We start from the raw sequence: 115343 nt of genomic DNA on the forward strand, positions 1-115343 counted from the left end.
CTCGCTCACCCGCTGGGGCGCCCTGGAGCGCGACGCCACCGGGGCGTACCACATCGGGCTGCGGCTGTGGGAGGTGGCGACGCTCTCCCCGCGCGGGGTCGGGGTGCGCGAGGCGGCCCTGCCGTTCATGGAGGACCTGTACGAGGCCACCCACGAGAACGTCCAGCTCGCCGTGCGGGACGGCCTGGAGGTGGTCTATGTCGAGCTGATCTCGGGACACTCGGCGGTCCAGGTGCGCACCCGGGTCGGCAGCCGCTGGCCGCTGCACGCGACCGGCGTCGGTCTTGTGCTGCTCGCGTACGGGCCGCCACGGCTGTACGAGCGGGTGTGCGCCCGCCCGCTGCGCCGCTACACCGAGCTGACGATCCAGGACCCGCACCGGCTGCGGGCCGCACTGGCCGAGGTGCGGCGGACCGGGATCGCGGTCAGCGACCGGCAGATCACCATGGACGGTCTTTCCATCGCCGCCCCGGTGCGCGGACCGGGCGGGGAGGTGGTGGCCTCGCTCTCGGTGGTGGTGCCGGCCGCCGAGGGGCGGGCCCCGGGGCTGATCCCGGCCGTACGGGTCGCCGCGCACGGCATCTCCCGTACCCTCGCCGCCGCCCTGGGACAAGACCCCGTAGCGGAGGCTTCCGGTCGATGAAAGACCCGCGAACGCACCTTGCCGCGCCCGATGCCCGGCCACATTCTGTGTGGCACCAACCGAGCCGCCGAGCCTGAACACCCAGGCCCGAAGGGGGACATGGAGACATGCCCGAAGTGACCGCAGAGCCCACCGCGCAGGGCCGGGAGGCGCCCCGCGGCGGCTGGCAGCCGTATCACACCCTGTGGGCCATGCTGCTGGGCGGCTGGCTCTTCAGTTACGCCGACCGCACCATCACCGGCCCGGTCGTCACCTGGCTGATCGAACACGACCACGGCATGCTGGGCTCCGCCGGCCATCCGCACGCGCTCGGCGGTCTGATCGGCAGCCTCTTCTTCGCGGGCTACATGCTCACCCAGTTCCCCGGCGGCTATCTCGGCGACCGCTTCGGGCACCGCACCATGCTCGCGGTCTCGCTGCTGTGGGCGGGGGTCGCGACGCTGGCCAGCGGCCTGATGAGCGGGCTGATCGCCTTCGTGGTGCTGCGCGTGCTGACCGGGCTCGGCGAGGGCGTCTTCTACTCCAACGACCGCTCGCTGATCGCCCAGCGCACCCCGCCCGCCAAGGCCGGTCTCGGCATGGGCGTCGCCATCACCGGACTGTCCATCGGGCTGACGATCGCGACCATCAGCGCGCCGTACCTGATCGACTGGGGCGGGGAGGTGTTCGGCGAGGAGGACGCCTGGCGGATGCCGTTCCTGGTGCTGGGTGCCGCGACGCTCGCGTTCGGCTGGGCCACGGCGGTCTATATGCGCCGCATCGGCGGGCCGCTCAAGGCCACCGGCTCCACGCTGCGGCTGCTGGGGATCTCGGCGGTGCTGTGCGCCGCGGTCATGGCGGTCTATCTGATCGCCGACGGGGCCGGGATGCCGAGCTGGGGCGTGGCGATCCTCGAGTGCGTGCTGGCGTTCGTGCTCATCGGGGCGATCTTCGCCCGGCGCAGCGGCCGGCTGGGCGCGGTCTCGCGGAACCGCAATGTGCTGCTGCTGAGCTTCGCCTTCATCGCGGTCATGTGGAATCTGTGGTTCTTCAGCTTCTGGTCGGTGTCGATCGTCGCGGACGCCGCCCACAGCTCCTTCCAGAACGCCGCGCTGGTGGCCACCTTCAACGCGGGCGCGGGCATCCTCGGCTTCCCGGCCGGGGGCATGCTCTCGGACCGGGCGAAGGCCCGGGGGTGGGGGCGGCGGCCGCTGCTGATCGCGTTCACCGTGGTCCAGGGGGTGCTGGTGCTGGTGTTCGCCGCGTATCTACAGACCCATGAGAAGCCCTCCCTCTGGGTGATGTCCGTGCTGCTCTTCGTCTCCAGCCTGTTCTTCAACGCGCTCCAGCCGATGGCGCACGCGCTGCTGAACGATGTGGTGGACGCGGCCGAACGCGGCGCGGCCTTCGGGCTGTTCAACCTGGTCGGGGAGATCGGCGCGGTGGTCAGCCCGGCGCTCAGCGGCACCCTCTTCGACCACTACGGCAGCTGGACGAACGCGGTCTACATCGACGGCGCGCTGATGCTCGTCAGCGCGCTGCTCTACACGCTGATCCGGGAGCAGACCTCGCGCGCTTAACTTGGTGGCCTAAAGCCGGACATCAATGGCGGAGGGGCATACATGACGGCGGCACGACGCATGGTGGTCATCGGAGGCGACGCGGCGGGCATGTCCGCCGCGTCGCGGGCGCGCAGGCTCAAGAGCCGGGGCGAGCTGGAGATCCTCGCCTTCGAGCGCGGCCAGTTCACCTCGTACTCGGCCTGCGGCATCCCGTACTGGGTCGGCGGGCTGGTGAACGGCCCGGACGAGCTGGTCGCCCGGACGCCCGAGACCCACCGGGGCCGCGGGATCGACGTACGGACCCACACCGAGGTCGTCGAGATCGACCTCGCCGGGCAGCGGGTCCTGGCGCGGGACCTCGATCCGCGGGGCGAGGGCGAGCAGTGGTACGGCTTCGACGACCTGGTCATCGCGACCGGCGCCCGGCCGCGCCGCCCCGGGATGCCCGGGATCGACGCCCCCGGCGTCCACGGGGTGCAGACCCTGGACGACGGGCGGGCGCTGCTGGAGTCCCTGGAGGCCACCCCGGTCGAGCGGGCGGTGGTGATCGGCGCCGGGTACATCGGGGTGGAGATGGCCGAGGCGCTCATGCAGCGCGGCTCCCGGGTGACCGTCCTGGAGCGCGGTGAGCAGCCGATGTCCACGCTCGACCCCGACATGGGGCGGCTGGTGCGCGACGCGATGTCGGGGCTCGGCATCGACACCGTGACCGGCGCGGAGGTCACCGAGGTGGTCACGGGCGAGGACGGCCGGGTGCGGGCGGTGGCCACCAAGGTGAGCGAATACCCCGCCGATCTGGTGGTCCTGGGCCTGGGAGTGGCTCCGGAGACCGGGCTCGCCCAGGAGGCGGGGCTTCCGGTGGGCGAGTACGGCGGGCTGCTGACCGATCAGGCCATGCGGGTGCGCGGTTACGACAACATCTGGGCGGGCGGTGACTGTGTCGAGGTCCTCGACCTGGTGTCCGGCCGCACCCGGCACATTCCGCTCGGCACCCACGCCAACAAGCACGGGCAGGTCATCGGCTCCAATGTGGGCGGCGACTACGCCACCTTCCCCGGTGTCGTCGGCACGGCCGTCAGCAAGGTCTGCGATCTGGAGATCGCCCGCACCGGGCTGCTGGAGGCCGAAGCGGCCGCCGTGGGGCTCCAGTTCGAGGCGGTCACGATCGAGGCGACCAGCCGCGCCGGGTACTACCCGGAGACCCGGCCGATGACGGTGAAGATGCTGGCCGAGCGGCGCACGGGACGGCTGCTCGGCACGCAGATCGTCGGCCGCGAGGGCGCGGGCAAGCGGGTGGACGTCGCGGCGGTCGCGCTGACCGCCGGAATGACGGTGGAGCAGATGACGGCGCTGGACCTGGGCTACGCCCCGCCGTTCTCCCCGGTGTGGGACCCGGTACTGGTGGCGGCGCGCAAGGCGGCGGCGACGGTGAGGGCGACCGGATCGTGACGCCTGCGGCGGGCCACGCGGCGGAGCCGCATATCGGTGCTTCCCCCTACCCGCCCCTTCCCACAACCGGGGCTCCGCCCCGGACCCCGCTCCTCAAACGCCGGAGGGGCTGATTTCAGCCCGTCCGGCGATTGAGGACACGCCCGAAGGGCGTCCGGGGTCCCAGGGGGCGGAGCCCCATGGTTCGGGAAGGGGCGGGTAGGGGACAGCCCGCCGCAGGCGGCAAGCCGGGGAACCGATCAGCGCGCGCCGTCAATGACCCGCAGCGCCTGCCCGACCCGCTCGCCCACATGCCGGGGACAGCCCCACACCTCGGCGCCAAAGGACGGCTCGGGCGTGTCGTACTCCCCCGGCGCGTACAGATGGTTGAGATGGGCACCGTAAGGGTCCTCGTGGAAGCCGAAGTGACGGCGGCCCGCCAGCTCGGCCAGCACCTCCCAGGGGTGCGCCTCCTCGTGCGGGCAGGACCCGCCCGCCGGATCGGTCCGCACCGCGCCGAGGATCGCCCGCAGATCCCGGTGGACGGCCTCGGGCGGGGCCTCCTCGCCCGAGGTCACCGACCAGCAGGCCACCAGCAGCAGCACCAGCCGCTCGCGCGGATCGGCCGGGCCCGCCGCGAACCGCCGGGCGGCCCACAGCCCGGCGTCCTCCGCGGCCTGCCCGTCCCGGCAGCGGAAGCGCACGGCGTGGGTGAGCCGTTCGACGTCGAGCCGGCCGTCGGGGCGCAGCAGCGCCTCGTCCAGGTGGGCGGTGTCCCGGAGGCCGAAGAGGCGCTCACGGCCGGTGCGCAGATGGTCCAGCGCCTCGCGGGCGATCGCGGCGAGGAAGGCGGGGCACAGCCACGCCTCCAGGGGCGCCGTCTCCAGCTCCTCGCGGTGCCAGTGGCGGTAGACGCCCCGGCCGCCGGGGCTGAGCAGGTGGATGCCCACGGTGGCCTGCTCCGCGGTGTCCCGGCCGACCTCGGGGTGCTCGCCCTCGCCGTGCGCGCAGGAGGCGCCGCCGAGGCCGGGCAGCACCGCCTCCAGGGCGTCCACCATGGTGTCCAGGACCCGCCGGTCGCGGATCCGGCCGCTGGCGGCGTACCAGCAGGCGGCGTGCAGGACGACCACGAGCCCGGCGCGGTGGTAGCCCAGGGGGTTGGCGACCAGGTTCCTGGCGTAGGCGGACAGCTCCTGGGCGGGGTCCACCGCGGCGCTCGGGTAGTCCCAGACGATCGAGCGCAGATCCTCGGCGCGGCGCGCGTCGCGGACCGGGAGCCGGGGCGGGATGCCGCCCACGCTGCCGGGGGCGATGATGTCGATGGCGACCCGCGCGTACCCGGCGATGTCGCGCGGGCACAGCCACTGCTCCTTGGTGGCGTCGTCCTCCCAGTCGGGGTCCCGGTCCTCGGCCAACCCGTTGGTGAGCAGCGGCAGATCGTCCACGAAGTGGTCGATCCGGTCGTCCAGGTCGCCCTCGTACGGATGCGTCCGGTGGGCGCAGGGGGCCTCGCGCAGCCGCCGGTCGGTGGCGTGGAGCGCCTCCAGGGCCGCCGCCGCGACGTCCTTATGGGAGAACCGGCCGATGTGCGCGGCCATCATGACCAGCCCGAGCGTCCAGGCATACGCCCCCTCGCCCGCGGGATCCGCCGCCAGCCGCCTGGCACAGTCCAGGACGACCCGGTCCGAGTCGCCGCCATAGGTCTCGTGGAGGATGCCGTGCCAGTCGTCGACGAAGTGGACACACTCCGGCGACTCCTGCGGGGCTGACAGCGCGGTGGCGGGCATGTCGGTCATGCCCCTCACGACGCCACGGGAGGCACGCGGGTTCCCGCTTGGTTCAGACCTTCACAGAAGGTGCGCGCGATGCGCTCCGGGTGTGCACATACTCGACGAGCCGGGTGAGCGCGTCCGGATCGGTGCTGGGCAGCACGCCGTGGCCGAGGTTGAAGATATGCCCCTCCACCCCCCGGGCCGCCTCCAGCACCTCGTCCGCCTTGGCCTCGACGGCCGTACGCGGGGCGAAGAGCACCGCGGGGTCGAGATTGCCCTGGAGCGCCTTGCCGGGGCCGACCCGCCGGGCGGCCTCGTCCAGCGGCACCCGCCAGTCGACGCCGACGACGTCCGCGCCCGCCTCGCCGAGCAGCCCCAGCAACTCGCCGGTGCCCACGCCGAAGTGGATGCGCGGCACACCGTATCCGGCGACGGCGTCGAAGACCTTCGAGGAGGCGGGCAGCACGCTGCGGCGGAAGTCGGCGGGGGCGAGGGCGCCCACCCAGGAGTCGAAGAGCTGGACGGCCGAGGCGCCCGCCTCGATCTGCACCTTGAGGAAGGCGGTGGTGATGTCGGCGAGCCGGTCCAGCAGCGCGGCCCAGAGCGCCGGGTCGCCGTACATGAGCGCCTTGGTGTGCTCGTGGTTGCGCGAGGGGCCGCCCTCGACCAGATAGCTGGCGAGCGTGAAGGGGGCGCCCGCGAAGCCGATGAGCGGGATCGCGCCGAGCTCGCCGACGAGCGACCCGATGGCCTCGGTGACGTACTTCACATCATCCGGGTCGAGCGGACGCAGCCGCTCCAGATCGGCGCGGGTGCGGATCGGCCGCTCGACGACGGGCCCGACTCCGGGCTTGATGTCGAGGTCGATACCGATGGCCTTGAGCGGTACGACGATGTCACTGAAGTAGACGGCCGCGTCCACCCGGTGGCGGCGCACCGGCTGGAGCGTGATCTCGGTGACCAGGTCGGGCCGCATACAGGACTCCAGCATCGCGGTGCCCTCGCGCAACTTGCGGTACTCCGGAAGCGAGCGCCCCGCCTGCCGCATGAACCACACAGGTGTATGGGGCACCGGCTCCCGGCGGCAGGCCCGCATAAAGGCCGAATCGGCTGTGGCACTGGCCGCGGCACGGCCGGTCTGCTGCTGGCCCGAGGGCCGCTCGTTGGCGCTCATGCCCCAGATTTTCGCACGGGCCGAACGAGTGACCCGCCAACCCGGGTGTTCCTCCCCGGTTAGGGCCCTCAGTGCGCCTAGTCTTCCGGGCATGGCAGCGGTTCAAGGACACCTCTCGAACGGTGCTGACGGCCCTGACGGCACGGACGCGGGCGGCGAGGACACTCCTCCCGCCTTCCGGCATGCCGTCACCGCGCTGCGCGGTGTGCGGGTGCGGCCCGAGGTGGAGCTCGATCCGACCCCACCCCCGCGTCGGCTCGCACCCTACTCGTACGCGCTGGAGGCGGTGGTCACCGGCGCGGCGGGCGATGACGAGGAGCTGGCGGAGGGGCGGCTGATCCTGCTGCACGACCCGGCCGGGCACGACGCCTGGCGCGGCACCTTCCGCCTGGTCACGCTGGTCCACGCGGACCTGGAGCCGGAGATCGCGGCGGATCCGCTGCTGCCCGAGGTGTGCTGGTCGTGGCTCACCGGCGCGCTGGAGGCACGCGGGCTGCCCTACGGGGAGCCCAGCGGCACGGTCACCCGGGCGAGCTCGCACTACTTCGGCGCGATGGGTGAGCGGGAGCCGTCCACCCGGATCGAGATCCGGGCCTCCTGGACCCCGTCCGACCACCCGCCCCCCGAACCGGCCCACCCCGGCCCGCGCCGCCCGGAACCGACGGGAGAGGGCGCCGCCGAGCGGCTGGGCGTGCCGGACACCGCGGGACACCTGGCCGCGTGGTGCGACCTCCTGTGCCAGATCGCGGGCCTGCCCCCGGCCGGTGCCACGGAGGCGGGGGTCGTCTCGCTGCCGCAGCGGAGGGGACCTCAGGCGCGCTGAGCTTCGGGATGTCCTGAAAGAGATGCTGAGCTTCCGGATGTCCCGAAAAAGATCAGTCGCGATCGATCAGTCGTCCTAATTGCCCGAATTGTTACTCACCAAATCGTGATCATTCTCTAAAGCCCGGCCGTATCGGTGCCGAAGGACGTGGTGACCCGTCCCACCACTTCCCCAGGAGGACCTGGTGTCTGTTCTCCTCGAGCAACCGTCCAGCCTGGTCGCCTACCGCCCGAACAAGCCGACGGCCATGGTGGTCGTTGCCGACCCCCGCGTTCGTTCCACTGTCACCCGCCACCTCTGGGCCCTCGGGGTGCGCGACGTCATCGAGGCGTCGTCCATCGCGGAGGCCCGTCCCCGCATCGGGAATCCGCGCGACATCTGCGTGGCCGATGTCCACCTCCCCGACGGCTCCGGCCTCACGCTGCTGTCCGAGACCCGCGCCGCGGGCTGGCCCAACGGGCTGGCCCTGTCCGCCGCCGATGACATCGGCGCCGTACGGAACGCACTGGCCGGCGGCGTCAAGGGCTATGTCGTCACCGGTACCCGCACCAACCTCGGCATCCCGGGCCGCCCCGGCGCCGCCCCGCTCGGCGCCGCCGCCCGGATGCACCGCCGCCCGCCGGGCGCCCCCGGCCACCCGGGCGGCTACCGGGAGCTGTCGGGCCGCGAGGTCGAGGTGCTGAGGCTGGTTGCGGAGGGCCAGTCCAACAAGGCCATCGGCGTCTCGATGGGCCTGTCCGCGCTCACCGTCAAGAGTCACCTCGCCCGGATCGCCCGCAAGCTGGGCACCGGGGACCGGGCGGGAATGGTCGCGGTCGCGCTGCGGACCGGAATCATCCACTGACCCGTACCGCCCGCGCGGCCGCCACACCGCCACCCACCACCCCCCGCGCCCGTCGACGGAACGTTCCGTCGACGGGCGCCCTGCGTACTCCCCGCACACAGCTACCCTTGACAGGTGACCGACGCCCAAGAGACCGCAGCAGAGACGACACTGCGAACCACCGGGGGCGCTCCTCCGGACGACCTCCCCCCGGCGCCGGTCCCCTTGCTGGAGCCGCGCGAGGGCATCCCGCCCGTCACTGCGGACGCGGACACGCTGGCCGAGGTCATCGCGACCTTCGCCGCCGGCCACGGCCCGGTGGCCGTCGATGCCGAGCGCGCCTCCGGCTACCGCTACGGACAGCGGGCCTATCTGGTCCAGCTGCGCCGGGCCGGAGCGGGGACCGCACTGATCGACCCCGTCGGCTGCCCCGACCTCTCGGGTCTGGGCGCCGCGATCGCCGACGCCGAATGGGTCCTGCACGCCGCGACCCAGGATCTGCCCTGCCTGCGGGACATAGGCATGATCCCGGCCCGGATCTTCGACACCGAACTCGCCGGTCGGCTGGCCGGGTTCGCCCGGGTGGGGCTCGGCGCCATGGTGGAGAACATCCTCGGATACGCCCTGGAGAAGGGCCACTCCGCCGTGGACTGGTCCACCCGCCCACTGCCCGAGCCCTGGCTGCACTACGCCGCGCTCGACGTCGAGCTGCTGGTGGACCTGCGCGACGCGCTGGAGGAGGAGCTGGAGCGGCAGGACAAGCTGGAGTGGGCGCACCAGGAGTTCGCGGCGATCGCCGCGGCCCCGCCCGCCCCGCCGCGCAAGGACCCCTGGCGGCGGACGTCGGGGATGCACAAGGTCCGGCGGCGCCGGCAGATGGCCGTGGTGCGCGAGCTGTGGACGGCCCGGGACCGGATCGCCCAGCGCCGCGATGTCTCACCGGGCAAGGTGCTGAGCGACGCGGCCATCGTCGAGGCCGCGCTGGCCCTGCCGGGAGACGTCCGGGCGCTGGCCGCGCTGAACGGTTTCGGCCATCGGATGAACCGGCGCCAGCTGGAGCAGTGGCAGGCCGCGGTGGACCGGGCGCGGGCGCTGCCGGAGGCGGACCTGCCCCAGCCGGGCCAGCCGGTGGCCGGTCCGCCCCCGCCCCGGGCGTGGGCCGACAAGGACCCGGTGGCCGCGGCGCGGCTCTCCGCGGCTCGTGCGGCCGTCACCCAACTGGCCGAACAGCTGAATCTTCCGCAGGAGAACCTGATCGCCCCGGACACCGTCCGACGGCTGTGCTGGGAGCCGCCCGCCGAGCCGACCACGGATGCGATCGCCTCCGTTCTCGCAGGTCACGGCGCCCGCCCCTGGCAGATCGACCAGGTGACCCCGGTCCTGACGGCCGCCTTGCTGACGCCCCCGGCGTGATGTGACGCGCGTGGACCGGCGGCCCCGCCGCCGGTCCACGGCTGTGACCTTCAACCCTCCGGTGGTGGGGACTGGGCAGCCTGGTTACTCATAAGTAGCATGAGGGTGTGACGGCGCGCCCCCGGCGTGCCCGCAGCAGTGCCATCCCGCACCTGGAGGAGAGCCAACGTGCCTCGTACCGCTAGGGACGTCGTCTTCGTCGACGGCGTCCGGACCCCATTCGGCAAGGCGGGCCCGAAGGGCATCTACCACGAGACCCGCGCCGACGACCTGGTCGTCAAGTGCATCCGGGAGCTGCTGCGCCGCAACCCGGATCTGCCGCCGGAGCGCATCGACGAGGTGGCCATCGCCGCGACGACGCAGATCGGCGACCAGGGCCTGACCATCGGCCGCACCGCGGGCATCCTGGCCGGGCTGCCCCAGTCGGTCCCCGGCTACGCCATCGACCGGATGTGTGCCGGTGCGATGACGGCCGTGACCACCACCGCGGGATCCATCTCCTTCGGTGCCTACGACGCCGTGGTCGCGGGAGGTGTCGAGCACATGGGCCGCCACCCCATGGGCGAGTCCGTCGACCCCAACCCGCGCTTCGTCTCGGAGAAGCTGGTCGACGAGTCGGCCCTGTTCATGGGCATGACGGCGGAGAACCTCCACGACCGGCTGCCGCACATCTCCAAGCAGCGCGCCGACGAGTTCGCGGTGCGCAGCCAGGAGAAGGCCGCCAAGGCGTACGCCAACGGCAAGATCCAGCAGGACCTGGTGCCGATCTCGGTGCGCCGCACCTCGCCCGAGGGCGGCGAGCTGGGCTGGGGCCTGGCGACGGCCGACGAGCCGATGCGCCCGGGCACCACGCTGGAGGGCCTGGCCACGCTGAAGACCCCGTTCCGCCCGCACGGCCGGGTCACGGCCGGTAACTCCGCGGGGCTCAACGACGGCGCCACCGCCTCGCTGATCGCCTCCGAGGACTTCGCCCGGGAGCTGGGCCTGCCGGTCAGGATGCGCCTGGTCTCGTTCGCCTTCGCGGGCGTCGAGCCCGAGGTGATGGGCTACGGCCCGGTCCCGGCCACCAAGAAGGCCCTGGCGAAGGCCGGTCTGTCCATCGAGGACATCGGCCTGTTCGAGATCAACGAGGCGTTCGCCGTCCAGGTCCTGTCCTTCCTGGACCACTACGGCATCGCGGACGACGACGAGCGCGTCAACCAGTACGGCGGCGCGATCGCCTTCGGCCATCCGCTGGCGTCCTCCGGCGTCCGCCTGATGACGCAGCTCGCACGGCAGTTCGAGGAGCGCCCCGAGGTCCGCTACGGCATCACGACGATGTGCATCGGCTTCGGCATGGGTGGCACCGTGATCTGGGAGAACCCGCACTTCGAGGGGAACAAGTGACCAACACCGCAGAGCTTCTCAAGGGAGCGGCAGAGCTCTTCCCGGGCGAGGTCGTGACGCAGGCGCACGTCCGCCACCTCGATCTCCCCCAGGACGCGGGCCGCTTCGCGCTCATCACACTGGACAACGGCCTGGACCACACCAAGCCCACCACCTTCGGCCCGGCCTCGCTCGCCAACCTCAACACGGCGATCGACCAGGTCGAGAAGGAGGCCGCGGACGGCGAGATCACCGGTGTCGGCATCACCGGCAAGCCGTTCATCTTCGCCGTGGGCGCCGACCTCAAGGGCGTGGAGCTGCTGAAGCGCCACGAGGACGCGCTGGCCATCGGCAAGGGCGGCCATGACGTCTTCAAGCGGCTGTCGGCGCTCGCCGTGCCCACCTTCGCGTACTACAACGGCGCGGCCATGGGCGGCGGGGTCGAGGTCGGGCTGCACTGCGCCTACCGCACCGTCTCCGCGGCGCTGCCCGCCTTCTCGCTGCCCGAGGTGTTCCTCGGCCTGGTGCCCGGCTGGGGCGGCTGCACCCTGCTGCCGAACCTGATCGGCGCCGACCGCGCGGTCTCGGTCATCATCGAGAACTCGCTCAACCAGAACAAGCAGCTCAAGGGCGAGCAGGTCTACGAGCTCGGGATCGCCGACGCGATCTTCGAGGGCGCGGACTTCCTGGAGCAGTCGCTGATCTGGACCGCCGCCGTCCTCAAGGGCGAGATCGAGGTCGTACGGCCCGAGATCGACCGCGGCGACGCCTGGCACGAGGCCGTGGTGCGCGGCCGCGCCATCGCCGACGGCAAGGTGCACGGGGCGGCCCCGGCCGCCTACCGCGCGCTGGAGATCATCGACGCGGCGCGCAACGGCGACCTCGCCCGAGGCTACGAGGCCGAGGAGAAGGCGCTCGCCGACCTGATCATGGGCAGCGAGCTGCGCAGCGGCATCTACGCCTTCAACCTGGTGCAGAAGCGCGGCAAGCGCCCGGCCGGCGCCCCGGACAAGTCGCTGGCGCGCCCGGTCTCCAAAGTGGGCGTCGTGGGCGCCGGTCTGATGGCCTCGCAGCTGGCGCTGCTGTTCGCGCGGCGTCTCGAGGTGCCGGTCGTACTGACCGACATCGACCAGGAGCGGGTCGACAAGGGCGTGGGCTATGTCCACGGCGAGATCGACAAGCTGCTGCTCAAGGGCCGGATCAACCAGGACAAGGCCAACCGCCTCAAGGCCGCGGTGACCGGTTCGCTGGACAAGGCCGCCGCCTTCTCCGACGCCGACTTCGTCATCGAGGCCGTCTTCGAGGAGATGGGCGTCAAGCAGAAGGTGTTCGCCGAGGTCGAGGCGGTCGTGCCGGAGCACGCCATCCTCGCCACCAACACCTCCTCGCTGTCGGTCTCGGAGATGGCGTCCCAGCTCAAGCACCCCGAGCGGGTCGTGGGCTTCCACTTCTTCAACCCGGTCGCGATCCTGCCGCTGCTGGAGATCGTCCGCGGTGCGAAGACCGATGACGCGTCGCTGGCCACGGCCTTCGGCGTGGCCAAGAAGCTGAAGAAGACCGCCGTCCTGGTCAAGGACGCCCCGGCGTTCGTGGTCAACCGGATCCTGACCCGCTTCATGGGCGAGATCCAGAACGTGATCGACGAGGGCACCCCGGTGGACGTCGCCGAGCGCGCCATCGAGCCACTGGGCCTGCCGATGTCCCCGCTGGTGCTGCTGGAGCTGGTCGGCCCGGCGATCGGCCTGCACGTCTCCGAGACCCTGCACGGCGCGTTCCCGGACCGCTTCACGGTCTCGGAGAACCTCAGGCGCGTGGTCGAGGCGGGCAAGCGCGGCTTCTACGTCCACGACTCTGGGGAGCCGAAGCTGGACCCGGAGGTCGCCGCGCTGCTCCAGCAGGGCGACACCGTCCTCACCGAGGAGCAGGTGCGCGCCCGGGTGCTGGACGCGGTCGCGCAGGAGATCGGGCTGATGCTCGAGGAGGGCGTCGTCGCGGAGGCGCAGGACATCGACCTGTGCCTGATCACCGGCGCGGGCTGGCCCTTCCACCTGGGCGGCGTCACGCCGTACCTGGACCGCGAGGGCGTCTCGGAGCGGGTGAACGGGAAGACGTTCCTGGCGCAGGGCGTGGCGAGCGTTCCCGCGTAGCGTCGGCGGCGCGTGGCATACCCGGGTGCCGGGCGGGCGAAGGCCCGTCCGGCACTTGGGCGTTCGGGGGGCTTGCCCGTCCGTTCCGGGGCCCCACCGGCCCCGCCGAAACCTCGCGCCCCCACCGGCGCCGGCGCCCCCGCGCCCCGGCGAAGGGCGCGCCCCGGCCGCGCCACCCGCCGTGGCCGGACCGCCGCCCGGCGGCAAGCACCCGCCACGCATATCCGGGGGCGGGGTTACGCCCGGGGGCGGGGTCGCTCCCGGGGGCGGGGTCACGCCCGGGGCGGGGTCGCTCCCGGGGGCGGGGTCGCTCCCGGGGGCAGGGTCACGCCCGGGGGCAGGGTCACGCCCGGGACGGGAAACGGACCGGCGGCACCCTCCCCGGGAACCAGTCCACGACGTCGAACGGGCTCTCAGCCGAGCCGTGGCGCCCACGCCAGGGACGGGAAACGGACCGGCGGCACCTTCCCCGGGGCCCGGCGCCCCTGCCCGTCGCGTCGAACGGGCTCTCAGCGGGGCTGTGGCGCCGCTCAGCCGCTTCCCACGCGGGTCCAGGCCCGGAGTGCCAGCCCGCGCTCGTCGGTCTTCTGACGGGCCACCAGGAGCTTTCCGTCCAGCGCCAGCGCGGCCAGCACCACCCGGCCCTGGCTGTCCAGCGCCAGGGCCGGGGTGTGGGCGCCCTGCTCGCCCGAGGGCGTCCACCACACCCCCGCCGCCTCGTCCTCGCAGGGGTGCGCGGCGACGGCCAGCCCGCAGGCCGCGCGGTCCTGGTGGGCCAGGACGGTGCAGTCGTGACCGTCCACCGTGGCGCGCACCGCGGCGACCGGGCCGGTGCCCGTGGCCCCGCCCAGCGGAGCGGGGGCCGGGGAGTCCGGCCGCCAGGCCATGACCTCACCGCTGCCGGCGTCGCGCCAGTAGTGGGTGAGGGTGCCGGGGCTGCTCTCCACCATGGACGCCGAATCCGGCCGGGCGTCGGCGGGGACGTCCTCGCCCCGCTTGGGGGCGGCGCCCGGCTTGGGCTGGTACCAGCGCAGCGCGGCGCCCTTCCCGGCCGGTGCCAGCAGCTCGAGACGGCCGTCGGCGGTCGCGGCCGCCGACATGCCGCCCAGTACGTGCGTGCCCTTCCAGTCGGTCCAGCGCTCCCAGGTGCCCTTGGGGTCCTGCCGCCGCGCGCTCACCCCGCCCCCGGCGTTGCGCACGAAGACGCGGAGCGCGCCGGTGGAGTCCACCGCCGCGGCCGGCGGGCCGGTCCGCTCGGCCTTGCGGGCGTCCTTGGGATGCGGGGTGCCCAGCGAGTGCCACGCCGTCAGCGGGCGGCCGGACTGGAACTGGGTGGCGTGGACGATGTCCACGCGCGCCGGTTCCCCGGCTCCGCCCGGCCGGTGCCGAAGCCCCACCAGATGGGCATAGCCTTCGGGACTCTGAACGACGGTCAGCCCGGCCAGGCGGCCGGACACCTCGATCAACCACGGCCCCGACCACTCCGCCCCTCCGGGGCGGTCCTCGGTCCAGCGGGCGACACCGCCCGTCACCGGTGCGTAGGCTGTGAGCCTGCCGTCCTTGCCGCGGAGCAACCGCAACGCCATGGCCCGCTGCCAACCCTTCCCCGAGTCGGTCCACCTGATCGAACGATGTCCATAGTAATTTGCCTTGACTATGGATGGGGTTGTGGTCGTGGACGCCGCCAATGTGGTCGGCTCGGTTCCGGATGGCTGGTGGCGTGACCGGCGCGGCGCCGCCGAGCGACTCCGCGACCGGCTGGCCGTCCTCGCCGGGACCGGGCTCCCCGACCGCCCGGGCGTGCCCGGCTGGGCCACCCGGCCTCCGGTGGACATCGTGATGGTGGTCGAGGGCGCGGCACGGGGCGTCGAGCCGGTGCCAGGCGTACGGGTGGAGTCCGCACCGGGCAGCGGCGACGACCACATCGTGGCGGTGGTGGCGGCGGCTCGCGAGGAGGGCCGTCCCTGCCTGGTGGTGACGGCGGACCAGGAGCTGCGGGCCCGGGTCACGGCGCTGGGCGCGCAGACGACGGGCCCCCGCTCGGTCCGCCCGAACGGCTCGCCCTAGGGCCGGTCAGGCGGTGGGCAGGCATCCGACGAACCGTGCCGCCTGCGGCGAGCTGTTCCCCTCCCCGCCCCTTCCCGCAATTGGGGCTCCGCCCCAGCCCCCGGCCGCACCCAAGACGGCCGGTCGGGACGCCGACGCGGCGAGAGCCGCTCCTCGCCCCTCGAAGCCCAGGGGCGGAGCGAAACGAGCCCTCCGCTCCGGACCCCAGCCGGACGACACCGTTGTACGCGGCCATCCGCCCAGCCATCCGCCGCGCCGGCACGCCAACCGCAACCAGCCGCCGGTGCACGCGTTACCGCACCCCAGGTGGCCCGGCCGGTGAGCCGAGCGCGGCGATCATCGGCTCCTCGACCCCGGGGTCCAGGGACGGAACGGAACGGGCCCTCCGCCCCGGACCCCAGCCGGACAACGCCTTGTACACGGCCATCCGCCCAGCCATCCGCCGCGCCGGCACGCCAACCGCAACCAGCCGCCGGTGCAGGCGTTACCGCGCCCCAGGTGGCCCGGCCGGCGCCCCGGCCGGTGAGCCGAGCGCGGGGACCATCGGCTCGTCGTCGCTTCCCGGGGTCCAGGGGCGGAGCGAAGCCGGAGCTCCGCCCCATACTTCAGCCGGGCGACTCGGATGTGCGCGGACGTCCCCCCGCCCCCGGTCATCCGCCGCGCCGACGCTGACCGCCGGGGCGACAGTCGGCCCGTCAACCCCCGGGGTCCAGGGGCGGAGCCCCTGGTAGCGGGAAGGGGCGGGGAGGGGAAAAGTCCGCGGGCCCCTACCCCGTACGCGTTCCCGCCTCGGTCACCCGGCTGTGGCGGCGCCCGTACAGGAAGTAGACGAGGAAGCCGATGACCATCCAGGCCCCGAACCGCACCCAGGTCATAGCGGGCAGATTGAGCATCAGCCACAACGACGCGGCCACCGACAGGATCGGCAGCACCGGCACCCAGGGGGTGCGGAAGGCGCGGGGCAGATCGGGGCGGGTGCGGCGGAGGATGATGACGCCCAGCGCGACCACGACGAAGGCGAAGAGCGTGCCGATGTTCACCAGGGCCGCCAGCTCGGAGATGGAGGTGAACCCGGCGACCACGGCGATGACCACGCCCAGCACGATCGTCGAGCGGTACGGCGTGCCGAAGCGCGGATGCACCCGGGAGAAGACCCTGGGCAGCAGCCCGTCGCGGCTCATCGCGAAGAACACCCGGCTCTGGCCGAGCAGCAGGATCATGGACACGGTGGTGAGCCCGACGGCGGCGCCGAAGCTGATGAGGCCCGCGTAGAACGGATGGCCGGTCGCCTTGAAGGCGTCGGCGAGCGGGGCGTCCACCGACAGCTTGGTGTACTTCTCCATGCCGGTGACCACGATGGACACCGCGACGTACAGCACCGTGCAGATGAGCAGCGAGCCCAGGATGCCGCGGGGCATGTCCCGCTGTGGATTCCGGGTCTCCTCCGCCGCGGTCGCCACGATGTCGAAGCCGATGAAGGCGAAGAAGACCACGGCGGCGCCGGTGAAGATGCCCTGGACGCCGAAGGTCGTCGGTTCGTAACCGAACATCAGCTGGATCAGCGGCGCCTTCAGCCCCGAGCCGGAGACCGTGCCCTGGGCCTCGGGGATGAAGGGGTGGTAGTTCTCCGGGTGGATGAAGAAGGCGCCCGCGATGATGACGAGCAGCACCACGGCCACCTTGATCGCGACCACCGCGGCGGTGACCCGCGCGGAGAGCTTCATGCCGAAGACCAGGATCGCGGTGATCAGCAGGACCAGCAGGAAGGCCAGCAGGTCGAAGGAGAAGCCGTGCGTGGCCCCGGGCCCGGACAGGGCGTCGGGCAGATGCCATCCGGCGTTGTCCAGCAGTGAGCGGATGTACCCCGACCAGCCCACCGAGACCACGGCACAGGCCAGCGCGAACTCCAGCACCAGGTCCCAGCCGATGATCCAGGCGGGCAGCTCGCCGAGCGAGGCGTACGAGAAGGTGTACGCGGACCCCGCGACCGGGACCGTCGAGGCGAACTCGGCGTAGCACAGCGCGGCCAGGGCGCAGGCGATACCCGCGGCCACGAAGGACAGCGCGGTGGCGGGCCCCGCCTGCTCCTTGGCGACCGAGCCGGTGAGCACGAAGATGCCGGTGCCGATGATGACGCCGACGCCGAAGACCGTGAGGTCCAGGACGGAAAGGGACCGGGTGAGGGCGTGCTCGGGCTCCTCGGTGTCCTGGATGGACTGCTCGATGCTCTTCGTCCGCAGGTAGCGCGGCCGGACTCTGCCTCCGGTGCCTCCGCCTGGTTCGTCAACGCTCACCGGTGCCACCTCCACGCCTGCCGTGCGGTTCATGCTTCTGGTAACCGATCGGCGGCGCGGTATGCACGCTCAGGGCCGCCCCCGATTCACCCGATGGGGGCGGGCGGTGCGACGCACGCTGGGCCGGTCGGAGCAGGAAGCGCTCCGACCGGCCCAGGCGGAAAGCGGCGGTGGCTCAGTCGCTGTGGCTCAGTCGCGCACCGGCTCGGCCGTCGTCGGCCGGGTCACATCGGCGCCCTGGGAGCCCGCGGCCGCGGACTCGTGTCCGTAGCGGCCGCCGATCCTGGCGACCAGCCCGGTGACCTGCCGGGCGATGTCCGGCGCGGTCAGCCCGATCTCCGCCATGACCTCCTTACGGGAGGCATGGTCGAGGAAGCGCGGCGGGATACCGAAGTCACGCACCGGCATGTCGACGCCCGAGTCGCGCAGCGCCTGGGCGACGGCGGAGCCCACACCGCCGACCCGGCTGTTGTCCTCGACGGTGACGACGACGCGGTGGCGCTCGGCGAGGGCGGGCAGCTCCTCGTCCACCGGCTTGACCCAGCGGGGGTCCACCACCGTTGTGGAAATGCCCTGTTTGTCGAGAAGGTCGGCGACCTCGAGGCACATCGGGGCCAGCGCGCCCACCGAGACCAGCAGCACATCGGGCCGCTCGCGGTCGGCGGCCGCGGGCTCCCGCAGTACGTCCATGCCGCCGATCCTGCCGACGGCCGCGACCGCCGGGCCCACCGCGCCCTTGGAGTAGCGCACCACGGTCGGCGCGTCCTCCACCGCCACGGCCTCGCGCAGCTGGGCGCGGACCTGGTCGGCGTCGCGCGGGGCGGCGATCCGCAGGCCGGGGACGACCTGGAGCAGCGACATGTCCCACATGCCGTTGTGCGAGGCCCCGTCGGTCCCGGTGATCCCGGCGCGGTCCAGGACGAAGGTGACCCCGCACTTGTGCAGGGCCACATCCATCAGGACCTGGTCGAAGGCGCGGTTGAGGAAGGTGGCGTAGACCGCGAAGACCGGGTGCACACCGCCGGTGGCCAGGCCCGCCGCCGAGACGGCCGCGTGCTGCTCGGCGATGCCCACGTCGTAGACCCGGTCCGGGAAGCGCTTGGCGAACTCGGTGAGCCCCACCGGGTGCAGCATGGCCGCCGTGATCGCGACGATGTCCTCGCGCTCCTCGCCGAGCTTGACCATCTCCTCGCCGAAGACCGAGGTCCAGTCGGCGCCGGAGGCCGAGATCGGCAGCCCGGTGTCCGGGTGGATCTTGCCGACGGCGTGGAAGCGGTCCGCCTCGTCCTGGAGGGCGGGCTGGTAGCCGCGGCCCTTCTCGGTGAGGCAGTGCACGATGACCGGGCCGCCGAAACGCTTCGCCCGCTGGAGCGCCGACTCCAGCGCCTCGATGTCATGGCCGTTGATCGGGCCGACGTACTTCAGCCCCAGGTCCTCGAACATGCCCTGCGGGGTGATGAAGTCCTTCAGCCCCTTCTTGGCCCCGTGCAGCGTCTCGTACAGCGGCCTGCCGACGACCGGGGTGCGCTCCAGCAGGTCCTTGCCGCGGGCCAGGAAGCGCTCGTAGCCGTCGGTGGTGCGCAGGGTGGCGAGGTGGTTGGCCAGGCCGCCGATGGTCGGGCCGTAGGAGCGCTCGTTGTCGTTGACGACGATGACCAGCGGGCGGTTCTTGGCGGCGGCGATGTTGTTGAGCGCCTCCCAGGCCATACCGCCGGTGAGCGCCCCGTCGCCGATCACGGCGACCACATGGTCCTGCTTGCCGAGCAGCTCATTGGCCTTGGCGAGGCCCTCGGCCCAGCCGAGGACGGTCGAGGCGTGGCTGTTCTCGATGACGTCGTGCTCGGACTCGGCGCGCGAGGGATAACCGGACAAACCACCCTTGCTCTTGAGCTTGGAGAAGTCCTGGCGACCGGTGAGCAGCTTGTGCACGTAGGACTGGTGGCCGGTGTCCAGCAGCACCTTGTCCCGGGGCGAGTCGAAGACCCGGTGCAGGGCGATGGTCAGCTCCACCACGCCGAGATTGGGGCCGAGATGGCCACCGGTCTTGGAGACGGCGTCGACGAGGAAGGAGCGGATCTCCGCGGCCAGCTGGTCCAGCTCCTCCGGAGTGAGCCGGTCCAGATCGCGCGGTCCCGTGATGCGGGTCAGCAGCACCCGTGCCTCCTTGCTTCGAGCGTCTCCATGGAGCTTGCCGTCCGCCCGAGTCTAATGTTCCGCCCTCCGGCGCAGACCTCCCCCCATGCGATCTCCGTCACGCGTGTTCTTTTCGGACAGCTGCCCGGCGCCTTCCAGAAAGGCACCGGGCAGCCGGGTGAGCGGATGGGGCGTCCGGGGTCAGCCGCGACCCGCGGACCGCTGAGTCCTGCGCGACACCGAGTCGATGACGACGGCGGCCAGCAGCACCCCACCGGTGATCATGTACTGGACGGAGTTCGCGACGCCCAGCAGGTTCATCCCGGACGAGATCGAGCCGATGACCAGCATGCCGAGCAGCGCCGACCAGACCGAGCCCCGGCCACCGAAGAGGCTGGTGCCGCCGATGACGGCGGCCGCGATGGCCTCCATCAGCAGGTTGCCGGTGCCGGCCTGCTGGCTGGCGGAGCCGATCCGGGAGGCGATCATGATGCCGCCGCACGCGGCCATCAGCCCGGCCAGCGAGTAGACCGAGATCCGGATGGCGACGACGTTGATGCCCGCGCGGCGGGCGGCCTCGACGCTGCCTCCCAGGGCGATCACCTTGCGCCCGTAGGAGGTGCGGCGGACCACGAAGTCCAGGATCACCAGGACCGCCACGAAGATCACCAGGGCGAGCGGCAGACCCTTGTACTCGTTGAGCCGCCAGGCCGCGGCGTAGACGATCACCGCGAGCACGCCCGTACGGACCAGGATCTCGCTCAGCGGCCGCGAGGGTATGCCGACCGCCTTACGGCGCCTGCTGTCCAGGAACTGGGCGAGGAAGAAGCCCGCCGTCGCCACCGTGGCCGCCCCGTACGCGGCGATCAGCTGGCTGAAGTAGTGCGCGGTGAGATCGCGCACGAAGCTGTCGTCCGCGATGCTGATGGTGCCGGTGGTGCCGAGCACCTGGAGCATCAGACCGTTCCAGGCCAGCAGACCGGCCAGGGTCACCACGAAGGCCGGTACGCCGATCTTGGCGAAGAAGAAGCCGTGCACCGCGCCGAGGACCGCGCCGCTGGCGAGCGCCGCGAGCACCGCGATCCCCTCGGGCACCCCGTGGTTGACGTTGAGCACCGCCAGGGTCGCCGCGGCCAGACCGCTGAGCGAGCCGACGGACAGGTCGATCTCGCCGAGCAGCAGCACGAAGACGATCCCGACCGAGATCATGCCGGTGCCGCCGAGCAGGATGGAGAGGTCGGAGAGGTTCTTGGGCGAGAGGAAGGCACTGTCCTTCGCCTGGAAGACCGCCCAGATGATGGCGATGCCGACGATGACCGGGACCGCGCCCAGATCACCGCTGCGCATCTTGCGGCCGAACTCCGTCAGATAGCCCTTGAAGCCCTCCTGACGGACCAGCAGCCGGGGGTCGACGACGGTGACCGCGTCCTTGGCGACGGGGTTGGCGTCGGCCGGGCCGCTCGCCTTGTTGGCGCCGTTCGACGGGCCGCCGTTGGTCTTGTCCACGTTCGTGGTCACTTCGCGACCTCCCCGCTACGCGCCTTGCGGCGGGTCACGGCGTTGTCCGTGGCGCCGGTGATGGCGGAAATGATCTCTTCCTGAGAGGTGGTCTTCACATCGAAGATGCCGTTGTTGCGGCCCAGCCGCAGCACCGCGACCCGGTCCGCGACGGCCTTCACGTCGGCCATGTTGTGGCTGATGAGGATGACGGCGAGACCGCGGTCGCGCAGCCGCTCGACCAGGTCCAGGACCTGTGCGGTCTGCTCGACGCCGAGGGCGGCGGTCGGCTCGTCCAGGATCACCAGCTTGGGCTCGCCGAGCATCGAACGGGCGATGGCGACGGTCTGCCGCTGGCCACCCGAGAGCGAGGCGATCGGGATCCGCACACTGGGGATGCGGATCGACAGGGTCTGGAGCAACTCACGGGAGCGCCGCTCCATTTCGACCTCGTCCAGCACCCCGGCGCGCAGGATCTCGCGGCCGAGGAAGAGGTTGCCGACGACATCGATGTTGTCGCAGAGGGCGAGGTCCTGGTAGACGGTCGCGATGCCCAGCTCCTGGGCGTCGTGCGGCCGGCTGACCTGGACGGGCTTGCCCTGCCACTCGACGACGCCCTCGTCGGCGGGGCCGACTCCGGCAATGCTCTTGACGAGGGTCGACTTGCCGGCGCCGTTGTCGCCCACCAGGGCGACGACTTCACCGGCGTGGACCTCCAGATGGATGTCGGTGAGCGCCTGGACGGCGCCGAACCGCTTGGAGATCCCGCGCAACGCCAACACGGGTCCGTTCGGCACGATGGCCATCTCCGTTCCGGGCAGGGGGGTCCCTGCTGTGTGACGGAGGGGAGAGGGTGCTCTCCCCTCGATGGGGGGGTGGGTCAGGGAGGCGGGCCGTCCGCGGTTACGGACGGCCCTGCTCCGATATGTGCCGGATACCGGCCGTTACTTCAGACCGGCCTCGGCGCACGCCGCCTTGACCTTGGCGGTGCAGATCTGGTCGATCTTGTAGATCCCGTCCTTGATGACGGTGTCCTTGATGTTCTCCTTGGTCAGCGAGACCGGGGTGATCAGCGTCGCCGGGATGTGCTTCGTGGTCGGGCTGTCGACCGTGTTGGACTCGTTGACCTTCTCGCCGCGGCCGAGCGCGACGGCCATCTCGGCGGCGGCGGTGGCCTCGTCCAGGTAGGACTTGTAGACGCTCATGTACTGCTCACCGGTGACGACCCGGCGGACACCCTCGAGTTCGGCGTCCTGGCCGGTGACCGGGGGCAGCGGGTTGAAGCCGCCGCTCTTGAGCGCGGTGATCGCGCCGCCGGCCATGCTGTCGTTGGCCGAGTAGACGCCGACGATGTTGCTCTTGCCGAGCGAGGAGATGGCACCCGTCATGGCCTCGTTGGCCTTGTCCGCCAGCCAGCGGTCGACGTCGTAGGACTTGCCGATGTTCACCTTGCCCTTGAGGACGGACATCGCGCCCTTCTTGAACATGGCGGCGTTGGGGTCGGCCTCCCAGCCGTTGAGCATGACGATCTTGCCGCTCTTGGCCTTGTTGCCCAGCGCCTTGAGCAGGGCCTGGCCCTGGACCTTGCCGACCGTCTCGTTGTCGAACGAGGTGTACGCGGAGACCGGGCCCTCGGCGAGCCGGTCGTAGGCGATGACCGGGATACCGTCCTCGTCGGCCTTCTTGACCGAGCTGGCAATGGACTTGGAGTCCACCGAGTCAAGGATGATCGCGTCGACCTTCTTGGTGATCATCGAGTCGACCTGCTGCTGCTGGACCGAGGGGTCCGACTTGGCGTTGACGTAGAGGATCTTGCAGTCGGCGCAGAGTGCCTTGATCTTCTTGGTGACGAAGGGCCGGTCGAAGTTCTCGTATCTGGCCGTCTGATCCTCGGGCAGCAGTAGCCCGATCGTGAGCGGACCAGTCTTCTTCTTGTCATCCTTCTTGTCGTTGCCGGCTTCCTTCGCCGAGCCACAGGCGGCGAGGGCTACCGTCATCGACATGACAGAAGCGGCAAGAGCGACGCGACGCATCGTTGCGTTCATTTAGGGGTGACCTCCCTGACGAGGCCGCGTCATTGCGGCCGAGGTGGCTGGAAGTCAACTCGGCCGCCCGCATGGCGTCAAGAAGTAAATCCTTAACGAGATGGCAACGGTGCCATTCGTTATCTGAGTGAACGCAGTCGGACAGGCCGGATAGACGGAGCGTGACCGGACAAAGCCACTCAAGGCTTGCCCCCGGCCCAACGGCCCCCGCCCGGCGGTCAGGTGAGGGCCGGAGCCCCCGCCGAGAGCGCGCCGTCCAGCAGCGTCGAGTCGCCCATCTCGCTGAGCACCAGCGCGAGCGCGCCCAGCACCTCGGCCCGGCCGCCGAGCGCCCCCGGCATCACCGACAGCTGATGGGCCGCGCTCGGGATCGCATACCGCGCGACCGACTCCCGGATCGGCCCCAGCACCAGCTCCCCCGCCTCGGCGAGCTGGCCGCCCAGCACCATCCGGCTCGGGTTGATCAGATTGCAGAGGTTGGCCACCCCGCTGCCGATGTGCCGGCCGACGTCCCCGATCACCCGCCGACAGCCCGGATCGCCCTCGCGGGCGAGCTGCACCATGCGCTCCACGGTGAGGTCCGCCCCATGGCTGGAATGCAGCAGTGGCAGCACATAGCGGGCCGCGGTGAAGGTCTCCAGACAGCCGCGATTGCCGCAGCGGCACACCGGGCCCGACTCGTCCAGGGTGATGTGGCCGATTTCGCCTGCCGTACCGCCGGGGCCGCGGTAGATCTTCCCGCTGATCACCAGCCCCGCGCCGACACCGTCGGCCACCTTGATGTACGCGAGGTCGCCGACCCCGCGGCCGGAGCCCCAGACCAGCTCGCCGAGCGCGCCGAGGTTGGCGTCGTTGTCCACGTGCACCGGCACCCCGAGCCGCTGGGCCAGGTCGTCGCGCGGATTGGTGCCCGCCCAGCCCGGCAGGATCGCGGTCGAGCCCAGTGTGCCGGTCTCCACGTCGATCGGGGCGGGCACGCCGAGCCCGACGCCGACCACCTTGTCCTGGCTCAGCCCGCTGGCCGTGATCAGCCTGCTGACCAGCTGCTCGGCCCGGTCCAGGCCCTGGGAGGAGGAGGCGTCCACATCCAGCGGCTCGGCCTCCTCGGCCAGCACCTGATGGGCGAGGTTGCCGATGGCGACACGCAGATGCGTATGGCCGAAATCCACCCCTACGACAATGCCCGCGTCACCGCTGAGCGAGACGCTGCGCGCCCGGCGGCCGCCCGCCGAGGTGGGCGTGACCTCGACCGTTCCGCCGTCCTTGAGCTCGCGCACGATGTTGGAGACGGTGGCGGCGGACAGCCCGGTGGACCGGGCGATCTCCGCCTGGGTCAGCGAGCCCGCCATGCGCACCGCACGGACCACCCGCTCGAGATTGGCCCGGTGCAGCGACGACTGCGATCCCGGAGTCTCCACGCCCATCCACTCCCGCCTTCGCGGGCGGCACGACGGCCGCTCCGCCGACCGGACCGCAGCAGTGAGGCCCGGCTGTGTCTCCAACATGTGAACTCTAAGCTGAGCCGCCACGGTTGTCCCACGTCAAGTCCCTGACCGCACCGGGACCGCTCGCGGTACCCTCCGCAGCCCACAGCGGCACGGCCCCGCCCCTTATCCGATGAACGGAAAGGACGGGGCCGTGAAAAGCCCTCTGTGAGGTGCCTCTGTGAGGTGGCCCTATTTGAGCGCGCCCGCGGTCAGACCCGCCTGGACCTGCCGCTGGAAGAGGATATAGACGGCGAGTACGGGAAGCATCGCCAGCACCAGACCGGCGAAAAGCGCTGACCAGTCGCCCTTGTACTGCTGGCTGGCCGCGAGCTGCACAAGGCCCTGGGTGAGCACCCGCTTGTCCTCATCGGTGTTGAGCACCGTGGGCAGCATGTACTGATTCCACTGCCCGAGGAAGTTGAAGATCCCCACGCTGATCAGCCCGGGCTTCGCCATCGGCAGCATGACCTGGAAGAACGTCCTGGTGTGGGACGCCCCGTCGATCAGGGCCGCCTCCGCGACCGAGGACGGCAGCGTCTTGAAGAACGAGGTGAGGAAGAAGACCGTGAACGGCAGTGAATAGGCGATATAGACCAGAATGAGCCCATGAAAGGTGTTGAGCAGGCTCATGTTCTTCATCACGAAGAACAGCGGAACCAGCGCCAGGATGATCGGAAAACTCATCCCGCCGACGAACATGAAATAGATGAACCGCTTTCCCGGGAATTCGAAGCGGGCCAGGACGTACGCCGCCATCGAGCCCAGCAGCATCGTCCCGATCAGGGAGCAGCCCACCACCAGGATCGTATTGAGGAAGAAGTCGCCGATGTTCGACTTGTTCCAGGCCCTGGTCCAGTTGTCGAAGTGCAGGGCGGAGGGCAGCCCCCAGGGCGAGGTGAAGATCTGCTTGTCGGTCTTGAGGGAGCTCATCACCGCCCACAGCAGCGGCAGCGTGACCAGGAGCCCCCAGACCGCCAGGATGCCGTGCGAGAAGACGTTGAGGACCTTGCCCTCGCTGCCGATGCGGCCCTCGGGGGTGAAGCCCGGCGGCGGCTGCTTGGCGACGGGCCCGGTGGCCGGCGCCTCGTCCTCCTTGGTGACGCCCGGGAGCTCCGAGGGCTCTGCGTGCGAGGTCACCTGATCTCCTTCGAGAATGCCCCCGCCTTCAGACGGGGGAGGAATCGAACCCTTGCAGAGCAGGGCAAAGAATGGTATTTCACCTCCGGGGCGAAATACCCCCCATACGATCGGGTAAGGTGCGTGTCGTGCGTTGCGAGACCCAAGCACGCACAACGTGCCGAGCGCGAACCAAGTCGGCGCAACTCAATGCTTTCGGGCGACCGGGCAGGTTCCGTCCCGGCTGGTGTTGAGGGAGTAAGACCTTGTCGGTCGCTGACCTGCTGGGCTTCCTGAGCCAGGAATCCCCCTGCTTCACCTGGGGGAGGGTTCAATGTGGTACCCCCAGATCGCGGCGGGTGGTGGCCGGGTGCGGGCGGTGTGATCGGCATCAGTACTCCAGCCGTTCGCGCCGGCCGAGCCTGGTCACGATGACCGCGAAGATCAGGGTGACGATGAGCATCGCGACGCCGATCGTGGTGGCCCGTCCGGCCTGCCCGTCGTGGAAGGTCTTGGTGTAGACGTAGTAGCCCATGACCTGGGTGGAGTCGGCGGGGCCGCCCGGCCCCACGGTCATGATCTGCACCACGGCGAACGCGTCGAGGGCGATGATGCCCATGTAGATCCAGCCGGTCTGGACCGTGTCCCACAGCAGCGGCAGGGTGATCCTGAAGAAGGTCTTGATCCGGTTGGCCCCGTCGAGCAGCGCCGCCTCGTAGAAGTCCCTCGGGATGGAGCTCATCCCGGCGGAGAAGAGGACGACGTAGAAGCCGACGTTGCTCCAGACCATCACCGCCATCAGGCACCACAGCGCCAGCTTGGGATCGGCCAGCCACTGCTGCTGGAGCGAATCCAGGCCGACTCCGTCGAGGAAGGAGTTGATCGCGCCGTTGCGCGGGTTGTAGGTGAACTGGAACAGCAGGGCGACGATCGCGATCGACAGCACCTGCGGGAAGAAATAGATCACCTTGTACAGGCTCGACCCGCGCACCCCGGAGACCGCCGCGTTCTTACGGCCCCGGCCGCCCACATTGAGCATGAAGGCGAAGAACAGCCCGAGGCCGAGCGTCACCAGCGGCACCACCAGCAGCAGCAGGACGTTGTGCCCGACCGCTTTCCAGAAGAGGTCGTCGTGCAGCAGCCAGTTGTAGTTCTTGAACCCGACCATCTTGAAGTCGGAGCTCAGACCCGTCCAGTCCGTGAAGGAGTAGTAGATGGCCTGGACGAACGGCGAGATCACGAAGACCGCGTAAAGGATCACCGGCAGGGCCAGGAACCCCGCGATGAACCGGTACTTCCCATGCTGCATTTCTACCGACCTCGGTCTTCCCCTACGGATAATGCCGCCGGCGACGCGTGACGCCTCATCAGACGTGCTTGTACTTCTTGACGGCGTCGTCCTTCGCCGTGTCATCGGCGAACTTCTGGCACTTCTTGATCGCCTCGGCGGGGGTCATCCGGCCGGCCATCATCTCGCCGAGCGCGCCGACGCCGATCTGCTGCTTCTCGAGCGTCACGTACCAGTCCTGGAGCCGCGGGTTGACCACGTTCTTGCCCGCCTTGGTCAGCGCCTCCTGCGCCGACGCCAGACCCGGCGGCAGGCTGAGCCCCTCGGTGCCGCCGTTGAGGGAGGAGAGCGAGGAGACCTGCTTGATGAAGTTCTTGGTGGACTTCTCACCGAGCATGATCCGCAGCAGCTCCATGCCGCCCTCGGGGTTCTTCGCCGACTTCGGGACGATGAAGGGCTCACCGCCGGAGGCCCACAGGGTGCCGAACGGCATCTTGTCGCTCTTGTCCAGGCTGGAGGGCGCGGCCACCGCCATCTGGAAGTCCTTCGGGGTGGTCTTCTTCGCCTCGTTCTCCACCCAGGAGCCGTTCGGGATGAACAGCGCCTTGCCCTGGTTCCACGCGGTCTGGGACTCGATGTGGGTCAGGCCGGGGGTGCCCCTGAGGATGTAGCCCTTCTTGTAGAGCTCGTAGTACGCCTCGAAGGCGGCCTTGACGGCCGGGTGCTTCCAGGCGTTCGCCTCCAGGTTGTCGATCGAGTCCAGGACCTCCCGGCCGCCGATCTTGGCGATGAAGGGGTAGAGGCTGAACGGCAGGTAGTAGGGGAACTTGCCGGGGTAGGTCCAGCCCGCGATGCCCTTCTTCTTGGCCTTCTCGCAGACCTTGAGCATGTCGTCCCAGGTCTCGGGGTACTCCGCGTCGAGCTTGGCGAGGTTGGACTTGGAGTACCAGACGCCGTAGACGGTGTAGGCGTAGTAGAGGATCCACACCGGCTTGCCGTCGAACTGGCCCATCTCCACGACACCGGGGCGCAGCGTCTCGCGCACCGTCTTGTTCGGGTCGTCGAGGGAGGGCGCGTCCAGCAGCGGGGTGAGGTCGGTCAGCTGGTTCTTGGCGACCAGGGTGCCCATGTCCATCTGCTCGGCGCCGGAGTTGTCGACGAGGTCCGGCGGGGTGCCGCCGTTGAACCGCGGCTGGAGCACGGTCTGGATCTTCTGGGTGGCGGCGTGCTTGACCTTGCCCTTGGTCTTCGGGAACGCCTTGGCGTACTCCGCCTCGGCGTCCTTGGCGTACTGCTGGCCGAAGCCGCCGTCGAAGATGACGACGTCGAGCGCGGCGCTCTCATTGACCGCGAGCGGGTTCTTGGCGCTCTTCTTGCCCTTGTCGACCTTCTTGGGGTCGTCGTCACCGCCACTGGCACAGGCGGACAGCGCGCTCATCGCGGGCACGGTGATCAATCCGAGCGCCGCCGAGCGCTTGATCAGATCGCGACGGCCGACATCTGAGGTGGATCCCATGCTCAAGTCCTCGCCTTCGTCAGGACTCAGGCGGTGTAACGGTCTCCCGTACATACTCGCCTCCGGCGAGGGGCCCGACACCGCGGGTCAGTTGAAGCGTCAAGCGGAGTATTGCTGGGTGTACGCCGGGGAGAGCGGATGACCCGCCGAGGCCCTCCGATATGGGCCGCGGTGCGGCCTTCCCCCTGGGGCGACAGGTATAGTCCACTGGGCCTCATATGGGCAAGATCGAGAGGTCATCGGGTACCAGTCTTTCCCGAGTTGAGACCTGTCCGACATACCGTAAGGGGAGACAAGCCGCGTGGCACGCCGCCGTGCGCGCTCCCCGAAAGGCGGTTCCCGTGTCCCGGAAGCAGCTCACCCTCGCCACCAGCATTGTCGTGACCGCGACACTCGCGGCCACCGCGGGGTGCGGCTCCGGCAGAGGGGGCTCGTCCGCCGGGGACAGCAAGGGCGGCGCGGCGATCGGCAAGGGCATGGCCCAGCTGCCGGTGGAGCCCACCCAGGCGCCGACCGAGGAGCCCACCGACGACCCGTATGACGAGCCGTCGGACTCCCCCACCGGCGGCTCCGGCCTGGTCACCCCGGACGCCAAGATGGGAACCTGCGGCTGGGGTTCGAACGGCAAGCCCTACGCCAATGTGAAGATCAGCAACTCCGGCTCCGGCACGGCCTACTACTCGCTGCTGGTCGGCTTCGTCGACAGCTCCGAGGAGGTCGTGACCACCGGGGTGGAGTCCGACGCGGCCGTGGCGGGCGGCTCGGAGAAGACCATCAAGGTCACCGGGATCAAGGCGGACAGCTCCCACACCGCGAAGAAGTGCCGGCTGTCGCTGGCCACCAAGTCCGACAGCGCGGGCTGACGACACGCCAGGAGCAACCCCGAGGGGCGCGCGGATTCGCCCCCATGGAGCCGGGCCGTACCACCGATGGCGGTACGGCCCGCGGCGTACCACCCGCCGCACGGACGCCCATTGAGCGCTGTCCGCATCCTTGACACCACCCTCCCCCTGCCTCCCTACTTATCTCTGCCCGAACCAGTGGACAACGTTGTCAGACTCGTTGAGAGGCTGAGTATGCGACAGAGACGACCCCAGAGACGATGGCGTGGGATCGGACGGTCGGCCGCCCTGGTGGCGGCCGTCCTGCTGGCGGTGACGGCCCAGGGCGGTGCGGTCGCCGCCCCCGCCGGCCCGGACTCCGCGCACCACGCCGACCGCACCTTCGCCTCGTCCTTCGAGTCGGGCGATCCCCAGCCCGACTGGCGGAACACGGTCGAGACCGGCCCCGACGGCAAGAAGAAGGCGTCGGGAGTCGACGGAGGCTACTCCTCCGGGATCCCCGGCAATGTCACCGACAAGGTCACCGAGGTCCGTGCGAGCGGGGAGAACACCGACGGCGGGGAGATCAAGGAGAACCTCGTCGACGGCGAGGTCACCAGCAAGTGGCTGGCCTTCGACACCACCGCCTGGCTCGAGTTCGACCTGAGCGAGCCGGTGGAGGCCGTCCGCTACGCCCTCACCTCCGCCAACGACGCCCCCGGCCGGGACCCGAAGGACTGGACCCTCAAGGGCTCGGCCAACGGCTCCGACTGGACGACGCTGGACACCCGTAAGGACGAGACGTTCTCCTCGCGGCAGCAGACGCGGGAGTTCTCCTTCGACAACTCCACGGCCTTCAAACACTTCCGGCTGGAGATCACCCGCAACGCCGGGGACGACATCGTCCAGCTGGCGGAGGTGCAGTTGGCCAACAGCGACACCACTCCGCCCGCGGCCTCCGACATGCAGACCCAGATCGACCGCGGCCCCACCGGCTCCCCCACCGCCAAGGCCAACGCGGGCTTCACCGGCACCCGCGCCCTGCGCTACGCGGGCACCCACAAGGCGGACGGCCGGGCGTACTCGTACAACAAGGTCTTCGACGTCGACACGGCCGTCACCCGGGACACCCAGCTGTCCTACCGGATCTTCCCGTCGATGACCGAGACGGACCTGAACTACCCGGCCACCCATGTCTCCGTCGACCTCGCCTTCACCGACGGCACCTACCTCAGCGAGCTGCCCGGCGCGGTCGACCAGCACGGCGCCCGGATGAGCCCGCAGGGCCAGGCCGCCTCCAAGACGCTCTACGTCAACCAGTGGAACCACAAGGAGTCGCGGATCGGCGCGGTCGCCGCGGGCAAGACGGTCGACCGGATCCTCGTGGCCTACGACTCCCCCAAGGGCCCCGCGCAGTTCCGCGGCTGGGTGGACGACATCTCCATCGCCCCCAAGGCGCCCGAGAAGCCGCTGGCGCACCTGTCGGACTACGCCCTGACCACCCGGGGCACCAACTCCAGCGGCAGCTTCTCGCGCGGCAACAACTTCCCGGCCACCGCCGTCCCCAACGGCTTCAACTTCTGGACGCCGGTGACCAACGCGGGCTCCACCGACTGGCTCTACCAGTACGCCCGCGCCAACAACGCCGACAACCTCCCCACCATCCAGGCGTTCAGCGCCAGCCATGAGCCCAGCCCCTGGATGGGCGACCGGCAGACCTTCCAGGTGATGCCGTCCGGCGCGGCCGGCACTCCGGACGCCGGGCGCACCGCCCGCGCGCTCCCCTTCCGCCATGAGAAGGAGACCGCCCGTCCCTACTACTACGGGGTGACCTTCGAGAACGGCCTCACGGCGGAGATGGCGCCCACCGACCACGCCGCGGCCATGCGCTTCACCTATCCGGGCGAGGACGCGAGCGTCATCTTCGACAACGTCAACAACAACGGCGGGCTGACCCTCGACGCCGAGCACGGCGTCGTCTCCGGCTACTCCGACGTCAAGAGCGGACTGTCCACCGGCGCCGGCCGGATGTTCGTCTACGGCGTCTTCGACTCCCCGGTGAGCGCGAGCGGCAAGCTGGACGGAGGCGGCGGCAAGGACGTCACGGGCTACTTCCGTTTCAAGCCGGGGAAGGACCGTACGGTCACCCTCCGGCTCGCCACCTCGCTGATCGGTGTCGACCAGGCGAAGGCCAACCTCGACCGGGAGCTGCCCGCGTCGCGGTCGTTCGATCAGGTCAAGCGGGCCGCCCAGGCGGAGTGGGACGACATCCTGGGCCGGGTCGAGGTCGAGGGCGCGGACCGCGGCCAGCTCACCTCGCTCTACTCCAGCCTCTACCGGCTGTACCTCTATCCCAATTCCGCTTTCGAGAACACGGGCACGGCGGCGACCCCCCGCAACCAGTACGCGAGCGCCTTCTCGTCGGCCACCGGGGAAAACACCCCGACCCACACCGGCGCGAAGATCGTCGACGGCAAGGTGTACGTCAACAACGGCTTCTGGGACACCTACCGCACCACCTGGCCCGCCTACTCCCTGCTCACCCCGAAGCGGGCGGGCACGATGGTCGACGGCTTCGTGCAGCAGTACAAGGACGGCGGCTGGATATCCCGCTGGTCCTCCCCGGGCTACGCCGATCTGATGACCGGCACCAGCTCGGACGTGGCCTTCGCGGACGCGTATCTGAAGGGCGTGCGGTTCGACGCCGAGGCCGCTTACGAGGCGGCGCTGAAGAACGCCACCGTCGTGCCGCCCACGTCGGGCGTCGGCCGGAAGGGCATGTCCACCTCGCCCTTCCTGGGCTACACCAGCACCGAGACCCATGAGGGACTGTCCTGGGCGCTGGAGGGCTACCTCAACGACTTCGGCCTCGCCGACATGGGCAAGGCGCTCTACGCGAAGACGAAGAAGGCCCGCTACAAGGAGGAGTCCGAGTACTTCCTGCACCGCGCGCAGGGCTATGTCTCGCTCTTCGACGACAAGGCGGGCTTCTTCCAGGGCAAGGACGCCAAGGGAAAGTGGCGCGTGCCCTCCGACAAGTACGACCCCCGGATCTGGGGCTACGACTACACCGAGACCAACGGCTGGGGCTACGCCTTCACCGCGCCCCAGGACAGCCGGGGCCTGGCCAACCTCTACGGCGGCCGGGCGGGCCTGGCGAAGAAGCTGGACACCTACTTCTCCACCCCGGAGACCGCGTCGCCGGAGTTCGCCGGTTCCTACGGCGGCGTCATCCACGAGATGACCGAGGCGCGGGACGTCCGTATGGGCATGTACGGCCACAGCAACCAGGTCGCCCACCATGTGGCGTACATGTACGACGCGGCGGGCCAGCCGTGGAAGACCCAGGAGAAGGTGCGCGAGGTGCTCTCCCGCCTCTACACCGGCAGCGAGATCGGCCAGGGCTACCACGGCGACGAGGACAACGGCGAGCAGTCCGCCTGGTACCTCTTCAGCTCGCTGGGCTTCTATCCGCTGGTGATGGGCGGCTCGGAGTACGCGGTCGGCTCGCCGCAGTTCACCAAGGTCACGGTGCACCTGGAGAACGGCCGCGACCTGGTGGTCAAGGCCCCGCGCAACAGCCGGGCGAACGTGTACGTCCAGGGCCTGAAGGTCAACGGCAAGGCGTGGAACTCCACCGCGCTGCCGCACTCGGTGATCGCCAAGGGCGGCACCCTGGAGTTCGCGATGGGCCCCAAGCCGTCGGCCTGGGGCACGGGGAAGAACGCCGCGCCGTCCTCCATCACCAAGGACGACAAGGTGCCCACCCCGCGCCACGACCTGACGGTGCCGAGCGGCGGTACGGCGCTGCTGGACAACACCTCGGGGACGGAGGCCACCTTCGAGTCGGTGGACCTGCCGGTCACGGAGCCGGGCCGCGCGGTGCAGTACACCCTGACCTCGTCGGACCGCGGCAAGGCCCCGACGGGATGGGTGCTCCAGGGCTCGTCGGACGGCGAGAGCTGGAAGGACCTGGACCGGAGATCGGGCGAGTCCTTCGCCTGGGACAAGCAGACCCGCGTCTTCTCGGTGCGCACGCCCGGTAGTTACGCGCACTACCGGCTGGTGCCGGACGACAAGTCGACACTGGCGGAGGTGGAGCTGCTCGGCTGATCCGTTTCGGGTGGGCCGGGTCCGTACGCACGGGCCCGGCCTGATCTCGTCAGGCTCGGCGGGCGTGGGACGCGAGGCGATCGGCGAGCGCGATGACGAGGTCGCGCAGTTCATCGGGGCGCTCGATGACGAACGGCCGGTCGAGTGAGGCGAGTACCGGAGGCAACCAATCGAGCCGCTCCGCCCGCAGCTCGACGCGCAGCCAGCGCTCGGTCGCCCGGTCCTGGCCTGCCGCGGGCTCGTGTTCCTCCAGGCTCGCGACGCTGACGGGAAGGTGGGCGCGGATCTGCTCAACCGTCCCGTGGATCCGCAAGGTCACCTCATGCCGGTACTCGGCCGTGGCGAACCCCGACAACACGCGCTGTGCCGGACCGGGCCCCACGGGCGCTTCGAATGAGCCGGGCAGGGTCCGCGCGTCCGCGATGCGATCGAGCCGGAAGGTCCGGTCCTCGCCGATCCGGGCGTCCTTGCCCGTGACGTACCACCGGCCCGAATGGGCGACGATCCCGTACGCGTGCAGTGTGCGTTCACTCCGCCGTCCGTCGCGGTCGGTGTAGCGGATCGAGACCGGTCGGCAGTGGCGCACCGCATCGGCGATGGTGAGCAGGACCCCGGCGTCCGGGGTGTCGAACTCGCCGGGCCGGTCCGTGAAGGCGAGAGCCTCCAGAAGTGTGTCGAGCCGACGGGCGATGTGTTTGGGCAGCACCCGCCGGATCTTCGCCGATGCCGTCTCGCTCGCCGTGTGCCGCGTCGTCGTCAGCCCTGCTCGGCGGCCGGCGACCAGGCCGAGCAGCACGGCCAGCGCCTCGTCGTCGCTGAGCATGAGCGGAGGCAAGCGGTACCCGGGGGCGAGCCGGTACCCGCCGTAGCGGCCGCGCACCGATTCCACGGGCACATCCAGGTCGATCAGCTGGTCCACATACCGCCGCACGGTGCGCCCTTCGACGCCAAGCCGGTCGGCCAGCTCGGCCACTGTCCGGGTGCCGCCCGATTGCAGCAGCTCCAGGAGTGTCAGCACGCGGGCAGTGGGTCGAGGCATGTGCGCAGCCTAATGCGAATACAGGACCGATTCTGTCCACTATCTCTCCTAGCCTGCGCAGTGCACGCCTCCAGCACAGCCGAGGAGATTCACATGGACTTCGTCTCGATCCGCATCATCACCAGCGACGTAGCGCGCCTCGTCGAGTTCTACGAGCGAGCCACAGGGGCGCGGGCGACGTGGGCCACCGAAGACTTCGCCGAACTCAAGACCGCGGGTGCCACCCTCGCGATCGCCAGCACCCGCACCGTCCCGCTGTTCGCCCCGGGCTCTGCCCGCCCGGCGGACAACCACAGCGTGATCACCGAGTTCCTCGTCGACGACGTGGACCGTGTTCACCAGAACCTGACCGGCTTCGTCACCGACTTCGTCACCGAGCCCACGACGATGCCCTGGGGCAACCGGTCGCTGCTGTTCCGTGACCCCGACGGCAACCTCGTCAACTTCTTCACCCCCGTCACCCCGACGGCCATCGAGAAGTTCGCACGCTGACGCCACGCACAGCCGCGCACGCGGGAGCCCTGAGATCCCAGGGCTCCCGGTGAACGCGGCCGCCGAGTCCGTGATCGTGGACCGGCTCGCCGGCAACCCGTTGGCGATCTACGACGCCACCTGGCAGTTGCTGCACTGGAATCCGCTGTTCGCGGCCACGTTCGGCGATCCCACGGTCCGCGGTGCGGGAGACCGCAACGTTCTGGTCCGGCAGTTCCTGGGTGAGCTGCCCCGGGTCCGGCAGACGGCGGCCGAGCTGACCACCCGCTTCAGCCCCCGCTCGGCCATCACCCACCGCTACGACGTGGAACGTCTCAGTCAGCCCGTCCCACCGTGAGGCCGGTGCACCTGTTGGTCACGTCAACGGTCCCCCGGGCCGGACGTGGGTTCGCCGGGCCGCCCCTTGGGAGGGCGGCCCGGCGAACCGTGCGGGATGGCTCCGGACTCAGCCGCGGGCGACCGCGAAGACGTGGAGATCCGCGTTGTCGGGCAGGGTGACGGTCTTGACCGTCTTGCCCTCGGGGGCCCGGAACGCCTTGGTGGCGAAGATGTAGGCGTCCACCACATCCTTGTCGCCGCCGCTGATGTTGCGGTACGGGGTCCTGGCGACGGTCACGTTGCCGTACTGGACCGTTCCGCCGCCGCCTCCCACCGTCCAGTCGGTGAAGGACAGGTCCGCCTCGTCCGAGCTGCCATCCGTGTAGGTGACCTTCGCGGTGGCCTTCTGGTTGCCGTTGACGGCGCTGCCGATGAAGGAGAGGCCGGTGGACGGGGGCAGGGCGATGGTCTGGCCGGTGGCGGAGGCGTTGTCGGGGCGGCCGGACGGGGAGGCGGGCCAGGTGTAGTCCAGGCCCTGGGTGGTCCCCTTGGCGCCCGGCTCGAGGCCGGCCGCGGCGAGGGCCTGGCGGGAGTAGCTCCAGCCGCCGCCGTCGTAGTCGCCCTCGTCGTGCTCACCGGCGTCCTCGGTCGCGCCGACGTTGTTGTACGCGGCGAGCAGCGAACCGGGGGCGGCGACGGTGAGGGTGATCGGCTGGACGACCTCGGTGCCCTCGCTGGTCACCGTCACCTTCGCGTCGTAGAAGCCCTCGGCCGTGTCCTTGCCCGCGCGCAGGGAGATCTCCGCCGTGCCGTCCGGGCCCACCGTCCCGGAGGCCGGTGAGGCGGTGATCCCGTCGGGGGCGTCGGTGGTGAAGCGGACCTCGGGGCGGTCGCCCTCGCTGACCGGGACGGCGGCCACCTTCACGGTCAGGCTGTCGCCCGGGGCGAGCGTGCCCGTGGTGGGCCCGACCCCGATCTGGTACGGCTGCTCGCCCTCGCGGAAGGAGGGCGGGGCGTCGGACGGGGCCGAGCCCCAGGCGCGGTCGGGGGTGTCGGACAGGGTGTAGTCCAGCGTTCCGCCGTGCCGTACGAAGGACTCCGGCAGCCAGGGGCGGTCGCTCGCCCGCCCGTTGACCTTCAGCGCCTGGACGTACGGCGCGCCGGGCGCGGCCTGCGGGGCGCGGACGGAGATGTCCCGGCCGCCGCGGTCGATCTCGATCCGCGGGAAGAGGGGCGAGGCCAGGACCAGTTCGGCGCGGGAGGGCACCTGCGGATACATGCCGAGCGCCGAGAAGACGTACCACGACGACATCTCGCCGAGGTCGTCGTTGCCGGGGATGCCGTCGGACTTCGTGGTCCACAGCCGGCGCATCGCGGCGCGCACGGTCTCCTGTGTCTTGTACGGCTGTCCGGCGTAGGCGTACAGATAGGGGACGTTGATCGACGGCTCGTTGTCCAGCTCGGACTTCTCGCCGCCCTTGCCGGTGAGCGCCCAGCCCCCGTCGGCGTCGTGGAAGAAGGCGTCCAGACGCTTCACCGCGGCGTCCTTACCGCCCATGGCGGCGAAGAGACCCGCGGGGTTGTGCGGGACCATCCAGGTGTACTGGGCGCTGGTGCCCTCGACGAAGCCGTTGCCGGTGGCCGGGGTGAAGCCGGTGACCCAGCTGCCGTCGGCCTTACGGTTGGCGGCGTAGCCGCCGGTCTCCGGGTCGGCGGCGGCGTTGAAGTTGTTCTGCCACCACTGGGCGCGGCGCGCGAAGGTCTCGGCGGTGTCCTTGCGGCCGGCGGCCCGCGCCAGCTGGGAGAGGGCGAAGTCCGCGCCGGACATCTCGAGGGTCTCGGCCGCGCCGCCCCAGGCGTTGGAGACCGACGGCATGTAGTGCAGCTTCAGGTACTTGTCGAGGGAGGGCCGCTGGCCGACCGACATGATGGGCTTGCCCGCCGGGCTGAGGTCCTTCTCGGTCGGCTCGGTGGCCGCCTTGACGAGCGAGTCGAGGGCGGCGTCGAGGTCGAAGTCGTCGCCGCCGAAGGCCCGGATCCCGGCGAGGGCGGCGGCCGACGGGTCGCCGTTCATCACATGTGTCCCCGAGGCGCCCTGGAGCCAGCGGTCCCAGACGCCGCCGTTCTGCTGGGCGAGGTTCAGCAGGGACTGGGCGATGTCGGAGCCCTTGTCCGGCTCCAGCAGGGTGAGCAGCTGGAGTTGGGAGCGGTAGACGTCCCAGCCGGAGAAGGTGCCGTACTGGGCCCGGTGGCCCCGGCTCACCCGGTGCACCTCGCCGTCGCTGCCCCGGTAGCGGCCGTCGGTGTCGCTGATGACGTTGGGGTGCAGCAGCGAGTGGTAGAGCGCGGTGTAGAAGGTGGTGCGGTCCGCGTCCGCGCCGCCGCCGACCCGGATGGCCGACAACTGCCGCCGCCAGGCGTCGTACGCGGCGCTCCGCACCTGGTCGAAGCCGCGCCGCGGCGGGTTCTCGGCGGCGAGGTTGGCCCGGGCGCCCTGGTCGCTGACGTAGCTGATGCCCACCTTGACGCCCACCCGGCGGGTGCCCGGGGCGAATTGGAGATAGCCGCCGGAGCCCTTTCCGGCCACCGGGCGGCCGTCGCCGCCATAGCCGCCGGAGCCGCCCTCGGCGCTGGTGGTGCCGGGCCGCAGGGTGCCGTCCCGCCAGGTGCCCTGGGCGCTGAACGGGGTGTCGAACGTGGCGGTGAAGTGCAGCGTGTAGTAGCTGCGGCGCCCCTCGGGGTCGAGATAGCCGCAGAAGTTGCCGCTGGTGACCGAGCCGGAGACGGTGCGGTGCGCCGGGTCGATGGTGAGGTCGGCGTCCGAGCTGCCGACCTCGGAGGAGGAGGTGCGGATCAGCAGGGAGGCGGTCTTGCCCTCGGGGTAGGTGAAGCGCGCCGAGCCGGTGCGGGCGGTGGCGGTCAGCTCCGCACCGGCGCCGGAGGCGAGGGAGACCTGGTAGCGGCCGGGTTCCGCGGTCTCGTCGGAGTGGCTGAAGTCCGAGGCGTAGACCTGGTCCTTGGTGTCGGCGGCGGGTGACGAGGTGACCTCGCCGACGTGGGGGAAGAAGGGGATGTCGCCCGCGCCGCCCGCACAGCCGGTGCCGGACATATGGGTGAGGCTGAAGCCGCGGACGCGGGTGGCGTCGTAGTGGTAGCCGCCGGGCGCGGCGGTCCGGGTGGCGTCGCCGCGGGTGTTCTCCGGACTCCACGACAGCATGCCGAAGGGCGCGACGGCACCGGGGAAGGTGTTGCCGCCGGCCGAGCTGCCGATGAGCGGATCGACGTACGCCGCCGGGTCCTTGACCAGCGTCGGCGGCGGGGCGGCCGACGCGGGCGCGGTGGCCGCGGTGGCGAGGAGCCCCGCGGTCAGGGCCGCGGCCGCCAAGGCGGCCAGGGGTCTTGAGGGCATTGCGGTCCCACCTTGTCCGGAAGGGCCGCGATCGCCGGGTCGAGCAAGCCGTGGGGACCGTACCGCACGGGGGCCGTCGGCCGTAAGGGTGCGGAGACGGTCTTGACAGGGACACCCGGTTGGCGGCGTACTGATCGTTACAGTCAGCCTGACAACGTTGTCGCGTTCGCCGGTCGAGCAAGCCGCCACCGCGTACCGGCAATCGTTCACCGGACGCGCCATCATGGGCGCATGATCCTCCGCCAGCTACGTGACACCGACGAGGACGCCGAGGCGGCATGGGAGGTGGTGGCCGCCGCCTTCGGGGACTCGGCCGCCCTCCGGGACTCGGCCGCCCTCGCGGGCGAGGACGGATGGCCGCCGGGGTACGTGGCCGAGGTCCATGAGCGGCACCGCCATCTCGCCCGCACCGACCCGGGCGGCTGCTGGCTCGCCCTGGACGAGGGCGGGATGCCGCTCGGCGTGGCGCTGTCGGCCCGGCGCGAGGGCACCTGGGGGCTGTCGATGTTCGCGGTGCTGCCACGGGCCCAGCGGCAGGGCGTCGGCCGGGAGTTGCTGGCCGCGGCGCTGCTGTACGGACGGGGATGTCTGCGCGGCATCATCTGCGGATCGGAGGACGCGCGCGCGGCGAGCACCTACCGGCGCGCGGGGTTCGCGCTGCATCCGGCGATGCGGCTGCGCGGCACGGTCGGGCCGGAGACCAAGGAGCGGCTGTCCCCGCCGGACGGCGCGGTGCACGAGGGCGTGGCCCGCCACCGGGACCTGCTGGACTCGGTGGACCGCCGCACCCGGGGCGGCGCGCACGGCGTCGACCACGAACTGCTGCTCACCCAGCGGCGGTTGCTGGTGGTGGACGACCTCGCGGGCAGCGGCTACTGCTACGTCGGCGAGGACGGCAAGGTCGAAATGCTGGCCGCGACCTCGCGGCGGCTGGCCAAACGGCTGCTGACGGCGGCCCTGTTGTGCCTTCCGGAGGGCGCCGACGCCCGGGTGCCGGGGCTGACGGCCGAGCAGCAGTGGGCGGTGGACGTGGGGATCGAGGCCGGGCTCGAGCTGTCCACGAGCGGCTATGTGTGTCTGCGGGGCATGCCGCCGCCGATGCCGTACATCCCTTCGGGGACATTTCTCTGACCGCGGGGCATCGGGAACCGTACGCGGACGGGCCGCACCCCCGCCCGGGGGTGCGGCCCGTCGTCGCCGCCGTGAGCCGCTGAGCCGCTGAGCCGTGCTTACTTGCGGATCAGCGAGCGCAGCACGTACTGCATGATGCCGCCGTTGCGGTAGTAGTCCGCCTCGCCGGGGGTGTCGATGCGCACCTTGGCGTCGAACTCCACCTCGCCCGCCTTGACCTTCACCGTCTCCGGGATGCCGCCCTCGTTGAGCGCGGTGACGCCGGTGATGTCGAAGGTCTCCTCGCCGGTCAGGCCCAGCGACTGCGCCGAGGCGCCCTCGGGGAACTGGAGCGGCAGGACGCCCATGCCGATGAGGTTCGAGCGGTGGATGCGCTCGTACGACTCGGCGATGACGGCCTTGACGCCGAGCAGCGCGGTGCCCTTCGCGGCCCAGTCGCGGGACGAGCCGGAGCCGTACTCCTTGCCCGCCAGGATGACCAGCGGGGTGCCGGCCGCCTGGTAGTTCTGCGAGGCGTCGTAGATGAAGGAGACCGGCCCGCCGTCCTGGGTGAAGTCGCGGGTGAAGCCGCCCTCGGTGCCAGGCGCGATCTGGTTGCGCAGCCGGATGTTGGCGAAGGTGCCGCGGATCATGACCTCGTGGTTGCCCCGGCGGGAGCCGTAGGAGTTGAAGTCACGCCGCTCGACACCGTGCTCGGTGAGGTACTTGCCGGCCGGGGTGTCGGCCTTGATCGCACCGGCCGGGGAGATGTGGTCGGTGGTGACCGAGTCGCCCAGCTTGGCCAGGACGCGGGCGCCGGTGACGTCCTCGACCGGGCTCGTCTCCATGGTCATGCCCTCGAAGTACGGGGGCTTGCGGACGTAGGTGGACTCGGCGTCCCACTCGAAGGTGTTGCCGGTCGGGATCGGCAGCGCCTGCCACTGGGCGTCACCGGCGAAGACGTCCTGGTAGGACTTGTTGAACATGTCCTCGCCGATGGCGTTGGCCACGACGTCGTTGACCTCGGCCTCGGTCGGCCAGATGTCCGCGAGGTAGACCGGCTTGCCCTCCTGGTCGGTGCCCAGCGCGTCCGTGGTGATGTTCACCTTCATCGAACCGGCGATGGCGTACGCGACGACCAGCGGCGGGGATGCCAGGTAGTTCATCTTGACGTCGGGGTTGATCCGGCCCTCGAAGTTCCGGTTGCCGGAGAGCACCGAGGTGACGGCGAGGTCGGCCTCGTTGACGGCCTTGGAGACCTCGTCCGGCAGCGGGCCGGAGTTGCCGATGCAGGTGGTGCAGCCGTAGCCGACGAGGTTGAAGCCGACCTTGTCGAGGTAGGGGGTCAGGCCCGCCTTGTCGAAGTAGTCGGTGACAACCTTCGAGCCCGGGGCCAGGGTGGTCTTGACCCACGGCTTGCGGGTCAGGCCCTTCTCGACCGCCTTCTTGGCCACCAGCGCGGCGGCGACCATGACGTACGGGTTCGAGGTGTTGGTGCAGGAGGTGATCGCGGCGACGGTGACGGCGCCGTGGTCGATCTCGTACGTCGAACCGTCGGGGGCGGTGACCTGAGTCGGCTTGCTCGGCACGCCGTTGGAGACGGCCGGGGCGTCGGAGGCCGGGAAGGACTCCTTGCCCGCCTCGTCCTCCTCCGCCTCGGCGACGTAGTTACGGACGTCCTGGGCGAACTGCTGCGCCGCCTCGGCGAGCACGATGCGGTCCTGGGGGCGCTTGGGGCCCGCGATCGACGGGACGACCGTGGAGAGGTCGAGCTCCAGCTTCTCGGAGAAGTCGGGCTCGGCGGCCGGGTCCAGCCAGAGGCCCTGCTCCTTGGCGTACGCCTCGACGAGCGCGAGCTGCTGCTCGCTGCGGCCGGTGAGCTTCAGGTACTTGATCGTCTCGTCGTCGATCGGGAAGATCGCGGCGGTGGAGCCGAACTCCGGCGACATGTTGCCGATGGTGGCGCGGTTGGCGAGGCTCGTGGCCGCCACACCCTCGCCGTAGAACTCGACGAACTTGCCGACGACACCGTGCTTGCGCAGCATCTCGGTGATGGTCAGCACGAGGTCGGTGGCGGTGGTGCCGGGCTTCAGCTCACCCGTCAGCTTGAAGCCGACGACGCGCGGGATGAGCATCGAGACCGGCTGGCCGAGCATCGCGGCCTCGGCCTCGATGCCGCCGACGCCCCAGCCGAGCACACCGAGGCCGTTGACCATGGTGGTGTGGGAGTCGGTGCCGACCAGGGTGTCCGGGTACGCCTGGCCGTTCCGGACCATGACGGTGCGGGCCAGGTGCTCGATGTTGACCTGGTGGACGATGCCGGTGCCGGGCGGTACGACCTTGAACTCGTCGAACGCGGTCTGGCCCCAGCGCAGGAACTGGTAGCGCTCCTTGTTGCGCCCGTACTCCAGCTCCACGTTCTGGGTGAAGGCGTCGTTGGTGCCGAACTTGTCGGCGATCACGGAGTGGTCGATGACCAGCTCGGCCGGGGCGAGCGGGTTGATCTTCGCCGGGTCGCCGCCGAGCTCCTTGACGGCCTCACGCATGGTGGCGAGGTCGACCACGCAGGGCACACCCGTGAAGTCCTGCATGATCACGCGGGCCGGCGTGAACTGGATCTCCTGGCTGGGCTGGGCCTGCGAGTCCCAGCCGCCCAGCGCGCGGATGTGGTCGGCGGTGATGTTCGCGCCGTCCTCGGTGCGGAGCAGGTTCTCCAGCAGCACCTTCAGGCTGTAAGGGAGCCGGGCCGACCCCTCGACCTTGTCCAGCCTGAAGATCTCGTACGATTCGTCGCCCACCTGCAGGGTGCTGCGGGCGTCGAAGCTGTTCGCCGACACGACAGTCTCCTTCATGCATGATTTCGCGCGTACCACCGCAATGCTGCCGTCACATGCCCGCGCCGATCCGCTAAGGTATGGCTAAGTTAGGTAAGCCTTACCGGCGCGGGGCGACAGTGTGCCTTCCAGCAGATATCTCGATGTCGAGATAACTCTAATACATCGCCCCCGCGCGGTCATGCCCTGCCCGGGTGACCGCTCTCATCTGCTCGAGGCGTTTACCCGGTGACGTTCCGCGGCCGGTGCCGGCGAGGTGCCGGGCCTCGCGGCGAGACCGGGCACCGGGTCTCTTCAGGCTGCGGGGCGCCTAGGCGACCGTCAGAGTCACCGGCCCGCCCGGCATCGGGGTGCCGTTGGGGAAACCGAAGGACGAGGACTTGCCCGCCTGGTCGGACAGGCGCACAGCGATGGTGTACGCCCCGGGGGCCACGCCGGAGGGGAGCGGGAAGGAGAGCGTCAACGGGCCACCGAAGGTCAGTGGGGCACCGCCGGACGCGGCCGGGATCCGCTGCCCCGAGGAGTCGATCAGGTAGAGGTCGTAGCCGTTGACACCCGCGGTGGTGCCCGAGACGTTGACGGTGAGGCGGATGTCCGTGAAGTGGTCCGTTGCCGGGATGGTGGTGGGCGTGAGCGTGGCCCGGTCGATCTCGGGCAGCACCGTGTCGGGTGCCGAAGCGATCGTCAGACCGGTCTCCGGTGCGCCGAACTCCGAGCCGTACAGGGCGACGTTCCCGGCGTGGTCCGTGATGATCACGCCGGTGATGTGGCAGGTGAAGACCCGCCGGGGCACGTCGTAGTTCACCGAGACGGTCCCGTCCGCCGCGGTCGTCGCCGTGGTGGAGGTCTGCCGGCAGCCGTTGACACTGTCGGTGGTCACGACCGCCGACACGACCTCGCCCTGGCCCCCGTGGGGCCGGAAACCGACCTTGATCGTCCGGGCGCCGTGCCAGGTGTCGACCGGGTTCGGTGTCGCCGTGAAACCGTCCGCGGAGAGCACGTCGTCGGAGGTGACGTGGACAGGCGCGGCTGAGAGGCCGCTGTAGGCGCTGGTGTTGCCCGCGTTGTCGGTGAGCTCGACCCGCGAGACGGTCCACGTGCCCGATGCCGCGTGCGCGGGGAAGGTCACGGACACGCGGCAGGACCCGGCGTACGTCTGGCCCCACTCGATGTAGCCACACCCCTGGTAGCCCGCGTACCAGGTCCAATCGATCGCGAATGAGCCGGTCAGGCGCTGCCCGCCGGGGCCGGTCACCGTCAGGGTGCCGCCGGAGACGCCGGCCTGGGGGTCGTGCACATCGAGGTCGTAGGTCATGGTCGACGAGCCCTCGCCGACGTAGACGTACGGCTGCCGTTCGTTGTCCACCACGAGGTCGTCGTAGGTCGGGCCCCGCACGTCGGCGAGCGTTTTCGCCTCGAAGGTGTTGTGGAACGCGCTCAGCCGGGCGGCGTCCCAGTCCAGCGAGGTGCCCTGGTGGTCCCAGGCCTCTAGGGCCTGTCTGGAGTTGTGATCTGGATCAGGGAGCGGGGCGTGGTGCGTGCGATCGCAAGGCGCCGGAAGGCCCTCGTAGCGGAGCTACTAGGGCGTTTCGGCAACGCGGCGAGCGTGCGTGCCACGCCCCGCGAGCCCAGATCACAACCCCAGACAGGCCCTAAGCGGGTGACGGCCCAGGTGACCGACGTCCCGGCCGCGTACTGCGGAACGGCCAGGGTCCACTCATAGGTGGCCTTCTGAGGCGTCGAACCGGGCACCACGGTGATGTCCTGGCCACTGGAGCCCACGTCATAGGTCCCGACCAGCGGCACGCCCAGGTACGTACCGGCCGTCGCGCCCTGGCGGCGCAGGTAGACCCGCGCGCTCATGCCGTCGGTCTCCGGGGTGGTGTCCGTCATCGTCCAGCGGAGCGTGACGGTCTCGCCGCGATCATCCGTCTCAGTCGTCTGCGCAACTCCGGTCCCCTCATTCTGTTTTGCGCTGTCCCCGTACTCGGGGTAAGCGGACTGTAACAGCGCAATCACTCATCCGTTCGACTTCGGCCGTGTTCCCCCGGCTTCACCGGTAAGGGTGATCGCCGACTGAGCGGCCCGCGCCACCGCGATACTGCTGCCATGGACCCGCATCTGCTCCGCACGTTCATCTCCGTGGCCCGCTGCGGATCCTTCTCCGACGCCGCCCATGAGCTGGGCTTCACCCCCGCGGCGGTCTCCGAGCACATCGCGTCCCTGGAAGCGGATCTGCGGACGTCGCTGCTGACCCGGCGGCCGGTCATGCTCACCAGCGCGGGCGCCCGGCTGCTGGAACACGCCGGTCCGCTGCTGCTCCGTCTGGACGCGGCGCGGGCCGACGTCGAGCGGCTGTCGGGGTCGGGCGCCGCCCGCCTGGTGGTGGGTGCCTCGCCGCTGACGATGACCCCGAGAATCGCCGCGGCCCTGGACCGGGTGCGCCAGGCGCATCCGGCCACCAAAGCGTCCCTGCGGGTCCTCGGCCGCCGGGAGATCCCGGCCGCGGTGGCGTCCGGGACCCTGGACCTGGGACTGATCGACGGCCCGGCCACCCCCGCCGACGCGCTGCCGCTGCCCGAGGTGGGCCCGCTCACCGCGGTCACGGTCGCGGAGGCCCCGCTGGTGGTCGCCCTGCCCACCGGCCACCCCCTGGCCCGCCGCCTCGGCCTGCGGCTGGCCGACCTCGCCGACGCCCAGTGGCTGGACGCCCCGGACGCCGCCATGCCGCTGGAGCAGCTGCGCGCGGTCAGCCGGACCGACGGCTTCCGTACCTCGCTGACGTACGAGGGCACCGATGTCCGCGGCCTCCTCTCCCTCACCGCCGCCGGCCACGGCCTGGCCCTCCTCCCCCACCCCGCCACCAAGGGCACCCCCGGCATCGTCACGTCGCCCTTGATCGCCCCCCGCCTCCTCCACCGCACCGAACTCCTCCACGGCCCCGCGGTCGACGGCCCGGCACGGACGCTGGCGGCGGTGGTGACGGGGGATCGTCACCGGTACGGGTGATCCCCGGGCCGGAACCCCGCACGCCACGTATCGGCCGCGATAGACCTCGCGTTCCGACACTCAGTGAAGGGCCGATGAGCACACGACCACCCGCATACCCGGCCGACGATCCCGAGACCGCCCTCACGTACGCGGTCCAGCGCATCCGGGGCTTCGACCGCGTTCAGGTCATCGAGGGATTCATCGAACCGCTGTCGCCGGCCTGGGATCACGAGGGCACGATCGCGAAACTCCGGGAGCGCATCGCGCCCAAGGTGCACGCCCTGGGCTGCATGGCGGGATCAGGCGACCTGGACCTCCCCGGCACCCCCAACTGGTTTGTGCCGGACCTCGCCGTCGTCCCCCGGGAGCTGGCCAAGGGCGCCGGAGCCCTGCTCCCCGACCAGACCCTCCTGGTCGTCGAGGTGACCTCCGACTCGAACGGAGACACCGACCGGGTCGTCAAGCGGCGCCGCTACGCCGAGTACGGCGCCCCGCTGTACCTCCTGGTCGACCGGCAGCAGCGCGCCTGCACGCTCTACTCCCTGCCCGGGAACCTCGGTTACACCAAGATGGACGGCCTCCGCCCCCTCGGCACCCCGCTCCCGCTCCCGGAGCCGTTCGACCCGGAGCTGGACACCTCCAAATTCTGAATTCTGATGAGCCTCAGCCGCCCGCGAGGCGGGTTCTGACCAGGGCCAGGACCTCCTCGTCGGAGAGGCCCAGGGCGCGGGCCTGGTCCACCAGGCCCTGGACGCCCTCCAGGAGCCCGGCGCGGGCCCTGGGCTGGTCGCCGGTGACGACCGCGCCGCGGCCTCGGCGCAGTTCGATCAGGCCCTCCTCGCGGAGCCGCTGGTAGCCGCGCAGGACCGTGTGGACGTTGACGCCGAGGGATTCGCCGAGCGCGCGGGCGGCGGGGAGGCGTTCGCCGGGGCGTACGGTGCCGTCGGCGATCGCACCGCGTACCGAGGCGGCGATCTGGTCGGCCAGCGGGACCGCGGAGCCGGGGTCGACGCGGAAGAGCATCTCAGCCGCACTCCCCCGCCGCCGGGCGGTCCCGCTCGATCAGGGTGTTGAGCAGGGCGGCGGCGGTGGCGGCGTCGTCCACCGTCACCGCGAACTCCCGGCCCGTGGTGAGCGTCAGGAACAGCGCGTCGCCGGAGCGGAACACCAGCGCGCTGCCGCCGCCGCGGACCCGGTAGCCCCAGCCGCCGAGACTCAGCGCGGCGGCCTCGCGGCTGGTGGCGCGTTCGATCCGGTCCAGCGATATCCGCACCCGGGGGCGCGGGGCGAACCATGAGGCGACGGCGAGGCCCCGGCGGTCGACGGTCACCCGGCAGCGGGCCAGTGCCGTGCAGACCAGCCCGACGAAGATCAGCAACGCCCCCGTCCCCGAGCCCACGGCGACCAGCACGGCGCCCGGCAGCGCGGTCCCCGCCCCCACGGCGAGCAGCACGGGCGATCCGACGGAGCGCGTCCAGGTGGCCACCTCACCCTCGGCCAGCGGGAGCCGGGGCGCGGCGGCCCCCTTCCCGGGCCCGGCCGCGGACGCCGCGTCCCGGCTCGCGAGCAGCACGCCCAGCGCGCCCATCACGACCGCGACGGCGAGGGCGATGCCCAGTTGCCACAGGGGCAGGGAGACCCGGGAGGCGCGGGTGGCGTCGACGTCGGCGTCGGCGTTGGCGTTGGCGAAGAGCAGGAACGCGAAGGCGTAGCCCAGCAGGCCGGACATCCCGTAGCCGAGGGCGACCGCGAACCGCTGGGCGCCGAGGCCCTTGGTCAGGCGGAGGGTGGGTACGAGGGTGAGGAGGCCGGAGCCGAGGAGGACGGCGGTGACCACCGAGAGGAACGCACCCGTACCGGTGAATCCATCGGCCTTCCCGTCCGCGCCGAAGTGCGTGGCGAGCGGATCCGGCAGCCGGTCGCGCAGCCCGACGAAAGTCGCCACGACCACGGCCCACGCCAGCACAAAGGGCAGAACGACGATGACCGCGCGCCGTCGGACAGGACGCATATCGACCCCTCGCTTCACCATGAGTTTCCCCCCTTGTTTGCATACTAATAGAACAATGCTGAGTGGTGAGATGTCACCCCTTCCGCCTCCCCCTTCGCGTGCGCATCTCATATGTGAGATAGCCTCGTCTCCATGACTGACGACTACCTCTCGCGTATCGGCAAGCTCATCCGTGACGCCCGTCAACACCGGGGCTGGACCCAGTCCCAGCTCGCGGAGGCACTCGGCACAAGCCAGAGTGCGGTCAACCGCATTGAGCGGGGAAACCAGAACATCAGTCTTGAGATGATCGCCAGGATCGGCGAGGCCCTGGACAGCGAGATCGTCTCCCTCGGCTACGCGGGCCCGATGCACCTCCGGGTGGTCGGCGGCCGCCGGCTGTCCGGGGCCATCGACGTCAAGACGAGCAAGAACGCGTGTGTGGCGCTGCTGTGCGCCACGCTCCTCAACGCGGGCCGCACGACACTGCGGAGGGTCGCCAGGATCGAGGAGGTCTACCGCATCCTCGAGGTCCTGGGCAGCATCGGCGTCCGCACCCGCTGGATCAACGACGGCGCCGATCTGGAGATCGTGCCGCCCGCCGAGCTGGACCTCGAGGCCATGGACACCGAGGCCGCGCGCCGGACGCGCAGCGTCATCATGTTCCTCGGCCCGCTGCTGCACCGGATGGACCGCTTCCGGATCCCCTACGCGGGCGGTTGCGACCTCGGCACCCGCACCGTGCAGCCGCATATGACCGCCCTGCGCCACTTCGGCCTCGAAGTGACCGCCACCGACGGGATGTACCACTCCCACGTCGACCGCTCGGTCGCCCCCACCCGCGCCATCGTGCTGACCGAACGCGGCGACACCGTCACCGAGAACGCGCTGCTGGCGGCCGCCCGGCACGACGGCGTCACGGTGATCCGCAACGCCTCGTCCAACTACATGGTCCAGGACCTCTGCTTCTTCCTGGAGGAGTTGGGCGTCAAGGTCGAGGGCGTGGGCACCACGACGCTGACCGTCCACGGCGTGGCCCACATCGACCGCGATGTCGACTACTCGCCCTCCGAGGACCCGGTCGAGGCGATGAGCCTGCTGGCCGCCGCCGTCATCACCGAGTCGGAGCTGACGATCCGCCGGGTGCCGGTGGAGTTCCTGGAGATCGAGCTGGCCGTCCTGGAGGAGATGGGGCTGGACCACGAGCGCGGCCGGGAGTACGCGGCGGACAACGGCCGCACCCGGCTGGTCGACCTCACCGTGCGCCCGTCCAAGTTGCAGGCCCCCATCGACAAGATCCACCCGATGCCGTTCCCCGGTGTCAACATCGACAACGTCCCCTTCTTCGCGGCGATCGCGGCCGTCGCCCAGGGCTCGACGCTGATCCACGACTGGGTCTACGACAACCGCGCGATCTACCTCACCGAGCTCAACCGCCTCGGCGCCCACGTCAAACTCCTCGACCCGCACCGCGTCCTGGTCGAGGGCCCCACCCGCTGGCGCTCCGCCGAGATGATGTGCCCGCCCGCCCTGCGCCCCGCCGTGGTCGTCCTGCTGGCGATGATGGCCGCGCCGGGCACCTCCGTACTGCGCAACGTGTACGTCATCAACCGCGGCTACGAGGACCTCGCGGAGCGGCTGAACTCGATCGGCGCCCAGATCGAGACCTTCCGCGACATCTGATCCGCTAATGCCGCCGCACCCGGTCCAACCTGCCGTTCAGCGGCTCAGGATGGGGTGCGGCAGCGTGCACCCGGGGTCGGAGTGCCCCAACCTCCCACCATGCCGGGAAGGCATCAGGGCGCTCCGATTCGGCATTGGCGGCACGGCCTCCGTCTGCTCGACCATCGGTGTGCGGATGTCCGGTCCCTCCGGACACATTCGGTCGTATCGAGTTGAGCCGGTGAGGAAACACATGAACGAACAGACCCCGCCCCGTTGGGTGACGAGCTATGTCAACGCCTGCAACAGGCACGACTCGCAGGCAGTCGTCGACATGATGAGCGAGGACATCCAGGTCGTCGACACCGTCTTCGGTGGCCTCTTCGAGGGCAGGGCAGCGGTCAAGGCGTTGATCGACGGTATGGACACGAATCTCTCGAGCGACTACGTCTTCGCCCTGGGCAAGGTCGTGGAATCGGGCGACTCCTACTCGTTCGAGTGGGTCCTCTCCGGCACGCATGACCGCTCCAACTCCATCCTGGGGATACCGGCCACCGGCAAGAAGTTCGAGTGCCCCGGCGTCACCATCGGCGTGCGGACCAACGGACTCATCACCGAGAACCGCGACTACTGGAACTTCGCGGGCTTCCTCATGCAGGCCGGCCTCATGCCCTCGCTGGGCTGAACCGCCGGCCACGGCGGATCGTGAGGTCCAAAGCCGATCCACTGACGGTGACGGCCACGGCCGTCACCGTCAGTGTCGGCGCCGCCTGGCGGCCGACGCCGGAGGTCAGTCCGGGCCCGGGCCGAGCATGCGGCGGGAGAGTTCGGCGAACTGGTTCAGCTCGGGCATGGTCCGGTGCTTGCTGTAGGCCAGGGCGACCATGCGCGGCGCGACGCCCTCGAGCGTCAGATAGGCGACATCGTCACGGCGGTAGAAGCCGGCCATGCCGGCCGGCATGACATAACATCCGGCGCCGGAGGCAACACCTTCCAGGCACTCCTCGATCGTCACCGGAAACCGCCCGGCATCCATCTGCGGCGCGAGGGGTTCGCGCGGCAGGCGCCCGCGCCATTCCGGGACGTCCTGCGGGTCCTGCAACAGGACCATGTTCCGCAGGTCCTCGACATGCACTGCCTTGAGCTCCGCGAGCGGATGCCCGCTCGACAGCGCCACCACACGGGGCTCCGGGAAGAGCGGGACCACCTCGAACATGCCCTCCGGCAGCGGCAGTCGGACGTAGCAGACGTCGACCCGGCCATCGATCAGGAAGTCGACCTGGTCGGTGATCGAGGTGTGCACGACCTCGATGTCGAGTTGCGGCGCCATCGCGGCGAACTCCCGCACGATGGGGGTGACGACGATGCCCGGCATGAAGCCAATGGCGAAGTGGTTCACCTCCCGGTTCGCCATCCGCACCCGCCGCTGCACCGCCTGTGACATCGCCAGCATCGGCCGGGCGTCCTCCAGCAACTGGTGTCCCGCCCGCGTCAGTACAGTGCCCTGCCGGTCCCGCAGGAAGAGGACCACGCCCAGATCCTCCTCCAACGCCCGGATCTGGCGGCTGAGCGCCGGCTGGGTCATATAAAGACGGCTCGCCGCTCGCACGAAGCTGCACTCCTCGGCCACGGCCACGAAGTAGCGCACCCGGCGCATATCGAGGTCCATGAGGCTCATGCTAGCCGCGCAAGCGCTGGCATATGCCGAAATGGCTTCAGCGAGCGGTAGTCCGATGACGGCGCCTTACGGACAGGATGGGTCAGGGAGCAACGTCCCGGTTGCGCCAGCTGAGCGAATAGGCTGCCCGGCGAGCGCGCATCAATTCCCCGAGAGGCCGATGCTCCGGTGCCGCGATCCAAGGGTTGAAGCTGCTCTTCTCGACGGTCTCGGCGAATGCCTTGTCCGGTGCTTGCCGAGGCACGCGCAGTCGCCCCACGGTGAGCCACGGCGCGTCCCAGTGGACCGACGAGTCTTCGATCGGCGTACGACTCTCATCCTCGAAGAACTGGGCTTGGAAAAGGAACTCCAAGTCGTCGTCCGCGAGTCGCGTATGGATGTCGGCGGCCAGATCCTTGCGTCCTTTTTTGTTGATCGTCGTGGAGGCGGCGCACAGTTTCAACCGGGCCGCGTACTCGCCGAATGTGATGGGCATGATGCTGAAGAAGTCATGCGTGGCGAATCCGCTGAACGGCTTCGCCATGTCCCGGAAGTTCACGACGGCACTGCGTGTCATCTGTGGCTTCGTTGCGACCTTACGGAGAGCGGCTCCGGGCGCGCTCGTGGAGAGATCGACGATTCCCACGACGTCCGCGCTGCCGCCGACCTTCAGGGTCGGCATATTCTGAGACCTCGTCAATGTTCAGGTGGTTTTTCAGGTTGTTCAGGCGGAATTCACCGTCTCCCGCCGAGCATTGCGGTCGACGACACGTCACGCCAATGCCGATTGCCCGAGCCGTCATGCCGATCGGGCATGGCAGCAGCATGGTGCGGTTCTCCTCAACCTCGGCCCCTCGGCCCCTCGGCGACGAGCCGCTCGACCAGCTCCTGCACCCTCGCCGGGCAGTCCGCCGCACCCCAGTGCGGCGGAGGGCTGTTTAAATAAATTAGGAATAATTCTTGACAGGGTTTCGGCCGCGGGCCACAGTCTTCGCCGTGACGCCGACGACGCCCTGTCCGAGGGCGGCCGCGTCATGTCTCCTTCCTGCTTCCCAACCCTATGGAGAGGCACGTGACTTCACCCCCGCCCGCCGGCCCGCCCACACGGAGACCCCGCCACCGCACCCTCACCCGCGGCGCCGTCGCGACCGCGATCGCCGTGGTCCTGGCGACGGCCGCGGGCCCCACCGCCACGGCCGCGCCCGCCGCGGACCAGAAGGCACCCACCGTGGACCAAGGAGCGCCCGACTACTACGACAGCGGGCTCGCCCCGACGCCCTACATGGGCTGGAACACCTACTACGCCCTGGGAGCGCCCACCGAGAAGGAGGTACGCGCGGTCGCCGACAAACTCGTCAGCAGCGGGTTGCGCGACAGCGGGTACGACATCGTGTGGCTGGACGGCGGCTGGCAGGCCGACAACCCGCGGGACGCGCGGGGCCGGCTGGCGGCCCACCCGGACCGCTTCCCCTCCGGGATCCCGGCCCTCGTCTCCTCTCTGCACCAGCGCGGTCTGCGGGCCGGTGTCTACACCGACGCCGGCACCTACGACGGCGGCAAGAGCTGCGGCCTCGGCAGCCGTGGCCACTACACCGAGGACCCACGGCAGTTCGCGGACTGGAAGATCGACGCGATCAAGGTCGACTTCCTGTGCGGTATCGGCGAGAAGCTCGATCCGGGCCCGGCCTTCAAGGAGTTCGGCGACGCGGTCGCGAAGTCCGGACGCCGGATGCTGCTGAACCTGTGCAATCCCCTCACCGACGACTGGGGCCTGCCGCACACGCCCGAGCAGGACGCGCACAACGCCTACGCCTACGCCTACGCCCCGACGATCGCGGACTCCTGGCGCACCGGCACCGACATCGCCTGGAGCACCCCGAGCCCCGGACAGTGGCCCAATGTGCTGCGCAACATGGACGCCAACGCCTGGCACCCCGAGGCGCAGGGCCCCGGTCACTACAACGACCCCGACTACCTCATCCCCATGCGCCGCATGGCCGACGGCTCGCTGGAGCTGACGGAGGAGGAGTCCACCACGCAGCTGGTGATGTGGGCCGAGATGGGCTCCCCGCTCGTCATCGGCTCCGACCCCCGCACCCTGTCCGACGCGATGCTCCGGACGCTGCGCAACCCGGAGATCATCGCCGTCGACCAGGACCCCCTGGCCGTCCAGGGCGTGCGGGTGGCCACCGACTCCGTCGGCGACGTCTACGGCAAGGTCCTCTCGGGCCACGGCCGGAGCGCCGTCGTCCTGCTCAACCGCTCGGACCGGCCCGCCGAGCGGACGGTGAACTTCTCCGACGTGGCGCTGGGCGGCCCGGTCACGGTCCGCGACCTGCGCGCGCGTGCCGACCGCGGGACGCACACCGGGTCGTACACCGTCGAGGTGCCGGCGCACGGCACCGCGTTCCCCACGCTCACCGGCGCGGACGCCCTCCCCGGCGCGGACCTGGGCGGGAAGACCTCGGCGAGCCCGGCCGTCGTACGCGACGGCGACGCGCTGATCACCTTCTTCCGCGGACCGGGCGGTGCCCTCGTCCAGCACACGGACGACGGCGGCGACGGCGGGCCGCGGACGAAGGACCTCGGCGGCCCGGCGCACGGAAAGATACTCGGACAGCCCTCCGCGCACGCCTCGGCGGGCGGGCGGATCGACGTCTTCGTGCGGGGCGCCGACTCCGGGGCGTACCGGCGGGTCTTCGCGCACGGGCGCTGGGGCGGCTGGCAGGACCTCGGCGGGAGGCTGACCGACGCCCCCTCGGTGGCGTTCACCGACGGGACGCACTGGACGCTGACCGCGCGCGGCGCCGACGGGCGGATCACCCAGCGGGGGCCGTCGTCCGGCTGGTCGTCGCTCGGCGCGCCGGGCGACCGGCCCACGTACGGCAGGCCGTCGGCGGTCGTGGACGCGCGGGGGCGGGTCCATGTGGCCGTCCGGACCTCCGCGGACGAGGTGTGGAGGCGGTCGCGCGACGCCTCCGGGCAGTGGTCGGAGTGGAGTTCGCTCGGCGGGACGGTGAGCGGCAGCCCGACGCTGGTCGCCGTGGGCGACGCGGTGGTGCTGTACGCGCGGGCCGGTGACTACACCCTCTGGCAGCGGCGGTACGGACACGGCGGCTGGCAGGGGTGGGCCAAGCGGCAGGAGTTCCCCGGCGCCGCGTTCGACGGTGCGCTCGGGGCGGTCCCGGGCCCGGACGGCGCGGTCGACGCCGTGTACCGCGGGGTCGACGGCTCCGCGGGCGGCGGCGCGCGCGTCGACCACGCGACGATCGCCCGCACCGACGTCGTCTGGCCCAGCGACAACACCGCGCCGCTGGACCGGCTGGCTGTCCAGTACGGCTTCCTGCACGCCCACGCCCCGCACGTGATGAGTTCCTGGGTCACCGACGCTCCCGGTGTCTTCGACCCCCGGCCGCGCAGCCTCGCCTTCCGCTTCGTCACCGCCATGTGCGGGGTTCTGGGCATCGGCGCCGACCTGCGCCACTGGGACGCCGGGCAGCGCGCCGAGGCCGCCCGCTGGATCGCCCGCTACAAGGAGGTGCGCGATGTCATCCACCTCGGCGAGGCCCGGCTCCTGGGCAGCCCGCTGGACGCCACCTGCGGGGTGCAGTACGACGGTCCCGACGGACGCACCGTCGTCGCCGCGCTCGGCACCGGCCGCCTGGGCGGCGCCCCGCTCGTCCCGGGGCGTCCGGCCCGGCTCCGGCTGCGCGGCCTCGACCCGGCCGCCCGCTACCGGGACGCCGCGTCGGCGACCGCCTACAGCGGCGCCCATCTGCTGCACTACGGGCTGCCGTTCGCCTGGAGCGCCGGGCACGACGCGGAACTGGTGGTCCTGACCCGGCAGTAGAGCCCTTGCCCCCGCCCCCGCCCGAAGTCCAGCGAAGGAGCCCGACCCCGATGGAACAGCCCCGCCGCCACGGTGACCGCTTCACCGACCGCACGGCCGTGGTCACCGGAGCCGCCTCCGGCATCGGCGCCGCCACCGCCGAACGCCTCGCCCAGGAGGGCGCCGCCGTCGTGCTCGCCGACATCGCCGAGGAGCGCGGCGCGGCGGCCGCCGACCGGATCGCCGAGGACGGCGGCCGCGCCCGCTTCGTGACCGCCGACGTCTCCACGGAGGAGGGCTGGCAACGGATCGCGGCGGCCGCCCGCGGCTTCGGACCTGTCGACGTACTCGTCAGCAATGCCTACACCGTCGACGTCACCCCCGCCCACGAAACGTCCCTGGACTCCTGGCAGCGGCAGCTCGCCGTCAACCTCACCGGCGCCTTCCTCGGCTTCCGGGCCGTCCTGGACGATCTGCGCGCCCGCCGCGGAGCCGTCGTCCTGACCTCGTCCGTCCACGCCCACAAGGGCATCCCCGGCCACCCGGCCTACGCGGCCTCGAAGGGGGCGCTGCTGTCGCTGTGCGGGCAGCTCGCCGTCGAGTACGGCCCCGAGGTGCGGGTCAACGCGGTGCTGCCCGGCCCGATCCTGACGGCGGCCTGGGACCGGGTCTCCGCCGAGGACCGCGCGCGCAGCGTCGCCGAGACGGCGGCGGGCCGGTTCGGCACCCCGGAGGAGGTGGCCGCGGCCATCGCCTTCCTCGCCTCCCACGAGTCCTCGTACATCACCGGTGCGAGTCTTCTCGTGGACGGCGGCTGGAGCGTCGTCAAGCCCTCCGCATGACCACCGCGATCAGCTCGCACCAGAAAGGCAGTACGACATGACGCCCTACGCCCGCCGCGGCGTGCACGGCCAGACGGTGGAGGCACTCGCCCGCCGCGTCCTGAGCGGCGACCTCCCCGAGGGATCCACCCTGGACCTGGTCGCCCTCCAGAGCGAACTGGATGTCAGCCTCACCGCCCTGCGCGAGTCGCTGAAGGTGCTGGCCGCCAAGGGGATGGTCGACGCCCGGCAGAAGCGCGGCACCTTCGTGCGGAGCCGTTCGGACTGGAACCTGCTCGACGCCGACGTGCTGCGCTGGCAGTTCGAGAGCGACCGCACCTCCGACGCCGACAGCGCGCTGCTGCGCAACCTCGCCGAGGTGCGCGGCATCATCGAGCCGGCGGCCGTACGGCTGGCCGCCGAGCGGCGCACCGACGCCGACCTCGCCGCCCTGGACGCCGCCGTGGACGCGATGGGGCAGGGCGGCTCCGACGCCGCCCACGCCGTCGAGGCCGACCTCGCCTTCCACCGCGCGCTGCTCGCCGCCACCCACAACGAACTCCTCGAACGCATGGAGATGGTGATCGAGTCGGGCCTCGCCTACCGCGATCGCATCGTGCACAGCTCCCCGCACAGCGAGGATCCGGTCCCCGCCCACCGCGCCGTCCTGGACGCCGTGCGCGACCGGGACCCGCGGGCCGCCGAGGCCGCCATGCGGGCCCTGCTCGACCAGGCCGGCCGCGACCTGGACCGGATCGGCGGCTCCCCCGACCCCGGCGGCTCCCCCGACCCCGGCGGCTCCCCCGACATCGGCTCCCACAACGACACGGAAGGGCCCACCGGCCAGTGAAGATCACCCGTATCGAGACCTTCCTCGTACCGCCGCGCTGGCTGTTCTGCCGCGTCGAGACCGACGACGGCGTGGTCGGCTGGGGCGAACCCGTGGTCGAGGGGCGCGCCGAGGTGGTGCGCGCCGCCGTCGACGTCCTCGCCGGCTACCTGGTCGGCCAGGATCCGCTCCGCATCCAGGACCACTGGCAGGTGCTCACCAAGGGCGGCTTCTACCGTGGCGGACCCGTCCTGTCCAGCGCCGTCGCCGGCCTCGACCAGGCCCTGTGGGACATCGCGGGCAAGACCTACGGCGCCCCCGTGCACGCCCTGCTGGGCGGCCCCGTGCGCGACCGCGTCCGGGTGTACGCCTGGGTCGGCGGCGACGAGCCCGCCGAGCTGTCCGAGCAGATAGCCGCGCAGGTCGAGGCGGGGTTCACGGCGGTGAAGATGAACGGCGCCGGGGCGACCTCCCCGATGCCCACCGCGGCCGAGACCGCCGCGGTCGTGGACCGCCTGGCCGCCGCCCGTGAGGCGCTCGGCCCGGACCGCGATGTGGCCGTCGACTTCCACGGCCGCTTCACCGCCGCCGGGGCCCGCCGCGTCCTGCCCGAACTGGCCGCCCTCCACCCGCTGTTCGTGGAGGAGCCGGTCGTACCCGAGCACGGCCATCTGCTCCCCGGCCTGGTGGCCGCGAGCCCGGTGCCCCTCGCCACCGGTGAACGGCTCTACGGCCGTACGGAGTTCCTCCCGGTCCTCGCCGCGGGCATCGCCGTCGCCCAGCCCGACCTGTCCCACGCGGGCGGCATCTCCGAGGTCCATCGCATCGCCTCGCTCGCCGAGACCTACGGCGCCCAGCTCGCCCCGCACTGCCCGCTCGGCCCCATCGCGCTGGCGGCCAGCCTCCAAGTCGCGTTCGCGACGCCGAACTTCCTGATCCAGGAGCAGAGCCGCGGCATCCACTACAACAAGGAGGCCGATCTGCTGTCCTACCTCGTCGACCCCGAGCCGTTCCGCTTCGTGGCCGGCCATGCGCCACGCGGCGACGCCCCGGGCCTCGGCATCACCATCGACGAGGCGGCCGTGCGCGCGGCCGACCGCACCGGGCACGCCTGGCGCAACCCGGTCTGGCGGCACCCCGACGGCTCGTTCGCGGAGTGGTGACGGCGTGCTGGAGATCGTCACCGACCCCGCGCACGGCGGCCGCTGGACCTCGCTCCGCGCGGACGGACACGAATGGCTGTGCACCGCCCGGATCCGGAGCGTGCGGGTGTCGCCCGGGGACGCCTTCGTGGACGCGGGCGGCCTGGAGGAGTGCGTCCCCACCGTCCGCGGCGCCCCCGACCACGGCGACGCCTGGGCGCGTCCGGGGCGGCGCGAGGGGGACGCGGACACCGTGCGCTGCGACCGGTTCGCGCTGACGCGCACGATCCGCGGCACGGCCGACGGCGCCGAGGCCGACTACGTCCTCCGCGCCGGGCCGGGCTTCCGCTTCATCTGGGCCGCCCACGCCCTGCTCGACCTGACCCCGCGCGCGACCCTGCGGCTGCGCGAGGGGGCGCGCACCCGGGTCTTCCCGGAGGCCGCGCCGCTGCTGGACCGGCCCTGGCCGGCCGGGGCGCCGTGGGTCGAGGGCGACTGGCCCGCGCCCCTGGGCCTGGCCCTCGACCGGTTCGGACCGGACGACGGCACCGCGGTCGGCGCGGTCGTGGACACCCCGCGCGCTTGCCTCCACGACGGTGCGCGGTGCCTGGCCCTCGCGCTCGAGGCCGACGGCCAGCCGCTGTCCGTCGCCGTATGGCGCAACCTCGGTGGCTTCCCCGCCGGAAACCCCTACCGCAGCACAGGAGTCGAGCCGATGCTCGGCCGCGCCTTCGACCTCGCCGACGCGGGACCCGCCGACGCCGCGTGGGTCCCCGCCTCGGGCGAGGTCCGCTGGCGGCTCACGCTCACCGCGACCCGCCGCTGCCCCTGAACCCGCCCCATCGCTGACGAGGAGTTCCGCCCGTGGACCTGCGAGCCGCCCTGGCCGCCCATAGGCTGGTCGCCATCGTGCGCGGCAGCGACCCCGAGGCCGCGCTGCGCACCGTACTGACCCTGGCCGACGAAGGCATCGAACTGATCGAGGTGTCGCTGACCACCGGGGACGCCCTGACCGTCATCGAGCGGGCCCGCAAGGCCCTCGGCCCCGGCCGCCCCCTCGGCGCGGGCACCGTGCTCACCGCCGACGACGCCCGCGCCGCCCACCGGGCGGGCGCCGACTTCGCCGTCACGCCCGGTCTGGGCGAGGGGATGTCCACCGCGCGCGAACTGGGCCTCCCGGTGCTGGCCGGGGTCATGACCCCGACCGAGGTGATCGGCGCACGCGCGCTCGGCGCCGAGGCGTTGAAGATCTTCCCGGCCGCCCAGGCGGGCGGGCCTGGCTATCTCAAGGCGCTGCGGGGGCCGTTCCCGGACGAGGTGTTCGTACCGGTCGGCGGCGTCGACGAGGCCGCGGCCCGCGCCTATCTGGCCGCCGGGGCGACCGCGGTCGATCGGCTCGCCCCTCATCGGCGACGCGCCGACGGCGGCGGTCAGGACGCCCTGCGCGCCCGCGCACGAGCCTTCCACGCCGCGGTCCGGGAGGCCGCCGCATGACCGAGGACCCGCGCCCCACCCGCCCCGACCGCCTCGGCCTGGGCGAGGGCATCCGCTGGACCGGCGAGACCCTGGTACTCGTCGACATCCTCGAGGGCCGTCTGCTGACGGCCCCCCAGGACCCCGCCGCGCCCTTGCGGACGCCGGCCGAGCTGCCCGTCCCGCTGGGCGCGGTGGCACCCGTGGCGGGCCGGCCCGCCACCTGGATCGCCGCCGCGGGCACCGGGATCTGTCTGCTCGGGCCGGACTCCACCACCACCTGGCTGGCGCGGCCCGAGGCGGCTGCCCGCCCCGCCCGGCGCATGAACGACGGCACGCCATCAGCTTCGACGTCAACCACCGCCCCGCGCTGTGGCCGGACGGCACGGCCGCCACGGTCCTGCGCGACCCGGCCGGCCGCGCCGGCATCGTCTTCGTCGGCCTCGACGAGGCGCGGCACCTGTGGGGAGCGGACCTCGACGCGGGCGGGGTACGCGAGCTGCTGCCGCGTCCGCGTCTGCTCGTCGTCAAGGACGGCGGGCGGGGGGCGACCGCCTTGGACGGCGACGGGCGGGTGGTCACGGTACCGGCCCCGCGCACGGAGGTGGTGGAGCCGGTCGGCGCGGGGGACGCCTTCGCCGCCGGTTTCCTGGCGGGGCTGCTACGCGGCGGGGCCCTGACCTCGGCGCTGCGGCTCGGCCACATCACGGCCGCGTCCGCGCTCGGGGTGACCGGGGATCACGGCCCGCTGCCGGACGCCGCCACGGTCGAGCGGCTGCTCGGGCTCACGGAACGGGCGTGGGCGGCGCCCGCCTGAAGCCCGCGCTGGAGCCGTGACGCGCCGCGCGCTGAGCCTCCCGCCGGACAACCGGCGCCGCCCATTTGCCTCGTATGGCGTGAATGCGCCTTTCAGTCCCTAGGTCCCGCCAAGAGTGGCCCACAGCCCCTTCCGCAACTATCGTCCGCTTCATACCGTCAAGGGCTGCGGTACTCCGCTTCACGCCGACCGACTGGACGCCTTCCGTGCCCGATCCCCCCCACGCCGCCACCTGGCGCTTCGCCCTGCCGCACACGACGGCCGCCGTACCGCTGGCGCGTGCGCTGATCCGGAACACCCTGGCCGACATCGGGGCGCCGGTGGACGGCGACACGGCGGAGCTGCTGACGGCCGAGCTGGTGGCCAACGCGGTGCGGCACACGACCGGCGACGAGCCGATAGAGCTGGTGGTGGAGCTGGTGCCGACCGGGGGCTGGCAGGTCGAGGTGCACGACCAGGACCCGAATCCGCCCGGCGGGCTGGACTCGCTGGGGCGCCCCGAGGGGCCCAGGATGCCCGAGCGCCTCGCCGAGGGCGGACGCGGTCTGCTGCTGATCCGGACCCTCAGCGCCGACGCGGGCTACCGGCCGACCCCCTACGGCAAGGCCGTCTGGTTCGTCCTCCCGCCCACGGAGGACTGAGGGCCGCCCACTCCGCCCGCCGATGACCGAGAGCAGCCGACCGGGAGCCGCCGGTCGAGTGCTACCGGGCGCCGAGCGTCGCGACCAGCACCGCCTTGATCGTGTGCATCCGGTTCTCCGCCTCGTCGAAGACGACGGAGTGCTCGGACTCGAAGACCTCGTCGGTGACCTCGAGCTCGGTCAGGCCGTGCCGCTCGTGGATCTCCCGGCCGACGTCGGTGCCCAGGTCGTGGAAGGCCGGCAGGCAGTGCAGGAACTTCACCGCGTCGTTGCCCGTGGCGCGCAGCACGTCCATCGTCACCGCGTACGGCCCGAGCAGCGCTATCCGCTCGTCCCAGACCTCCTTGGGCTCGCCCATGGACACCCACACATCGGTGGCGACGAAGTCCGCGCCGCGCACGCCCTCCTCGACGTTCTCGGTGAGCGAGATCCGGGCGCCGGAGGCGGTGGCGAGCTGCCGGGCCAGCTCCACGATGGTGTTGTCGGGCCACAGCAGGCTGGGCGCGACGATGCGGACGTCCATGCCCAGCAGGGCGCCGGTGACGAGGTAGGAGTTGCCCATGTTGTACCGGGCGTCGCCGAGGTAGGCGTAGGCCACCTGATCCAGCGGCTTGTCGCTGTGCTCGGTCATGGTCAGCACATCGGCGAGCATCTGGGTGGGGTGCCACTCGTCGGTGAGGCCGTTGTAGACGGGCACCCCGGCGTGGGCGGCGAGCTCCTCGACGACGCCCTGGCCATGGCCCCGGTACTCGATCGCGTCGTACATCCGGCCGAGCACCCGCGCGGTGTCCCGCACCGACTCCTTGTGACCGATCTGGGAGCCGACCGGATCGAGATAGGTCGTCGAGGCGCCCTGGTCGGCGGCGGCGACCTCGAAGGCGCAGCGGGTGCGGGTGGAGGTCTTCTCGAAGATCAGGGCGATGTTCCGGCCCCGCAGCCGCCGCTCCTCGGTTCCCGCGCGCTTGGCCGCCTTCAGCTCGGCGGCCAGGTCGATCAGGCGGCGGAACTCGTCGGCGGTGAAGTCCAGCTCCTTGAGGAAGTGGCGGCCGGTGAGGTCAATCGCCATAAGGGTGGCTCCTAGGTCACGGCGAACACGTGGCGGATCGGCGGCTACGGCGGGGTGCCGCGGCCCGGAACCATGGAAGCATATACGACGCTCTGCATATATGCGGAGAGGGGTGGGTGAATCCTGGCCTTACGGTTCGAGGGTGGATCCCGGCCCTGCGGTTCGAGGGCGAAACTCCGATGCTACGGCTCCACCGGGTCCCGCTCGACCGGACAGCTCATGCACCGCGGCCCGCCCCGGCCCCGGCCCAGCTCACTGCCCGGGATGTCGATGACCTCGATCCCGCACTTGCGCAGAAAGGTGTTGGTCGTCGCGTTCCGCTCGTAGGCGACCACCACGCCCGGCTCGACCGCGAGCACATTGCAGCCGTCGTCCCACTGCTCGCGCTCGGCCGCGTGGACGTCCTGGGTGGCGGTGAGCACGCGGATGGAGTCCAGGCCGAGGGCCGCGGCTATCGCGCGGTGCATATGCTCCGGCGGATGGTCCGTGACCTTGAGGTCCTGGCTGCCCGCGCCCGGCTCGATGGTGTACGAGCGGAGCATCCCCAGCCCCGCGTACTGGGTGAAGGTGTCCCCGTCCACCATGGTCATCACGGTGTCCAGGTGCATGAAGGCCCTCCCCTTGGGCATGTCGAGCGCCACGATCGTCCGGGCCGAACCCGCCTCGAAGAGCCGGTGGGCGATCATCTCCACCGCCTGCGGGGTGGTCCGCTCGCTCATCCCGATCAGCACCGCGCCCTTGCCGAGCACCAGCACATCGCCGCCCTCGATGGTCGAGGGGTACGCGGCCTGGCCCTCCGACCAGACGTGGAAGTCCTCCTTCGCGAAGAGCGGATGATGGCGGTAGACGGCCTCGTAGTGCACCGTCTCGTGCCAGCGGGCGGGCCAGCGCATCGCGTTGATCGACACCCCGTCGTACACCCACGCGGAGGCGTCCCGGGTGAAGAGATGGTTCGGCAACGGATTGACCAGGAAGTCATCGGGCTCCATGGCGTGGAAGCGGACGGAGACCGGCTCCGGGTACCGCTCCAGATACTCCCGCTTGGTCATGCCGCCGATCAGCGCCTCGGTCAGCTCCGGAGCGGTCAGCTCGTCGAAGGCGGCGCGCAGATGGTCGGTGGCCAGCGGCCCGTACTCCTTCTCGTCGAAGACCCGGTCCAGCACCAGCGCCCGCGCGTCCGGCAGGGTCAGGCTCTCGGTGAGCAGATCCCCGAAGAGATGCACCTCGACCCCGCGGTCCCGCAGCACATCGGCGAAGCCGTCGTGCTCCTGGCGGGCACGGCGCACCCACAGGACGTCGTCGAAGAGCAGGGCGTCCTTGTTGGTGGGGGTGAGCCGCTTGAGCTCCAGGTCGGGGCGGTGCAGTATGACGCGGCGCAGCCGCCCGGCCTCGGAGTCGACATGGAATCCCATGCCCCCATCTTCGCCGCTCGCGGCCCATTGTGAACGCTCCACGACACGGATCTCTCGATCTCTCGCGCCGAGCGCCTCCGGCGGAGAGGTGGGGGATCGCGCGCGCCGTGTGGGCCCCGGCGGGGGCGGGGGCCGGGTCCGCGCCGGGCGGCTGAGCGCTCCGCGGGAAGTGGCGCGAGGTGCGGTCGTTCATCCGCGGCCGCGTCGTGGCTGGTCGCCCACGCGGCGGAGCCGCATATCGAGACAGCCGCGGCGGAGCCGCACAACGACACAGCCCCGCGCCCCTTCGGGGCGCAACCGAACCGCACCGGACTTCAGCGAGGCCGCTTAGCCGGCCGCGATCACCACGATCAATACCAGCGCCACCGCGATGAGCCCCAGCAGGGCGGAGACCCACAGCTGGCCGGGTTTCAGATCGATGCGGCCGCCGTCCTCGGCGCCGCCGCGCCGCCCTCGCCGCCGCGCCGCGCGCCGGTCGGCGCGGGCCGCCGCCTCCTGGTGCTCCCCGCACTCCTCGGCCACGCCGCCGAACAGCGCCTTCCAGCCCTTCTCGCCGAACCCCGTGCTCTGCCGGGTGCCGACGATCCGGCGCACCACCTCGCGGCCCGTGCCGTCCCCGGCCGTCCACAGGCCGGGCAGGACGCAGGCCATCAGCTCCGGCACCGCGCCGCGCCGCGCGTACGGGCGGACCAGCCCCTCGTACAGCATCAGCGCGTTGCGCACCCGCAGCCTGCGGTCGGGGTCCGGGGCCGGTCCGCCCGCGCCGCCCGGGGCGCGGTGCGGCGGGTCGAGATAGAGCTGGGCGAGCAGCACCTTCTCGCAGACCGCGTCCGCCAGTTCCGGTCCGCGCTCGGGCGCGCGGCGCACCAGCTCGACCACGACGCGGGTGGCCCGCTCGGCGGGCAGCCCCTCGTCGAGCGCGCTCAGCAGCAGGCCGTCGTCGGCCTCCCGCAGCGCCGCGGACAGGGCGTCCCCGCCGTGGCGCAGCGCCTCGCGCAGCATCCGCGCCCCGGTGACCGAGATCCGGCGCGCCCCCGCGCTCGCCGGCCTCTCGTGGGCGTGGGCGTGGCCGTGGGTGGTCTCGTGGGTGATCTCCGTGCCTGTCGGGTCCTCTGTCTCTTTCACCATCGGCGTTCTCCTCACAGTGCCTCCAGCACCTCCCGTATCCGCGTGGCCGCCCCGGCGTCGAGCGGCTCGTCGCCGTCCTGCGCCAGCCGGGGCAGGAAGTCGCACAACACGGCCAGCTGCCGCGCATCCCCCGCCGCCCGCCGGATCCAGCCGACCAGCGCGTCCTCCGCCGCCCCCGCCGATCTGGCCCAGGTCAGCGCGGCCCGCAGCAGTTCGGCCAGCCGTGGCCCGCACTCCGGACGGGCCGCGAGCAGCGCCGTGGCCAGCGGCCAGGCGGCGTACGGCTCCAGCTCCGGCACCTCGCCAAGACCCCACAGATGCGAGGTGCGGGTGGTGACCGCGCGCAGCGTCGCGAGCAGCGCCAGGTCCCGTCGGGCCCGCCGGGTGTCGCGCAACCAGTGGGTGAGCGCGGCCAGTACGGTCTCCGGCTCGGCCCCGGCCAGCAGCCGCACCACGCTGTGGGAGGTGGTGCGACCGTCGTCGGCGCGGGCGAGCCGGCCGAGTTCCTCCAGGGACGCCGCGACCGAGCCCGCCGCCAGGCCGTAGCCGTGGGCGAGCGCGGCGGTCTCGCGCTCCCGTTCGTCGTCGCCGCGCGCCCATGCGTGCAGCAGCCCGTGCACGGCGGAGCGCACCTGCGGGGCGCGGGACGCCTCGGCGAGCGCGGTGGCCGCGGCCATCCGCTGCACCGGGCTGTCGGTGCGGGCCAGCGGCAGCGCCAGCTCGACCAGGCCGTAGAGATAGTCGCGGGCGCACAGCACGCCCGCGGCGACCGCCGCGCGCACCCACACCTGGGGGCGCGGGTCGTCGCACAGCGCGCGCAGCCAACGGGCCATCGGGCCGCGGAGGTTGTGGTGACCGTCCCAGGACTCGTGGAGCACGGCGGGCGCCAGCCGCCGCCCCTCGAACCACACCGCGCGCACGGGCACCGAGGCGTCCCCGAGGTCCTCCACCCCCTCGCCGTGGACCGCGCGCGCCGTGGCGAGGCAGGCCCCGGGGCGGGCGGAGAACAGCGGGCGGCCGGGCGCGTACTGCGGATCGAGCGTGACGGCCAGTTCCCAGGCCAGCAGCTCGGCGGCCTCCGCCATGACGCTGTGCGCCGAACCGTCGAAGACGGCCAGCGCGATCCGCAGCGCGGCGGCGCGCAGCGCGGGGAGCGCGGCGGGCAGGGTGCCGGGGTGCCCGGCCTCGAGGAACCACTCCCGGGCCTGATGCGGGGCGAACGACCGGCAGTGCTCCAGCAGCCGCTCGTCGGACAGCCGGCCCTCGGCGTGCGCGGCCAGCTGACCGGCCAGCCGGGCGGCCTCGCCGGGCCGCGGCTCGTCCAGGCCGAGTGCCTCGGTCAGCTCGGGGCGCCGGGCGGTGGCCCGCGCCGTCTCCAGCAGTCCGGCGGGGCGGTCGGCGAGCAGCTCGGTGAGGTGGCGGTCGAGGACGTCGGCGGCGGCCGGGGGCCGGTACGCCATGGCGTGGCGGCGGCCGCGCAGCAGCCGGTCGGCGGCCGGGCCGCCCGCGACCAGCACCACGCAGAACGCCTCGTGTGCGGCGAAGTGGGCGCGCAGCCGGTCCAGCAGGGGCTCGGCCGTGGATTCGGCCTGGTCGGCGGGGAGTTCGAGGAGATAGCCGTGGCCGCGCTCGGTCTTCTCCACGCCCTTCTCCACGCCGGGTGCCCCGTCCGGGCCGGTGTATCCGAGCCGGGAGACCCCGCCGCCGGTCAGCTCGGCCAGCTCGGCGAGGAGGGCGAGCCCGGTCCAGGCGCGGCCGGTGCCGGGTTCGCCGCACAGCGCCAGCAGGTGGGTGCGGCGCAGCTGGTCACGCATCGCGGCATGCTCGGGGACGGCCCGGTGGAGCCGGCGCAGCCGGGCCAACTCCTCGCGCGGCACCGGGCCTTCGGGCAGCGGGTACGGCGCCGGATCGGCGCACATCCGGGCGGGGCCGTAGGCGATGTGCAGATGGGCACGCGCCTCGCGCGCCGCACAGGCGCCGCCCGGCTGGCCCGCCCCGTCCAGCGGGCCGCCCTGGGGAATGTCCAGCCGTCGTCCGCGCGACGGTGCCGGGGCGCTCAGGTCGTCCGGCGCGGTTATGTCTTCCGGTGCGCTCATCGCCCGCCGTCCTTCATGCCGTGGCCCCCGTCTCGCGATGTGGTGGTGACGGGGTGCCGGTCAATGCCGGAAGCGGGCGGCGGGGCTCGTCCCCCGGCCCACCCCGCCGCCCTGCTCCGGTGCGGGGCGCTCGTGCCGTGTCCGGCAGGCCGTCACCGGACTGCGGCCGGGCCGTGCGCACCCCCGTCGCCCACGGCCCCGCGCCCTGTGCCGACTCCAGGGTCGCCGGGGGACGGCGGGACGGCTGTAGCCGTTTACACAGTCGCGTCACAACGCGGGGGAGTGCGCGCCCGCGCTCAGAGCCTGGGTCATATCCCCGGCCGGGCGTGCGACGCCTGGCGCGCACGCTGATCCGACCGGGGATATGACACAAGCTCTCAATCGCGGGGGCGCACCGGGATCTGCTCCCCCGTCGCGCGGCCCTCGGCCAGCAGCCGCAGCAGTCCGATGTCCATCACCTCGAAGCGGCGCGAGGCGGTCCGGACCACGCCCTGGCCGCGCAGCAGCCGCAGCGCCTTGGCGACCGCCTCCCGGGTCGAGCCCACGGCGGCCGCGATGTCGTGCTGGGGCATCTGGAGATCGATGGTGATGGTCCCGTCGGCGCCGGAGTGGCCGGTGCGCTCGGCGAGTTCCACGAGCCGGGCCGCCAGCCGCTGGAGCACCTTCTCCGAGGCGAGTGACCGCCGCTCCCCGTCGGAGCTGCGCAGCCGGGAGCTGAACTGACGCATGATCAGTACGGTCGCGACGGGACGCGCGGCCAGATAGGCCCGGAACCGGTCGCCGGAGACCACCACCGCCTCCATCCGGCCGAGCGCGGTGACGGTGGCGCTGCGCGAGCCGTGGTCCACCGCGGCCTGGTCGCCCACGACCTCGCCCGCCCCGCGCAGCGCCAGGATCAGCCGCACCCCGCGCTCGGTCTCCACCGAGACGGTGGCCCAGCCGGAGGTGATCGCCACGACGAAGGTCGTACGGTCGTGCTCGCGCAGCACGACCTCGCCGGGGGCGTAGGCGCGGGGGGTGCCGAGGGCGAGCAGCGCACGGCGGTCCTCGGCGGGGAGCGCGTGCAGGAAGGGCCGTCCGTCCTCGAAGAGACTCATCCGCCCTCCCCGCTCAGCTCGTCGTCGTCATTGCCTGCGGAGAATCCAGGGGCCGCTCAGCACGCTAGGCAGGTGGCACGGGCACGTCAATGGTGCCGTATCGGGTCCGTGCCGGATCCACGGTTCTCACCGGGTCCGGTACGCGTCTCCCCGGGCTCGGCACGAACGCGTGTGCGCAAGGCGGCGCCCGCGAGGGCCGCGAGTGCCGCGGTCAGCGCCGTGCAGACCCACCCGGCGCGCAGCGCGTCAAGACCCGGCCGTGCGGCGCCGCCGGTGATCACGACCAGCGCCGCGACGCCCAGGGCCGAGCCACCCTGCCGGGACATCATCAGCACCCCTGAGCCGAGGGAGAGCTGACGGGCCGGAAGCAGTCCGGCGGCCGCGAACATCACCGGCTGGTAGAGCCCCGCGCCGAGCCCGGTGAGCACCAGACCGGGCATGAACTCCACGGCGTAGTGCGCACCGTCGCCGCCCGCGAGGAGCAGCCACCACAGCGGTCCCGCGGCGAAGCACAGCCCGCCGACGATCGCCGCCGTCCGCTCCCCCAGCGCCCGTACGATCCGCCCCGACAGCATCGACACCACCAGGACGGTGAGCGGCCAGGGCGTGACGGCGAGGCCCGCACCGGCCGGGGACCAGCCCCACACCCCGGTGAACAGCAGGGTCGCGGCGAGGAGCGCGGAGCCGTAGGCGAGGAAGTAGCTGAGCAGTCCGAGCGCGGCGGCGGTGAAGGCACGGGTCCGGAACAGCGCGGGGTCCACCACCGGATCCGGATGGCGGCGTACGTGCGCCACGGCCAGCACGCCCACGACCAGGCCCGCGGCGAGGAAGCCGAGGGTGGCCGGGGCGCCGTGGCCCCAGTCGGCGGCCTCGACGCAGGCGGTGGTGAGGGACCCGGTGCCGAGGAGGACCAGCAGCGTGCCCAGCGGATCGAGGCGGCGGCGCTCACCGCGTACGGGCTCGGTGCGTGCGGGCCCGGTGCGCGGCAGCAGCCGCAGCCCGGCCACCCAGGCCAGCAGCACCACGGGCGGGTTGATGAGGAAGATCCAGCGCCAGTCGGAGGCGGCCAGCAGTCCGCCCGCCACCGGCCCCGAACTCGCCGCGACCGCGCTCACCGCCGTCCAGACGCCGACCGCCGTGGCCCGTTCGCGCGGCGGGAAGGCGGGCAGGGCGAGCGAGAGGGAGGTGGGCACCAGGACGGCCGCCGCCACGCCCTGCACCACGCGCGCCGCGATCAGCGTGCCGAGCCCGGGGGCGGCCCCGCAGGCGAGGGAGGCGAGCCCGAACAGCGCGATACCGGTCAGGAACGAGCGCCGCCCGCCGATCGCGTCGGCCAGCCGCCCGGCCGGGACCAGCAGCGCCGCGAGCACGATGGTGTAGGCGTTGAGCACCCAGGACAGGTCGGCGGTGGAGGCCGAGCGGAAGTCCGCGCCGATCGCGGGGAAGGCGATATTGACCGCGATCATGTCGAGCACGGCGAGGAACTGGGCCGCCGACGCGACGGCGAGGATCAGCCAGCGGCGGCGGCCGGGGGGCGCGTCGGGGGTGTCGGCCGTATCCGAAGTGTCGGCCGTATCCGAAGTGTCGGGGCCGGGGGCCGTATCCGGGGCGTCGGGGGCGGGGGCGGGCACACCGCTCCCCTGGGCCTTCGAGGAAGGGGTCGTCATGCCCGTCCAGCATCGGCCCCGGGGCACGGCGGAACGAGTGGCAGGAGTGACAGCATGCGCTACATTTCTGCCATGCGGTCCATCGCCCTCGCCGTCACCCCGGGCATGCCGATCTTCGATCTGGCGGTGCCCTGCCATGTCTTCGGCTCCGATCGCCCCGGACTCCCCGACCCCTGGTACGAGCTGCGGGTCTGTGCGATCGGGCCGGGCGGCGAGGGGGCCGGTGCACCGGTCGCCGCCCGCTCGTGGTTCGCCACCCATACCCCGTACGGCACCGAGGAGCTGATCGCTGCGGACACCGTGATCGTCCCGGCCTCGGCCGATGTGCGCGGCGATCCGCCCCAGGAGCTGATCGACGCGCTCCACGAGGCCCATCGGCGCGGCGCCCGCATCGTGTCGCTGTGCTCGGGCGCGTTCACCCTCGCCGCGACCGGACTGCTCGACGGTCGTACGGCGGCCACCCACTGGATGTACGCGGCGCTGTTCGCCGAGCGCTATCCGGCCGTACGGCTCGACCCGTCCGTGCTCTACGTCGACCACGGCGATGTGCTGACGGGGGCGGGGTCCACGGCGTGCATCGACGTCTGTCTGCATCTGGTGCGCGAGGACTACGGCACCGAGGCGGCGAACACCCTGGCCCGGCAGCTCGTCGCACCCGCCCACCGGCCGGGCGGCCAGGCCCAGTACATCGAGTCCCCGCTGCCGGAGCGCACCGACGACTCGCTCGCCCCGCTGCTGCACTGGGCCGCCGAGCGGCTGCACGAGCCGCTGACCGTGGCCGACCTGGCCCACCGCGCCCACACCAGCCCGCGCACCCTGGTCCGCCGCTTCCACGCCGCCACGGGCACGACGCCGCTGCGCTGGCTCCAGGGCCAGCGGATCGCGCGCGCCCGGGAGCTGCTGGAGGGCGGCGATCTGCCGGTGGACCGGATCGCGGAACTGTGCGGACTGGGCACGGCGGCCAACCTGCGCCGCCACTTCACCCGGGCGGTCGGGGTGCCCCCACACGACTACCGCCGCGCCTTCCGCGCCCGGGAGGCGCGGACGCCCTCGGCCGTCTGACGCGGGGCGCGCCGGGCCTCACCCCCGGCCCGCGTCCACCTCGGGCCACGGCCCTGGGCCCCGAGGCCATCTCGAGGCCCAGGGCCGTCGTCCCGGCCCCCGTCCCTCGCGCCCCCGGCCCGGGGCCGATCCGCGTCCGCGCTGAGGCCCGGGGCCGATCCGCGTCCGCGCTGCGGGCCGGGCCCGGGCCGCCAGGCTCTGGGCCCCGGGCTCTGGGCCCCGGGCTCTGGGCCCCGGGCTCTGGGCCCCGGGCTCTGGGGCGGAGCCCCAGTTGTGGGAAGGGGCGGGGAGGGGAACAGCCCGCCGCAGGCGTACGCGTACCGCCGGACACCCCCAGACCGCCGTCCCTACAACCGTGGGTCCACCGGCTCCGACTCCAGCGCGAGCACCGCGAAGACCGCCTCGTGGACGCGCCACAGGGGCTCGCCCTCCGCCAGCCGGTCCAGCGCCTCCAGGCCGAGCGCGTACTCGCGCAGGGCGAGTGAGCGCTTGTGACCCAGGTGGCGCTCGCGCAGGCGGGCCAGGTTCTCCGGGCGGGTGTACTCCGGGCCGTAGATGATGCGCAGATACTCGCGGCCCCGGCACTTCACGCCCGGCTGGACCAGTCGGCCGTCGCCCTTGCGGACGAAGCCCTGGAGCGGCTTGACCACCATGCCCTCGCCGCCCTCGGCCGTCAGCTCCAGCCACCACCGCACGCCATCGGCGACCGACGCCTCGTCCTCGGTGTCGACGATCAGCCGGCGGGTGGGGGTCAACAGCCGGGCGCCGTCGGCGGCCGGCTTCTCCGCCTCGATCATCCGGTCGATCAGGGCGAGCTGCTGGTCGTGCGGGAGCGCGGTGGCGAGGTTGCGACCCTGGACGGCCAGGATCTGGAACGGCGCCATCCGGATACCGTTCAGCCCGTCGACCGGCCAGCAGTAACGCCGGTAGGCATCGGTGAACGCGGCCGCGTCCGACGCCCGTTCACGCTGCTTGTCCAGCAGCGCGGACACCTCGACGCCGCGCGCCTCCGCGCCCTCCAGCGCCGCGAGGACGCCGGGGAGGACGGCACGCGAGGCGGCGCCCACCGCCGCGTACTGGTGGCGCAGCAGCCCCTCGGCCTTGAGCGACCACGGCATCAACTCGGCGTCCAGCAACAGCCAGTCGGTGTCCAGCTCCTGCCACAGCCCGGCCCGATCGAGGCAGTTGCCCAGCCCGCGCAGCACGGTCTCCGTGAGCTGGGCGTCGTCGAAGAACGGCCGTCCGGTACGGGTGTGGATCGCGCCGGAGACGCCGTCCGGCGTGCCGAACCGCTCCCGCGCGACATCCGCGTCACGGCACACCAGCGCCACCGCACGCGAGCCCATGTGCTTCTCCTCGCAGATCACCTGGCGCACCCCGTCCGCGCGGTAGGCGGCGAACGCCTCCGCCGGATGCTCGAGGAAGCCGCCGTCGGCGGCTCCGCCGCCGGTCCCCTCCTTGGAGGTGGCGGTCGGCGCCATGGTGGGCGGGAGATAGCCGAGCAGCCGGGGGGCGACCGCGAAACGGCTCATGACCTCCAGCGCCGCCGCCGCGTTCTCCTCCTTGACCGCGATCCGGCCCATGTGGCGGGTCTCGACGATACGGCGGCCCCGCACGTCGCCCAGGTCGAGCGGACGGCCGTCGGAGCCTCCGGGAGTCTCGGTGGTCAGCGGCTTGACCGGTTCGTACCAGACCCGCTCGGCCGGGACGTCCACCAGCTCGCGCTCCGGCCAGCGCAGCGCGGTCATCCGGCCGCCGAAGACACAGCCGGTGTCCAGGCAGATGGTGTTGTTGAGCCAGGAGGCGCGGGGGGTGGGGGTGTGGCCGTAGACGACGGCGGCGCGGCCGCGGTAGTCCTCGGCCCACGGATAGCGCACGGGCAGGCCGAACTCATCGGTCTCCCCGGTCGTCTCCCCGTACAGGGCGTGCGAACGGACCCGGCCGGACGTGCGGCCGTGGTACTTCTCGGGCAGCCCGGCGTGACACACCACCAGCGACCCGCCGTCCAGTACGTAGTGGCTGACCAGCGACTCGATGAAGTCCCGCGCCCGGTCGACGAAGGCCGGGTCCGCCCGGTGCTCCCGGTCCAGCTGCTCCACGGTCTCGGCGAGGCCATGGGTGACCCGCACCTTGCGCCCCTTGAGGTAGCGGGCGAGCTTGTTCTCGTGGTTGCCGGGCACGCACAGGGCCGCGCCGGAGGCGACCATGCCCATCACCAGGCGCAGCACCCCGGGGCTGTCGGGGCCGCGGTCGACGAGGTCGCCGACGAAGACCGCCGTACGGCCCTCGGGGTGGCCGGCGTCGACCGGGCGGCCGAGGTCGTCACGGCGCAGGGCGTAGCCCAGCTTGCCCAGCAGGGTCTCCAGCTCGGAGCGGCAGCCGTGGATGTCGCCGATGATGTCGAACGGGCCGGTGAGATGGCGCAGATCGTTGTAGCGGCGCTCGGTGGCGACCTGCGCGGCCTCGACCTCCTCGGCGCCGCGCAGGACGTGCACCTTGCGGAACCCCTCGCGCTCCAGGGACTTCAGCGAGCGGCGCAGCTCACGGCGCTGGCGGGGGATGACATGGCCGGGCATTCCGGCGCGGTCGGGGCGCTGGGTGTTGCGCCGGGCGCACTCGCCCTCGGGGACGTCGAGGACGATCGCCACGGGCAGGACGTCATGCTCCCGCGCGAGCGCGATCAGGCTGCGGCGGGACTCGCTGCGGACGTTGGTGGCGTCGATGACGGTCAGCCGTCCGGCCGCCAGCCGCTTGCCGACGATGTAGTGGAGCACGTCGAAGGCGTCGGGGGTGGCGCTCTGGTCGTTCTCGTCGTCGGCGACGAGCCCGCGGCAGACGTCGGAGGAGACGATCTGGGTGGGCAGGAAGTGGCGCCGGGCGAAGGTGGACTTGCCGGAGCCGGTGGTGCCGACGAGCACCACGAGGGACAGGTCGGGCACGCCGATGGTGCGCTTCTCCTCGGTCATGCCGCGGCCTCCTTCGTCGTGGTCGCCGTCGTGGTCGTCGTCATGGTCGCGTTGGTCGTGGCGGTCGCCGCGGCGGTGGGAGCCGTGCGTGTCGCGGTGGCCGCGGCGGTCGTATCAGCCGTGGCGGCCGCGGTGGCCGCGGCAGTCGTGGCGGTGCGGTCGCCGCTCCGGCTGTCCGTGCCGCCGTCGCCGCCCTTGGCGGCCACGCGGAAGAGCGCCAGCTGGGTGGGCGGGCCGACCTCGGGGTCCTCGAGGCCGACGGGGCGGAACTCCACCGCGTAGCCGTGCCGTTCGGCGACCTGCCCCGCCCAGGTCCGGAACTCCTCGCGGGTCCACTCGAAGCGGTGGTCGCCGTGGCGCATCCGCCCGGCGGGCAGGGTCTCCCAGCGCACGTTGTACTCCACGTTGGGCGTGGTCACCACGACGGCCTTGGGCCGTGCGGCGCCGAACACCACATGTTCAAGGGCGGGCAGCCGGGGCTGATCCACATGCTCGATCACCTCGCTGAGCACCGCCGCGTCATATCCGGCGAGCCGGGAGTCGGTGTAGGTGAGCGCGCCCTGGGTCAGCTTCAGCCGGGCCGACTGCCGCTCGGCCGCGCCCGTGTCGAAGCCGGGGCGGTCCAGCCGCAGCCTCCGCGCCGCCTCGTTGAGCGCGCGCATCGACACATCGACGCCCACGATCTCGGTGAACCGCGCCTCCTTCAGCAGCGCGCCCAGCAACTGGCCCCGGCCGCACCCCAGATCGAGCACCCGGGCCGCCCCGACCCCGCGCAGGGCGTCGAGTATCGCCTCCCGCCGCCGTACCGCCAGTGGCACCGGCCGCTCCTCGGAACCCTCCTCGCTCTCGTCCTCCTCCATCAGCTCGGCCGCCGCCGGTTCGCCGACGGCGTTGTCGATCTCCTCCGCCGCGGTGTCGTCGGCCTCGGCGAGCCGCGCCAGCTCCAGCCGCTCCAGCGCGCTGCGCGTCAGCGACCAGCGGCGGGCCAGATAGCGGTTGGTGATCAGCCGCTGCTCGGGGTGGCTCTCCAGCCAGCCCTCACCGGAGCGCAGCAGCTTGTCGACCTCGTCCGGGGCGACCCAGTAGTGCTTGGCGTCGTCGAGCACGGGCAGCAGCACATACAGATGGCGCAGGGCGTCGGCCAACCGCAGCTCGCCCTCCAGCACCAGCCGTACGTACCGCGACTCGCCCCATGCCGGGAACTCCTCGTCCAGCGCCACCGGCTCGGCCGTCACCGCCCAGCCCAGCGGCTCGAAGAGCCGCTCGACCAGGGCGGCGCCGCCGCGCGCGGGCAGCGCGGGCAGCTCGATCCGCAGCGGCAGCGCCCGCTCCGGCAGCTCGGGCCGGGCCTTGCACTGGCCCCGCAGAGCGCTGGAGAAGACCGCGCTCAGCGCGACGGCCAACAGGGAGGAGGCGGCATACGGGCGGTCGTTGACGTACTGCGCGAGCGCGGAGTCGGGGGCGCCGCCCCGGCCCTTGCCGCGGCCCCGCCGCACCAGCGCCACGGGGTCCACCTCCAACAGCAGCGCCGCGGTGCAGCGTTCGGCGGTCGCCTCGGGGTAGAGGACATGCGCGGTGCCGTAGGAGGTCGAGAACCGCTGCGCCTTGTCGGGATGCTTGTGCAGCAGAAACCCGAGGTCGGTCGCGGGGCGCTCGGCGGTGCCGGTGGTGGTTATCGTCAAGAACACCCGTCCGAGTATCGCCCGACGGCCCTCCCCCACCTAATGGTTTCTCACCACCGCCGCCAGCTCCGCGATCCGCTCCGGGCCCACCCGGCAGCAGCCGCCGATGAGCCGCGCCCCCGCGTCCCGCCATGCCTTCACCCGCCCCGGGTCGAAGGTCGCCCGGCCGCGCCAGCTCCGTGCCGTGGCATCCCACTCCTCTCCGCTGTTCGGATAGACCACCACCGGCTTGCCGGTGATGTCGGCCGCGATCTCCACGGCCCGGTCCGCGTCGCCCGGCTCACAGCAGTTGACGCCGACGGCGATCACCTGGTCGACCCCCGCGGCCAGGGCGAACGCGTCCCTCAGCGGCTGCCCGGCCCGGGTGGTCTCCCCCGCGATGCTGTAGGAGAGCCAGACCGGAACCCCGCATCCCTCGGCGGCGCTCAGCATCGCCGCGGCCTCATCGGCGTCCGGCACCGTCTCCAGCGCCAGCGCGTCGGGCCCGGCCGCGGCCAGGGCCTCGATCCTCGGCCGGTGGAACCGGGCCAGCTCGGCCACGCTCAGCCCGTACCGCCCGCGGTACTCGCTGCCGTCGGCCAGCATCGCCCCGTACGGGCCGACGGAGGCGGCGACCCACACCGGCCCCGCGCCCCGCTCGCCCCCTGCCGTCCGTTCGGCGGCCGTGCGCGCCAGCTCGACGCTGCGCCGCAGCAGCGCCGTGGCCTCCTCGCGGCCCACGCCCCGGTGGGCGAACCCCTCGTAGGTGGCCTGATAGCTGCCCGTGATGAGCACCCGCGCGCCCGCCCGGGCGTAGGCGGTGTGGGCCGCCTCGATTCGCCCCGGGTCGTCGGCCAGCAGCCGGGCCGACCACAGCTCGTCGGAGAGATCACAGCCCTGTGCCTCCAACTGGTTGGAGAGACCGCCGTCGAGGACGAGCGGTCCGCGCTCCAGCGCGGCGGCCAGGGAGGTGGGGGTTACGGACATCACGGGTGCTCCTGGTGGTGCGCTCAGCCCAGCTGGGCCTGGACCTGCGAGGAAATCAGCTCCAGGTGGTCGAGGTCGTTCAGGTCCAGCATCTGGAGGTAGAGCCGGGAGGCGCCCGCCTCCGCATAGCGGCCGATCTTCTCGACCACCTCGGCCGGGGAGCCCGCCAGACCGTTCTCCTTCAGCTCCCCGACCTCGCGGCCGATCGCCGCGGCCCGCCGGGCGACCTCGGCGTCGTCCTTGCCCACGCACACCACCAGCGCGTTCGAGTACACCAGGTCGTCGCCCTTGCGGCCGGCGGCCTCGGCCGCCTCCCGCACCCGGCCGAACTGGTGCTCGCTGTCCTCGGGCGAGGCGAACGGCATATTGAACTCATCCGCGTACCGAGCGGCCAGCCGCGGGGTGCGGGTGGCCCCCAGGCCGCCGATCAGCACCGGCACCTTGCTCTGCGCGGGCTTGGGCAGCCCCGGGGAGTCCACCAGCTGGTAGTGGGCACCGTCATGGCCGAAGGTCTCGCCGACCGGGGTCTGCCACAGCCCGGTGACGATGGCCAGCTGCTCCTCCAGCCGGGCGAACTTCTCCTTCGGGAAGGGGATCCCATAGGCCCGGTGCTCCTCCTCGAACCAGCCCGCGCCCAGGCCCAGCTCGACTCGTCCGCCCGACATCTGGTCGACCTGCGCGACCTGGATCGCCAGCACACCGGGCAGCCGGAAGGTGGCGGCGGTCATCAGGGTGCCCAGCCGGATCCGCCGGGTCTCGCGGGCCAGCCCGGCCAGGGTGATCCAGGCGTCGGTGGGGCCAGGGAGGCCGTCCACGTCTCCCATGTGGAGGTAGTGGTCGGACCGGAAGAAGGCGTCGAATCCGAGGTCCTCGGTGGCCTTGGCGACGGTGAGCAGCGTGTCGTAGGTCGCCCCCTGCTGGGGCTCGGTGAAGATGCGAAGATCCATGGCACCCATCCTGCCTCGTCACGCCGCACCGCCCCACTCCCCACCCCACTCGCGGAAGGTGAGGTGCCTGAGCATGCCGTGCACCCGGTCCCGGGCCTCGTCCGCCGCGTCGATCGCCTCCACGCACTGCCAGTACAGCGCCTCCTCCTCGGTATTGGAGGCGACTCCGACCAGCGCGAAGCCCGCCTCCGCCAGCAGCTCCCCCAGCGCCAGCAGCACCTCCCTCGGATCGCGCACCTCCGAGAGCTGGGCGGCCCGTAAACCGCCGCCGCGCAATGTGGGGTGGTGCAGCGCCGGGTGGAACAGGGCGCCGCGCGCCCGCCCGCCCGCCTCGCACAGACCGCGCGCCTCCGCTCGCGCGGCCGCCGGGCCGCTCACCACGAAATATCCGCCGACCGCTTCGGCCAGCGCTTGAACCTGCCAGGCTTCGGCCACGATGTCGTGCACGCTCCCGGCCTTCGCCAGGGCGTGCCGGGTGACACCGATCAGCCGCATCGCGTCCATTCCCCGCACCCCTCTCAACGGACTTCCGAGCCCGTCACTCCTCCACTACCCAGAGTGATGACTAACAGGCCGAAAAGCTAGGGGAATTCAGGAATCTGTTGACAACAGTTGCGGTGTGGATAACTTCTTCACCACGGAGAGTGACGGATCAAGGGGTCGGAGCCCCGCGAGGCACCGGAGATCACGGTTCACCGCCACAGCCCCCGTTCACCGTCATAGATCCCTGTTCACCGCGAGATCACCCATTCACCGCCAAAGCCCCCGTTCGCGGCCAGACCCGTCGGCGCCGCGCCCCGCACGGCTACGCGCCCCACACCCGTACGCGCTCAACGCCCCTACGCGCCCCGCACCCGTACGCGCTCGACGCCCGTACGCCGTCAGCGCGCCCCGTTCACCGGAAACCGCGTCTCGTTCCGGTCGATCTTCGCCGAGAGCGCCGCGAGCGCGTCGATCCCCAGCACCTCGCAGAACTGGAGCAGATACGCCAGCACATCGGCGACCTCGTCCTCGACCCGGCCCGCCCTCCCCTCGTCCTCCATCACCCGCGCCGACTGCTCAGGCGTCAGCCACTGGAAGATCTCCACCAGCTCCGACGCCTCGACGCTCAGCGCCGCCGCGAGGTTCTTGGGGGTGTGGTACTGCTGCCAGTCGCGCGCCGCCGCGAAGGCGGCCAGCCTGCGCTGAAGCACCGCCACGTCCAGGCCGTCGGTTCGTCGCTCGCTCTCATGGGACTCGCTCACGCCCCAGGTTTACCACCGTGACGGGGGCGTCCCCGACCGCCCCCGTCACGTCCCCCACCGTCCCCACGAGCCGGATGTGCCCCCGTGCGCACATCCGGGCCGCCACCCCCAGGAGCTCCCGCGCCTGCCGCCGGTCCAGACACCGGTCGAAACCGTCGGCCAGCACGGTCAGCACCTGCCGCGCGGGGAGCACATCGGCCGCCGGGTCCACGGCCAGCACACCGGGCCCGGTCAGCAGCACCAGCGCGAGCGCGAGATACCGCAGCTCGCCGTCGCCGAGGCGCTCCACGGGCATCGCGCCGAGCTCCCCCTGCTCGACGAGGGCTCGCACCACCCCGTCCGCCCGCCCCTCCGTGACCAGCCCCTCGACCGGCCCGGCGCACCCCGCCCGGACCGCCGCGACCAGCGCCGCGTGCCGCGAGCCGCACTCCCGGCTGGTCCGCCGCAGCACCGCCGCCAGGTTCTCGCAGCCGCCGCGCAGCCGCCCGTCCCTCGGCGCCGCCGGCGCCCGCATCCGGTCCGGCCGCGGATCGCAGGGGAAGACCGAGCGCAGCGCGATGACCACCTGCTCGGCGGCGGCGAGCGCCAGCCGCTGCCCCTCCGTCGTGCCCGCGACCCGCAGCGGCAGCAGCGAGGTCGCCAGCCGGTCGTCGGGCAGCGGGGCGCGGGTCACCGCGACCGCGCCCGCCGTGTGCCAGGCGGCCTGGACACAGCGCCGCCCCGGGTCGCGCAGCGCCGTCTCCAGCAGGGTCTCCCCCGCCCCCGTCATCCGCTCGCCCACGATGCGCAGTTCGGGCTCGGCCTGTACGGCGACATCGACCCGTACCGGCCCGACCGGGCCGTCCACGGTGCAGCCGATGCGGAAGCCGCGCCGCCCCTGCCGGTCCGGCCGCGCCCGGCGCGGGATGTACGCGGCCGGATCGCGGAACACCTCCGCGAGCCGGGCGCCGCCCGCGAGCCGCGCGAGCGCCGCGTACGCCTCCAGCACCCCGGACTTGCCGCTGCCGCTCGGACCGGAGATCAAGGTCAGCGGTCCCAGCCGGAACGCGGCACGGCGGTGGCTCTTGAAGGCCGACAGCCTCAACTCGGAGACGATGGGCCGCAGTTCGGTCCTTGCGGGCAGCAGCCCGGATGCGCTCATGCTCCGGAACATATCGGTGGCACATACCGCCGAACCGTTACTCCTTCCGTATCTTCCTACCATCGGGGGATAGCCGCCGTGGCTGATGATGACCAAGGGACAGCGGATGTTCAGCGCTCGAGGAATTGAGGACGGTACGGGGGCCCATGGCTGACAGCACGTTCTGGATCGCGGCCCTCACCGGTGGCACCGCCGTCCTCGCCAGCTGGGTCACCAGCCGCGGCAACACCCGGGCCGCCCGGATCCAGGCGGACACCGCGGCGCTCGCCCAGCGCGCGGAGCGGCTGCGCGACAGCAGGCGCACCGCGTATCTCGATCTGATCGAACAGACCCACAGCATCGGCGAGTTGTACTGGGAGGTCGCCGCCGTCGAGCGCACCGGCGCGGCGGAACGCCGCCTCGCCCTCCTGGACGAGCTGGCCGAGCGGGAGCGCGACGAGTACGGCAAGATGCGCCGCTGTGTGCGCGTCGTCGAGCTGGAGGGCCCGCCCGCCGCGGCCACCGCGGCGAACGCGTTGCAGAAGGCCACCGGCCCGTTCCACCGCGCCCTGGGCGCGATGCGCTCCGGCGAGCCGGAGGCGGGGCAGCGCTTTCACGCCGCGTTCAGACCGTTCTGGCAGGCCCTGACGGACTTCGTGGACGCCGCGAAGACGGCCCTCCAGGAGGTCTAGCGGGGCGTCCCGACAGGCCCTTCAGGAGGTCTGGCGGGGCGCCCTGACCAGGCGTGGCGGGACGGCCCGACGGGGCATGACGAGGCGTATGGGACGCGTTGTCAGGAAGCGGACGGGACGGGCGGGAACGCGTCCGCGAGAAGCCGCCGGACGCACCGATTTTGTCAACTACATGTCAGTCCGGCCCACTTCACGGCCCGCCCGCACCGCGGCCCCTGAAACTCGGACGGTGGCCGTCGGCCCGGGGCCCGAGGGGTGCCATCAGCACGGATGCTGAGACGTGGATCGCTTCCCTAAACCCTTTGGCGGAGCCGCCCTCACCCCCCAGGCCGATTTCCACGAGGACACGTGGTGCGGCCCGAACGGCTGTCCTAGCGTGCCTCTTACTGGAACCTTAACTCCCTAAGGAGCGTCATGTTCGGGCGAATAGGACGGTTCGCCGTCAACCGTCCATGGCTGATCGTCGCGATGTGGGTCATCGCGGCGGTCGGCCTGGCCATCCTTGCCCCACCGCTGAAGTCCAGCTCCGACCAAGCTGACTTCCTGCCCTCGCACTACGAGTCGGTGCGGGTGACCAAGCTCCAGGAGCACGCGTTCCCGCAGCAGGAGAGCGCGGCCGCCATCCTGGTCTACCAGCGGTCGGACGGCGGAAAGCTCTCCGAGGCCGACAAGGCCGCCGTCATCAAGGCGACCAAGGGGTTCCAGGACAAGAAGTACAAGACCTTCAAGTCCGTGGTGACCACACCCCAGGCCGTCTCCAAAGACGGCAAGATGGCGCTGGGCAACATCTACTCGACCAAGAAGAACCTCTACGACGAGGACACCCAGCAGTCGATCAAGGATCTGCGCGCGGACCGCGACAAGCTGCTGAAGGGCACCTCGCTGAAGGTCGATGTGGCCGGTCCCGCGGCCTCGGGGCTCGATTCCGCCGAGTCCGAGGGTGACACCGACGCCATGATCATGATGGCCACCCTGGTCCTGATCATCGTGCTGCTCGGCGCCATCTTCCGCAGTCCGCTCATCGCGCTGATGCCCGTGCTGATGATCCTGGTGATGTTCATCATGGCCCAGGGTCTGATCGGCACCGCCAGCGACTGGTTCGGACTCGAGGCCGACAGCAGCGTCTCCGCGATCCTGATCGTGGTGCTGTTCGGCGTCGGCACGGACTACATGCTGTTCCTGCTGTTCCGCTACCGCGAAAACCTCCGCCAGGGCCAGGAGCCCAAGGAGGCCTTGATCCAGGCGGTCACCCGGGTCGGCGAGACCATCGCCTCGGCGGCCGGCGCGGTCATCGTGGCGTTCCTCGCCCTGACGCTGTCGACGATGGGCAGCATGCGCGCCATGGGGCCCTCGCTGGCGATCTCCGTCGCGGTGACCCTGGTGGCGGCCCTCACCCTGGTGCCCGCGGTGTTCTCGCTGCTGGGAACCAAGGCGTTCTGGCCGTCCAAGGCGTGGAAGCAGTCGCCCCGCAACCGGCTCGCCAAGGGCACCGGCTCCCTGGTCTCGCGCCGTCCCGGGCTGATCGCCACGGTGTCCGCCTGTGTGCTGGCGGCGCTCGCGGTGGGCGCGTTCGGCTTCAAGGCCGAGTTCGACACCGACAGCTCGCTGCCGAAGGACCTGGAGTCCGTCAAGGCCATGGCGGAGCTCCAGAAGAGCTTCTCGGCCGGTGAGTCCGACCCGAGCCTGGTGTACGTCCAGTCCAAGGACGGCGCCAAGCTGGACGCCGCGGCGCTGACCGGGTTCCGGAAGAAGCTGGAGGGGGTCGAGGGCGTCGGTGAGGTCTCCCCCGCCGTGCCCAACCCCAAGGGCGACGTGGCCCAGTTCAGCGTCGTGCTGAAGTACCGGCCCGCCTCCGAGAAGGCCATCGAGCTGGTGGCCGGGGACCTGCGGGACACCGCGCACAGCTCCGCGCCCCAGGGCAGCGAGGCCCTGGTGGGCGGAACGACCGCGGTGCTGGGCGATATCGAGGACGCGGTCAACCACGACTACCGGCTGGTGTTCCCGGTCGCGGGCGTGGCCATCATGCTGATCCTCGGCCTGCTGCTGCGCAGCGTGGTGGCACCGCTGTACCTGATGCTCGCCGTGGGCCTCGGCTTCGCCGCGACCCTGGGCTCGACGGTCTGGCTGTTCCAGGACATCAGGGGCGAGCACGGCCTGCTCTTCATGCTGCCGATCGTGGTCTATCTGTTCGTGGTGGCGATCGGCACGGACTACAACATCCTGATGGTGGCCCGATTGCGGGAGGAGGTCGGGAAGGGCAAGTCCCCGGCCGAGGCGGCCCGGCTCGCGGTGGCCCAGTCGGCACCGACGATCGGTTCGGCCGCCATCATCCTGGCGGGCACCTTCGGTGTGCTGATGCTGGCAAGCAACACCATGCTCCAGCAGATGGGCTTCGCCGTCGCCTTCGGCATCCTGCTCACCGCCTTCATCATGGCGCTGCTGCTGGTGCCGACGGTGACCGCGATGCTCGGCTCCAAGGCGTGGTGGCCCAACCACCGCTTCGACTCCCCGCACGCCTCCGGTGGCCCGGGGCGGGCCGAGGAGACCGACACCGCGGAGACCGTACGGGTGTGATCCGCGGCTTACGCGGCCGCCGAAACGCCGTGGTGGCCCTTCGCGACACGGTCGCGGAGGGCCACCGGGCGGACCGGTGGGACCGGATGGGTCGGCTGGCCGCGTACGGGGGCTCCGCCGCCATGGCCCCCTACGCCGTGATCAAGGTGTCGTGGGTGGTCGGCTCACTGCTCGGACTCGCGCCCGTCGGGGCCGGGTTCGGGCTCGCCGAATGGGTGGTGCTCAACACCGTCACGGTGGGCATGGCGGTCATCGGGATCGCTCTCGGACTGGCCCTGGCCAGGCCGTGGGGGATGCGGCTGCCCGGGGTGCCGCTGCTCTTCTGCGCGTGGGTCGGCGCGGGGTTCCTGGTGTCGATGCTGCCGTACGCGGTGGCCGACTCACTGCTGTCGCAGCCGGACACCTCCGGGTCCGGGTCCGGTGGCGACAGCGACCCGCGGATGCCCGGCTGGGAGGCCGCCCTGATCCAGTTCGGCTTCATCGGCATGGGCCTGGGCCTCACCCTCGCACTCCCCGCCTATCTGCGCAGGCGCTGGCCGGAGGCGTTCACCGGCCGGGCCGGCCCTCCCTCGCCGCTCGGCCGGGCGGCCGTGGCGCTCGGCGCCGCCGTCGGCCTGATGTGGCTGTACTGGTCGGCGGGCGGCACCGCGGGCCTCGCCCACCCCGACGAGGGCCGCACCCCCTGGCGCCTGCTGTGCGGGATCTGCGGCACCTGGGCACTGGTCGCCGCGTTCGCCGTCGCCCGCCCGGGCCGCGAGCGCCCCGGCCGGCTCCCCCGCTGGCTGCCGTCGGTCCTCGGCTGGCTCGGCTCCGGCTCGCTCTTCGCGTGGAGCGGCTGGAAACTGCCCTTCACCCTGTACGTGGCGATCGCCTCGCCCCCCGACGTCGTCCTCCCGGAGCGGCTGGGCCTCGCGATCACCCTCCACCTGTGCGCCGTCCTGACGGGCGGCACCATGATGTGGACCCTCACCCGCACCCCGTCCCGGACCGCCCCGGGCGTGGCCCCGGCCCCGCCCACCTGACGCCGCCCGACGCAGGCGGCCGCGCGGACCCGGAGCCTTCCGCCTCAGCGCTCCTCGCGCACGGGCTCCAGCACCGTCACGCACTCCACGTGATGCGTCACCGGGAAGAGGTCGAAGGCGCGGGTGCGGCGTGGGGCGTAGCCCGCGTCGCGGAAGTACTTGAGGTCGCGGGCGAGGGCCGCCGGGTCGCAGGCGACGTAGGCGATGCGGCGGGCGCCCAGGGCCGCGAGGCGGGTGACCGTCTCCCGCCCCGCGCCCGCGCGGGGCGGGTCCAGGACGATCAGGTCGGCCTCGGTGATCCCGGTGCGGGGCAGCACCTGCTCGACCTTGCCGTGCTCGATACGGACGCGCTCCAGGTCCTGGAGGTTGTGCCGGGCGTCCTCGACCGCGCGCTTGCTCGACTCGATGCCCAGCACCGCGCCGCGCTCCCCCACCCGCTCGGCGATCGCGCCCGCGAAGAGGCCGACGCCGCAGTACAGATCGAGGGCCATCTCGCCCTTACGGGGCATCAGACCCTGCATCACGGCCTCGACGAGGACGTCCGCCGCCTTCGAGTGGACCTGCCAGAAGCCGCCCTCACCGACCCGCCAGGTGCGGCCCGCCGCGCGCTCGCGGACGAAGGGGCGGCCGTGGACGCGGTGCACCAGACGGGCCCGGTCGCGGCCGCGGGACTCGCTGACCCGCAGCACGGAGACCGGCCGGTCCAGCTCCACGATCGGCAGCCGGCCGCCGGGGCGCGGGGTGAGGACCACCTGCCGGTCGGAGGAGCCGGTGGCGGCGATGGCCTCCACGGTGGCGATCTGGGGCCATTCGCGCTTCTCGACGCCGAGTTCGGTGACGCCGGGGGCGGCGATCAGACAGTGGTCGATCGGCTCGACCTCGTGCGAGCGGTGGCGGCGCAGCCCGGGACGGCCCTGCTCGTCCACCGCGTACTGCACCCGGGTGCGCCAGGCCGGGACCTCGCCGCGGGCCACCTTGTCGCCGGGCGCGGGCTCGACCGTGCCGTCCCAGCCCGCCTCTTCCGGGGTGAGCCCGGCCAGCCGGGCCAGCTGCTCGGTGATCACGTCGGCCTTGAGCCTGCGCTGGGCGCCGGGGGCGGCGTGCTGCCAGTCGCAGCCGCCGCACTTGCCGGGCCCGGCGAACGGGCACGGCGCCTCGACCCGGTCCTTGGAGGCGTCCAGCACCCGCACCGCGTCGGCGCGCAGGAAGCGCGCGCCCTCCTCGCCCTCGGTCACCCGGGCGACGACCCGCTCGCCGGGCAGCGCGTGCCGGACGAACAGCACCTGGCCCTCGGCGGTCCGGGCGATGCAGTGACCGCCGTGCGCCACCGGGCCGACCTCGACCTCGTACTCCTCGCCGACCAGCGATGCCTTGGGTTCACTTTGCATGGCGGGTTCAGGCTCCAGAAGGGGTGAGGGGGCGCGGTGGGACAACAGCCCACCAGTCTACGTCGCGCCCGGCCTCACCTCGTCAACGCCCGGACGTCTCGTAGGCCCGCGGGCCTGCGAGACGTCCGGCAGGCGTCACGATCCGCCGGAGCCGCCTAGCCTCCCGGCACCTGCGAGGTGACCCCCGGCTTCTCGCCCTTCGCCCCCTTCTCGCCCCGCTCCCGCTTGGGCGGGATCACCGGGCCGCGCCGCACCGCACCCGGCGCGCTCCACTCGGCCCGCTTGCGGGCCCGCTTCCGGGCCAGCTCGGAGGAGTCCAGCTGCCACGGCACGGAGGTCACCATGACGCCCGGGGTGAACAGCAGCCGCCCCTTGAGCCGCAGCGCGCTCTGGTTGTGCAGCAGATGCTCGTACCAGCGGCCGACCACGTACTCGGGGATGAAGACGGAGACCACATCGCGCGGGCTCTCCCGGCGCAGGCTCTTGACGTAGTCGATGACCGGCCGGGTGATCTCGCGGTAGGGCGAGTCGAGGATCTTGAGCGGTACGTCTATGCCGCGCTCGTGCCAGACCTCCTGGAGCGCCTTGGTCTCGGCGGGGTCCACGTTGATGCTCAGCGCCTCCAGCCGGTGGGAGCGCATCAGCTTGGCGTAGGCCAGGGCGCGCAGCGTCGGCTTGTGGACCTTGGAGACCAGGACGATGGAGTGCACCCGGGAGGGGCGCACCTCCTCCTCGTCGAGCTGTTCGGTGGCCGCCGCCAGCTCCTCGGAGACGCCGTCGTAGTGGCGCCTGATGGCCGTCATGGTGACGTAGAAGATGACCATGCCGAGCAGGGCGACCCAGGCGCCGTGGGTGAACTTCGTCAGCAGCACCACGACCAGCACCAGGCCGGTGAAGAAGGCCCCGAAGGTGTTGATCGCGCGGGCGCGGATCATGCGGCGGCGGGTGTTGGGGTTCCGCTCGGTGGCCAGATGGCGGTTCCAGTGCCGCACCATGCCGGTCTGGCTGAGGGTGAACGAGACGAAGACACCGACGATGTAGAGCTGGATCAGCCGGGTGGAGTCGGCCCCGTAGAGGTAGACCAGGACGGCGGCGGCCGAGGCCAGCAGCACGATGCCGTTGGAGAAGGCGAGCCGGTCGCCGCGGGTGTGCAGCTGGCGCGGCAGGTAGCGGTCCTGGGCGAGGATCGAGCCGAGCAGCGGGAAGCCGTTGTACGCGGTGTTGGCGGCCAGGAACAGCACCAGCGCGGTGGCCGCCGCGAGCACCACGAACAGGAACGATCCGTCGCCGAAGACGGCGGCCGCCACCTGCGAGATCACCGGGTTCTGGGTGTAGTCGGCACCGAGCGGTGCCCCGTTCTTCAGCAGGTCCCGCGCGGGGTTCTCGGCCATCTTGACGTTGGTGGCCAGGGCGAGGGTGATGATGCCGACGAACATGGCCACGGCGAGGCCGCCCATCAGCGCCAGCGTCGTGGCCGCGTTACGGCTCTTGGGCTTGCGGAAGGCGGGCACGCCGTTGCTGATCGCCTCGACGCCGGTCAGGGCGGCACAGCCGTCGGAGAACGCGCGCAGCAGCAGGAAGATCAGCGCGAAGCCGGCCAGCCCGGTCTGCTCGGCGTGCACCTCGTAGCCCGCGGTGGGGGCCTTCATGTCGTCGCCCAGGACCAGCCCGCGGTAGGCGCCCCAGAGGATCATCGCGAAGACGCCGCCGACGAAGACATAGGTGGGGATCGCGAAGAGCTTGCCCGACTCCCGTACGCCCCGGAGGTTCATGAGCGTCAGCAGCAGAATGATCCCGACCGCGCAGAGCGTCTTGTTCTCGACGAAGAAGGGGACGGCCGAGCCGAGGTTCTCCACACCCGAGGAGATCGACACCGCCACCGTGAGGACGTAGTCGACCAGCAGGGCGCTGGCGACGGTCAGTCCCGCCTTGGGGCCGAGGTTGGTGGTGGCGACCTCGTAGTCACCACCTCCGCTGGGGTACGCGTGGACGTTCTGGCGGTACGAGGCGACCACCGTGAACATCAGCACGACGATGGCGATCGTGATCCACGGGCTGTAGTGGTAGGCCGACGCACCCGCCACGGACAGAACGATCATCACCTGCCCCGGCGCGTACGCGACGGAGGACAGGGGGTCGGAGGCGAAGACGGGGAGCGCGATGCGCTTCGGGAGGAGGGTCTCCCCCAGCTTGTCGCTGCGCAGCGCCCGCCCGATCAGGATCCGTTTCGGGAGGTCGGTCAGTTTGGACACGCAGAGGATCGTAAGGGGTAGCCCGGGCCCCCGCCCACCCGCCCACCCCCGGGAAAAGGGGCGGACGGGAGCGCGGACTCCGGGGCGGTCAGGCCAGCCGCGCGGGCAGGGTGCGGTGGCCGTTGGAAATGAAGGACTCCACCGGCTCCAGCGGGTCCTGCCCGGAGGCGAGCGTGAGCCCGGGGAAGCGGTCGAAGAGCGCCGGGAGCGCGATCGCGGCCTCCAGCCGCCCCAGCGGGGCGCCGACGCACAGATGGACGCCGTGGCCGAACGCCAGATGGCTCTTGAGCTGCCGGGTGACGTCGAACGCGTCCGCGTCGCCGTGCACCTCCGGGTCGCGTCCGGCGGCCGCGTAGGCGGCCAGGATCGCGTCGCCCTTGCGCAGCACCACGCCGCCGTCCAGCTCGATGTCCTCCACGGCGTAGCGCAGCGGCAGGTTGGCGACCGGGGCGGAGTGCCGCAGTGTCTCCTCGATCACATCGTCCCAGGTGGCCCGGCCTGCCCGGACGTGCTCGAGCTGCTCGGGCCGGGTGAGCAGCGCGTGGATGGCGTTGTCCAGGAGGTTGACCGTGGTCTCGTGACCGGCCGAGAGGAACAGGGCGAGGGTGTCGGTGAGCTCCTTCTCGCTGAGCCTGGAGTCGCTCTCCTCGTCCCGCACCGCGATCAGCCCGCTGGTCAGGTCGTCGCCGGGCGTCTCGCGCTTGGTGGCCACCAGCTCGCCGAGGACGGCGTACATCTCGCCGTAGGTGGCGGTGACCTCCTCCGCGGAGGCGGAGGTGTGGAAGATGCTGTCCACGACCCGGCGCATCCGCTCGCGCAGGTGCTCGTCCTCGAGCCCGAACAGCTCGGAGATCACCTGGATGGGCAGCGGGTACGCGTACGCCTCGCGCAGATCGACCACCTCGCCCGGCCCGGCGGCGGCCAGGTCGTCCAGGAGCCTGGCGCAGATCTCCTCGATGCGCGGCCGCAGGGCGGCGGTGCGCCGGGCGGTGAACGCCTTGGAGACCAGGGTGCGCAGCCGCCGGTGCTCACCGCCGTAGGCCGTGAACATGTTCTCCACGGCGACCCAGGTGATCAGCGGCCACTCGGGCGAGATCTCACCGTTGTTCCACGCGGGCCAGTGCTGCCGGGGGTCCTTGGAGACCCGGGGGTCGGTCAGCAGCTGTTTGAGCGTGCGCTGGCGGGTTATTGCCCACGCCACCACGCCGTCAGGAAGCTCAACAAGCGTCGCCTCGCCGCCTGCTGCGACTCGGGCTGCCTCTCCGACAATGTCTCGGCCGGCGGGGTCGAGGACGATGGGACGGGGTTCCACTGGCTGCCTCCAGGGCTCTCGTCGAATGGGGCCGACTTGGACACGGACGCCGCGAACGGCTCGGCCCGAGCCGCCGCCTGGGCGGGGAAGCGCACCGGCAGGGCGGCCAGGGCACGGTGGAAGGGTCCGGTCCGCCAGGTCAGCCGCTCGACGGGGACCGCGAGTTCCATGTCCGGGAGGCGGTCCAGGAGGCGCTCGATGGCCACGGAGGCGATCACCCGGGCGGGCCGCTCGGCGGGGCAGCGGTGGGCGCCCGCGCTCCAGGCCAGGTGGGCGCGGTTGCCGGTGCGGCGGTCGGAGGCCAGGGCGGCCTCGTGGTTGGCCGCCGCGTAGCTGATGAGCACCGGGTCGCCCTTGCGCAGCCGTACGCCCGCCACCTCGCAGTCGTACCGGGGGAAGCGGGTGCCGTAGTTGGCCATCGGCGGATCGTTCCAGAGCACCTCGTCCAGGGCGTCCTCGACGGGCATGCTGCCGCCGGACAGCTCACCGGCGAAGCGGTCGTCCGACAACAGCAGCCGCAGCGCGTTGGCGATCAGGTTCTGCTGGGGGTCGGTACCGGCCGCCATCAGCAGGATGATCTGCTGCATCAGCTCTTCGTCGGCGAGCTGCGAGGGGTGCGCGATCAGCCAGGAGGTGACGTCGGCGGCGAGCTGCTCGCGCTTCTCCGCCACCAGGCCGGAGATCCACCGCAGCAGTTCGTCGTTGGCGGCCGCCGCGTCCTCGCCGCTGTCGAAGAGCTTCATCATCGTCTCGACCAGCTTCGGCCCGTCCGCCGGGCGGGCGCCGAAGAGCTGGTTGAAGACCAGCAGCGGGAGCACCGACGCGTACTCGGTGATCAGATCGGCCCGGCCCCGGGAGGCGAAGGCGTCGATCAGTGTCTCCGCGCTGCGCTCGACGTACTCGCTGAGGGCGTGCGGATCCACCCGGTCCAGGCTGTCGGTGATCGCCCCGCGCAGCCGGGCGTGTGCCTCACCATCGCTGAACAGCGCGTTCGGCCGGTACATCAGCATCGGCGCGACCGGGTTGTCCGGCCCCACGGTGCCGTCCTGCACCGCCCGCCAGCCGCGCGGGTCCTTGGCGAACCGCTCGGTGTCGCGCAGGATCTCCAGGCCGAGCTGATAGCTGGTGACCAGCGAGGCGTACACCCCCGGCGAGAGCTCGACCGGTGCGATCGGCCCGAAGGTGGCGCGCATCCGCGCATAGGCGCCGTGCGGGTCGTCGGCGAACTCCTGCCCGTACATCGGTACGGCCGCGCGGGACCCGGTGGCGCCCCCGGCCTCGGTGGGGGCGGCGTGCGCGGGGCAGCCGGGCGGCGGAACGGGCCCGGCGGCTGGACTATTGGTCACACAATCTCCTGAGAACTACGGGTCTGGCGGGCCTGTAGGTACTGGACGAGGGCGATCAGCGCGTGGGTGGAGGAGATCCGGTCCCGGGCGTCGCAGGTCACCAGGGGCGTCTCCGGAAGCAGATCGAGGGCCTCCCGGACCTCCGGCTCGGCGAAGCGGGGAGCGCCCTCGAAGTGGTTGACGGCGACGGCGTACGGCAGTCCGTGTTCCTCCAGGACGGCCATCACCGGGAAGGACTGCTCCAGCCGCCGGGTGTCGGCCAGCACCAGCGCGCCCAGCGCCCCGAGCGTCATGTCCCGCCACAGCCGGGTGAAGCGCTGCTGCCCCGGTGTGCCGAACAGATAGAGCACCAGGGACTCGCTGAGGGTGAGCCGGCCGAAGTCCATGGCGACGGTGGTGGTCGTCTTGCCCTCGGTGCCCCGCAGATCGTCGGTGAGCGCACCGGCCTCGGTCATCGTCTCCTCGGTGCGCAGCGGCCGGATCTCGGACAGCGAGTTCACATAGGTCGTCTTGCCGACCGCGAAGTGCCCGACGACGAGGATCTTCGCCGCCACCCGCACCGTGGCCGGCAGATAGGCCGCCTGGTCAGAGGCGAGCGCGGAGTCCATCGAGCACCTCCTGGAGCAGCTGGACCTCGGGGAGTTCGGCGGGCGGGATGGGGGCCCGCGCGCTGATGTGGCCGCTGTCCACGAGGTCGCCGAGCAGGACCTTGGTGACGCTGACGGGCAGCTCCAGATACCCGGCGACCTCGGCCACCGAGAGCGCCCCGCCCAGACACAGCTCCATGACCCGCCGCTTCTCCGGGCTGAGCCCGGTGAGCGGCCGGTCGGGGTGGGCCATGACCAGGGTCACCAGGTCGAAGGTGTTACGAGTCGGGTAGGCACGGCCGTCGGTCACGACATACGGCCGTACCAATCCTCGTTCGCGCCTCCCCGGACTCATGCGTGACTGCCGATCCCCTGCCGCGGGAGGCCCTGCCTCGGCGGGCTGGTGAGCTCCTTGCCGAGCCGGTCGACGAGCTTCTGCATCCGGTAGCTGACCGCCTCCATGTCCACCGCCTCGGTGGCCGAGACCGCCAGATACGCACCGGGCCCGGCGGCGATCAGGAAGACGTACCCGCCGACGAACTCGACGAGCGTCTGCTGCCAGGGCGTCTCGTGCGGATCACAGAACTCGGAGGTGGAGCGGCTGATCGATTGCAGCCCGGAGAGTGCGGCGGCTTGGCGCTCGGCCTCGTCGCGCGCGATGCCCTGGGAGTGTGCCCGGAGCATCCCGTCCGCGGAGAGCAGGATCGCGTGCCGCGCCTCCGGCATCTTGACGACCTCGTCGAGCATCCAGCCGAGCTCGTTGTTGAGATGGTCGTTCATGCCTGGCGATTCCCTTCGTCATGGTCAGGGGCGGAGTCCTGGGTGGCGGAACGGCCGGAGCGGGTGCCGCGGGCGAACGCCCCCATCCGCGAAGCGGTTTCCTTCGCCGACCGCACACGGAACGCGCCCGTGTCGGGGTCGGCGGCGCCGGTCTGCCCGGCGCCGGTGGTCCAGTCGCCGGGCGGCGGGGTGGCGGCGGCCTCCCGGCGGCGGCGCTTGGGCAGACCGCCCGCCGTGGTGCCGTACACGCGTGTGGCCTCGCCGTCGGGGGACGGCTGGGGCGCCGGGGCGGGTGCCGGTTCCGGGGCGGATGCCGACGGGGCCGGGGCCGGGGGCTGGGCCTGGTGCGGGGCCGGGGCCTCGTGCGGGACCGGCGCCTGGTGCGGGGCCGGGGCCTGGTGCGGGATCGGGGACGGCTCCTGCGCCTGGGCCGGGACGGTCGGCGCCTGCGGCGCCCTTCTGGGGGGACGGGTCCGACGGGAGGGCAGGGTGTGCAGCGGCTCGGCGCCCTCGGGGTCCTGCCCGGCGGTGCCCGGCCGCCCGTCGGGGTCGATGTGGGTGAGCAGCTCGGTCGGCAGGAACAGCACGGCGCGCACACCGCCGTACGGGGACCGGGTGTCCACCGAGACGCTGAAGCCGTACCGCGCGGCCAGCAGGCCCACCACGGCGAAGCCGAACTGCGGCGGGTCGCCGAGCCGGGAGACGTCCACGGCGCGCTGGCCGGAGAGCAGGTTGGCGGCGCGCTGGACCTCCAGGCCGTCCATGCCCACACCGGCGTCGTCGATCACGATGCAGGCCCCGTTGTGCACCGGCTGGAGGCTGACCTCCACCGAGGTGTTGGGCTGCGAGTGGCGGGCGGCGTTGTCCAGCAGCTCGGCGACCGCGAGCACGGCGGGCTCCACGGCCCGGCTCACCACGGCGACGTCGATCAGGGTGTGCACCTGCACCCGCTGGTAGTCGCGGATGCGGGACTTGGCGCCGCGGACCACATCGGTCAGCGAGGAGGCCAGCCGCTGCCGGCCGGGCCAGGAGCCGCAGAGCACCGCGATGGCCTGGGCGCGCCGGCCGAACTGGGCGTTGGCGTGGTCGATCTCCAGCAGGTCCCGCAGCACATCGGGGTTGTCGTGCCGCTCCTGCATCTCGGAGATGGAGACCTGCTGTTCGTTGGCGAGTCCCTGGACGGCTCGCATGGACGCCTTGAGCGCCGCCTTGGCGGAGGCGTCGGCGCGCGTCTGCGCCTTGTCCACCGCTCGGGTGAACTGCTCCATGACGGCGTGCAGGCTCTGCGCGAAGGCCGTGCCGGCCAGCTTCTCGTCGCGCAGGCCCGGCAGCGGGCCGGGCTGGCTCAGCGCGTCGGCGATCGAGGGGAGGCGTACGTCGACGAGGTGGCGCACCTCCTCGTCACGGGCGCGCAGGCTGTCCTCGAGCGTGGCGTTGCGCCTGCGGACTCCGGCGGTGATCTGCCGCTGGCGGATCAGAAGCACCAGGACGACGAGAAGCGCGGCGGCCAGACACCAGCTCACCGCCTCCGATATGTGATCAGTCATCAGGAACCTCGTGCAGGGGAAACGCGGGCGCGGAAGGAACGCTCAGAGCCCTGATGTCCCGTCCGGAAACGGAATACGACGATCATCTTAGCCGTGTCGTGACCTAGCGTCCGACACCCATGACAAAGTTCGAACCAGCGGGAATCACCCGCCATTTGTCATGTGGTTTCGGTGAAGATCCGGGATTTCAGACGAAGATGAAGGGTCGCGACCACCTGAGGAGCGCCGTAACCCGGGCCCACCGTAGTGGTCACGGCTGATCACCGACAGCTTTTTCACTGGGCATCCGCAACCGGAAATGATCGTTACCTCTTTCCACCCGGCGTGTCCGCGATCACCTTCGGCCAGCTCCGCTCATCACCGATCACCGTGGGAACTTTCGCGCTATGTCATACGTCACCACCTTCATTCCCGGACCGTCGCGCGCGGACGAGGGAGCGGGCCGCCGGTACGGATACGGTGGGGACAGGTGCCGCGGCGGCCGATTCCCGTCGTCCCCGGGCACCGGCATCGGGGTCCCGCCCCGCTGTCGCCCCGTAGGTCCTGGAAGGAAGATGTGAGCAGGGTGTTTGCGCAGGTCGGCACGGTCATCAGGAGTGCGGGGTAGGACGCATGCATATCGTGATCATGGGCTGTGGCCGGGTGGGCGCGGCCCTCGCCCAGACCCTGGAGCAACAGGGGCACACGGTCGCGGTCGTCGACCAGGACCCCACCGCCTTCCGCCGCCTCGGTGCGGGCTTCGGCGGGCGCCGGGTGACCGGTGTCGGCTTCGACCAGGACACCCTGCGCGAGGCGGGCATCGAGGAGGCGGGCGCCTTCGCCGCGGTCAGCAGCGGCGACAACTCCAACATCATCGCGGCCCGGGTGGCCCGCGAGATGTTCGGCGTGGAGAACGTGGCGGCCCGGATCTACGACCCCCGCCGCGCCGAGGTCTATCAGCGCCTCGGCATCCCGACCGTGGCCACGGTGCGCTGGACCGCCGACCAGATGCTGCGGCGGCTGCTGCCGTCCGGCGCGGAGCCGCTGTGGCGGGACCCCAGTGGCGGGGTCCAGCTGGCCGAGGTGCACATCTCCCCGTCGTGGGTGGGCCACAAGGTCAGCAAGCTCCAGGAGGAGACCGGTGTGCGGGTCGCGTTCCTCACCCGGCTCGGCGAGGCGATGCTGCCGACCTCCGAGACGGTGCTCCAGGAGGGCGACCTGGTGCATGTGATGATGCGCACGGACGAGGTCGAGAAGGTCGAGGCGGCCTTTGAAAAGGGTCCCGAGGAGGCAGGGCGATGAGGGTTGCCATTGCCGGTGCGGGCGCCGTGGGGCGTTCCATCGCGAGCGAGCTGCTGGAGAACGGGCACGAGGTGCTCCTCATCGACAAGGCGCCGACCGCCATCTCGGTGGAGCGGGTGCCACAGGCCGAATGGCTGCTGGCCGACGCCTGCGAGATCACCTCGCTGGACGAGGCGGCGCTTCAGCGCTGCAACGTGGTCATCGCGGCCACCGGTGATGACAAGGTCAACCTCGTCGTCTCGCTGCTCGCCAAGACCGAGTACGGGGTGCCCCGGGTGGTCGCCCGGGTCAACAACCCCAAGAACGAGTGGCTGTTCAACGAGGCGTGGGGCGTCGATGTGGCCGTCTCCACCCCGCGTCTGATGTCGGCGCTGGTCGAGGAGGCGGTGAGCGTCGGCGATCTGGTGCGGCTGCTCCGCTTCAGCCACGGCGACGCCAACCTGGTGGAGCTGACGCTGCCGCCTGAGGCGGCGCTGGTGGGCACCCGGGTCGGCGATGTGGAGTGGCCCGAGGACACCACGCTGGTCACCATCATCCGCGGCACCCGCGTGCTGACCCCGAACAAGGACGATGTGCTGGAGGCCGGGGACGAGCTGCTGTTCGTCGCGGCGCAGGCGCGCGAGGAGCAGCTCGAGCAGCTGCTGTCCGTCCAGCGCCAGGACGCCGCCGGTTAGGCCGCCGGTCGGGCCGGTCAGGCCGTGAACTCCCGCCCTGGGCTCCCGGCTCGGGAGCCCAGGGCGGCGGGCCTCAGTGCCGGGGCGGCTAAGCAGGTCGGAGGAAGTCCGCTACGGTTCGGGCAGCGCCCCGAAGGGGCGCGGGGAACTGCGCGACCAGCCACGATGCGGCCGCAGACGCACGACGGCATCTCGTGGCACTTCCCGCGGAGCGCTTAGTGCCGCGGCGGCTGCCGGTCGGCGGATTCGGTACGGGCCTCGGTCACGATCTGGCCGGTCCACTCCGAGAGCAGCGGATCGGCGGCCTTGTCGGCCTCGGCCTTCGCCCGCTCACGGTCCCGCTCGGCCTTCTCCTCCGCCTCCATCTCCGCGATGACGTCGATCGGCGGCGGGGCCTTGGCCAGGAAGATCCAGGTCAGATAGACGCAGAGCAGGAACGGCGGAATGCCGAGCGCGACCTTGACCCAGCCGAGCTGGGTGGCGTCCCCCCACCAGTAGAGCGGGAACAGCACCGCCGACTTGGCCAGCAGGATCAGCCCCCACGCCCAGGTGGACCGGGTGTAGGCGCGGAACCGGCCCGGGTTGCGGGTGCGCCAGGAGAGGTTCTCCTTCAGCATCGGCCCGAGCAGCACGCCAATGAGCGGGAAGCGGAAGATCGCCGAGAGGATGTAGGCGATCGCCAGGCCCAGGGTGTAGAGCATGCCCGGCAGATAGAAGTTCTTCGCGTCGCCGGACATCATCGCGAAGATCGCGCCGAACGCGACCCCGAAGACCCCGCTGAAGGCGTGCTTCAGCGTCTCCTTGCGCACCAGCCGGGTGAGCCCGAGCAGCACGCTGAGGCCGAGCGCGGCGATCGCGGCGAGGTGGATGTCCCGCTTGATCGTGTACAGCAGGACGAAGACCAGACCGGGGACGGTGGTGTCCACCATGCCCCGCACCCCGCCGAACGCCTCCAGGAGCGCGGTGTCCGCCGCCGCCCTGCTGTCGGCGGCGGTGCGTCGGTGCCCGGTCGGGGGCGTCTTGTCGTCTGGCGTCACCGGCTACTCCTGTCCGAGCGGTCGGAGTTCGTACTTCGGATTGAACAGCACCCGGCGCCCATGGCTCATGGAGATCCGGCCCGAGGCGATCAGCTTGCGCCCCGGTTCTATCCCGATGATGGAGCGACGGCCCAGCCACACCACGTCCAGCGCGGCGGTGCCGTCGAAGAGCTCCGCCTCCAGTGCGGGAACTCCGGCCCGCGGCCTGAGGGTCACCGTGCGCAGCGTGCCCGTCACCTTGACGATCTGACGGTCACCGCAGTCGCCGATCTTGGTGCAGCCCGCGGCCTCCGCGTCCTGCTGCAACTCGGCGGAGTGCAGTTCCTCCTGGGAGCTCGACAGCCGGTCCAGCATCCGCCGGAACCGGCCGACCGGTTTGTCGGACCTGTCTCCCCTGTCAGCCCCGTCGGAGGGGTGGCGTACGGAACTCATACGGCCAGCGTACCGGTGCGCCATCGGCGAAACGCCGTCCCCGCGCTCATCGCTCGAACCGGTAGCCCATGCCCGGCTCGGTGACGAAGTGCCGCGGATGCGAGGGGTCGGCCTCCAGCTTGCGGCGCAGCTGCGCCATGTACACCCGCAGGTAGTTGCTCTCGGTGCCGTACGAGGGGCCCCAGACCTCCTGCAACAGCTGCTTCTGGCTGACCAGGCGGCCGGCGTTGCGCACCAGGACCTCCAGCAGATGCCATTCGGTGGGGGTCAGCCGCACATCGCGGCCGTCGCGATGGGCCTTCTTGGCGGCCAGGTCGACGGTGAACGCGTCGGTCTCCACCACCACCGAGTCCTCCGGCCGCCCGACCGGCTCGGCGCGGCGGACGGCCGCGCGCAACCGGGCGAGCAGCTCGTCCATGCCGAACGGCTTGGTGACGTAGTCGTCCGCCCCGGCGTCGAGCGCCTCGACCTTCTCGTCCGAGGTCTGACGGGCGGAGAGCACCAGGATCGGCACCCGGGTCCAGCCCCGGAGCCCCCTGATCACCTCCACCCCGTCCATATCGGGCAGTCCGAGGTCGAGCACGATCACATCGGGATGGCGGGCGGCGGCGAGCCGGAGTGCGGTGGCACCGTCCGAGGCCGCGTCCACCTCGTACTTGCGCGCCTTCAGGTTGATCACGAGGGCGCGCACGATCTGCGGCTCGTCGTCCACCACGAGCACCCGGTTCATCTGGCGGGCCTGCCTTTCCGTGTCGTTGTGCCTGACGTGGAGCCGACCTGGACCGGGAGGCCGGGGGCGGCCGGCGGGCGGTCCCGGGCGACACGCAGCGTGAGCACCATGGTCATCCCGCCACCGGGGGTGTCCTCGGCGGTCAGCCGCCCGCCCATGGCCTCGGCGAAACCGCGGGCGACGGCGAGCCCGAGGCCGACCCCGGCGCCGCGCGGGGCGTCCCCGTACCGCTGGAAGGGCTCGAAGATACGGTCCTTCTCGCTGTCCGGCACGCCCGGCCCGCCGTCGGCCACGCGCAGCTCCACCCGGTCGCCGAGGGCGCTCGCGGAGACCAGCACGGGGCGGTCCGGCGGGCTGTACTTCACCGCGTTCTCCACGATGTTGGCGACGGCGCGCTCCAGCAGCCCGGGGTCGACCGCGACCATCGGCAGCTCCTCGGGGATGTCGAGGGCGACGTCGGTCTCGGGGACGCCGACGAGCGCCATCGGCACCACCTCGTCCAGGTCGATCTCCCGGATGAGCGGGGTGACGGTGCCGGTCTGGAGCCGGGAGATGTCCAGGAGGTTGCCCACCAGGTGGTCCAGCCGGTCGGCGCCGCTCTCGATGCCCTCCAGCAGCTCGGCCTCGTCCTCCGCCGACCAGGCCACGTCATCGGCGCGCAGGGAGCTCACGGCCGCCTTGATGGCCGCGAGCGGGGTGCGCAGATCGTGGCTGACGGCGGCGAGCAGCGCGGTGCGGATGCGGTTCCCCTCGGCCAGCTCGCGGGCCTGCCCGGCCTCCTGGGCCAGCCGCTGCCGGTCGAGGACGACGGCGGCCTGGGCGGCGAAGGCGGCGAGTACCCGGCGGTCCTCGGCGGGCAGGACCCGGCCGGAGAGCGCGAGCGCCATATGATCGCCGACCGGCATGTCCACCTCCGCGTCCTCGGGCCGCTCGGGCGGCGGGGTGCCGCCGTGGCCGCCGACGCTGCCCGCGCAGGTCCAGGGGGCGACATCGCTCTCCCGCTCCAGCAGGGCGACGGAGTCCATGGCGAACGTCTCGCGGACCCGCTCCAGCAGCGCCTCCAGGCTGGTCTCGCCGCGCAGCACGCTGCCCGCGAGGAAGGACAGTATCTCGGACTCGGCGCGCAGCCGGGCGGCCTGATGGGTGCGGCGGGCGGCGAGATCCACCACGGAGGCCACACAGACCGCCACCGCCACGAAGATCGCTATGGCGACGATGTTCTCGGGGTCGGCGATGGTCAGGGTGTGGGTGGGCGGCGTGAAGTAGTAGTTGAGCAGCAGCGATCCGACGGCCGCCGAGGCGAGCGCGGGCACCATGCCGCCCAGCAGGGCGGCCAGCACATTGAGGAACAGGAAGAGCAGCACCTCGTTGGCGAACCCGGGCCCGGCCTCGGAGGCGAGGGTGGCGCCGGTGGCGGTGAGCAGCAGCGTGAGCAGGGCCGGTCCGGCCACCCCGACCACCCAGCCCGCGATCAGCCGGGAGCGGCCGAGCCGGGCGCCGCGCGCCACCGGCAGCCCGCGGCCCTTGGCGACCTCGTCATGGGTGACGATATGGACGTCCAGATCGGGCCCGGACTCCCGGGCCACGGTGGCGCCCACCCCGGGCCCGAACATGTACTGCCAGGTCTTGCGGCGGCTGGAGCCGAGCACGATCTGGGTCGCGTTGACCCCGCGGGCGAACTCCAGCAGCGCCCCGGGGATGTCCTCCCCTATGACGTGGTGGAAGGTGCCCCCGAGGTCTTCGACGAGGGTGCGCTGGACCGCCAGCTCCTTGGGGGAGGCCGAGGTCAGACCGTCGCTGCGGGCGATGTAGACGGCGAGGATCTCGCTGCCGGAGCCCTTGGCCGCCATCCGGGCCGCCCGGCGGATCAGCGTCCGCCCCTCCGGGCCGCCGGTCAGCCCGACGACGATGCGCTCACGGGCCTGCCAGGTGGAGCGGATGGAGTGCTCGTCGCGGTACTGCTGGAGGTATTCGTCCACCCGGTCGGCGGTCCACAGCAGGGCCAGCTCGCGCAGCGCGGTCAGGTTCCCGGGCCGGAAGTAGTTCGACAGCGCGGCGTCGACCTTGTCGGGCGCGTAGATGTTGCCGTGCGCCATGCGGCGGCGCAGCGCCTGGGGCGACATGTCGACCAGCTCGATCTGGTCGGCCCGGCGCACCACCTCGTCCGGGACGGTCTCCCGCTGGCGCACCCCCGTGATCGACTCCACCACGTCCCCCAGCGACTCCAGGTGCTGGATGTTGACGGTGGAGACGACGTCGATGCCCGCCCGCAGCAGCTCCTCGACGTCCTGCCAGCGCTTCTCGTTCCGGCAGCCGGGGACGTTGGTGTGGGCGAGCTCGTCGACCAGCGCGACGGAGGGGCGGCGCGCCAGCACCGCGTCCACGTCCATCTCGCTGAAGGCGGACCCCCGGTACTCCACCTCCCGGCGGGGCACCTCCTCGAGCCCGTGCATCATCACCTGGGTGCGCCGGCGGCCGTGGTGCTCCACGAAGCCGACCACGAGGTCCGTGCCGCGCTCGACCCGGCGGTGCCCCTCGGACAGCATCGCGTAGGTCTTGCCGACGCCCGGTGCCGCACCGAGGTAGATCCGCAACTTTCCGCGTCCCATGCCCCTATTTTCCCTGTTGGACGGCGCCTGAGCGCTCGGCGAGCCTCCGGCGGGCGATACCCGTCGAGCAAACCCCGCCCCCGGCCGGACCGGCCGTCCCTTGACGCCTCCCTTACGGCCGGCGGCGCCCTCTTGACGCGTCTCTGACGCGCGGCGCCCGAACACCCCGGGGCAAACCAGCAGGAAAAAGCCGGTGGGCCGTACTCCGCAGAGAAGAGTACGGCCCACCGGTAGACGCTCACATCGGGCCGGGCCTTACGCCGTCGGCTCAGCCGGACGCGAGCGAGCAGCCCGCCAAGGCGTCAAGACCGGAGGGGGCGGTCGAGCCCTGGCGGGAGATCGAGAGTTCGATGCGGTCGATCGTCGAGGCGCGCTTGTCCTTCAGCGGGCCGAGGATCGCGTTCTCTACGAAGTTGGGGCCACCCTCGCCCGCGGAGGAGGCCAGCCGCTTGTTGGCCTCGTCGAGCTGGGTCTGGAGCAGCGCGAGATTGCGGTCCACCTCGGCCTGGGCGGCGGCCGGTACGTCGCCGATCCCGGAGGCGACATCGGGGCAGCTGATCGTCTGGCCGGAGCCCGCACCGGCCCCGCCGCCCTCCTCCTGCCCGCCCTGGTCGGCTCCCCCGCCCTGCTCTTCCGCGGGCTGGGACGCGGCCGCGGTCGGGCTCGCGGCGCCGCCCGCCTCGCCGCCCGCGCCGGTGTCGGAGCCCGCTCCCGCCCCGCCGTCCGACAGCGTGCACTCGGCGAGCGCGTCCAGCCCCGCCGGCTTCTCGGCATGCCGTCCTATGGAGATCGCGATGCGGTCCAGGGTGGACTTCCGCTTGTCCGCCAGCGGCCCGAGGATGGCGTTCTGCACGAAGTTGGGGCCGCCCTCGCCCTGGCTGGTGCTGAGCCGCTTGTTGGCCTCCGCCAGCTGGGTGTCCAGCAGGGCGAGGTTGCGGTCCACCTCGGCCCGGGCCTCGGCCGGGATCTCCGGGAGGGAACCGGAGACGGCGGGGCAGCTGATGGCCGAGGCCGCCTTGGTCGACGCACTGGCGTCGCCACTGCCGTCCTGACCGGCCATGGCGGCTCCCACCACGACGGCCGCACAGGTGATACCGCCGATCGCCCCGGAGAGGAGGATTCTCCGGCGGTGGAGTAACGGAAGGCCACGCGACATCTGATCACTCACCTCGTTGAGGTCGGACAGGGGGTGTCTCTCGCGACGCGCCTTCTCCCCCTCGGAGCGCCACAAGGTCTCGCGCCCATGAGTACGGCCGGTGCGGCGGGTGTGTTCAACGGGTTCCGGGAAATCCCCAAAAACCCGAAGGGAAGGCTCCGGAACATGCCGAAGGGGCCCGGGGGCCTGCCCCGGGCCCCTTCCGGGCCTTGGCTCTCCGCCGTACGCGAGCTGCCGTACGCGAGCTCTCATGCGCCGTACGCGAGCTCTCCGTACGCGGTACGCGAGCTCTCGTGCGCGAGGGCCGCTCAGCGCACCTCGGAGATCTCCGGGCCGCGCTGGAGCCGGTCGGCGCCGCCCGCGAACCGCGAGCCCTGCGCCTCGTCCTGCTGCACCCCGTCGGGCACCATCTGCGCGTCGTCCGGCAGCTTGAGGACGATCGGGTCGCGCGGGGCCATCGGGCCCTCGCCGCGCACCACGACCGTGTCCCGGAAGATCGCTTCCAGGAGGCTGCCGGTCTCGGGCTGCACCGCGCCCTGCCCGGAGATCACACCGCGCAGGAACCAGCGGGGCCCGTCCACGCCGACGAAGCGGACCACCTGCACACCGTTCTTGCCGTCCGGGAGCTGCACCGGCACCTGGGCGCGCAGCTCCCAGCCGAGCGGACCCTCGACCTCGTCCACGATCCCGCCCTGCTGGGTGATGCCGGTGGCGATCTCGTCGCGCACCTCGCCCCAGATGCCTTCCTTCTTGGGCGCGGCGAACCCCTGGAGCTGCACGGCGCTGTCCCGCAGCACCACGGTCGCGGCGACGATCGCGTCCCCCGCGACCTCCACCCGCAGCTCCATGCCCTCCACGCCGGGCACGAACAGACCACCGAGGTCCACCCGACCCTCGCCGGGCTCACGCACCTCGGACACGTCCCAGGGGCCCTCGGGGCGCGGGGCCGGAGGCAGGCTCACCCGCTCGCTCTCCACGGGTGCGGCGGTGTCCTCAGCGCCGTCCGCGTCCTCCGCGTCCTCGGCCAACTCGTCGGAGGTCACGTCGAGCGACTCGACGTCCTCCTTGCTGCGCTTGCGGCGACGTCCGAACACGTCATCGTCCTTCCCGGTCGGAACCGACCGAAGCGTATCCATTCCCACCCGTTGTGCCGTCCACGGCGGCATGACCGCCGGTGGACCCGAAGCCCCCTTCGGCCCGCGCCGACCCGGGAAGCTCCGCCACCTCCTGGAAGCGCACCTTCTCGACCTGCTGGACGACCAATTGGGCGATCCGGTCGAAGCGCTCGAACCGCACGCTCTCGCGCGGGTCCAGATTGACCACGATCACCTTGATCTCTCCACGGTACCCGGCATCGATGGTCCCCGGGGCATTCACCATGGCGACGCCGCAGCGCGCGGCGAGTCCGGACCGTGGATGCACGAAGGCGGCATACCCCTCCGGGAGCGCGATAGACACTCCGGTGGGCAGGACCGCGCGCTCCCCGGGGGCCAGCTCGGCGGGCTCGGTGGTGACCAGATCGGCCCCGGCGTCGCCGGGGTGGGCGTAGCCCGGGACCGGCACCTCGGGGTCCACCCTGCGGATCAGCACGTCGACGGGGAGCGGGCTCATGGGTTCACCTCGAAAGCGCGCGCGACCTTCACCTGATCCGGATCGGCGAGCGCCGCGTCGATCTCCTCCGCCCGGCCGTTCTCGATGAAGTGGTCGACCCGCACCTCTATGAAGAGGGCCTGCGCCCGCACCGCGACGGGGCCGTCGGGGGCGTCGATCCGGCCCGTGGCCGAGCAGTAGATCTTGCGGCCGTGCACGGCGTTCACCCGTGCCTCCAGGTGGAGCTCGGCGCCGACCGGCACGGGCCGTACGAAGTCCGTCTCCAGCCGCCCGGTCACCGCGATCACCCGCTGGAGCCAGTTGAGCGACCCGAGCGTCTCGTCCAGCGCCGCGGCCAGCACCCCGCCGTGGGCCAGGCCCGGCGCGCCCTGATGGCCGCCGCGCACGGTGAACTCGGCGGTGACGCTCACGCCCTCGCCCGCCCGTGTGGTCAGCCCCAGGCCCCCGGCCTTGTCGCCGCAGCCGAAGCAATGGTCGTAGTGCGCGCCGAGGACCTCCCCGGGCGCGGGCGCGTCGGGGTGGCGCACGGGGGCCTTGGAGCCCTCCGGCGGCGTCAGCCCTGTCGTTCGTCCACTCACAACGGCTGACCTTACCCGCGAGAACAGTCCGGGTAGGCGGCCGTGCCAAGCTGATACGCATGCAGCCTTACGAAGAACGCCTCAGCGCGCCCCGTTCCTGGTGGTTCATCGCCGTCCTGATGGGGGTCTCAGTGGGGTTGATCATGCTGCCGTTCGGCACCCTGCCGATGCTCGGCGGGCTGATCGGCGGGGCGGCACTGGCCTGTGTGGCGGTGAGTTCGTACGGCTCGGCGCGGGTGCGCGTGGTGGCGGACTCGCTGGTGGCCGGCGAGGCGAAGATCCCGGTGTCGGCGCTGGGGACCCCGGAGGTGCTGGACGCCGCCGAGGCGGCCGCCTGGCGGTCCTACAAGGCCGATCCGCGGGCGTTCATGCTGCTGCGCAGCTACATCCCGACCGCGCTGCGGGTGGAGGTCACCGATCCGGAGGATCCGACACCGTATGTGTATGTGTCCACACGGAATCCGGAGGCGCTCGCCGCCGCGCTCACGGCCGTGCGCTCGGCGTGACAGGGGCGCGCGAGGAGCTCATTTCTCCAGGGCCACGGGGAGGTCCCAGGGGACCTGCTTGGCCCGCAGATCCTTGCGGACCTTGCGCGCGAGCTTCTTGGTGTCGCGCCGGTTCATCACGGCTCCCACGGCCGCGCCGATCATGAAGGGCGCCAGGGACGGCATGTTCCGGAAGCCGCGTCTGAGGACCTGCTGCCGCAGCTCGCGCTTCATCTGGACGCCGAGAGCCGCGTTGACGGTCGCCGGCTGGGCGACGTCGATACCGCGCTCCTCGGCCCAGGCGCCGAGGTAGGCGACGGCGCGCTGACGCGTGGAACCGGGCGCGCGCACCCCGTAGACCTCGTGCAGCTCGGCGATCAGCTTGAACTCTATGGAGGCCACGCCGACGATCTCGGCGGCCAGCTCGGTGGGCATGGCGGGCGGGACCGGCAGCATCGCCGCGGCACCGACGCCCGCGCCCACTGTGGCGGTGCCGCCCGCGGCACCGGCCACCAGCTTGTCCGCGAGCTCTTCGGGGCCCAGCCCCGGGAACTGCTTGCGCAGCGTCGCGAGATCGCGGACAGCAATGCGTGGAGCGTTCGTGATGATCCGGTCGGCGACCGCGTAGACCCCCGCTCTCGCGCGCTCACCGCCTCGTCGCGCACCACGGCCGACAGCGGTCGCGAGCGAGGCCACCCGGCCTCGCTCGGTCTCGTTCATGTCGTCGTGTTCCGCCTCCACGCCGACCCCGCGGCTCAAGCCGCGCAGTCGCGGCAGATCGGCTGGCCGTTCTTGGTCTCGGCGGCCAGCTGGCTGCGGTGGTGCACAAGGAAGCAGCTCATGCAGGTGAACTCGTCGGCCTGACGGGGCAGGACCCGGACGGACAACTCCTCGTTGGAGAGGTCCGCACCGGGCAGCTCCAGGCCCTCGGCCTGCTCGAACTCATCCACGTCCACGGTGGACGCGGACTTGTCGTTCCGCCGGGCCTTCAGTTCCTCGATGCTGTCCTCGTTGACGTCATCGTCGGTCTTGCGTGGGGTGTCGTAATCCGTTGCCATGTCTGTCTCCCCCTCTGGGTGTCTGTGGTGTCTCCAGCGCACGTAACGCGTGAGAGGCCGGACTTGTGCCCGACCCGAGGCGGAGATTTTGCCTCACATCAAGGTCTGTTACTCAATCGACACCCAACCGCACCCCTGAAGAGGTGATCGGGTTGGATGGCCATCGGGACCGTACACGGTCCGAATGTCGCACTCACATGCGCCATGACGTGTACTTCCCGTGATCACGGCCCCTGAAAACCCGGATTTTCCCGGCTTTCTGTCGCCCGTGACGATCACACAGAGTATATGGCCGGAAAATCGCCCATGTGATCGATCACACACCCTACATCGGGTGGTCGGATCCCGAAAATTCCGCCCAAAGCGAACAGGTCCCGGCGAGCCCCCGGCCGCGGGCTCTTCTCCATCACACCGGCAGCACCACCCGCATCACCAGGCCTCCTCCCTCGCGCGGCTCCGCCGCGATGCGGCCGCCGTGGGCGCGCGCCACCGAGCGCGCGATCGACAGCCCGAGGCCGACGCCCTTGTCGCTGCCGGTGCGCTCCGTACGGAGCCTGCGGAAGGGCTCGAAGATGTTGTCCATCTCGTAGGCGGGGACCACCGGGCCGGTGTTCGCGACCACCAGCACGGCCTGGCCCTGCCGGCTCTCGGTGGTGACCTCCACCCAGCCGTCCTGGGCCACGTTGTACCGCACCGCGTTCTGGACCAGGTTCAGCGCGATCCGCTCGAGCAGCACCCCGTTGCCCTGGACCACCGCGGGGGCGCGCTGCCCGCGCAGCTCCACGCCCTTGTCCTCCGCCTCCGCCCGCACCTGCTCCAGCGCCTGGGAGGCCACCTCGGCGAGGTCCACCGGCTTGCGGTCGACGATCTCGTTGTCGCTGCGGGCCAGCAGCAGCAGGCCCTCCACCAGCTGCTCGCTGCGCTCGTTGGTGGCCAGCAGGGTCTTGCCCAGCTGGGTCAGCTCCGGGGACGCCTGTGGGTCCGAGAGCTGCACCTCCAGCAGGGTGCGGTTGATCGCCAGCGGGGTGCGCAGCTCGTGCGAGGCGTTGGCGACGAACCGCTGCTGGGCGGTGAACGCCCGGTCCAGACGCTCCAGCATCTCGTCGAAGGTGTCGGCGAGCTCCTTGAGCTCGTCGTCCGGGCCATCCAGCTCGATCCGGCGGGACAGGTCCGAGCCCGCCACCTGGCGAGCGGTCCGGGTGATCCGGCCGAGCGGCGAGAGCACCCGCCCGGCCATCGCGTAGCCGAAGGCGAAGGCGATCACGGACAGGCCCAGCAGGGCTATCAGGGAGCGGCGCAGCAGCCCGTCGAGGGCCAGCTGGCGCTGCTCCTTCATACATGTGTTCAGGACCGCGTTGAACTGGTCGGGGCTGCTCTGGCCGATGATCTCGGGGCAGGTGTTGTTGGTCGGCTGGACACTGCCGCCGACCAGCTTGAACGGCAGCTCGTTGCCGACGTGCAGGGCCTGAGCGGCCAGCAGGTAGATGATCGTCAGCAGCACCACCCCGGCGATCAGGAACATCCCGCCGTACAGCAGGGTGAGCCGTATCCGGATCGTGGGGCGCAGCCAGGGGTTGGTGCGCGAGCCGGCCTGCGGGTCCCAGCTGGGCTTGGGCGGCACCGTCGGCGGCAGCGGAGTCGGAGTCGTCGCCATGCCCGATCAGATCCGGTAACCGGAGCCGGGGACGGTGACGATCACGGCGGGCTCGCCCAGCTTGCGGCGCAGGGTCATCACGGTCACCCGCACCACGTTGGTGAACGGGTCGGTGTTCTCGTCCCAGGCCTTCTCCAGCAGCTGCTCCGCGGAGACCACGGCGCCCTCGCTGCGCATGAGCACCTCCAGCACCGCGAACTCCTTCGGCGCCAGCTGGATCTCCTTGCCGTCCCGGAACACCTCGCGGCGGTTGGGGTCCAGCTTGATCCCGGCGCGCTCCAGGACGGGCGGCAGGGCGACGGTCGTCCGGCGGCCGAGCGCCCGGACGCGCGCGATCAGTTCGCTGAAGGCGAAGGGCTTGGGCAGATAGTCGTCCGCGCCGATCTCCAGGCCCTCCACGCGGTCGCTGACGTCGCCGGAGGCGGTGAGCATCAGCACACGGGTGGGGATGCCGAGTTCGACGATCTTGCGGCAGACGTCGTCGCCGTGCACGAGGGGCAGGTCCCGGTCGAGGACGACGACGTCATAGTCGTTGACGGCGATCCGCTCCAGGGCGGCGGCTCCGTCATACACGACGTCGACGGCCATGGCCTCCCGGCGTAGTCCGGTGGCCACCGCATCGGCGAGCAGCTGCTCGTCCTCGACGACGAGTACGCGCACGTCGTTGGTCCTTCCATGATTGCCGCAGTGGGCGGGGTGATCTCGCCGAACTCGATGGGTGTTCGGCGCCTCCATCCTGCCTCGAAGTCTCATAAACCGGCGGTAAGAGGGTCGCCGCGGGATCGGCGCGGGATCCCGAGTGCGGATCATGACCGCGGCGGAGGGGTCCGCGGCGGTCGGAACACCGAATTCAGATTCTTTCGGGTCCGGAGGTTTCCCCCGAAGACGGGGTGGGGAGGACGACTGCACACCCGCGATCACGCCCTGTCCCCGGCATATCTGGCCGGCATTGCCGTCGGCAGGGGCCATTCACGTGATCAACCCGCCGTCGGCACACCCCCGTGCCACCGACCCACGACGAGGGGGCGCAACATGGACGCGTTCACCGCAGGCATTCTGCAGCGCATAGAGAACACCAAGTCCGATCTCATTCGCGCCCGTGAGACGGGCGACGACTTTCTTGTGGACGTGGAGCAGTCGGAGCTGGAAGACCTCCGTCGCCTCGCCGCCGAGCACGGCGTCGAAGTAAGCGCCTCGTTTGCTTGATCCCTTGTGGATTCCGGACCCGATCCAGATCCGGATTCCATGTGACCGTGTGACCGTGTGACCGATTCCCATTCACCGCCGGATGGCGATCCAGAAAACATCCGGTAACCACGCCGAAGCGCCCCGGTGTCCTTGGGACTCCGGGGCGCTTCCGTGTGTGGATGTATGCGGCCGTGTGTGTGGAGGGCCGGGGACGGGATCAGTCGTGCCAGGCGCCCAGGTCGTCCAGAAGCCCCCGCAGCGGCTCGAAAAGGCCGGGGGCGGCGGCGATGGTCAGCTCGGTGGAGGCCGGGACGCCCGGCCGCCCTCCGGTGAGCGCGCCCGCCTCGCGCGCTATGAGCGCACCGGCCGCGAAGTCCCAGGGGTTGAGCCCGCGCTCGTAGTAGCCGTTGAGCCGGCCGCAGGCCACATCGCACAGATCGATGGCGGCCGATCCGCCGCGCCGGATGTCCCGCACCCGCGGCAGCACCTCATTGAGCACCCTGGCCTGCCCGATGCGGCGCTCGCGCACATACCCGAACCCGGTGCCGATCAGCGACTCCTCGAGCGGGGCCGCGGGGCGGCAGTGCACCTGCTCCCCGTTCCGCCAGGCGCCCTGGCCCAGGACCGCGTGGAAGGTCTCGCCGCGCACCGGGGCGATGACCACCCCGACGACCGCCTCGCCGTCCTTCTCGGCGGCGATGCTGACCGCCCACGACGGCAGGCCGTAGAGGTAGTTCACGGTGCCGTCGAGCGGGTCGACCACCCAGCGCACCCCGCTGCTGCCCTCGCTGCTGGAGCCCTCCTCCCCCAGCACCCCGTCCCGCGGGCGGCGGCGCGCGAGGAGGTCGGTGATCAGCTTCTCGGCGGCGATGTCCATCTCGGTGACGACGTCGATCGGGCTGGTCTTGGTGGCCGCCACCCCGAGGTCGGCCGGGCGGCCGTCGCGCAGCAGGGCCCCCGCGCCGCGGGCGGCCTCCATCGCCGTCTCGAGGAGTTCGGTCATGAGCGGGTCGGTCATCGTGCTCCTTAGCGGATTGCCCGGAGGGGCGAGCGGCGGTGGCGGGCCGGGGCGGTGGGCGCGGCCGGCCAGAGCCCGGGGCGTGCGGGGACGGGTGCGGTCAGTCGGCGCCCGCGGCGGCGGGGCGCGGCGACCGGGCCGGGCAGCAGCCCACCGGGCACACGTCATGGCTCGGGCCGAGGGCGCCCAGGGCGCAGCGCACCGGGGCGGCCGCCGCCCGGCCCTCGGCGAAGCGCTCGGTGGCCGCGCGCTCCAGCACCAGCTCGCGTACGCACGCGGCGAACCGCGGGTCGGCCCCGACGGTCGAGGCGCGGGAGACCGGCAGCCCCAGCTCGGCGGCCTTGGCCGTGGCCTCGGTGTCGAGGTCGTACTTGACCTCCATATGGTCCGAGACGAAGCCGATCGGGACCATGACGACGGCGGGCGCGCCCTCGCCGTGCAGCTCCTCGAGGTGATCGCAGATGTCCGGCTCCAGCCAGGGGATGTGCGGGGCGCCGCTGCGCGACTGGTAGACCAGCCGCCAGGGGCGCTCGACGCCGGTCTCCTCACGCACCGCGTCCGCGATCAGCCGGGCGACATCGAGGTGCTGGGCGACGTACGCACCGCCCTCCCCGTCCTCGGTGTGCGCCTCCACCGGGCCCGAGGTGTCGGCGGCGGCGGTCGGGATGGAGTGGGTGGTGAAGGCGAGGTGGGCCCCGGCCCGCCGGTCCTCGGGCAGTTCGGCGAGGGCGGCCAGGGTGGTGTCCACCATGGGCCGCACGAAACCGGGGTGGTTGAAGTAGTGCCGCAGCTTGTCCACGCGCGGCAGCGGCAGGCCCTCGCCCTCCAGGGCGGCCAGGGCGTCCGCCAGGTTCTCGCGGTACTGCCGGCAGCCCGAGTACGAGGCGTAGGCGCTGGTGGCCAGCACCAGGATCCGGCGGTGGCCGTCGGCGGCCATCTCGCGCAGGGTGTCGGTCAGATACGGCGCCCAGTTGCGATTGCCCCAGTAGACCGGCAGGTCCAGGCCGTGCTCGGCGAAGTCCTTGCGCAGCGCGTGCAGCAGCTCGCGGTTCTGCGCGTTGATCGGGCTGACCCCGCCGAAGAGGAAGTAGTGCCGGCCGACCTCCTTCAGCCGCTCGCGGGGGATGCCCCGCCCGCGCGTGACGTTCTCCAGGAACGGCACGACGTCATCTGGGCCCTCCGGACCGCCGAAGGAGAGCAACAGCAGTGCGTCATACGGGTCGGGGGCAGGCTGTACTGACTGATCCGGCATGCTCCCGATCCTGCCACCCGCCGCTGACGGGCGGGAAACGGCCCTGCGCGAACCGGGCGCCGGCCCGTAATCTGTATCAGCGCTCTACGATCCTTACCCTGCTCACGGCGGAGTCTGCCTTGCCCAGTCCCGGCCCCTACCGCGCGATCTTCGCCGCCCCCGGCGCCAAGGAGTTCTCCGCGGCCGGCTTCCTCGGGCGGATGCCGCTGTCCATGGCGGGCATCGGCGTGGTCACCATGGTCTCCGAGCTCACCGGCCGGTACGGGCTCGCGGGCGCCCTGTCGGCCACGCTGGCGCTCTCCGCCGCCGTCATCGGCCCGCAGATCTCCCGGCTGGTCGACCGGCACGGCCAGCGCCGGGTGCTGCGTCCCGCGACCCTCATGGCGCTCGCCGCCGTCTGCGGGCTGCTGCTGAGCGCGCACCGGGGCTGGCCGGACTGGACGCTGTTCGTCTTCGCCGCCGCGTCCGGCTGTGTGCCCAGCGTGGGCTCCATGGTGCGAGCTCGCTGGGCGGCGATCTACGGGGACTCCCCGCGCGAACTGCACGCCGCGTACGCGTGGGAGTCCATCGTCGACGAGATCTGCTTCATCGTCGGGCCGGTCATCTCGATCGGGCTGTCCACCTCCTGGTTCCCGGAGGCGGGCCCGCTGCTGGCCGCCTGCTTCCTGGCGGCCGGGGTCTTCTCGCTGACCGCGCAGCGGGCCACCGAGCCCGTACCGCATCCGCGCGGGCACCACACCGGCGGTTCGGCGCTGCGCTCGCGCGGGCTCCAGGTGCTGGTGGCCACCTTCATGGCGACCGGCGCGATCTTCGGGGCGATCGACGTGGTGACGGTGGCCTTCGCCGAGGACGAGGGCCACAAGGGCGCGGCCAGTCTGGTCCTGGCGGTGTACGCGGCGGGCTCCTGCCTCGCGGGCGCGGTCTTCGGGGTACTGCGGCTGAGCGGTCCGGTGTCCCGTCGTTGGTTGTGGGGTATTTGTGCGATCGCCGTGAGTATGATCCCGCTCCAACTGGTCGGGAACCTGCCGTTCCTGGCCGTGGCGCTCTTCGTCGCGGGCCTGGCCATCGCACCCACGATGGTCACCACCATGGCCCTTGTCGAACGGCACGTACCACGCGCGCATCTGACCGAGGGGATGACCTGGGTGAGCACCGGGCTCGCGGTCGGGGTGGCGCTCGGCTCGTCGGCCGCCGGATGGGTGGTGGACGCGGCCGGCGCCCGGGCGGGGTACGCGGTGCCGGCCGTGGCCGGGGCGCTCGCGGCCGCGGTGGCGTTCCTCGGGTACCGCCGGCTCCGGCCGGCGCCACAGCGGGAGGGGTCGGGTGCGGATGGCCGTCAGGACCGTGAAGACCGTACGGAGCAGCGTGTGGCGTAACTGGGCGGGGAACGTGATGGCCCGCCCGACGCGGATCGTCGCCCCGTCGTCCACGCAGGAGCTGGCCGAGATGGTGCGCCGGGCGACGGCGGAGGGGCTGAAGGTGAAGGCGGTGGGCACCGGCCACTCCTTCACCACCGTGGCCGCCACCGACGGGCTGCTGATACGCCCGGACCGGATGGCGGGGGTGCGCGGTCTTGACCGCGAGGCGGGGACCGTGACCGTCGCGGCCGGCACCTCGCTCCGGCAGCTCAACGAGACGCTGTCGTCCCATGGTCTTTCGCTCGTCAATATGGGCGACATCATGGAGCAGACGGTGGCCGGGGCGACCTCCACGGGCACCCATGGCACCGGCCGGGACAGCGCCTCGATCGCCGCCCAGATCAAGGGTCTGGAGCTGGTGACGGCGGACGGTTCAGTACTGCGCTGCTCGGCGGAGGAGAACCCGGAGATCTTCGCGGCGGCCCGGATCGGACTCGGCGCGCTCGGCGTGGTCAGCGAGATCACCTTCGGGGTGGAACCGGAGTTCCTGCTCTCGGCGCGCGAGGAGCCCATGCCCTTCGACCGCGTGATGGCCGATTTCGAACAGCTCGTGGCCGAGAACGAGCACTTCGAGTTCTACTGGTTCCCGCACACCGGTAACTGCAACACCAAGCGGAACAACCGCAGCACCGGCCCCGCCGCTCCGGTGGGCCGGGTCAGCGGCTGGGTGGACGACGAACTGCTGTCCAACGGCATCTTCCAGGTGGCCTGTTCGGTGGGCCGGGCGGTCCCCGCCACCATCCCCGGAATCGCCAAGATCTCCAGCCGTGCCCTGTCCGCCCGGACCTACACGGACATCCCTTACAAAGTCTTCACCTCTCCGCGCCGGGTGCGGTTCCTGGAGATGGAGTACGCCGTGCCGCGCGAGGCCGCGGTCACCGTGCTGCGCGAGCTCAAGGCGACCATCGAGCGGTCCGGACTGCGGGTCAGCTTCCCGGTGGAGGTGCGCACCGCGCCCGCCGACGACATCCCGCTGTCCACCGCCTCCGGGCGCGAGACCGCGTACATCGCCGTCCATCTGTACCGGGGCACTCCGCACCGGGCGTACTTCACGGCGGCCGAACAGATCATGATCGCGCACGGCGGCCGTCCGCACTGGGGCAAGCTGCACAGCCGCGACGCCGCCTATCTGGCCGGGGTCTATCCCCGGTTCGGCGAGTTCGCGGCGGTGCGCGACCGGCTGGACCCGGACCGGCTGTTCACCAACGACTATCTGCGGCGGGTGCTCGGCGACTGACGGGTCATGGCCCGTCGGCCGACTGACGGGTCACGGCGCGCCGGGCGACTGACGCGTCAGAGCCCGTCGGCCGGACTGACAGGTCACGGCGCGCCGGTGACGCCGGGGGTGGGCACGGCCTCGCCGGACGCGTCCGTTCCGCTCTCCGTGGCACCGCCGGACGGGGTACGGGAGGGGCCCGGCGTGGCGGGCGCGGAGGTGCCGGGCGCGGTCGCGCCGCCGCTGCCGCCGTCCTGGCCGGAGCCGTCGCCGGAGCCCTTGCCGGAGCCGGACGATCCGGACGCGTCGGGCGTCGGCGTGGTCGAGGCGTCGGCCGCGCCGCCCCCGCGGGAGGTGTCCGGAGACGGCGCCTCGCCGCCGCCCCCGGACGAGCCGGGGCTCCGCGACGGGGCGGACGGGTCCCGGCGCGAGGGGCCGGGGATGGACTTCGCCCCCGAGGAGCCGCTCACGCTGTCGCTGACGGTGGTTCCGGTCCGGTTCTCCCCCCAGACGTTGGACACCGGGCCGCCGGAGAACATCTCGATCCCCGTGATCACGCTCATGGCGACGACGAAGACGGCGGCCGCCCCGACGGCGTGGCGCCGCCGGACCCGCGGCCGGGCGCCGTGCGTGGTCGGCTCGCCGTACTCACCGGGGGCCGGGGTCCGCGCGGACGCGACCGGCGCGGCGGGCCCGGTGGGCCCAGCGGGCTCGGCCGGCTCGGTGGGCTCGACCGGCTCGGTGGGCCCGGCTTCCTCGGCCGGCGCGACCGGACCGGCCGGACCGCCGTACCGCCGGCGCCCGGTCGGCCGCGTCTGGACCCGCACCTCCTTGATCTGTTCACCGGTGCGCCGGAACAGATGCTGGAAGAGGGTGCCGCCCGCGGTCGCCACCACGCTCACCACACCGGCGCCCAGGATCGTCCCGTAGACGCCCAGTTTGGACGCGAGCACCGCGGCGGCGACGGCCGCCAGCGCGCTGCCGGCCACATGGGCCGCGCTCAGCTCGATCCGTCCGCTCTTGTGTTGTCCGTCGCTGTCGGCCTTGCCGTGCATCTCCCGCCTCGCTTGGACATTCGTTCCAGCTTGCAGGGAGAAGTGACCGATAAACGAAGCGGATCGTTCCGATTCTGTCGTTTCTGTGAAACTTGCCACCCAAATTGGGCCTCACTTCGAAGGATTCGGGCTGCCATCCCCCTCCCGGCCATGAACTCGGCTGGCGTGCCGCTCTACCTGAGCGGCCCGAATGGAGTACTGTGGCGAGCCTTGGCCCCGCTTTCCCGTCCGGCCGCCCGGACCCAACGGGAGGGGTCAGAGGGCGGCAATCAACCGGCCCGGGCAACTCGGCAAAGTTGTGGCAGGCTGCACCCGGGCAGGCCACACTCGTCTAGCGGGAGAGCAGCGACGCAACCGTGACGTCGGCAGGCACCACCCGGGAGGTCCCCATGCCCGAACTGCGTGTCGTGGCCGTCAGCAACGACGGCACACGGCTGGTGCTCAAGGCTGCGGACAGCACGGAGTACACACTTCCCATCGACGAGCGACTGCGCGCCGCGGTGCGCAACGACCGCGCTCGGCTCGGCCAGATCGAGATCGAGGTCGAGAGCCATCTGCGGCCCCGTGACATCCAGGCCCGTATACGTGCCGGCGCCACCGCCGAAGAGGTCGCGCAGATGGCGGGCATCCCCGTCGACCGCGTGCGGCGCTTCGAGGGCCCGGTGCTCGCGGAGCGCGCCTTCATGGCCGAGCGCGCCCGTAAGACTCCCGTGCGCCGCCCCGGCGAGAACACCGGACCGCAGCTCGGCGAGGCCGTGGCGGAGCGGCTGTTGCTGCGCGGTGCCGAGAAGGACACCACGCAGTGGGACTCCTGGCGGCGCGACGACGGCACCTGGGAGGTGCTGCTGGTCTACCGGGTCGCCGGTGAGCCGCACTCGGCGAGCTGGACCTACGACCCACCCCGGCGGCTGGTCCAGGCGGTGGACGACGAGGCGCGGGCGCTGATCGGCGAGGCCGACGACACGCCCGAGCCGAGCTTCCCGTTCGTGCCGCGGATCGCCCGGCTGCCGCGTGACCGGGACAGGGACCGGGACCGGACGTCGCCCGAGCGCCTCGGCGACGACGACGCCCCGGCACCCGCGTCCGCGTCCGTCTCGCTGGACGACGGTCTCGGCGAGCGGGACTCGCTCACCAGCCTGCTGGAGGCCGTGCCCAACTTCCGGGGCGACATGGTCGTGCCCGAGACGCCGGTCGCGTCGGCGGCCCCGACACCGGAGGAGCCCGCCGAGGAGCCGGAGGCCGTCGAGCCGCCCGCCTCCGCGGCGAGCGCGGGTTCGGCGTACGCGGATGTGCTGATGCCGCGCTCGGTGGCGGGCCACCGCGACCGGCTGACCGGTACGACGGACCGCCAGGCGGAGGCGGACGGCGTCCGCCCGGGCCGCCGGGCCGCGGTGCCGAGTTGGGACGAGATCGTCTTCGGCACCCGCCGCAAGAAGCAGGAGTAGCGGCTGCCGCCGCGCCCGACGGGCCCCGCCACCGCACGCCGGTGGCGGGGCCCGTCGGTGTGGTCAGCCCCGCTCGGGGCCGGTGGCCACCGGACGGGCGCCGTCCGAGGACCATTCGCTCCAGGAGCCGACGTACAGGGCTGCCGGAACGCCCGCGACCGCGAGCGCCAGCACCTGGTGCGCGGCCGAGACCCCGGAGCCGCAGTACACCCCGACCTCGGCGTCCCCGGTGGCGCCCAGGGCCGCGAACCGCTCCGCCAGCCGCTCGGCGGGCAGGAAGTGGCCGTCATCCGTGACGTTCTCCGCCGTGGGAGCGGAGACCGCGCCCGGGATATGGCCGCCGACGGGGTCGATGGGCTCGACCTCCCCCCGGTAGCGCTCGGCCGCGCGCGCGTCCAGCAGCACCCCGCGCCGGGCGAGCGCCGCCGCGTCGTCCGCCTCCAGCAGCGGCAGTGCCCCGGGCCGCGGGACGAAGTCGCCCTCGGGCGCGTCCGGCACCTCGGTGGTCAGCGAGCCGCCGACCCCCGTCCAGGCGGGCAGACCCCCGTCGAGCACCCGGACGGACGGATGGCCCGCCCAGCGCAGCAGCCACCACGCGCGCGCCGCGGCCCACCCCTGTCCGCCGTCGTACGCCACCACGCGCCGGTCCTGGCTCACCCCGGCTCGGCGCATCGCGGCCGCGAACGCGGAAAGATCGGGCAGGGGGTGGCGGCCGGACTTTCCGGGTGGGCCCGCGAGCTCCGTGTCGAGGTCGACGTAGACGGCACCGGGCAGATGCCCCGCCTCGTATGCGGGGCGGCCGGGAGGCCCGCCGAGCTGCCAACGCACATCGAGCAGGAGCGGAGGATGATCCTCCGCCAGCTCGCTCATGAGATCGGATGGGGTGATGATGGCATGCATAGGGATCATCCTTGCGTAGGTATCTCTGCGTCG

93 protein-coding genes and 3 pseudogenes (1 of these 96 cut by a window edge) are annotated in these 115343 nt (G+C 71.8%); 38 read left to right on the top strand and 58 right to left on the bottom strand.

Features of this window, described 5'->3' with window-relative positions:
• The 3 genes from KHP12_RS16365 to KHP12_RS16375 all read left to right on the top strand — a co-directional run.
• Nucleotides 1-643, top strand: partial view of an IclR family transcriptional regulator gene (locus KHP12_RS16365; protein WP_244203091.1) — the 3' portion only. The gene continues 200 nt to the left of window position 1, outside the view; only the last 643 of its 843 coding nucleotides appear in the window; the start codon falls outside the window, past its left edge; the stop codon is at nucleotides 641-643.
• Between the two features lie 107 nt (nucleotides 644-750).
• Nucleotides 751-2202: an MFS transporter gene (locus KHP12_RS16370; RefSeq protein WP_086883862.1), complete on the top strand. Its 1452-nt coding sequence runs from the start codon at nucleotides 751-753 to the stop codon at nucleotides 2200-2202.
• Between the two features lie 42 nt (nucleotides 2203-2244).
• Nucleotides 2245-3633 (top strand): FAD-dependent oxidoreductase, encoded by a 1389-nt coding sequence (locus KHP12_RS16375; protein WP_211833104.1) that lies wholly within the window; start codon nucleotides 2245-2247, stop codon nucleotides 3631-3633.
• Nucleotides 3634-3872: 239 nt separating this feature from the next.
• On the opposite strand, the gene KHP12_RS16380 is transcribed toward KHP12_RS16375, so the two are convergent.
• Nucleotides 3873-5408, bottom strand: a complete 1536-nt coding sequence (locus KHP12_RS16380) for a hypothetical protein (protein WP_244203497.1) — start codon at nucleotides 5406-5408, stop codon at nucleotides 3873-3875.
• 43 nt (nucleotides 5409-5451) lie between these two features.
• Nucleotides 5452-6558, bottom strand: coding sequence for a uroporphyrinogen decarboxylase (gene hemE, locus KHP12_RS16385; RefSeq protein ID WP_086886410.1), 1107 nt, complete (start codon nucleotides 6556-6558; stop codon nucleotides 5452-5454).
• Between the two features lie 91 nt (nucleotides 6559-6649).
• Between hemE and KHP12_RS16390 the strand changes: the two genes are divergently transcribed.
• The 5 genes from KHP12_RS16390 to KHP12_RS16410 all read left to right on the top strand — a co-directional run bounded on the left by KHP12_RS16390 (nucleotide 6650) and on the right by KHP12_RS16410 (nucleotide 13129).
• Nucleotides 6650-7381, top strand: coding sequence for a DUF3000 domain-containing protein (locus KHP12_RS16390; protein WP_037958945.1), 732 nt, complete (start codon nucleotides 6650-6652; stop codon nucleotides 7379-7381).
• Between the two features lie 184 nt (nucleotides 7382-7565).
• Nucleotides 7566-8225, top strand: a complete 660-nt coding sequence (locus tag KHP12_RS16395) for a response regulator transcription factor (protein ID WP_014175686.1) — start codon at nucleotides 7566-7568, stop codon at nucleotides 8223-8225.
• 114 nt (nucleotides 8226-8339) lie between these two features.
• On the top strand, nucleotides 8340-9617 hold the full coding sequence (locus KHP12_RS16400; RefSeq protein ID WP_086886256.1) for a ribonuclease D: 1278 nt from the start codon (nucleotides 8340-8342) through the stop codon (nucleotides 9615-9617).
• Nucleotides 9618-9785: 168 nt separating this feature from the next.
• On the top strand, nucleotides 9786-11003 hold the full coding sequence (locus tag KHP12_RS16405; RefSeq protein WP_086886257.1) for a thiolase family protein: 1218 nt from the start codon (nucleotides 9786-9788) through the stop codon (nucleotides 11001-11003).
• A complete protein-coding gene (locus tag KHP12_RS16410; protein WP_211833105.1) occupies nucleotides 11000-13129 on the top strand; it encodes a 3-hydroxyacyl-CoA dehydrogenase NAD-binding domain-containing protein in 2130 nt (709 codons plus the stop codon). Before KHP12_RS16405 ends, KHP12_RS16410 begins: the two co-directional genes overlap by 4 nt.
• 530 nt (nucleotides 13130-13659) lie before the next feature.
• On the opposite strand, the gene KHP12_RS16415 is transcribed toward KHP12_RS16410, so the two are convergent.
• Nucleotides 13660-14715 carry a PLL family lectin gene (locus KHP12_RS16415; RefSeq protein WP_211833106.1) on the bottom strand — a complete coding sequence of 352 codons (1056 nt, stop codon included), beginning with the start codon at nucleotides 14713-14715 and terminating at the stop codon, nucleotides 13660-13662.
• A 70-nt stretch (nucleotides 14716-14785) separates the two neighbouring features.
• Here KHP12_RS16415 and KHP12_RS16420 point away from each other — a divergent pair, with 70 nt between their 5' ends.
• Nucleotides 14786-15196 carry a PIN domain-containing protein gene (locus tag KHP12_RS16420; protein WP_086882485.1) on the top strand — a complete coding sequence of 137 codons (411 nt, stop codon included), beginning with the start codon at nucleotides 14786-14788 and terminating at the stop codon, nucleotides 15194-15196.
• Between the two features lie 767 nt (nucleotides 15197-15963).
• Here KHP12_RS16420 and KHP12_RS16425 read toward each other — a convergent pair.
• From KHP12_RS16425 to ngcE, 9 genes are all read right to left on the bottom strand, one after another.
• Nucleotides 15964-17436, bottom strand: coding sequence for an amino acid permease (locus tag KHP12_RS16425; RefSeq protein WP_244202938.1), 1473 nt, complete (start codon nucleotides 17434-17436; stop codon nucleotides 15964-15966).
• Nucleotides 17437-17679: 243 nt separating this feature from the next.
• Nucleotides 17680-19644: a 1-deoxy-D-xylulose-5-phosphate synthase gene (dxs, locus tag KHP12_RS16430; protein ID WP_211833107.1), complete on the bottom strand. Its 1965-nt coding sequence runs from the start codon at nucleotides 19642-19644 to the stop codon at nucleotides 17680-17682.
• Between the two features lie 180 nt (nucleotides 19645-19824).
• Nucleotides 19825-21141 carry a sugar ABC transporter permease gene (locus KHP12_RS16435; protein ID WP_086882834.1) on the bottom strand — a complete coding sequence of 439 codons (1317 nt, stop codon included), beginning with the start codon at nucleotides 21139-21141 and terminating at the stop codon, nucleotides 19825-19827.
• Nucleotides 21138-21926, bottom strand: a complete 789-nt coding sequence (locus tag KHP12_RS16440; protein ID WP_044569228.1) for an ATP-binding cassette domain-containing protein — start codon at nucleotides 21924-21926, stop codon at nucleotides 21138-21140. The genes KHP12_RS16435 and KHP12_RS16440 overlap by 4 nt, the downstream gene beginning before the upstream one ends.
• Nucleotides 21927-22064: 138 nt before the next feature.
• Nucleotides 22065-23165, bottom strand: a complete 1101-nt coding sequence (locus tag KHP12_RS16445; RefSeq protein WP_086882835.1) for a substrate-binding domain-containing protein — start codon at nucleotides 23163-23165, stop codon at nucleotides 22065-22067.
• A 218-nt stretch (nucleotides 23166-23383) separates the two neighbouring features.
• Nucleotides 23384-24583 (bottom strand): ROK family transcriptional regulator, encoded by a 1200-nt coding sequence (locus KHP12_RS16450; protein ID WP_037959071.1) that lies wholly within the window; start codon nucleotides 24581-24583, stop codon nucleotides 23384-23386.
• Nucleotides 24584-24841: 258 nt separating this feature from the next.
• Nucleotides 24842-25675, bottom strand: coding sequence for a carbohydrate ABC transporter permease (locus KHP12_RS16455; RefSeq protein ID WP_086882847.1), 834 nt, complete (start codon nucleotides 25673-25675; stop codon nucleotides 24842-24844).
• Between the two features lie 484 nt (nucleotides 25676-26159).
• On the bottom strand, nucleotides 26160-27077 hold the full coding sequence (locus KHP12_RS16460; protein ID WP_086882836.1) for a carbohydrate ABC transporter permease: 918 nt from the start codon (nucleotides 27075-27077) through the stop codon (nucleotides 26160-26162).
• 58 nt (nucleotides 27078-27135) lie between these two features.
• Nucleotides 27136-28572 (bottom strand): N-acetylglucosamine/diacetylchitobiose ABC transporter substrate-binding protein, encoded by a 1437-nt coding sequence (gene ngcE, locus KHP12_RS16465; RefSeq protein ID WP_211833108.1) that lies wholly within the window; start codon nucleotides 28570-28572, stop codon nucleotides 27136-27138.
• A gap of 341 nt (nucleotides 28573-28913) precedes the next feature.
• Here ngcE and KHP12_RS16470 point away from each other — a divergent pair, with 341 nt between their 5' ends.
• Entirely contained in the window at nucleotides 28914-29435 is a 522-nt protein-coding gene (locus KHP12_RS16470) for a hypothetical protein (RefSeq protein WP_086882838.1), read from the top strand.
• Nucleotides 29436-29648: 213 nt separating this feature from the next.
• Nucleotides 29649-33506, top strand: coding sequence for a GH92 family glycosyl hydrolase (locus KHP12_RS16475; RefSeq protein WP_086882839.1), 3858 nt, complete (start codon nucleotides 29649-29651; stop codon nucleotides 33504-33506).
• Nucleotides 33507-33555: 49 nt separating this feature from the next.
• On the opposite strand, the gene KHP12_RS16480 is transcribed toward KHP12_RS16475, so the two are convergent.
• The gene (locus tag KHP12_RS16480) at nucleotides 33556-34545 is read right to left on the bottom strand and encodes a helix-turn-helix transcriptional regulator (protein ID WP_086882840.1); all 990 of its coding nucleotides are present in this window, start codon (nucleotides 34543-34545) and stop codon (nucleotides 33556-33558) included.
• A 93-nt stretch (nucleotides 34546-34638) separates the two neighbouring features.
• Here KHP12_RS16480 and KHP12_RS16485 point away from each other — a divergent pair, with 93 nt between their 5' ends.
• On the top strand, nucleotides 34639-35037 hold the full coding sequence (locus KHP12_RS16485; protein WP_037958995.1) for a VOC family protein: 399 nt from the start codon (nucleotides 34639-34641) through the stop codon (nucleotides 35035-35037).
• A gap of 49 nt (nucleotides 35038-35086) precedes the next feature.
• Nucleotides 35087-35374, top strand: a complete 288-nt coding sequence (locus tag KHP12_RS51105; protein WP_244202937.1) for an MmyB family transcriptional regulator — start codon at nucleotides 35087-35089, stop codon at nucleotides 35372-35374.
• A 108-nt stretch (nucleotides 35375-35482) separates the two neighbouring features.
• Here KHP12_RS51105 and KHP12_RS16495 read toward each other — a convergent pair whose 3' ends face one another.
• Complete coding sequence (locus tag KHP12_RS16495; RefSeq protein WP_211833109.1) at nucleotides 35483-38764, bottom strand: GH92 family glycosyl hydrolase; 3282 nt, start codon at nucleotides 38762-38764, stop codon at nucleotides 35483-35485.
• A 231-nt stretch (nucleotides 38765-38995) separates the two neighbouring features.
• Between KHP12_RS16495 and KHP12_RS16500 the strand changes: the two genes are divergently transcribed.
• Complete coding sequence (locus KHP12_RS16500) at nucleotides 38996-39895, top strand: GNAT family N-acetyltransferase (RefSeq protein WP_086882842.1); 900 nt, start codon at nucleotides 38996-38998, stop codon at nucleotides 39893-39895.
• 98 nt (nucleotides 39896-39993) lie between these two features.
• Here KHP12_RS16500 and acnA read toward each other — a convergent pair whose 3' ends face one another.
• The 3 genes from acnA to KHP12_RS16515 form a co-directional block, all read right to left on the bottom strand.
• Nucleotides 39994-42711 carry an aconitate hydratase AcnA gene (gene acnA / locus KHP12_RS16505; protein WP_086882843.1) on the bottom strand — a complete coding sequence of 906 codons (2718 nt, stop codon included), beginning with the start codon at nucleotides 42709-42711 and terminating at the stop codon, nucleotides 39994-39996.
• Nucleotides 42712-43018: 307 nt separating this feature from the next.
• A complete protein-coding gene (locus KHP12_RS16510; RefSeq protein WP_211833110.1) occupies nucleotides 43019-44104 on the bottom strand; it encodes a hypothetical protein in 1086 nt (361 codons plus the stop codon).
• A gap of 92 nt (nucleotides 44105-44196) precedes the next feature.
• Nucleotides 44197-44601, bottom strand: a complete 405-nt coding sequence (locus tag KHP12_RS16515) for a hypothetical protein (protein ID WP_143678087.1) — start codon at nucleotides 44599-44601, stop codon at nucleotides 44197-44199.
• Between the two features lie 216 nt (nucleotides 44602-44817).
• On the opposite strand from KHP12_RS16515, the gene KHP12_RS16520 reads away from it, so the two are divergent.
• The gene (locus KHP12_RS16520; RefSeq protein WP_210610019.1) at nucleotides 44818-45717 is read left to right on the top strand and encodes a LysR family transcriptional regulator; all 900 of its coding nucleotides are present in this window, start codon (nucleotides 44818-44820) and stop codon (nucleotides 45715-45717) included.
• 74 nt (nucleotides 45718-45791) lie between these two features.
• Complete coding sequence (locus KHP12_RS16525) at nucleotides 45792-46349, top strand: Uma2 family endonuclease (protein WP_211833111.1); 558 nt, start codon at nucleotides 45792-45794, stop codon at nucleotides 46347-46349.
• A gap of 13 nt (nucleotides 46350-46362) precedes the next feature.
• Here KHP12_RS16525 and KHP12_RS16530 read toward each other — a convergent pair whose 3' ends face one another.
• On the bottom strand, nucleotides 46363-46722 hold the full coding sequence (locus KHP12_RS16530) for a GntR family transcriptional regulator (protein WP_086884167.1): 360 nt from the start codon (nucleotides 46720-46722) through the stop codon (nucleotides 46363-46365).
• Between the two features lies 1 nt (nucleotide 46723).
• Complete coding sequence (locus KHP12_RS16535; RefSeq protein ID WP_246643126.1) at nucleotides 46724-47710, bottom strand: SdpI family protein; 987 nt, start codon at nucleotides 47708-47710, stop codon at nucleotides 46724-46726.
• Between the two features lie 132 nt (nucleotides 47711-47842).
• Here KHP12_RS16535 and KHP12_RS16540 point away from each other — a divergent pair, with 132 nt between their 5' ends.
• Nucleotides 47843-49372, top strand: coding sequence for a helix-turn-helix domain-containing protein (locus tag KHP12_RS16540; RefSeq protein WP_037959016.1), 1530 nt, complete (start codon nucleotides 47843-47845; stop codon nucleotides 49370-49372).
• A gap of 232 nt (nucleotides 49373-49604) precedes the next feature.
• Nucleotides 49605-50036: an ester cyclase gene (locus KHP12_RS16545; RefSeq protein WP_167442806.1), complete on the top strand. Its 432-nt coding sequence runs from the start codon at nucleotides 49605-49607 to the stop codon at nucleotides 50034-50036.
• Nucleotides 50037-50141: 105 nt separating this feature from the next.
• Here KHP12_RS16545 and KHP12_RS16550 read toward each other — a convergent pair whose 3' ends face one another.
• Nucleotides 50142-51008, bottom strand: a complete 867-nt coding sequence (locus KHP12_RS16550; protein ID WP_245010186.1) for a LysR family transcriptional regulator — start codon at nucleotides 51006-51008, stop codon at nucleotides 50142-50144.
• A 103-nt stretch (nucleotides 51009-51111) separates the two neighbouring features.
• Nucleotides 51112-51690: a catalase family protein gene (locus KHP12_RS16555; RefSeq protein WP_086886262.1), complete on the bottom strand. Its 579-nt coding sequence runs from the start codon at nucleotides 51688-51690 to the stop codon at nucleotides 51112-51114.
• Nucleotides 51691-52161: 471 nt separating this feature from the next.
• On the opposite strand from KHP12_RS16555, the gene KHP12_RS16560 reads away from it, so the two are divergent.
• The 9 genes and pseudogenes from KHP12_RS16560 (at nucleotide 52162) to KHP12_RS16600 (ending at nucleotide 60560) form a co-directional block, all read left to right on the top strand.
• Nucleotides 52162-54858, top strand: coding sequence for a DUF8189 domain-containing protein (locus tag KHP12_RS16560; protein ID WP_372455304.1), 2697 nt, complete (start codon nucleotides 52162-52164; stop codon nucleotides 54856-54858).
• Nucleotides 54859-54908: 50 nt separating this feature from the next.
• Complete coding sequence (locus tag KHP12_RS16570; RefSeq protein ID WP_211833113.1) at nucleotides 54909-55679, top strand: SDR family NAD(P)-dependent oxidoreductase; 771 nt, start codon at nucleotides 54909-54911, stop codon at nucleotides 55677-55679.
• A gap of 37 nt (nucleotides 55680-55716) precedes the next feature.
• Nucleotides 55717-56508, top strand: a complete 792-nt coding sequence (locus tag KHP12_RS16575) for a FadR/GntR family transcriptional regulator (protein WP_245010185.1) — start codon at nucleotides 55717-55719, stop codon at nucleotides 56506-56508.
• On the top strand, nucleotides 56505-57650 hold the full coding sequence (gene dgoD, locus KHP12_RS16580) for a galactonate dehydratase (protein ID WP_211833114.1): 1146 nt from the start codon (nucleotides 56505-56507) through the stop codon (nucleotides 57648-57650). The genes KHP12_RS16575 and dgoD overlap by 4 nt, the downstream gene beginning before the upstream one ends.
• Before the next feature lie 4 nt (nucleotides 57651-57654).
• A complete protein-coding gene (locus KHP12_RS16585) occupies nucleotides 57655-58461 on the top strand; it encodes a hypothetical protein (protein WP_211833115.1) in 807 nt (268 codons plus the stop codon).
• 32 nt (nucleotides 58462-58493) lie between these two features.
• Nucleotides 58494-59123, top strand: a pseudogene (locus KHP12_RS16590) (bifunctional 4-hydroxy-2-oxoglutarate aldolase/2-dehydro-3-deoxy-phosphogluconate aldolase).
• Nucleotides 59120-59380 (top strand): annotated as a pseudogene (locus tag KHP12_RS51110) (SMP-30/gluconolactonase/LRE family protein); the annotation flags it as partial. The pseudogenes KHP12_RS16590 and KHP12_RS51110, both read left to right, overlap by 4 nt.
• A 38-nt stretch (nucleotides 59381-59418) precedes the next feature.
• Nucleotides 59419-59919, top strand: a pseudogene (locus tag KHP12_RS16595) (PfkB family carbohydrate kinase); the annotation flags it as partial.
• A gap of 206 nt (nucleotides 59920-60125) precedes the next feature.
• Nucleotides 60126-60560: an ATP-binding protein gene (locus KHP12_RS16600; protein ID WP_086885423.1), complete on the top strand. Its 435-nt coding sequence runs from the start codon at nucleotides 60126-60128 to the stop codon at nucleotides 60558-60560.
• Between the two features lie 61 nt (nucleotides 60561-60621).
• Here KHP12_RS16600 and argF read toward each other — a convergent pair whose 3' ends face one another.
• From argF to KHP12_RS16630, 6 genes are all read right to left on the bottom strand, one after another.
• Nucleotides 60622-61626, bottom strand: a complete 1005-nt coding sequence (gene argF, locus KHP12_RS16605; RefSeq protein ID WP_086885422.1) for an ornithine carbamoyltransferase — start codon at nucleotides 61624-61626, stop codon at nucleotides 60622-60624.
• A gap of 182 nt (nucleotides 61627-61808) precedes the next feature.
• Nucleotides 61809-63038, bottom strand: coding sequence for an arginine deiminase (locus KHP12_RS16610; protein WP_037959055.1), 1230 nt, complete (start codon nucleotides 63036-63038; stop codon nucleotides 61809-61811).
• Nucleotides 63039-63365: 327 nt separating this feature from the next.
• Nucleotides 63366-64166 (bottom strand): hypothetical protein, encoded by an 801-nt coding sequence (locus KHP12_RS16615; protein ID WP_086884164.1) that lies wholly within the window; start codon nucleotides 64164-64166, stop codon nucleotides 63366-63368.
• An 11-nt stretch (nucleotides 64167-64177) separates the two neighbouring features.
• Nucleotides 64178-66262 carry a hypothetical protein gene (locus tag KHP12_RS16620; RefSeq protein ID WP_246648583.1) on the bottom strand — a complete coding sequence of 695 codons (2085 nt, stop codon included), beginning with the start codon at nucleotides 66260-66262 and terminating at the stop codon, nucleotides 64178-64180.
• Between the two features lie 377 nt (nucleotides 66263-66639).
• Nucleotides 66640-67359: a Crp/Fnr family transcriptional regulator gene (locus KHP12_RS16625; RefSeq protein ID WP_086884163.1), complete on the bottom strand. Its 720-nt coding sequence runs from the start codon at nucleotides 67357-67359 to the stop codon at nucleotides 66640-66642.
• A gap of 86 nt (nucleotides 67360-67445) precedes the next feature.
• The gene (locus KHP12_RS16630; RefSeq protein ID WP_211833117.1) at nucleotides 67446-69026 is read right to left on the bottom strand and encodes an MFS transporter; all 1581 of its coding nucleotides are present in this window, start codon (nucleotides 69024-69026) and stop codon (nucleotides 67446-67448) included.
• Nucleotides 69027-69080: 54 nt separating this feature from the next.
• Between KHP12_RS16630 and KHP12_RS16635 the strand changes: the two genes are divergently transcribed.
• A complete protein-coding gene (locus tag KHP12_RS16635; protein ID WP_246648589.1) occupies nucleotides 69081-70088 on the top strand; it encodes a GlxA family transcriptional regulator in 1008 nt (335 codons plus the stop codon).
• Between the two features lie 347 nt (nucleotides 70089-70435).
• Here the strand turns inward: KHP12_RS16635 and KHP12_RS16640 are convergent, their stop codons facing one another.
• The 7 genes from KHP12_RS16640 to KHP12_RS16670 all read right to left on the bottom strand — a co-directional run bounded on the left by KHP12_RS16640 (nucleotide 70436) and on the right by KHP12_RS16670 (nucleotide 79034).
• Complete coding sequence (locus KHP12_RS16640; protein WP_211833118.1) at nucleotides 70436-73054, bottom strand: polynucleotide kinase-phosphatase; 2619 nt, start codon at nucleotides 73052-73054, stop codon at nucleotides 70436-70438.
• Nucleotides 73051-74742, bottom strand: a complete 1692-nt coding sequence (locus KHP12_RS16645; protein ID WP_211833119.1) for a 3' terminal RNA ribose 2'-O-methyltransferase Hen1 — start codon at nucleotides 74740-74742, stop codon at nucleotides 73051-73053. The genes KHP12_RS16640 and KHP12_RS16645 overlap by 4 nt, the downstream gene beginning before the upstream one ends.
• 33 nt (nucleotides 74743-74775) lie before the next feature.
• A complete protein-coding gene (gene mmuM / locus KHP12_RS16650; RefSeq protein WP_086884218.1) occupies nucleotides 74776-75702 on the bottom strand; it encodes a homocysteine S-methyltransferase in 927 nt (308 codons plus the stop codon).
• A gap of 23 nt (nucleotides 75703-75725) precedes the next feature.
• Nucleotides 75726-76649: an LLM class F420-dependent oxidoreductase gene (locus tag KHP12_RS16655; protein WP_086884217.1), complete on the bottom strand. Its 924-nt coding sequence runs from the start codon at nucleotides 76647-76649 to the stop codon at nucleotides 75726-75728.
• A gap of 18 nt (nucleotides 76650-76667) precedes the next feature.
• Nucleotides 76668-77153, bottom strand: coding sequence for a DUF6099 family protein (locus KHP12_RS16660; RefSeq protein WP_020867923.1), 486 nt, complete (start codon nucleotides 77151-77153; stop codon nucleotides 76668-76670).
• 377 nt (nucleotides 77154-77530) lie between these two features.
• Nucleotides 77531-77893: a nucleotide pyrophosphohydrolase gene (locus KHP12_RS16665; RefSeq protein ID WP_051573834.1), complete on the bottom strand. Its 363-nt coding sequence runs from the start codon at nucleotides 77891-77893 to the stop codon at nucleotides 77531-77533.
• Entirely contained in the window at nucleotides 77877-79034 is a 1158-nt protein-coding gene (locus tag KHP12_RS16670; RefSeq protein ID WP_211833120.1) for an AAA family ATPase, read from the bottom strand. The genes KHP12_RS16665 and KHP12_RS16670 overlap by 17 nt, the downstream gene beginning before the upstream one ends.
• Before the next feature lie 146 nt (nucleotides 79035-79180).
• On the opposite strand from KHP12_RS16670, the gene KHP12_RS16675 reads away from it, so the two are divergent.
• The 3 genes from KHP12_RS16675 (at nucleotide 79181) to KHP12_RS16685 (ending at nucleotide 83301) form a co-directional block, all read left to right on the top strand.
• Complete coding sequence (locus KHP12_RS16675; RefSeq protein WP_086886053.1) at nucleotides 79181-79705, top strand: hypothetical protein; 525 nt, start codon at nucleotides 79181-79183, stop codon at nucleotides 79703-79705.
• 414 nt (nucleotides 79706-80119) lie between these two features.
• Nucleotides 80120-82279, top strand: coding sequence for an MMPL family transporter (locus KHP12_RS16680; RefSeq protein WP_086886054.1), 2160 nt, complete (start codon nucleotides 80120-80122; stop codon nucleotides 82277-82279).
• The gene (locus KHP12_RS16685) at nucleotides 82276-83301 is read left to right on the top strand and encodes a hypothetical protein (RefSeq protein WP_372455200.1); all 1026 of its coding nucleotides are present in this window, start codon (nucleotides 82276-82278) and stop codon (nucleotides 83299-83301) included. Before KHP12_RS16680 ends, KHP12_RS16685 begins: the two co-directional genes overlap by 4 nt.
• Before the next feature lie 44 nt (nucleotides 83302-83345).
• Here KHP12_RS16685 and KHP12_RS16690 read toward each other — a convergent pair whose 3' ends face one another.
• The 8 genes from KHP12_RS16690 to KHP12_RS16725 all read right to left on the bottom strand — a co-directional run bounded on the left by KHP12_RS16690 (nucleotide 83346) and on the right by KHP12_RS16725 (nucleotide 92513).
• Nucleotides 83346-84689: a class I SAM-dependent RNA methyltransferase gene (locus tag KHP12_RS16690; protein ID WP_211833121.1), complete on the bottom strand. Its 1344-nt coding sequence runs from the start codon at nucleotides 84687-84689 to the stop codon at nucleotides 83346-83348.
• Between the two features lie 155 nt (nucleotides 84690-84844).
• Entirely contained in the window at nucleotides 84845-86941 is a 2097-nt protein-coding gene (locus tag KHP12_RS16695) for an APC family permease (RefSeq protein ID WP_211833122.1), read from the bottom strand.
• 88 nt (nucleotides 86942-87029) lie between these two features.
• A complete protein-coding gene (locus KHP12_RS16700) occupies nucleotides 87030-88145 on the bottom strand; it encodes a cytochrome P450 family protein (RefSeq protein ID WP_244202504.1) in 1116 nt (371 codons plus the stop codon).
• Complete coding sequence (locus KHP12_RS16705) at nucleotides 88127-89599, bottom strand: cytochrome P450 (RefSeq protein WP_086879619.1); 1473 nt, start codon at nucleotides 89597-89599, stop codon at nucleotides 88127-88129. The genes KHP12_RS16700 and KHP12_RS16705 overlap by 19 nt, the downstream gene beginning before the upstream one ends.
• Nucleotides 89596-90207 carry a GTP-binding protein gene (locus KHP12_RS16710; RefSeq protein ID WP_086879620.1) on the bottom strand — a complete coding sequence of 204 codons (612 nt, stop codon included), beginning with the start codon at nucleotides 90205-90207 and terminating at the stop codon, nucleotides 89596-89598. The genes KHP12_RS16705 and KHP12_RS16710 overlap by 4 nt, the downstream gene beginning before the upstream one ends.
• Complete coding sequence (locus KHP12_RS16715) at nucleotides 90185-90541, bottom strand: DUF742 domain-containing protein (protein WP_037962352.1); 357 nt, start codon at nucleotides 90539-90541, stop codon at nucleotides 90185-90187. The genes KHP12_RS16710 and KHP12_RS16715 overlap by 23 nt, the downstream gene beginning before the upstream one ends.
• Nucleotides 90538-90966, bottom strand: a complete 429-nt coding sequence (locus KHP12_RS16720) for a roadblock/LC7 domain-containing protein (RefSeq protein WP_037962350.1) — start codon at nucleotides 90964-90966, stop codon at nucleotides 90538-90540. The genes KHP12_RS16715 and KHP12_RS16720 overlap by 4 nt, the downstream gene beginning before the upstream one ends.
• A complete protein-coding gene (locus tag KHP12_RS16725) occupies nucleotides 90963-92513 on the bottom strand; it encodes an ATP-binding protein (protein WP_211833123.1) in 1551 nt (516 codons plus the stop codon). The genes KHP12_RS16720 and KHP12_RS16725 overlap by 4 nt, the downstream gene beginning before the upstream one ends.
• A gap of 612 nt (nucleotides 92514-93125) precedes the next feature.
• Between KHP12_RS16725 and KHP12_RS16730 the strand changes: the two genes are divergently transcribed.
• Nucleotides 93126-93794 (top strand): potassium channel family protein, encoded by a 669-nt coding sequence (locus KHP12_RS16730; RefSeq protein ID WP_037962347.1) that lies wholly within the window; start codon nucleotides 93126-93128, stop codon nucleotides 93792-93794.
• Nucleotides 93791-94468 (top strand): potassium channel family protein, encoded by a 678-nt coding sequence (locus tag KHP12_RS16735; protein ID WP_030834322.1) that lies wholly within the window; start codon nucleotides 93791-93793, stop codon nucleotides 94466-94468. The genes KHP12_RS16730 and KHP12_RS16735 overlap by 4 nt, the downstream gene beginning before the upstream one ends.
• A gap of 215 nt (nucleotides 94469-94683) precedes the next feature.
• Here KHP12_RS16735 and KHP12_RS16740 read toward each other — a convergent pair whose 3' ends face one another.
• From KHP12_RS16740 to KHP12_RS16775, 8 genes are all read right to left on the bottom strand, one after another.
• Entirely contained in the window at nucleotides 94684-95505 is an 822-nt protein-coding gene (locus KHP12_RS16740; protein ID WP_037962345.1) for a DUF3159 domain-containing protein, read from the bottom strand.
• 3 nt (nucleotides 95506-95508) lie between these two features.
• Complete coding sequence (locus KHP12_RS16745; RefSeq protein ID WP_078559625.1) at nucleotides 95509-95937, bottom strand: OB-fold nucleic acid binding domain-containing protein; 429 nt, start codon at nucleotides 95935-95937, stop codon at nucleotides 95509-95511.
• A 46-nt stretch (nucleotides 95938-95983) separates the two neighbouring features.
• The gene (locus KHP12_RS16750) at nucleotides 95984-96667 is read right to left on the bottom strand and encodes a response regulator (protein WP_037962341.1); all 684 of its coding nucleotides are present in this window, start codon (nucleotides 96665-96667) and stop codon (nucleotides 95984-95986) included.
• Entirely contained in the window at nucleotides 96664-99276 is a 2613-nt protein-coding gene (locus tag KHP12_RS16755) for an ATP-binding protein (RefSeq protein ID WP_086885449.1), read from the bottom strand. Before KHP12_RS16755 ends, KHP12_RS16750 begins: the two co-directional genes overlap by 4 nt.
• 268 nt (nucleotides 99277-99544) lie before the next feature.
• Entirely contained in the window at nucleotides 99545-100432 is an 888-nt protein-coding gene (locus KHP12_RS16760; RefSeq protein ID WP_211833124.1) for a hypothetical protein, read from the bottom strand.
• A gap of 308 nt (nucleotides 100433-100740) precedes the next feature.
• Nucleotides 100741-101526 (bottom strand): DUF3710 domain-containing protein, encoded by a 786-nt coding sequence (locus tag KHP12_RS16765; protein WP_051573833.1) that lies wholly within the window; start codon nucleotides 101524-101526, stop codon nucleotides 100741-100743.
• A gap of 1 nt (nucleotide 101527) precedes the next feature.
• Nucleotides 101528-102043: a dUTP diphosphatase gene (gene dut / locus KHP12_RS16770; RefSeq protein WP_037962336.1), complete on the bottom strand. Its 516-nt coding sequence runs from the start codon at nucleotides 102041-102043 to the stop codon at nucleotides 101528-101530.
• Nucleotides 102040-102621: a PaaI family thioesterase gene (locus KHP12_RS16775; RefSeq protein WP_211833125.1), complete on the bottom strand. Its 582-nt coding sequence runs from the start codon at nucleotides 102619-102621 to the stop codon at nucleotides 102040-102042. The genes dut and KHP12_RS16775 overlap by 4 nt, the downstream gene beginning before the upstream one ends.
• Before the next feature lie 59 nt (nucleotides 102622-102680).
• Between KHP12_RS16775 and KHP12_RS16780 the strand changes: the two genes are divergently transcribed.
• Entirely contained in the window at nucleotides 102681-103127 is a 447-nt protein-coding gene (locus tag KHP12_RS16780) for a DUF3093 domain-containing protein (protein ID WP_086883182.1), read from the top strand.
• An 18-nt stretch (nucleotides 103128-103145) separates the two neighbouring features.
• Here KHP12_RS16780 and KHP12_RS16785 read toward each other — a convergent pair whose 3' ends face one another.
• From KHP12_RS16785 to KHP12_RS16800, 4 genes are all read right to left on the bottom strand, one after another.
• A complete protein-coding gene (locus KHP12_RS16785) occupies nucleotides 103146-103952 on the bottom strand; it encodes a hypothetical protein (protein ID WP_372455305.1) in 807 nt (268 codons plus the stop codon).
• On the bottom strand, nucleotides 103862-104164 hold the full coding sequence (locus KHP12_RS16790) for a DUF4193 domain-containing protein (protein ID WP_009714537.1): 303 nt from the start codon (nucleotides 104162-104164) through the stop codon (nucleotides 103862-103864). Before KHP12_RS16790 ends, KHP12_RS16785 begins: the two co-directional genes overlap by 91 nt.
• Nucleotides 104165-104570: 406 nt before the next feature.
• Nucleotides 104571-105818 carry a sensor histidine kinase gene (locus KHP12_RS16795; RefSeq protein WP_086883183.1) on the bottom strand — a complete coding sequence of 416 codons (1248 nt, stop codon included), beginning with the start codon at nucleotides 105816-105818 and terminating at the stop codon, nucleotides 104571-104573.
• 6 nt (nucleotides 105819-105824) lie between these two features.
• Complete coding sequence (locus KHP12_RS16800) at nucleotides 105825-106478, bottom strand: response regulator transcription factor (RefSeq protein WP_014055413.1); 654 nt, start codon at nucleotides 106476-106478, stop codon at nucleotides 105825-105827.
• A 372-nt stretch (nucleotides 106479-106850) separates the two neighbouring features.
• Between KHP12_RS16800 and KHP12_RS16805 the strand changes: the two genes are divergently transcribed.
• Nucleotides 106851-107024 carry a hypothetical protein gene (locus tag KHP12_RS16805; RefSeq protein ID WP_020867951.1) on the top strand — a complete coding sequence of 58 codons (174 nt, stop codon included), beginning with the start codon at nucleotides 106851-106853 and terminating at the stop codon, nucleotides 107022-107024.
• A gap of 199 nt (nucleotides 107025-107223) precedes the next feature.
• Here KHP12_RS16805 and KHP12_RS16810 read toward each other — a convergent pair whose 3' ends face one another.
• Nucleotides 107224-108024 (bottom strand): inositol monophosphatase family protein, encoded by an 801-nt coding sequence (locus tag KHP12_RS16810; protein WP_211833126.1) that lies wholly within the window; start codon nucleotides 108022-108024, stop codon nucleotides 107224-107226.
• A 100-nt stretch (nucleotides 108025-108124) separates the two neighbouring features.
• Nucleotides 108125-109276, bottom strand: coding sequence for a ferrochelatase (locus KHP12_RS16815; protein ID WP_086883185.1), 1152 nt, complete (start codon nucleotides 109274-109276; stop codon nucleotides 108125-108127).
• Between the two features lie 119 nt (nucleotides 109277-109395).
• On the opposite strand from KHP12_RS16815, the gene KHP12_RS16820 reads away from it, so the two are divergent.
• The gene (locus KHP12_RS16820; protein WP_086883191.1) at nucleotides 109396-110652 is read left to right on the top strand and encodes an MFS transporter; all 1257 of its coding nucleotides are present in this window, start codon (nucleotides 109396-109398) and stop codon (nucleotides 110650-110652) included.
• A complete protein-coding gene (locus tag KHP12_RS16825) occupies nucleotides 110606-111931 on the top strand; it encodes a D-arabinono-1,4-lactone oxidase (protein WP_211833127.1) in 1326 nt (441 codons plus the stop codon). Before KHP12_RS16820 ends, KHP12_RS16825 begins: the two co-directional genes overlap by 47 nt.
• A gap of 83 nt (nucleotides 111932-112014) precedes the next feature.
• On the opposite strand, the gene KHP12_RS16830 is transcribed toward KHP12_RS16825, so the two are convergent.
• Nucleotides 112015-112965: a hypothetical protein gene (locus tag KHP12_RS16830; protein WP_208653104.1), complete on the bottom strand. Its 951-nt coding sequence runs from the start codon at nucleotides 112963-112965 to the stop codon at nucleotides 112015-112017.
• A gap of 356 nt (nucleotides 112966-113321) precedes the next feature.
• Here KHP12_RS16830 and sepH point away from each other — a divergent pair, with 356 nt between their 5' ends.
• Nucleotides 113322-114410, top strand: coding sequence for a septation protein SepH (gene sepH / locus KHP12_RS16835; protein ID WP_086883186.1), 1089 nt, complete (start codon nucleotides 113322-113324; stop codon nucleotides 114408-114410).
• A gap of 63 nt (nucleotides 114411-114473) precedes the next feature.
• Here the strand turns inward: sepH and KHP12_RS16840 are convergent, their stop codons facing one another.
• A complete protein-coding gene (locus KHP12_RS16840) occupies nucleotides 114474-115310 on the bottom strand; it encodes a sulfurtransferase (RefSeq protein ID WP_086883187.1) in 837 nt (278 codons plus the stop codon).
• Nucleotides 115311-115343: the final 33 nt, after the last annotated feature.

The organism is Streptomyces asiaticus, from assembly GCF_018138715.1.
Taxonomy (GTDB): domain Bacteria; phylum Actinomycetota; class Actinomycetes; order Streptomycetales; family Streptomycetaceae; genus Streptomyces; species Streptomyces asiaticus.

Excerpts from the sequence above, each read along its gene's own strand:
- KHP12_RS16370 (WP_086883862.1), top strand. The coding sequence starts at position 751 with ATGCCCGAAGTGACCGCAGAGCCCACCGCGCAGGGCCGGGAGGCGCCC.
- KHP12_RS16375 (WP_211833104.1), top strand. The coding sequence starts at position 2,245 with ATGACGGCGGCACGACGCATGGTGGTCATCGGAGGCGACGCGGCGGGC.
- KHP12_RS16380 (WP_244203497.1), bottom strand. The coding sequence starts at position 5,408 with ATGACCGACATGCCCGCCACCGCGCTGTCAGCCCCGCAGGAGTCGCCG.
- hemE (WP_086886410.1), bottom strand. The coding sequence starts at position 6,558 with ATGAGCGCCAACGAGCGGCCCTCGGGCCAGCAGCAGACCGGCCGTGCC.
- KHP12_RS16390 (WP_037958945.1), top strand. The coding sequence starts at position 6,650 with ATGGCAGCGGTTCAAGGACACCTCTCGAACGGTGCTGACGGCCCTGAC.
- KHP12_RS16415 (WP_211833106.1), bottom strand. The coding sequence starts at position 14,715 with ATGGCGTTGCGGTTGCTCCGCGGCAAGGACGGCAGGCTCACAGCCTAC.
- KHP12_RS16420 (WP_086882485.1), top strand. The coding sequence starts at position 14,786 with ATGGATGGGGTTGTGGTCGTGGACGCCGCCAATGTGGTCGGCTCGGTT.
- KHP12_RS16440 (WP_044569228.1), bottom strand. The coding sequence starts at position 21,926 with ATGGCCATCGTGCCGAACGGACCCGTGTTGGCGTTGCGCGGGATCTCC.
- KHP12_RS16445 (WP_086882835.1), bottom strand. The coding sequence starts at position 23,165 with ATGAACGCAACGATGCGTCGCGTCGCTCTTGCCGCTTCTGTCATGTCG.
- KHP12_RS16460 (WP_086882836.1), bottom strand. The coding sequence starts at position 27,077 with ATGCAGCATGGGAAGTACCGGTTCATCGCGGGGTTCCTGGCCCTGCCG.
- ngcE (WP_211833108.1), bottom strand. The coding sequence starts at position 28,572 with ATGGGATCCACCTCAGATGTCGGCCGTCGCGATCTGATCAAGCGCTCG.
- KHP12_RS16475 (WP_086882839.1), top strand. The coding sequence starts at position 29,649 with ATGCGACAGAGACGACCCCAGAGACGATGGCGTGGGATCGGACGGTCG.
- KHP12_RS16480 (WP_086882840.1), bottom strand. The coding sequence starts at position 34,545 with ATGCCTCGACCCACTGCCCGCGTGCTGACACTCCTGGAGCTGCTGCAA.
- KHP12_RS16485 (WP_037958995.1), top strand. The coding sequence starts at position 34,639 with ATGGACTTCGTCTCGATCCGCATCATCACCAGCGACGTAGCGCGCCTC.
- KHP12_RS16495 (WP_211833109.1), bottom strand. The coding sequence starts at position 38,764 with ATGCCCTCAAGACCCCTGGCCGCCTTGGCGGCCGCGGCCCTGACCGCG.
- KHP12_RS16500 (WP_086882842.1), top strand. The coding sequence starts at position 38,996 with ATGATCCTCCGCCAGCTACGTGACACCGACGAGGACGCCGAGGCGGCA.
- KHP12_RS16515 (WP_143678087.1), bottom strand. The coding sequence starts at position 44,601 with ATGACGGACACCACCCCGGAGACCGACGGCATGAGCGCGCGGGTCTAC.
- KHP12_RS16520 (WP_210610019.1), top strand. The coding sequence starts at position 44,818 with ATGGACCCGCATCTGCTCCGCACGTTCATCTCCGTGGCCCGCTGCGGA.
- KHP12_RS16525 (WP_211833111.1), top strand. The coding sequence starts at position 45,792 with ATGAGCACACGACCACCCGCATACCCGGCCGACGATCCCGAGACCGCC.
- KHP12_RS16530 (WP_086884167.1), bottom strand. The coding sequence starts at position 46,722 with ATGCTCTTCCGCGTCGACCCCGGCTCCGCGGTCCCGCTGGCCGACCAG.
- KHP12_RS16535 (WP_246643126.1), bottom strand. The coding sequence starts at position 47,710 with ATGCGTCCTGTCCGACGGCGCGCGGTCATCGTCGTTCTGCCCTTTGTG.
- KHP12_RS16540 (WP_037959016.1), top strand. The coding sequence starts at position 47,843 with ATGACTGACGACTACCTCTCGCGTATCGGCAAGCTCATCCGTGACGCC.
- KHP12_RS16545 (WP_167442806.1), top strand. The coding sequence starts at position 49,605 with ATGAACGAACAGACCCCGCCCCGTTGGGTGACGAGCTATGTCAACGCC.
- KHP12_RS16550 (WP_245010186.1), bottom strand. The coding sequence starts at position 51,008 with ATGCGCCGGGTGCGCTACTTCGTGGCCGTGGCCGAGGAGTGCAGCTTC.
- KHP12_RS16555 (WP_086886262.1), bottom strand. The coding sequence starts at position 51,690 with ATGCCGACCCTGAAGGTCGGCGGCAGCGCGGACGTCGTGGGAATCGTC.
- KHP12_RS16570 (WP_211833113.1), top strand. The coding sequence starts at position 54,909 with ATGGAACAGCCCCGCCGCCACGGTGACCGCTTCACCGACCGCACGGCC.
- KHP12_RS16575 (WP_245010185.1), top strand. The coding sequence starts at position 55,717 with ATGACGCCCTACGCCCGCCGCGGCGTGCACGGCCAGACGGTGGAGGCA.
- argF (WP_086885422.1), bottom strand. The coding sequence starts at position 61,626 with ATGGCGATTGACCTCACCGGCCGCCACTTCCTCAAGGAGCTGGACTTC.
- KHP12_RS16610 (WP_037959055.1), bottom strand. The coding sequence starts at position 63,038 with ATGGGATTCCATGTCGACTCCGAGGCCGGGCGGCTGCGCCGCGTCATA.
- KHP12_RS16615 (WP_086884164.1), bottom strand. The coding sequence starts at position 64,166 with ATGGTGAAAGAGACAGAGGACCCGACAGGCACGGAGATCACCCACGAG.
- KHP12_RS16620 (WP_246648583.1), bottom strand. The coding sequence starts at position 66,262 with ATGAGCGCACCGGAAGACATAACCGCGCCGGACGACCTGAGCGCCCCG.
- KHP12_RS16625 (WP_086884163.1), bottom strand. The coding sequence starts at position 67,359 with ATGAGTCTCTTCGAGGACGGACGGCCCTTCCTGCACGCGCTCCCCGCC.
- KHP12_RS16630 (WP_211833117.1), bottom strand. The coding sequence starts at position 69,026 with ATGACGACCCCTTCCTCGAAGGCCCAGGGGAGCGGTGTGCCCGCCCCC.
- KHP12_RS16635 (WP_246648589.1), top strand. The coding sequence starts at position 69,081 with ATGCGCTACATTTCTGCCATGCGGTCCATCGCCCTCGCCGTCACCCCG.
- KHP12_RS16640 (WP_211833118.1), bottom strand. The coding sequence starts at position 73,054 with ATGACCGAGGAGAAGCGCACCATCGGCGTGCCCGACCTGTCCCTCGTG.
- mmuM (WP_086884218.1), bottom strand. The coding sequence starts at position 75,702 with ATGTCCGTAACCCCCACCTCCCTGGCCGCCGCGCTGGAGCGCGGACCG.
- KHP12_RS16655 (WP_086884217.1), bottom strand. The coding sequence starts at position 76,649 with ATGGATCTTCGCATCTTCACCGAGCCCCAGCAGGGGGCGACCTACGAC.
- KHP12_RS16660 (WP_020867923.1), bottom strand. The coding sequence starts at position 77,153 with ATGGACGCGATGCGGCTGATCGGTGTCACCCGGCACGCCCTGGCGAAG.
- KHP12_RS16670 (WP_211833120.1), bottom strand. The coding sequence starts at position 79,034 with ATGAGCGCATCCGGGCTGCTGCCCGCAAGGACCGAACTGCGGCCCATC.
- KHP12_RS16675 (WP_086886053.1), top strand. The coding sequence starts at position 79,181 with ATGGCTGACAGCACGTTCTGGATCGCGGCCCTCACCGGTGGCACCGCC.
- KHP12_RS16680 (WP_086886054.1), top strand. The coding sequence starts at position 80,120 with ATGTTCGGGCGAATAGGACGGTTCGCCGTCAACCGTCCATGGCTGATC.
- KHP12_RS16690 (WP_211833121.1), bottom strand. The coding sequence starts at position 84,689 with ATGCAAAGTGAACCCAAGGCATCGCTGGTCGGCGAGGAGTACGAGGTC.
- KHP12_RS16710 (WP_086879620.1), bottom strand. The coding sequence starts at position 90,207 with ATGGACTCCGCGCTCGCCTCTGACCAGGCGGCCTATCTGCCGGCCACG.
- KHP12_RS16715 (WP_037962352.1), bottom strand. The coding sequence starts at position 90,541 with ATGAGTCCGGGGAGGCGCGAACGAGGATTGGTACGGCCGTATGTCGTG.
- KHP12_RS16720 (WP_037962350.1), bottom strand. The coding sequence starts at position 90,966 with ATGAACGACCATCTCAACAACGAGCTCGGCTGGATGCTCGACGAGGTC.
- KHP12_RS16725 (WP_211833123.1), bottom strand. The coding sequence starts at position 92,513 with ATGACTGATCACATATCGGAGGCGGTGAGCTGGTGTCTGGCCGCCGCG.
- KHP12_RS16730 (WP_037962347.1), top strand. The coding sequence starts at position 93,126 with ATGCATATCGTGATCATGGGCTGTGGCCGGGTGGGCGCGGCCCTCGCC.
- KHP12_RS16735 (WP_030834322.1), top strand. The coding sequence starts at position 93,791 with ATGAGGGTTGCCATTGCCGGTGCGGGCGCCGTGGGGCGTTCCATCGCG.
- KHP12_RS16745 (WP_078559625.1), bottom strand. The coding sequence starts at position 95,937 with ATGAGTTCCGTACGCCACCCCTCCGACGGGGCTGACAGGGGAGACAGG.
- KHP12_RS16750 (WP_037962341.1), bottom strand. The coding sequence starts at position 96,667 with ATGAACCGGGTGCTCGTGGTGGACGACGAGCCGCAGATCGTGCGCGCC.
- KHP12_RS16755 (WP_086885449.1), bottom strand. The coding sequence starts at position 99,276 with ATGGGACGCGGAAAGTTGCGGATCTACCTCGGTGCGGCACCGGGCGTC.
- KHP12_RS16760 (WP_211833124.1), bottom strand. The coding sequence starts at position 100,432 with ATGTCGCGTGGCCTTCCGTTACTCCACCGCCGGAGAATCCTCCTCTCC.
- dut (WP_037962336.1), bottom strand. The coding sequence starts at position 102,043 with ATGAGCCCGCTCCCCGTCGACGTGCTGATCCGCAGGGTGGACCCCGAG.
- KHP12_RS16780 (WP_086883182.1), top strand. The coding sequence starts at position 102,681 with ATGCAGCCTTACGAAGAACGCCTCAGCGCGCCCCGTTCCTGGTGGTTC.
- KHP12_RS16790 (WP_009714537.1), bottom strand. The coding sequence starts at position 104,164 with ATGGCAACGGATTACGACACCCCACGCAAGACCGACGATGACGTCAAC.
- KHP12_RS16795 (WP_086883183.1), bottom strand. The coding sequence starts at position 105,818 with ATGGCGACGACTCCGACTCCGCTGCCGCCGACGGTGCCGCCCAAGCCC.
- KHP12_RS16805 (WP_020867951.1), top strand. The coding sequence starts at position 106,851 with ATGGACGCGTTCACCGCAGGCATTCTGCAGCGCATAGAGAACACCAAG.
- KHP12_RS16810 (WP_211833126.1), bottom strand. The coding sequence starts at position 108,024 with ATGACCGACCCGCTCATGACCGAACTCCTCGAGACGGCGATGGAGGCC.
- KHP12_RS16815 (WP_086883185.1), bottom strand. The coding sequence starts at position 109,276 with ATGCCGGATCAGTCAGTACAGCCTGCCCCCGACCCGTATGACGCACTG.
- KHP12_RS16825 (WP_211833127.1), top strand. The coding sequence starts at position 110,606 with ATGGCCGTCAGGACCGTGAAGACCGTACGGAGCAGCGTGTGGCGTAAC.
- KHP12_RS16830 (WP_208653104.1), bottom strand. The coding sequence starts at position 112,965 with ATGCACGGCAAGGCCGACAGCGACGGACAACACAAGAGCGGACGGATC.
- KHP12_RS16840 (WP_086883187.1), bottom strand. The coding sequence starts at position 115,310 with ATGCATGCCATCATCACCCCATCCGATCTCATGAGCGAGCTGGCGGAG.